This is a genomic window from Mycobacterium sp. (assembly GCF_046330795.1).
In the GTDB taxonomy this organism is placed as follows: Bacteria; Actinomycetota; Actinomycetes; order Mycobacteriales; family Mycobacteriaceae; genus Mycobacterium.
This window is the reverse complement of record NZ_JAXLSA010000004.1, coordinates 401,713-484,854: the sequence shown is the minus strand read 5'-3', so window position 1 is coordinate 484,854 and position 83,142 is coordinate 401,713. Positions and strand designations below refer to the sequence as shown.

The 83,142-nt window shown below is 65.8% G+C and carries 83 protein-coding genes, 2 tRNA genes, 1 other RNA gene and 1 pseudogene (1 of these 87 only partly in view); 46 read left to right on the top strand and 41 right to left on the bottom strand.

Annotated elements, in window-relative coordinates:
- The 4 genes from U0R18_RS16845 to U0R18_RS16830 all read left to right on the top strand — a co-directional run.
- Positions 1-943: ATP-binding cassette domain-containing protein (locus U0R18_RS16845; protein WP_526370378.1), on the top strand; the 943-nt coding region annotated here is incomplete at its 5' end.
- 3 nt (positions 944-946) lie between these two features.
- Positions 947-1,600, top strand: a complete 654-nt coding sequence (locus U0R18_RS16840) for an ABC transporter permease (protein WP_526370376.1) — start codon at positions 947-949, stop codon at positions 1,598-1,600.
- Complete coding sequence (locus U0R18_RS16835; RefSeq protein ID WP_526370373.1) at positions 1,597-2,385, top strand: ABC transporter permease; 789 nt, start codon at positions 1,597-1,599, stop codon at positions 2,383-2,385. Before U0R18_RS16840 ends, U0R18_RS16835 begins: the two co-directional genes overlap by 4 nt.
- Positions 2,382-3,002, top strand: a complete 621-nt coding sequence (locus U0R18_RS16830) for a putative glycolipid-binding domain-containing protein (RefSeq protein WP_526370371.1) — start codon at positions 2,382-2,384, stop codon at positions 3,000-3,002. Before U0R18_RS16835 ends, U0R18_RS16830 begins: the two co-directional genes overlap by 4 nt.
- Here U0R18_RS16830 and U0R18_RS16825 read toward each other — a convergent pair.
- On the bottom strand, positions 2,965-3,909 hold the full coding sequence (locus U0R18_RS16825; RefSeq protein ID WP_526370465.1) for a prephenate dehydrogenase: 945 nt from the start codon (positions 3,907-3,909) through the stop codon (positions 2,965-2,967). The genes U0R18_RS16830 and U0R18_RS16825 overlap by 38 nt on opposite strands.
- 93 nt (positions 3,910-4,002) lie before the next feature.
- Between U0R18_RS16825 and U0R18_RS16820 the strand changes: the two genes are divergently transcribed.
- Positions 4,003-4,536 carry a tRNA adenosine deaminase-associated protein gene (locus U0R18_RS16820; protein ID WP_526370369.1) on the top strand — a complete coding sequence of 178 codons (534 nt, stop codon included), beginning with the start codon at positions 4,003-4,005 and terminating at the stop codon, positions 4,534-4,536.
- Positions 4,533-4,988, top strand: coding sequence for a nucleoside deaminase (locus U0R18_RS16815; RefSeq protein WP_526370367.1), 456 nt, complete (start codon positions 4,533-4,535; stop codon positions 4,986-4,988). The genes U0R18_RS16820 and U0R18_RS16815 overlap by 4 nt, the downstream gene beginning before the upstream one ends.
- A 14-nt stretch (positions 4,989-5,002) precedes the next feature.
- On the opposite strand, the gene U0R18_RS16810 is transcribed toward U0R18_RS16815, so the two are convergent.
- The gene (locus tag U0R18_RS16810; protein WP_526370365.1) at positions 5,003-7,831 is read right to left on the bottom strand and encodes an MMPL/RND family transporter; all 2,829 of its coding nucleotides are present in this window, start codon (positions 7,829-7,831) and stop codon (positions 5,003-5,005) included.
- Positions 7,828-8,217 carry an MmpS family transport accessory protein gene (locus U0R18_RS16805; protein WP_526370363.1) on the bottom strand — a complete coding sequence of 130 codons (390 nt, stop codon included), beginning with the start codon at positions 8,215-8,217 and terminating at the stop codon, positions 7,828-7,830. The genes U0R18_RS16810 and U0R18_RS16805 overlap by 4 nt, the downstream gene beginning before the upstream one ends.
- Positions 8,218-8,371: 154 nt before the next feature.
- Here U0R18_RS16805 and U0R18_RS16800 point away from each other — a divergent pair.
- Positions 8,372-8,462 (top strand) — tRNA-Ser (locus tag U0R18_RS16800).
- Between the two features lie 37 nt (positions 8,463-8,499).
- On the opposite strand, the gene U0R18_RS16795 is transcribed toward U0R18_RS16800, so the two are convergent.
- Entirely contained in the window at positions 8,500-9,633 is a 1,134-nt protein-coding gene (locus U0R18_RS16795) for a site-specific integrase (RefSeq protein WP_526370361.1), read from the bottom strand.
- Positions 9,634-10,202: 569 nt separating this feature from the next.
- On the opposite strand from U0R18_RS16795, the gene U0R18_RS16790 reads away from it, so the two are divergent.
- On the top strand, positions 10,203-11,081 hold the full coding sequence (locus U0R18_RS16790; RefSeq protein WP_526370359.1) for a protein rep: 879 nt from the start codon (positions 10,203-10,205) through the stop codon (positions 11,079-11,081).
- Positions 11,082-12,313: 1,232 nt separating this feature from the next.
- Complete coding sequence (locus U0R18_RS16785) at positions 12,314-12,451, top strand: hypothetical protein (RefSeq protein ID WP_526370357.1); 138 nt, start codon at positions 12,314-12,316, stop codon at positions 12,449-12,451.
- Between the two features lie 455 nt (positions 12,452-12,906).
- Here U0R18_RS16785 and U0R18_RS16780 read toward each other — a convergent pair whose 3' ends face one another.
- The 4 genes from U0R18_RS16780 to relB all read right to left on the bottom strand — a co-directional run bounded on the left by U0R18_RS16780 (position 12,907) and on the right by relB (position 15,777).
- The gene (locus tag U0R18_RS16780) at positions 12,907-13,284 is read right to left on the bottom strand and encodes a hypothetical protein (RefSeq protein ID WP_526370355.1); all 378 of its coding nucleotides are present in this window, start codon (positions 13,282-13,284) and stop codon (positions 12,907-12,909) included.
- A gap of 471 nt (positions 13,285-13,755) precedes the next feature.
- A protein-coding gene (locus U0R18_RS16775; protein ID WP_526370463.1) for an IS3 family transposase occupies positions 13,756-14,900 on the bottom strand; the annotation gives its coding sequence in 2 pieces (ribosomal slippage) (positions 13,756-14,633 and positions 14,633-14,900; 1,146 coding nt in all).
- Positions 14,901-15,251: 351 nt separating this feature from the next.
- Positions 15,252-15,500, bottom strand: a complete 249-nt coding sequence (locus U0R18_RS16770) for a hypothetical protein (protein ID WP_526370353.1) — start codon at positions 15,498-15,500, stop codon at positions 15,252-15,254.
- A 46-nt stretch (positions 15,501-15,546) separates the two neighbouring features.
- Positions 15,547-15,777 carry a type II toxin-antitoxin system RelB family anti-toxin gene (gene relB / locus U0R18_RS16765; protein WP_526370351.1) on the bottom strand — a complete coding sequence of 77 codons (231 nt, stop codon included), beginning with the start codon at positions 15,775-15,777 and terminating at the stop codon, positions 15,547-15,549.
- Positions 15,778-15,875: 98 nt separating this feature from the next.
- Here relB and U0R18_RS16760 point away from each other — a divergent pair, with 98 nt between their 5' ends.
- The 4 genes from U0R18_RS16760 (at position 15,876) to U0R18_RS16745 (ending at position 18,335) form a co-directional block, all read left to right on the top strand.
- Positions 15,876-16,049, top strand: a complete 174-nt coding sequence (locus tag U0R18_RS16760; protein WP_526370349.1) for a hypothetical protein — start codon at positions 15,876-15,878, stop codon at positions 16,047-16,049.
- A 749-nt stretch (positions 16,050-16,798) separates the two neighbouring features.
- The gene (locus tag U0R18_RS16755; RefSeq protein WP_526370347.1) at positions 16,799-17,257 is read left to right on the top strand and encodes a hypothetical protein; all 459 of its coding nucleotides are present in this window, start codon (positions 16,799-16,801) and stop codon (positions 17,255-17,257) included.
- Between the two features lie 2 nt (positions 17,258-17,259).
- Complete coding sequence (locus tag U0R18_RS16750) at positions 17,260-17,571, top strand: hypothetical protein (protein WP_526370345.1); 312 nt, start codon at positions 17,260-17,262, stop codon at positions 17,569-17,571.
- A 26-nt stretch (positions 17,572-17,597) separates the two neighbouring features.
- Complete coding sequence (locus U0R18_RS16745; protein ID WP_526370343.1) at positions 17,598-18,335, top strand: HNH endonuclease signature motif containing protein; 738 nt, start codon at positions 17,598-17,600, stop codon at positions 18,333-18,335.
- Between the two features lie 102 nt (positions 18,336-18,437).
- Here the strand turns inward: U0R18_RS16745 and U0R18_RS16740 are convergent.
- A protein-coding gene (locus U0R18_RS16740) for an IS3 family transposase (protein ID WP_526370463.1) occupies positions 18,438-19,582 on the bottom strand; the annotation gives its coding sequence in 2 pieces (ribosomal slippage) (positions 18,438-19,315 and positions 19,315-19,582; 1,146 coding nt in all).
- Positions 19,583-19,822: 240 nt separating this feature from the next.
- Between U0R18_RS16740 and U0R18_RS16735 the strand changes: the two genes are divergently transcribed.
- Positions 19,823-20,179 carry a recombinase family protein gene (locus U0R18_RS16735; protein WP_526370341.1) on the top strand — a complete coding sequence of 119 codons (357 nt, stop codon included), beginning with the start codon at positions 19,823-19,825 and terminating at the stop codon, positions 20,177-20,179.
- A 25-nt stretch (positions 20,180-20,204) separates the two neighbouring features.
- Here the strand turns inward: U0R18_RS16735 and istB (U0R18_RS16730) are convergent, their stop codons facing one another.
- Positions 20,205-21,017, bottom strand: coding sequence for an IS21-like element helper ATPase IstB (istB, locus tag U0R18_RS16730; RefSeq protein WP_526370339.1), 813 nt, complete (start codon positions 21,015-21,017; stop codon positions 20,205-20,207).
- A complete protein-coding gene (gene istA / locus U0R18_RS16725; RefSeq protein ID WP_526370337.1) occupies positions 21,014-22,534 on the bottom strand; it encodes an IS21 family transposase in 1,521 nt (506 codons plus the stop codon). Before istA (U0R18_RS16725) ends, istB (U0R18_RS16730) begins: the two co-directional genes overlap by 4 nt.
- An 18-nt stretch (positions 22,535-22,552) precedes the next feature.
- Here istA (U0R18_RS16725) and U0R18_RS16720 point away from each other — a divergent pair, with 18 nt between their 5' ends.
- Positions 22,553-22,993, top strand: a complete 441-nt coding sequence (locus U0R18_RS16720) for a helix-turn-helix domain-containing protein (protein ID WP_526370461.1) — start codon at positions 22,553-22,555, stop codon at positions 22,991-22,993.
- 9 nt (positions 22,994-23,002) lie between these two features.
- Positions 23,003-23,275, top strand: a complete 273-nt coding sequence (locus tag U0R18_RS16715) for a hypothetical protein (RefSeq protein WP_526370335.1) — start codon at positions 23,003-23,005, stop codon at positions 23,273-23,275.
- 39 nt (positions 23,276-23,314) lie between these two features.
- On the opposite strand, the gene U0R18_RS16710 is transcribed toward U0R18_RS16715, so the two are convergent.
- From U0R18_RS16710 to U0R18_RS16690, 5 genes are all read right to left on the bottom strand, one after another.
- Positions 23,315-26,722, bottom strand: coding sequence for a type I restriction endonuclease subunit R (locus U0R18_RS16710; protein WP_526370333.1), 3,408 nt, complete (start codon positions 26,720-26,722; stop codon positions 23,315-23,317).
- Between the two features lie 16 nt (positions 26,723-26,738).
- Entirely contained in the window at positions 26,739-27,911 is a 1,173-nt protein-coding gene (locus tag U0R18_RS16705) for a restriction endonuclease subunit S (RefSeq protein ID WP_526370331.1), read from the bottom strand.
- Positions 27,908-29,365, bottom strand: a complete 1,458-nt coding sequence (locus U0R18_RS16700) for an HsdM family class I SAM-dependent methyltransferase (protein ID WP_526370329.1) — start codon at positions 29,363-29,365, stop codon at positions 27,908-27,910. The genes U0R18_RS16705 and U0R18_RS16700 overlap by 4 nt, the downstream gene beginning before the upstream one ends.
- A 102-nt stretch (positions 29,366-29,467) precedes the next feature.
- A complete protein-coding gene (locus tag U0R18_RS16695; protein ID WP_526370327.1) occupies positions 29,468-30,406 on the bottom strand; it encodes a hypothetical protein in 939 nt (312 codons plus the stop codon).
- A 26-nt stretch (positions 30,407-30,432) separates the two neighbouring features.
- Positions 30,433-30,783, bottom strand: coding sequence for a VOC family protein (locus U0R18_RS16690; RefSeq protein WP_526370325.1), 351 nt, complete (start codon positions 30,781-30,783; stop codon positions 30,433-30,435).
- A 1,255-nt stretch (positions 30,784-32,038) separates the two neighbouring features.
- Between U0R18_RS16690 and U0R18_RS16685 the strand changes: the two genes are divergently transcribed.
- The 7 genes from U0R18_RS16685 to U0R18_RS16655 are packed head-to-tail and all read left to right on the top strand — an operon-like array spanning position 32,039 to position 37,964.
- The gene (locus U0R18_RS16685; protein ID WP_526370323.1) at positions 32,039-32,656 is read left to right on the top strand and encodes a hypothetical protein; all 618 of its coding nucleotides are present in this window, start codon (positions 32,039-32,041) and stop codon (positions 32,654-32,656) included.
- 17 nt (positions 32,657-32,673) lie between these two features.
- Positions 32,674-33,153 carry a hypothetical protein gene (locus tag U0R18_RS16680; RefSeq protein ID WP_526370321.1) on the top strand — a complete coding sequence of 160 codons (480 nt, stop codon included), beginning with the start codon at positions 32,674-32,676 and terminating at the stop codon, positions 33,151-33,153.
- Between the two features lie 40 nt (positions 33,154-33,193).
- Positions 33,194-33,790, top strand: a complete 597-nt coding sequence (locus U0R18_RS16675; protein ID WP_526370319.1) for a TetR/AcrR family transcriptional regulator — start codon at positions 33,194-33,196, stop codon at positions 33,788-33,790.
- On the top strand, positions 33,787-34,848 hold the full coding sequence (locus U0R18_RS16670; protein WP_526370317.1) for a DUF1214 domain-containing protein: 1,062 nt from the start codon (positions 33,787-33,789) through the stop codon (positions 34,846-34,848). The genes U0R18_RS16675 and U0R18_RS16670 overlap by 4 nt, the downstream gene beginning before the upstream one ends.
- Positions 34,845-36,092 (top strand): sulfotransferase, encoded by a 1,248-nt coding sequence (locus U0R18_RS16665; RefSeq protein ID WP_526370315.1) that lies wholly within the window; start codon positions 34,845-34,847, stop codon positions 36,090-36,092. The genes U0R18_RS16670 and U0R18_RS16665 overlap by 4 nt, the downstream gene beginning before the upstream one ends.
- A gap of 44 nt (positions 36,093-36,136) precedes the next feature.
- Positions 36,137-37,501: a WS/DGAT/MGAT family O-acyltransferase gene (locus U0R18_RS16660; protein ID WP_526370313.1), complete on the top strand. Its 1,365-nt coding sequence runs from the start codon at positions 36,137-36,139 to the stop codon at positions 37,499-37,501.
- Between the two features lies 1 nt (position 37,502).
- Complete coding sequence (locus U0R18_RS16655) at positions 37,503-37,964, top strand: NUDIX hydrolase (protein ID WP_526370311.1); 462 nt, start codon at positions 37,503-37,505, stop codon at positions 37,962-37,964.
- A gap of 60 nt (positions 37,965-38,024) precedes the next feature.
- Here the strand turns inward: U0R18_RS16655 and U0R18_RS16650 are convergent, their stop codons facing one another.
- The 3 genes from U0R18_RS16650 to U0R18_RS16640 all read right to left on the bottom strand — a co-directional run bounded on the left by U0R18_RS16650 (position 38,025) and on the right by U0R18_RS16640 (position 39,693).
- On the bottom strand, positions 38,025-38,552 hold the full coding sequence (locus U0R18_RS16650) for a lipoprotein LpqH (protein ID WP_526370309.1): 528 nt from the start codon (positions 38,550-38,552) through the stop codon (positions 38,025-38,027).
- Between the two features lie 148 nt (positions 38,553-38,700).
- The gene (locus U0R18_RS16645; RefSeq protein ID WP_526370307.1) at positions 38,701-39,138 is read right to left on the bottom strand and encodes a lipoprotein LpqH; all 438 of its coding nucleotides are present in this window, start codon (positions 39,136-39,138) and stop codon (positions 38,701-38,703) included.
- Positions 39,139-39,159: 21 nt separating this feature from the next.
- Entirely contained in the window at positions 39,160-39,693 is a 534-nt protein-coding gene (locus U0R18_RS16640) for a lipoprotein LpqH (RefSeq protein ID WP_526370305.1), read from the bottom strand.
- A 68-nt stretch (positions 39,694-39,761) separates the two neighbouring features.
- Here U0R18_RS16640 and U0R18_RS16635 point away from each other — a divergent pair, with 68 nt between their 5' ends.
- Positions 39,762-40,511 carry an HAD-IB family hydrolase gene (locus U0R18_RS16635; RefSeq protein WP_526370303.1) on the top strand — a complete coding sequence of 250 codons (750 nt, stop codon included), beginning with the start codon at positions 39,762-39,764 and terminating at the stop codon, positions 40,509-40,511.
- 9 nt (positions 40,512-40,520) lie between these two features.
- Complete coding sequence (gene tgt / locus U0R18_RS16630) at positions 40,521-41,750, top strand: tRNA guanosine(34) transglycosylase Tgt (protein ID WP_526370301.1); 1,230 nt, start codon at positions 40,521-40,523, stop codon at positions 41,748-41,750.
- Here tgt and U0R18_RS16625 read toward each other — a convergent pair.
- Positions 41,729-42,778, bottom strand: a complete 1,050-nt coding sequence (locus U0R18_RS16625; protein ID WP_526370299.1) for an amidohydrolase family protein — start codon at positions 42,776-42,778, stop codon at positions 41,729-41,731. The genes tgt and U0R18_RS16625 overlap by 22 nt on opposite strands.
- An 83-nt stretch (positions 42,779-42,861) precedes the next feature.
- Between U0R18_RS16625 and U0R18_RS16620 the strand changes: the two genes are divergently transcribed.
- A complete protein-coding gene (locus tag U0R18_RS16620) occupies positions 42,862-44,088 on the top strand; it encodes a cytochrome P450 (protein ID WP_526370297.1) in 1,227 nt (408 codons plus the stop codon).
- Here U0R18_RS16620 and U0R18_RS16615 read toward each other — a convergent pair.
- Together U0R18_RS16615 and gluQRS are read right to left on the bottom strand one after the other, a co-directional pair.
- Complete coding sequence (locus U0R18_RS16615) at positions 44,078-45,448, bottom strand: flavin monoamine oxidase family protein (protein ID WP_526370295.1); 1,371 nt, start codon at positions 45,446-45,448, stop codon at positions 44,078-44,080. The genes U0R18_RS16620 and U0R18_RS16615 overlap by 11 nt on opposite strands.
- A 16-nt stretch (positions 45,449-45,464) precedes the next feature.
- Entirely contained in the window at positions 45,465-46,415 is a 951-nt protein-coding gene (gene gluQRS / locus U0R18_RS16610) for a tRNA glutamyl-Q(34) synthetase GluQRS (protein WP_526370293.1), read from the bottom strand.
- A gap of 167 nt (positions 46,416-46,582) precedes the next feature.
- Between gluQRS and U0R18_RS16605 the strand changes: the two genes are divergently transcribed.
- Positions 46,583-47,650 (top strand): GlxA family transcriptional regulator, encoded by a 1,068-nt coding sequence (locus U0R18_RS16605; RefSeq protein ID WP_526370291.1) that lies wholly within the window; start codon positions 46,583-46,585, stop codon positions 47,648-47,650.
- Between the two features lie 14 nt (positions 47,651-47,664).
- Here U0R18_RS16605 and U0R18_RS16600 read toward each other — a convergent pair whose 3' ends face one another.
- Both U0R18_RS16600 and U0R18_RS16595 read right to left on the bottom strand, forming a co-directional pair.
- A complete protein-coding gene (locus U0R18_RS16600) occupies positions 47,665-48,114 on the bottom strand; it encodes a lipocalin-like domain-containing protein (protein ID WP_526370289.1) in 450 nt (149 codons plus the stop codon).
- The gene (locus tag U0R18_RS16595; protein WP_526370287.1) at positions 48,111-48,956 is read right to left on the bottom strand and encodes an MBL fold metallo-hydrolase; all 846 of its coding nucleotides are present in this window, start codon (positions 48,954-48,956) and stop codon (positions 48,111-48,113) included. The genes U0R18_RS16600 and U0R18_RS16595 overlap by 4 nt, the downstream gene beginning before the upstream one ends.
- A gap of 186 nt (positions 48,957-49,142) precedes the next feature.
- Between U0R18_RS16595 and U0R18_RS16590 the strand changes: the two genes are divergently transcribed.
- The 6 genes and pseudogenes from U0R18_RS16590 to U0R18_RS16565 all read left to right on the top strand — a co-directional run.
- Positions 49,143-49,388, top strand: a complete 246-nt coding sequence (locus tag U0R18_RS16590) for a hypothetical protein (protein ID WP_526370285.1) — start codon at positions 49,143-49,145, stop codon at positions 49,386-49,388.
- Positions 49,389-49,442: 54 nt separating this feature from the next.
- A complete protein-coding gene (istA, locus tag U0R18_RS16585) occupies positions 49,443-50,684 on the top strand; it encodes an IS21 family transposase (protein ID WP_526370283.1) in 1,242 nt (413 codons plus the stop codon).
- Positions 50,685-50,686: 2 nt separating this feature from the next.
- Positions 50,687-51,469 carry an IS21-like element helper ATPase IstB gene (istB, locus tag U0R18_RS16580; RefSeq protein ID WP_526370281.1) on the top strand — a complete coding sequence of 261 codons (783 nt, stop codon included), beginning with the start codon at positions 50,687-50,689 and terminating at the stop codon, positions 51,467-51,469.
- Positions 51,470-51,784: 315 nt separating this feature from the next.
- Positions 51,785-52,090, top strand: a complete 306-nt coding sequence (locus tag U0R18_RS16575; RefSeq protein WP_526370279.1) for a hypothetical protein — start codon at positions 51,785-51,787, stop codon at positions 52,088-52,090.
- Between the two features lie 136 nt (positions 52,091-52,226).
- Complete coding sequence (locus tag U0R18_RS16570) at positions 52,227-53,066, top strand: alpha/beta fold hydrolase (protein ID WP_526370277.1); 840 nt, start codon at positions 52,227-52,229, stop codon at positions 53,064-53,066.
- 196 nt (positions 53,067-53,262) lie between these two features.
- Positions 53,263-53,379: pseudogene (locus U0R18_RS16565) on the top strand (ATP-dependent DNA ligase); the annotation flags it as partial.
- A gap of 128 nt (positions 53,380-53,507) precedes the next feature.
- Here U0R18_RS16565 and U0R18_RS16560 read toward each other — a convergent pair.
- Genes U0R18_RS16560 through U0R18_RS16550 form a run of 3 tightly spaced genes read right to left on the bottom strand, consistent with a single transcriptional unit; the run spans position 53,508 to position 56,587 of the window.
- The gene (locus tag U0R18_RS16560; protein WP_526370275.1) at positions 53,508-53,789 is read right to left on the bottom strand and encodes a hypothetical protein; all 282 of its coding nucleotides are present in this window, start codon (positions 53,787-53,789) and stop codon (positions 53,508-53,510) included.
- A gap of 35 nt (positions 53,790-53,824) precedes the next feature.
- Entirely contained in the window at positions 53,825-54,205 is a 381-nt protein-coding gene (locus U0R18_RS16555; protein WP_526370273.1) for a hemophore-related protein, read from the bottom strand.
- Between the two features lie 24 nt (positions 54,206-54,229).
- Positions 54,230-56,587, bottom strand: a complete 2,358-nt coding sequence (locus tag U0R18_RS16550) for an arylsulfatase (protein ID WP_526370459.1) — start codon at positions 56,585-56,587, stop codon at positions 54,230-54,232.
- A gap of 156 nt (positions 56,588-56,743) precedes the next feature.
- Between U0R18_RS16550 and U0R18_RS16545 the strand changes: the two genes are divergently transcribed.
- Positions 56,744-57,748, top strand: coding sequence for a helix-turn-helix transcriptional regulator (locus tag U0R18_RS16545; protein WP_526370457.1), 1,005 nt, complete (start codon positions 56,744-56,746; stop codon positions 57,746-57,748).
- Positions 57,749-57,769: 21 nt separating this feature from the next.
- Here the strand turns inward: U0R18_RS16545 and U0R18_RS16540 are convergent, their stop codons facing one another.
- Genes U0R18_RS16540 through U0R18_RS16530 form a run of 3 tightly spaced genes read right to left on the bottom strand, consistent with a single transcriptional unit; the run spans position 57,770 to position 62,584 of the window.
- On the bottom strand, positions 57,770-58,879 hold the full coding sequence (locus U0R18_RS16540) for an ATP-dependent DNA ligase (RefSeq protein WP_526370271.1): 1,110 nt from the start codon (positions 58,877-58,879) through the stop codon (positions 57,770-57,772).
- 4 nt (positions 58,880-58,883) lie between these two features.
- Complete coding sequence (locus U0R18_RS16535; RefSeq protein ID WP_526370269.1) at positions 58,884-61,397, bottom strand: site-specific integrase; 2,514 nt, start codon at positions 61,395-61,397, stop codon at positions 58,884-58,886.
- Positions 61,394-62,584 carry a site-specific integrase gene (locus U0R18_RS16530; RefSeq protein WP_526370267.1) on the bottom strand — a complete coding sequence of 397 codons (1,191 nt, stop codon included), beginning with the start codon at positions 62,582-62,584 and terminating at the stop codon, positions 61,394-61,396. The genes U0R18_RS16535 and U0R18_RS16530 overlap by 4 nt, the downstream gene beginning before the upstream one ends.
- On the opposite strand from U0R18_RS16530, the gene U0R18_RS16525 reads away from it, so the two are divergent.
- The 6 genes from U0R18_RS16525 to U0R18_RS16500 all read left to right on the top strand — a co-directional run bounded on the left by U0R18_RS16525 (position 62,505) and on the right by U0R18_RS16500 (position 69,150).
- Positions 62,505-63,560, top strand: coding sequence for an ATP-dependent DNA ligase (locus U0R18_RS16525; RefSeq protein ID WP_526370455.1), 1,056 nt, complete (start codon positions 62,505-62,507; stop codon positions 63,558-63,560). The genes U0R18_RS16530 and U0R18_RS16525 overlap by 80 nt on opposite strands.
- Entirely contained in the window at positions 63,560-64,621 is a 1,062-nt protein-coding gene (gene ligD / locus U0R18_RS16520) for a non-homologous end-joining DNA ligase (RefSeq protein ID WP_526370265.1), read from the top strand. Before U0R18_RS16525 ends, ligD begins: the two co-directional genes overlap by 1 nt.
- Positions 64,622-64,839: 218 nt before the next feature.
- Positions 64,840-65,298, top strand: coding sequence for a MarR family winged helix-turn-helix transcriptional regulator (locus tag U0R18_RS16515; RefSeq protein WP_526370263.1), 459 nt, complete (start codon positions 64,840-64,842; stop codon positions 65,296-65,298).
- Entirely contained in the window at positions 65,288-65,731 is a 444-nt protein-coding gene (locus U0R18_RS16510) for an MmpS family transport accessory protein (RefSeq protein ID WP_526370261.1), read from the top strand. Before U0R18_RS16515 ends, U0R18_RS16510 begins: the two co-directional genes overlap by 11 nt.
- The gene (locus U0R18_RS16505) at positions 65,728-68,598 is read left to right on the top strand and encodes an MMPL/RND family transporter (RefSeq protein WP_526370259.1); all 2,871 of its coding nucleotides are present in this window, start codon (positions 65,728-65,730) and stop codon (positions 68,596-68,598) included. Before U0R18_RS16510 ends, U0R18_RS16505 begins: the two co-directional genes overlap by 4 nt.
- A 39-nt stretch (positions 68,599-68,637) precedes the next feature.
- On the top strand, positions 68,638-69,150 hold the full coding sequence (locus U0R18_RS16500; protein ID WP_526370257.1) for a hypothetical protein: 513 nt from the start codon (positions 68,638-68,640) through the stop codon (positions 69,148-69,150).
- On the opposite strand, the gene U0R18_RS16495 is transcribed toward U0R18_RS16500, so the two are convergent.
- From U0R18_RS16495 to U0R18_RS16475, 5 genes are all read right to left on the bottom strand, one after another.
- The gene (locus tag U0R18_RS16495; protein ID WP_526370255.1) at positions 69,143-70,216 is read right to left on the bottom strand and encodes a S1C family serine protease; all 1,074 of its coding nucleotides are present in this window, start codon (positions 70,214-70,216) and stop codon (positions 69,143-69,145) included. The genes U0R18_RS16500 and U0R18_RS16495 overlap by 8 nt on opposite strands.
- 75 nt (positions 70,217-70,291) lie before the next feature.
- Positions 70,292-70,687, bottom strand: a complete 396-nt coding sequence (locus U0R18_RS16490; protein ID WP_526370253.1) for a hypothetical protein — start codon at positions 70,685-70,687, stop codon at positions 70,292-70,294.
- Between the two features lie 100 nt (positions 70,688-70,787).
- Entirely contained in the window at positions 70,788-71,876 is a 1,089-nt protein-coding gene (locus U0R18_RS16485; RefSeq protein ID WP_526370251.1) for an NAD(P)H-dependent amine dehydrogenase family protein, read from the bottom strand.
- Between the two features lie 117 nt (positions 71,877-71,993).
- Entirely contained in the window at positions 71,994-72,665 is a 672-nt protein-coding gene (gene lucA / locus U0R18_RS16480) for a lipid uptake coordinator LucA (RefSeq protein ID WP_526370249.1), read from the bottom strand.
- An 89-nt stretch (positions 72,666-72,754) separates the two neighbouring features.
- Positions 72,755-72,840 (bottom strand) — tRNA-Ser (locus U0R18_RS16475).
- An 80-nt stretch (positions 72,841-72,920) separates the two neighbouring features.
- Here U0R18_RS16475 and ffs point away from each other — a divergent pair.
- From ffs to U0R18_RS16460, 3 genes are all read left to right on the top strand, one after another.
- Positions 72,921-73,015, top strand: an RNA gene (ffs, locus tag U0R18_RS16470) — signal recognition particle sRNA small type.
- A 45-nt stretch (positions 73,016-73,060) separates the two neighbouring features.
- On the top strand, positions 73,061-74,356 hold the full coding sequence (locus U0R18_RS16465; protein WP_526370247.1) for an aspartate aminotransferase type Ic: 1,296 nt from the start codon (positions 73,061-73,063) through the stop codon (positions 74,354-74,356).
- Positions 74,357-74,398: 42 nt separating this feature from the next.
- Positions 74,399-76,309 carry a DNA polymerase III subunits gamma/tau gene (locus U0R18_RS16460; RefSeq protein WP_526370245.1) on the top strand — a complete coding sequence of 637 codons (1,911 nt, stop codon included), beginning with the start codon at positions 74,399-74,401 and terminating at the stop codon, positions 76,307-76,309.
- Positions 76,310-76,335: 26 nt separating this feature from the next.
- Here U0R18_RS16460 and U0R18_RS16455 read toward each other — a convergent pair whose 3' ends face one another.
- The 3 genes from U0R18_RS16455 to U0R18_RS16445 are packed head-to-tail and all read right to left on the bottom strand — an operon-like array spanning position 76,336 to position 80,152.
- Positions 76,336-77,448, bottom strand: a complete 1,113-nt coding sequence (locus tag U0R18_RS16455) for a GGDEF domain-containing protein (RefSeq protein ID WP_526370243.1) — start codon at positions 77,446-77,448, stop codon at positions 76,336-76,338.
- The gene (locus U0R18_RS16450; RefSeq protein ID WP_526370241.1) at positions 77,445-78,758 is read right to left on the bottom strand and encodes an SAM-dependent methyltransferase; all 1,314 of its coding nucleotides are present in this window, start codon (positions 78,756-78,758) and stop codon (positions 77,445-77,447) included. Before U0R18_RS16450 ends, U0R18_RS16455 begins: the two co-directional genes overlap by 4 nt.
- Positions 78,755-80,152 (bottom strand): FAD-binding oxidoreductase, encoded by a 1,398-nt coding sequence (locus tag U0R18_RS16445; RefSeq protein ID WP_526370239.1) that lies wholly within the window; start codon positions 80,150-80,152, stop codon positions 78,755-78,757. The genes U0R18_RS16450 and U0R18_RS16445 overlap by 4 nt, the downstream gene beginning before the upstream one ends.
- 87 nt (positions 80,153-80,239) lie before the next feature.
- Between U0R18_RS16445 and U0R18_RS16440 the strand changes: the two genes are divergently transcribed.
- Positions 80,240-80,680 carry an SRPBCC family protein gene (locus tag U0R18_RS16440; protein ID WP_526370237.1) on the top strand — a complete coding sequence of 147 codons (441 nt, stop codon included), beginning with the start codon at positions 80,240-80,242 and terminating at the stop codon, positions 80,678-80,680.
- On the opposite strand, the gene U0R18_RS16435 is transcribed toward U0R18_RS16440, so the two are convergent.
- Positions 80,677-81,387, bottom strand: a complete 711-nt coding sequence (locus tag U0R18_RS16435; protein WP_526370453.1) for an Rv3717 family N-acetylmuramoyl-L-alanine amidase — start codon at positions 81,385-81,387, stop codon at positions 80,677-80,679. The two genes, U0R18_RS16440 and U0R18_RS16435, sit on opposite strands and share 4 nt — an antisense overlap.
- Positions 81,388-81,534: 147 nt before the next feature.
- Here U0R18_RS16435 and U0R18_RS16430 point away from each other — a divergent pair, with 147 nt between their 5' ends.
- Both U0R18_RS16430 and recR read left to right on the top strand, forming a co-directional pair.
- Positions 81,535-81,861, top strand: a complete 327-nt coding sequence (locus U0R18_RS16430; protein WP_526370235.1) for a YbaB/EbfC family nucleoid-associated protein — start codon at positions 81,535-81,537, stop codon at positions 81,859-81,861.
- Positions 81,862-82,473, top strand: coding sequence for a recombination mediator RecR (gene recR, locus U0R18_RS16425; RefSeq protein WP_526370233.1), 612 nt, complete (start codon positions 81,862-81,864; stop codon positions 82,471-82,473).
- Between the two features lie 21 nt (positions 82,474-82,494).
- Here recR and U0R18_RS16420 read toward each other — a convergent pair whose 3' ends face one another.
- Both U0R18_RS16420 and U0R18_RS16415 read right to left on the bottom strand, forming a co-directional pair.
- Positions 82,495-82,818, bottom strand: coding sequence for a hypothetical protein (locus tag U0R18_RS16420; RefSeq protein ID WP_526370231.1), 324 nt, complete (start codon positions 82,816-82,818; stop codon positions 82,495-82,497).
- Positions 82,819-82,857: 39 nt separating this feature from the next.
- Positions 82,858-83,142, bottom strand: the 3' portion of a protein-coding gene (locus tag U0R18_RS16415; RefSeq protein ID WP_526370229.1) for a type 1 glutamine amidotransferase. It continues 432 nt past the right edge of the window; the window shows 285 of its 717 coding nt (coding positions 433-717); the start codon falls outside the window, past its right edge; it ends in the stop codon at positions 82,858-82,860.

The window sequence follows — 83,142 nt, the reverse complement described above, 5'->3', positions numbered from 1 at the left end:
GACGGTCACCGTCGACGGCCGGGACGTCAGCACGGTCGACCCGGTCAAACTGCGGTTGGGCATCGGCTACGTCATCCAGAGTGCGGGCCTCATGCCGCACCAGCGTGTCATCGACAACGTCGCCTGCGTGCCGGTGCTGCGCGGCCGGTCCCGCCGGCAGGCCCGCAAGGACGCCTACACCGTGCTGGAACGTGTCGGCCTGGATCCCGTCCTGGCCGACCGCTATCCGGCCCAGCTGTCCGGCGGTCAGCAGCAACGCGTCGGGGTGGCCCGGGCGCTGGCCGCCGATCCCCCGATCCTGTTGATGGACGAACCCTTCTCCGCCGTCGACCCGGTGGTGCGTGACGAACTGCAGGCCGAGATCCTGCGGCTGCAGGACGAGCTGCACAAGACCATCGTGTTCGTCACGCACGACATCGACGAGGCCCTCACACTCGGCGACCGCATCGCGGTCTTCGGCCGCGGCGGGGTGCTGCAGCAGTACGACGCGCCGGCTCGGGTGCTGTCGAATCCGGCCAATGACTTCGTCGCTGCTTTCGTCGGCGCCGACCGCGGTTACCGGGGCCTGCAGTTCCGGCACGCCACCGGCCTGCCGTTGCACCCGCTGCGGCACGTGGCCGAGAACGGCATCGACGAGCTCGAATTGGCCCCCGGGCAGTGGGTGCTGGTCACCAAGCCGGACGGCTCGCCGTACGCCTGGGTCGACGCGACGGGGGTGGGGATCCATCGGGACGGTGCATCGCTGTACGACAGCACCACCGCGGGCGGTTCGCTGTTCCCGCCGGACGGCACCCTGCGCCAGGCGCTCGACGCCGCGCTGTCGTCCCCGTCGGGGCTCGGGGTGGCCGTCGGCGCCGACGGCCAGGTGGTCGGTGGGGTCCGTGCGGAGGACGTGCTGGCCGCGCTGGAGACACAGCGACGGCAACGGCAGGCGGAGGTGTAGCGCGTGCGCTACCTGCTCACCCATCTGGACACGGCCTGGGCGCTGACGCTGATCCACCTGCGCCTCGCGCTGGTGCCACTGCTGCTCGGTCTGCTGATCGCGGTACCGCTGGGCACACTGGTGCAGCGCACCGCGGTGCCCCGGCGGATCACGACGGTGCTGGCCAGCATCGTCTTCACCATCCCGTCGCTGGCCCTGTTCGTGGTGCTGCCGCTGATCATCCCGACGCGCATCCTCGACGAGGCCAACGTGATCGTGGCGCTGACGCTCTACACCGTCGCGCTCCTGGTGCGGGCCGTACCCGAGGCCCTGGACGCGGTGCCCGCGCAGGTCCGCGACGCGGCCACCGCCGTCGGTTACCGGCCGTTGACCCGGATGCTCAAAGTTGAACTGCCACTGGCACTTCCGGTGCTCATCGCGAGCCTGCGGGTGGTGGCCGTGACCAACATCTCGATGGTCGCGGTCGGCTCGGTGATCGGTATCGGCGGTCTGGGCACCTGGTTCACCGAGGGCTACCAGGCCGACAAGAGTGACCAGATCGTCGCCGGCATCATCGCGATCTTCGTGCTGGCGATCGTCATCGACACGCTGATCATGCTGCTGGGCCGGGCCCTCACGTCCTGGACCAGAACGTCGCGGGCGGTGGTGCCCGCGTGAACTTCCTGCATCAGGCGCTGGCCTACATCTTCAGCGCCGCCAACTGGGCGGGGCCGTCCGGCCTGACGGCCCGCATCCTCGAGCATCTGATGTATACCGTTGTGGCGGTGGCGTTCTCGGTGCTCGTCGCCGTGCCGCTGGGAATGCTCATCGGGCACACCCGACGCGGCACGTTCCTGGTGGTCACGGGCGTCAACGCACTGCGGGCCCTGCCGACGCTCGGGGTGCTGCTGCTCGGTGTCCTGCTGTGGGGGCTGGGGCTGGTGCCGCCGACCGTGGCGCTGATGCTGCTCGGTATCCCGCCGCTGCTGGCCGGCACCTACGCGGGTATCGCCAATGTGGACCCCGATGTCGTGGACGCGGCGCGCGCCATGGGGATGACCGAGCGGCGCATCCTGCTGCGCGTCGAGACGCCCATCGCCATGCCGTTGATCCTGGGCGGCCTGCGCACAGCAACGCTGCAGATCGTCGCGACGGCAACGGTGGCCGCGTACGCCAGCCTGGGTGGGCTGGGTCGCTATCTGATCGACGGGATCAAGGTCCGGCAGTTCTACCTGGCCCTGGTCGGGGCGTTGATGGTGACCGCGCTGGCGTTGTTGCTCGATGCGGCGCTGGCCTTCGCGGTCCGGCTGTCGCTGCCCGGGTCGGGTCGGGCCAGGCGCTCCACCGGTCGACTCGGCCGGCGGAAACCCGGGCTCCCGGACGGGATCGGCGCCGAGGTCGCGATCGAATCGCGCCAACCGCCGCCCGCTGACCGGGGCACGTCGCTTACGGTAGATGGGTGAGCTCAGCCCAAGAGAGCAAGGACCAGAAGGACCAGACGGACCATGCCTGGCCGGCCATCTTGACCTGGCGTGCCCACAATCTGCCCCGGATGGAATCGGTGCGGGTGCAGCTCAGCGGCAACCGGATCAAGGCGTACGGCCGGATCGTGTCGGCCGCCACCGAGACCACGCCCGCCTTCAGCGCCTCCTACGACCTGGTGACCGACGAGGCCGGCGGCACCAAGCGGTTGTCCATGACGGTCACCCTCGCCGAGCGGGAGCGCCAGCTGTCGATCGCGCGCGACGAGGAGAACATGTGGCTGGTGCAGGACCCCACCGGCCAGACGTCGCGCGCGGCCTACGACGGCGCGCTCGACGTGGACTTGGTGTTCAGCCCGTTCTTCAACGCCCTGCCCATCCGGCGGACCGGGTTGTACCGGCGCGCCGATGCGGTGAGCCTGCCCATCGTCTACGTCTGGCTGCCGACCCTGACCGTCGAACCGGTGACCATCGGCTACACCAGCGACCGGGCCGACAACCACGACATCAAATTGCTCTCGCCGGTCGCCGACACCATCATCCAGGTCGACGACGACGGCTTCATCGTCGACTATCCGGGGCTGGCAGAGCGGATCTGATCACCCCGCCCGCCCGGCCGGCGGCCGCCAGTTCCGAGCGCCAGTCCGGCGCGCCGATGCGCACCGTGAGGATGTCCGGCCGGGAGAAGCTGTCGTAGCTGACCCGGGCGGCATGCCCGGCCTCGACCAGCTCGGCAACGCTGCCCCCGGTGACCAGCCCCGCGCGGGCCCGGCCCAGCAGCTCGATCGCACGGTCGAGCATCACGGTCAGCTCGTCGGCGTTGGCCTCGCACATCGCGCGAACCAGGTCCGGCGCGGTGGCTGCCACCCGGGTGCCGTCCCGGAACGACCCGGCGGCCAGGGCGAATGCCAGCGGAACCTCGGCGGCGATCTGGGCCACGGTCTCGGCGACCAGGTGCGGCAGGTGCGAGATGGCCGCGGCCGCGGCGTCGTGCTCGTCCGAGCGGGCCGGCACCACGAACGCGCCGCAGTCCAGCGCCAGCGTCATCACCTGGTGCCACACCGTGGCGTCGACGTGCTCGTCGACGGTGACCACCCACGGCGTGTCGCGGAACAGGCCGGCGTCCCCGGCGGCCCAGCCGGAGTGCGCCGTTCCCGTCATGGGGTGCCCGCCGACGTAGCAGGGCAGCAGGCCCGCGTCGGCGACGGCGTCGCGCACCGCGACCTTGACGCTGACCACGTCGGTCAGGGGATTGTCGGGGGCCTGTTCGGCCACCCGGGTCAGCAGTGCCGGGAGTGCGGGCATCGGAACGGCCAGCACGATCAGCGCACCCGATTCGGCGGCCCGGGCCAGCGCGGCGGACAGGTCGGTGGTGGCGTCGAACCCGTCGCCGGCGGCGGCCCGGGCACCCGCCGGTGAGCGGTTGTAGCCGAACGCCTGGCGCCCGGCGGCGTGTGCCGCCTGCAGCAGCGAGCCGCCGATCAGGCCGAGTCCGAGCACACAAATGGGCGGTTTCGTCACCGTCCAAGGTTGGCATATTCGCCCGGCGCACCGGCGAATGCGTGGTCAACCGGTGTGGTGGGTACTACCGTTGCCTCCATGGGACAGCGGGCCTCGAAACCGGGAGCGCCGGGTGGCGCGGACGGTGAAGACATCCCCGATGGATTCGGGGTCGCGGTGGTACGCGAGGACGGCGCATGGCGGTGTACGGCGATGCGTCGGGATGCGTTGACCAGTTTGACCGCGGCCGAGACCGCGCTGCGTGAACTGCGCAGTGCGGGTGCGGTTTTCGGACTGCTCAATATCGACGACGACTTTTTCGTGGTCGTGCGGCCGGCCCCGGCCGGCACCCGGCTGCTGCTCTCGGACGCCACGGCGGCCCTCGAATACGACATCGCCGAAGAGGTGCTGCGGAAGCTGGATGCCGAGATCGACGACGACGAGCTGGAGGATTCCGACCCCTTCGAGGAGGGTGACGTGGGTCTGCTGTCGGACATCGGTCTGCCCGGCGACGTGCTGGGTGTGATCCTGTCGGACACCGAGCTGTACGCGGACGAACAGCTGACCCGGATCGCCCGCGAGATGGGGTTCGACGACGAGTTCTCGGCGGTGCTCGACAAGCTCGGTCGGTGAGCGCCGACGAACAGCTGATTCGCACCGCGTTGGCGGCCGCGGCCGCCGCTGATCCCCGGGACGTCCCGATCGGAGCGGTGGTGTTCGACGCGACCGGTGTCGAGCTGGCCCGCGCCGCCAACGCCCGGGAGGAACTGGGTGATCCGACGGCACACGCCGAGATCCTGGCGCTGCGGGCGGCGGCGGCCGTCCACGGCGATGGCTGGCGGTTGGCGGGTGCGACGCTGGCGGTGACCGTCGAGCCGTGCACGATGTGCGCCGGTGCGCTGGTCGCGGCCCGGGTCGCGCGGGTGGTGTTCGGCGCGTGGGAGCCCAAGACGGGTGCCGTCGGTTCACTGTGGGATGTCGTGCGGGACCGACGCCTGACACACCGTCCGCAGGTGCGCGGGGGTGTGCTGGCCGACGAGTGCGCAGCGCTGCTCGAGGAGTTCTTCGCGCAGCAACGTTCTTGACGCCGAGCCTGCGCTCAGAGCTGAAGTGCGGACACCGGCCGGGTCCGGACGTTGAGGGGCCACCAGAACCAGCGGCCGAGCAGCGCCGCGGTGGCCGGCACCATGAACGACCGGACCACCAGGGTGTCGAACAGCAGCCCCAACCCGATCGTCGTGCCCAGCTGACCGATGGTGCGCAGATCGCTGACCGCCAGTGAGGACATGGTGAACGCGAACACCAGACCCGCCGCGGTCACCACACTGCCGGTGCCGCCCATGGTGCGGATGATGGCCGTGTTCAGCCCGCCGGGGATCTCCTCCTTGAGCCGGGACACCAGCAGCAGGTTGTAGTCCGAGCCGACCGCCAGCAGCACGATGATCGCCATCGGCATGACCATCCAGTGCAGCTCGATGCCCAGGATGTGCTGCCACAGCAGCACCGCCAGCCCGAACGACGCGCCCAGTGAGAGCACCACGCTGCCGACGATCACCATCGACGCGATCAGACTGCGGGTGAACAGCACCATGATCATGAAGATCAGGCAGAGCGAGGCGATCCCGGCGATCAGCATGTCGTACCGGGATCCCTCGGCCAGGTCCTTGAACGTCGCCGCGGTGCCGCCCAGCGAGATCCGGGCATCCTCCAGTGGGGTGCCCTTGACGGCTTCGATCGCGGCCTGCTTGATCGGCTCGACCAATGCCAGGCCCTCGGGCGACGCCGGGTCGTTGCGGTGCGCGATGATCATCCGGACGGCCTTGCCGTCCGGGGACAGGAACATCTTCATACCGCGTTTGAAGTCCGGGTTGTCGAACACCTCGGGCGGCAGGTAGAACGAATCGTCGTTGCGGGCGGCATCGAATGCCTGCCCCATTTTCTCTGCGCCCCTTGTGGTTTCGTCCATCGCGTCGTACACCCCGGCCATGGTGCTCTGCATCGTGAGCATCATCTGTCGCATGTTCTCCATGGTGTCGATCATGGGTGGGAACTGTTCGACCATCTGTGGCATCAGGTCGTTCATCCGGGCCATCTTCGCGACCATGCCGTCCATCTGGTCCGTCAGCGCGCTGACCCCGTCGAGGGTGTCGAACACCGATCGGAACGCCCAGCAGCCCGGGATGTCGAAACAGTGTGGCTCCCAATAGAAATAGTTGCGCACGGGCCGGAAGAAGTCGTCGAAGTCGGCCATCTTGTCGCGCAGGTCGTGCATCGTGCCCTGCGTGTTGCGCATATCGGTGACGAGTTCGTCGGTGATGCCGGTCATCTGGGTCATCAACTCGTAGGTGCGCCGCATGCTGGCCACGGTGCTGCCGATGTCGTCGGCCTGGGTCTTCATGTCCGCGATGCGGTCCTTCATCAGCTTCATGCTCTGCTGCTGACCGACTCCCTGCATGCTGATCAGGAAGGGGATCGAGGTGTGTTCGATGGGCGTGCCCTGCGGCCGCGTGATGGTCTGCACACGCGCGACGCCGGGGACCCGGAAGACGGCCTTGGCCACCTTGTCCAGCACCAGGAAGTCCGCCGAGTTGCGCATATCGTGGTCGGACTCGATGAGCAGGATGTCCGGACTCATCCGGGCCTGCGAGAAGTGCCGTTCGGCGGCCTGCAGGCCCTCGTTGGCGGGAATGTCCTGCGGGATGTAGCGGGTGTCGTCGTAGCTCATCCGGTAGCTGGGTAGCGCCACCAGTCCGACCAGCGCGGCGGCCATCGAGGCCAGCAGCACCGGCACCGGCCAGCGCACGTTGATGGTTCCGACCTTGCGCCAGAAGCGGATTCGCATTGCGCGCCGGGGTTCGAGCAGCCGGCCGAACCGGGTGGCGATGCTGATCACCGCCGGGCCCAGTGTGAGTGCGACGACGACCGCGACGATGATGCCGACCGCGCACGGCACGCCGAGGGTCTGGAAATAGGGCATCCGGGTCAGGCTCAGGCACAGCGCGGCGCCCGCGATGGTCAGCGCCGAACCCAGCACGACGTGTGCGGTGCCGGCGAACATGTCGTAGTAGGACGCCTCACGATCCAGGCCGGCGACGCGCGCCTCCTGGTAGCGGCCGATCAGGAAGATCGCGTAGTCGGTGCCCGCCGCGATGGCCATGGCCACCAACAGGTTGACCGCGAACGTCGACAGCGACGCCAGATGATGGTGCGCGATCAGGGCCACGGCGCCGCGCGCGGCGGCCAGCTGGATGCCGACGACCACCAACAGCAGCAGGACCGTGGCGATCGACCGGTAGAAGAACAGCAGCATGACGATGATCACCGAGAACGTCACCATCATGATCAGGCCGACGGTGCGCTCACCGGCGTGGTTGACGTCGGTCTGCAACGCCGCCGGCCCGGTCAGGAATACCCGGACGCCCGGCGGTGCGGGTGCCTCGTTGATGTGGGTGCGCACCGCCTCGACGGATTCGTTGGCCAGCGTCTCGCCGACGTTGCCCGCCAGGTTCAGCTGGACGTAGGCGGCCTTACCGTCCTTGCTCTGGGCGCCGGCCTCGGTCATTGGGTCGCCCCAGAAGTCCTGGATGTGCTGGATGTGGCCGGTGTCGGCACGCAGCCGGTCGATCAGCGCGTCGTAGTAGGTGTGGGCGTCGGCGCCCAGGGGTTGATCGCTCTCCAGCACGATCAGCGCGATGGAGTCCGAGTCGGACTCCCCGAACAGCAGGCCCATCTCCTTCATCGCCTGCATGGACGGGGCATCCTGCGGGTTCAGCGAGACGGCGTTCTCCTGGGCCACCACCTCGAGCGGCGGCGCGAGGAACGACATGGCGGCGACCACCGCGATCCAGCCCAGGATGATCGGGATAGCAAGGCGGCGAATCCATTTCGCGATCCGGGTCGGCTCACCCCGCTGGCTCGGTGCGCTCATGCGGCCTTGGCCAGGCAGTAGACGTAGGCGCTGGTGCCGGTGGCGGTCTTCTCCACCTTGACGACGTCGTCGGCGGTGATGCGGCAGCCGATACGGTCGCCGTCGCCCTGCGCCAGGATGTTGCCGGCCAGGGCCGGCGAGTTGCTGAGGATCTCCACCGACCACGGCAGGGCGGCCCCGGTGATCTGGTGCGGGGTGCCCTTGTCGTCGAGGTAGTTGATGTCGGCCGTCGCGCCCGGGACGCCCCAGATCTCGTAGACCACCCGCTTGGGATCGGAGACGTGGCTGTCGTCGGACATGCTGCCGGCGTAGGTCGGGGTCTGGTGCGAACCGAACATGCCGCGCAGCCTGGTCACCGTGAACGTGCCCAGGGCCAGGACCGCCACCAGGAGAAGTGGGATCCACGCCCGTCGCAGAACGGTGAGAATCTTAGGTTTCCCTTCCCTTAGTTGCGGCCCCACGGCAGGCTAGCGCACTTCGGGTATCGGCAGGGTGGCCGGGGATTATGGCGTGGGCTGGGTGGCCGGTAAGCTGCCACACGGTGGCGTGTCCGAGCGGCCTAAGGAGCACGCCTCGAAAGCGTGTGTGGGGTAACCCCCCACCGAGGGTTCAAATCCCTCCGCCACCGCCATAGCCCCGAACCTGTCCACGCAGGTGAGGGGCTATTTTTATGTTTGCTGAGGAGTGCCCTGCCCGCCCTGTGCCCACGTTTTGCCCACAGTCACAGGTGAATAGGAGCTATGCAGAGCGGCCGCAACTGCATCCAGATCAGTGTCGAACAGATCCGCGTAGGTATCCAAGGTGACCTTGGCGGACTTGTGCCCGAGCATCCGCTGAAGGGCCAGAACGTTGACGCCAGCAGAGATCGCCAAGCTGGCCGCCGTGTGCCGCAGGTCGTGCGGAGTGATCCGCTGAACGTTCGCTCGACTCACTGCACCGGAGAACCATCCGCGGATCGACTTCGGCCGGGGCAGGTAATTGCCTTCCGGTCCGGGGAACACCAGATCGTCGGGATTCTTGTCGGCGCACAGTGGAGCGATCTCGTTGAGTACGAACGACGGCACCGGCACGGAGCGGACCGTTCGACCCTTGGTCTGCCCAACCGCATGCTCGACGCCTAGCTGGACAGCGTTGTCCGCGACCACCAGCCGCCGCTTGAGGAACTCCACATCACGTACCCGCAGCGCGATGGCCTCTCCCCAGCGCAACCCGCAGAACGCGAGGATGTAGACAAGGGGGCGGTGCTCGCCGGACTCCGCGGCGAGCCGGTGCACGTCCTCAGCGGTTAGGTAGATGTGCCGTCGGGTTGACTTACGCGGTAGCCCGTCGATGCCACGAGCCGGGTTGACCGCCAACCTCCTGGCTTTGACTGCGTCCTGCAGGACCCCGGACAGCACACCGTGGGCACGAAGCACAGTGGTGGCGTTCTTACCCTCACGGACCATCTGCGCCACCCACGACTCGATGTCGGGCACCGCGACCTTTGAGACCTGCCAACCGCCCCACTTCGGCTGAACGTGAACCCGCCAAGCTGATTCGAGCATCCGGTAGTTCGATGGTGCGGTGGCCTGTGCCTTGCGGGACAGCCAACCCGGCGCAAGTTCGGCCACTGTGATGCGACCCGCAGAGTCCGAGATGAACTCGCCCGCAAGCTTCTTCACCTCAACATTGTGGGCAAACGCTTCGGCGTCCCGCTTGGTCTTGAATCCTCGTTTGTCGGTCTGTCGACGGTCGGGGGTGCGGTACCGAACGCGATATCTGGTCTTGCCGTCCCTGAGCTTGTACGTCTCAATCGTTGCCATGGTCAGTCCCGTCGCTCGTGCGATTCACAGCGCCCTCCCTATGTCTTTCGATACCTCAACGCGCGGAACGCGATTTCGTGCCGGACGCTTCGCTCGGCCATCGGCCACTGCCCCACACATCGCTGCCGGTAAGGAGCGGTATCCGCGCACGGGTTGAACCCGTCATTGGGTGCCGGGTGGCTGTGGCAGTCGTTCGTCCAGTTCTTGTCCCAGGCTTCAACCGTAGCAAACAGATGACGACACGGTCATACGCTGAAATCCAACTCCCAGAGGTAGTCCTGAATCCAAGGCTTATCAGTAGTCGAGAAACCACTATAAGTACATTTCAACGTACATTAGTCGGTACGCTGAAGTGCATTTCAAAGTCGTACGAAAGCGAGGTTGACAACGGCCGATTCCGCGCCGACCATGGCACCCATGAGCAAACTTTTGTCGCCAGACCCTCTTGGCTTGGCGTCGATATCAGAGATCGCCGACGCCCTGCACACCACAACGGCCCGTCTCGCTCAGATGCGATACCGGGGCACGGGTCCCAAGTTCGTCAAATGCGGTCGTAGGGTCCTGTACCGGTGGTCAGATGTCCAGGATTGGCTGGACAGCAACACCCGGGTGCGCACCGATGGCTAAGGACTCAGGGGGCGCGAACTCCAAAGGTGTATAGCTCGCACTCAGGCCGGACTCAATTGAGAAAATTTGCGGCCTCAATAACGAATGTCCCCGCCCTGGACGCATGTGGAACGAAATTCCGGGGGCGTTCGGGCTCGTCGGCCGAGGTCTTGGACAGGACGGTTATGTGTCGCCGTAAATGGCTATGTCCGACCTGCGGATACACGGCGTCCTTCGATTCCGCCAAAGCGGCAATCGAAAGAATCAGAAATTCACCTGTAGCTCTGCTGACATTGACAGCACAACACAATCGCCGTGACCCGCTGGAAGAGTTGTGGGACCAGATAGATGCAGGTTGGAATAGCACGAAAATCGGTTCGAGATGGCGTACGGCGCAGAAAAAACATGGGGTTCTGGGATACACACGGGTCACGGAGGTTGTACACCACCCCGATAGCGGGTGGAACCCGCATTTTCACGCCCTGATCCTCCTAGATAAACCCCTCGGCGAAGTCGAAATCCTCACCCTCAAAGAATCAATAGCTGGTCGATTCGCCCAAGGGGTCGCTGTAGCAGGTGGCTCGGCATCACTATCAGCCCAAGACCTGAGAATGATAGCCCCAGAGCATGTCGCGCAAACTACATACTACTGTTTCAAGGGAACTAGAGTCATCCGCAGCGCCCAATTCGCCCGCACGCCCATGCAGATACTCGCCGATTTATCGGACGCGGACGCGGACACGGGTCAGGACCAGGACCTATGGGACGAATTCGCGACCGTTGTTACAAAGAAGATCCGTCGGCAGATTATCCACTCTCGGCAGAACCCAGCCGCGCCGTGAATTCTAGCGACACTATCTTGATATATAGAGTAATTCAACGACCGCTTCTCGTTTATATTTCTTTTTATAACCCATAGGAGAAGTGTGAAGCAGATGCAGGACCACGAAGCGGAAAGTTCTCATCTATATTGACCACTGCCAGCGGATTCCTGTCGACGTGACATCCATAGCCTACATATTCGATGCAGTACTTCTGGAACTACCTTTGAAACTAAGGTATGGGACGTAGTCCCCTCAAGGGGTGTGCAGCCCCACCAGCTCGCCCTGTTCTGGAAATAGCCGTTTCCACCCCCGTATCGGCCCGTGTATCGACTTTTATCCCGTGGTTGGATGGGAGTGCCGGAGAGTTAATTTGTGGGCTAAGAATCCGCTTGGCCGCCTTTTTCTCCTCCCTGCCCACGTACCATTTAGGCTCATCTTCGTAAAGTATGGTGAGTGATACCGCTAGGGAGCACCAGGGAGCCTGTAGGACGCTCCGATTCGCTGTTAGAGAAATTGCTGTGACAGTGGGGCTGCCGGTCCGCTATTTGGAGGCAATCTGGTACTTTTGAGGGCGAGAAAGCTTGTCGGTGCCGTCTCCCGTTACAATCACCGGCAGTTCTTTCTCCCCTTTTCTTGGGTCTTGGTATGGAAGCGGGGCAGGTCAGCAGCGGCTGGCTTACCCATCCATATCCAAGAAGGAGATTGAACATGGCATTCAGCCACACCGAAGACTGCGTCCATTCGCCCCGGTACCAGGGTTCCGAGGAATGTGCCCCCAACGTCGGCGACTGGAATCAACCGCAGGGGTGGTTCGTCGAGGAGGCAAAGGCTGACGACGTATCCGGAGAGGCACCTTGGTGCCGCATTCGTGAACGGGCATGGCACTTGCAGGAGGAAGCCGATAAGTAAACGGCGGTGAGGATGCCTCCGTCGTCATGGCGGGGGTGTTCCCGCACCAGTGATACCCATTGCTGGGAAACGCGTGTGAGATTCCGGTGACGGTGGCACCATCATCCTGAGGGGTTCATCGGGGGGTGGAAATCGTGGGAATATCGAGCACTGCACGGCAGGTGTGCACTGTTGTGGGCTTCGCTGCTGCCACGCTTGTGGCTGCCCCAGCAGCACACGCCGACGGATTGTTCTTCGAGTGTCCGTCTGGGCGTGACGGGATAGTCGCCGGAACACCAACCTCGTGCGCATTCGCCGACAATGTGCGCATAGCCTGGCGCAGCCAACCCGGCAATCCAATCGTGGCGTACTCACCCGTCACCGGGCAGTACTACTCCATGTTCTGCGGCGTTGACACCGGCATCACGTTCACCGATGGGCACAGTGCTGACGCCGTCATCTGCATGGGCGGCAACAACGCCGAAGTCGTGGTCTGGTAGCAGAACATGAACGTGGAGCGACGGTTGATGTCGAAAGTAGTTCTACTGATTGGTATTTCGTGTACAGCCTGGGTTGCGCTCGGTAGTACCGTCGGCATCGGTTCGGCAGTAGCGGACGAGAGCACGCCGGTGGTGGTTGATTGCGGCGGCCACTCGTTGGTAGAGCCGCAGAGCATCGTGTTTACGTGCGCTGATGCGACCTGGGCCGTTGACAAAATCATCTGGACGAGCTGGAGCGTTGATGGCGCAATGGGTACCGGCATCGAATACCTACGGAGTTGCGTGCCGAACTGCGCGCAAGGTTCGGCAACCTATTCTCCGGTCACCATTTCGCTCACCGGTGCTGCGGCTCCGTATTTCCGGCACACCGATGCGGTAGTTACCAACGAGAACACAGGCAGGTCTGAGAACTCATCGCTGCCTCATGGGTAGCGCCGTGGGTCGTCCGGAAACAATCAGAACGGGGAGACGTTCTCCACGCTGACGAACATCCCGTGGCCGGTCGCATCGTTGGTAAAGCGGGTCCCTTGGCTGCTCGGCAGAATCGTCCACCCGGCGAGGTTGTAAGTCTGTCCGTACTGAAGGACCGTCTCCTGGAATCCCGGTCCACCGCCGACATCGCCGACAGCCCAGCGGAATCCACCACCAGCGGTAGCTTCCGCCCCATTCATGAGATATCCATCAGAGTCGCGAGGAGCCTGAGGAAAGCCGCCAAAATGCGTGCAATCCACCTTCCCTACATCCACAATGCATCGAACCTGACCGGATTCCGTTCGCACGTTGTAGGTCGAATCCGCATGAGCGGCAACCGAGGACGCCAATGCGGCGAGCATGCTTGCAACCAACGCCGTTGCGAATGATATGGACCTCGACATTCCGACCACCCCCGTGTACCTACCGTCAGACCTGGAAGTTAACACTTCTGCCCGAATATCATGCCGCGTTTGAATATTCGGGTTGCTCTGCGCCAGACAACGGTGAAACAGCCAGTTGGCCCGTTTTACACGAGCGCACGGCATGGTGGTTCTAGACTCCCCGAGCATCGGGTAATCGGCGCTCAGGGGTGGAGGACAGCTATGTCGATTCCAATGGGGGCGGCTCTCGGCGCCGGGAGGATGGCGGTCGGTTCAATCTGTACGGCAACCGCCTTGCTAGGCACCTCGGTGGCGCACGCCGACTGGATACCGTGCGACATCAAGAACTCCGTGCTCTACGCCACGACCCCGAATTCCAACGTTGAGGTCTTGACCGGTCCCCGATAGTCGGTCCACCCGGTTTTAGAGGCCAGGTTGTTGTTACCGATTTCAGTTGATCTCGCAGGCCACGGGGTAATGGGTGTGGCTGCATTGGGCAGCGTACTCGGCCGGTGTGAGGTAACCCAGGGCTGAGTGGCGGTGGGCGGTGTTGTGCTCGTGCTTGAAGTCGGCGATCGCGACGCGGGCCTCGAGCAGGGTGGTCCAGTGGTTGCGGTTGAGACACTCCTTGCGTAGCCGGTTGTTAAACGATTCGATGAACCCGTTGTTCCATGGCGTGCCCGGCGGAATGTAGGACAGCCCGACTTTGCTTTCGCAGAACTGTTGCAGCGCTTGGGAAATCATCTCTGGACCGTTGTCCATGCGCAGCACCATCGGCGGGCCGCCGGCGGCGGCGAAGCTGCGTTCCAGGTCTTCGATGAGCCGCTCGGCGGTGATCGACCGCTCCACGATGTTCAGCAGCGATTCGCGGGTGTGCTCATCGACCATGGAGCCGATCTTGACGGCCTTGCCGTCGATGGTGGAGTCGAACTGGAAGTCCAGGGCCCACACCACTTTGGGGGCATCGGCGCAGACCTGCGGGTGCGAGGACGCACCGGCGCGTTTGCGCCGGCTATGGACACGGCGTTGCAGGCCCTCCTCGGCCCACAACCGCTGCACCTTCTTCTTGTTGACGGTTCGATGCTCGTCGTGACGCAGCGCCGCCCACGCGCGGCGGAACCCGTGACACGGATGGGCGGTGGAGTATTTACGCAGCCAGGCCCGCAGATCGGCGTCCGGGTCGGCCGGGCTCTGCGCCAGCGGGACGCGCTGGTAGGTGGAGCGGGCGAGCCCGACTGCCTTGCACGCCAACCGTTCTGACATGCCCAAGACAGTCTTGAGCATGTCCACGGCGCGGCGCTTGGCAGCCGGGCTCAGAATTTTCCCTTGGCCACCTCGCGCAGGGCATCCTTCTCCAGTTCGGCCTCGGCCAGCAGCCGCTTGAGACGGGTGTTCTGCTCGCGCAGCTCCCTGAGTTCCTTGGCCGCGTTGAGGTCCATCCCGCCGTAGGCGCGACGCCAGTTGTACAGCGTCGCCGCCGAGACCTCGAGTTCGGCGGCGATCTCCTCGTTGGTCTTGCCCGCCGCCGCGAGCTCATCCGCCCGGCGCAACTTGCGCACCACGTCCTCCGCCGAATGCTTCTTACGGCCAGCCATGTGATTCATCGTCCCTTCCGGCCCGTTCACGGGCCACAGGACTCTAAAACAGAGTGGACTCGCTCACGGGGAACATGCCAGTCTGCTCGGTGAATGGCAGCATGGTCTACCAGGGCGAACGGCTACGTGACCGTTCGACCATCGTGCTGACCAACGTTGCAACGTTCCCCAATGCGAACAAGATCGAGGTGTACAACGAGGGCTGGACCTACTCCCTGCGACCAGACGGATTCCATCTCATCAGCCCTGGCGGAGTCGACAATTACGAACCGTGGGTTTCAATCCACACCTGGAATGTGACATAGCCCGAAACGCTTGGGAATCAGGAACTCTCACTACCGGGCGGCAGTGTCAGCTCCATTGCCACACGTAGTCGAGGTGACGGACGCCCAGCGAGCCATTTTTCTTGATTCGCCGTCCCCATAGCCGCAACTCTGTCATTCGACCGTCGTTGAACTCCACCGTGAAGTACTCGGGGCGAAACAGTTCGGTTCCGACGTGGTAGGGCACACCATCACGCGCACCACCGCAGGCCATGTCCGGAACGCTGCCCTCCGGGATGTCGAACCACACGTCACGTGCCCTGAAATTGCCGGTCATTTCGAGGTACCCCGTCCCGTCTTTGCTACTCGGCAGAAATCCAACGCTACGACAGACCCCCAACAACGTCCATTAAATTGTGCCCCAACGCTTCTGCGACGTAGCGCAGTTCGATGACATCGAGGCGGCGTTCCCCAGATTCGTACTTACTGACAAATGATTGGGGTACTGCGAGGTGTTCGGCGACCTGGGTCTGGGTCAGTCCCGCATCCTGGCGGAGCTGACGCAGCAGCGCACAAAGCTGCTGGTACTCCGCCGAGTAGATGGACTTCTCCACCCGGAAAGCGCACCTTGTGCCGAGTAATATCCCAATTTAGGATATTCCGGATGGTGGGTGAATGCCCGCCGTCAAATCGAGTCACGGAGGGGACCAAGATGTCGTACCAGGATATCCACGAAGTAGACGGGTGGACGAACGAGCAGATGGCCACGACGGCTGCTGAACAGGAGCTGCGGCTCAAGGGGGCCACCGATATCAAGTGCGTCGGCTCCAAACCGTCGGCCAATGGCGGAACCACCTACATGTTCGCCTACACGAAGCCCTACTGACTCTCGATCCATATCGCTCTGCGCCATCACGAATTCGGCACCGATCGCAGATGTCAAGTGCCGCGCCGTGCTTCACTGTGCCGATGGCGGGACGGGGCCGATGCTGTGAACGAAGCCATGCACCCTTCACGCCTGAGCATCTGAAGCGACTAGCAAGGATTGCACACGCGGACCGAGAGGGCCTCTTCGAGCGTAATCCTCACCTCGCTGTATACCGCGACCGTCTGCTGCTCGTTGCACTCTGCCAAGGCGGGGCACTGCATTACGCGGACTGCGGGAACGGTACGAAGCGAACAAACGGTGTCAAAGACCTCGATGTCTACAGTTTTTACGCTGAAGACCCGGATACTCCCTGGCCGTACCGGAGGCAAGGTATCGCCGATTTCGGCGAGTCTGAGTTCGGATACCATCCTGACGAGCGACAGGACTTCGTCGGGCGCCGTGTTGATCTGATGGGACGGGCACTCCCGGTTGAGCCCGACTCTGATCCGGTTCTGGCCGTTCGCGATTGGTTGGCAAAGAGCCACAACAAGACGCCGGGGTTTCTGCGTGAGAAGGCCGTCGTGGGCCTTTATCCAGCCCGGTACAGAGGAAAGGTTATCTGGAACCCATATTCAGAGGGATATCGGTGATGGTGTACTGACCGGGGGAGTTGACGACAGCAGCTACCATCTCGCCATGTCGTTGGCGTTGGGGGCGACCTTCGCCGGATACAGGATCCTGCAGGTGTTGGCATCCGGGGGATGGGGGTGACGGACGCGGTGGACCCATATAGGGCCGAGATTGAACAGATCCTCATCGGACATCCGAGGACTCGCTACGCCAAGGTCCTCGACGGCATGAACCGGGGTCTGACCGACGCTGAGATGTCGGTCGAAGCAGACGCAGCAAATCAGCCCTGCAGCGCGGAAAGCATTGCGGCGGTCCGCAAAATCGTCAACACAACCCTTGACGGGCAACTGGTCTCGGCACCTTCTGATGCCGACGGTCAGTCAGGGCTGTATCGCGAGCTGCTCAATTACCCACGTTCGCCCGGGTTGGATCAGCACATCCGGACACGGCTGGTTCAGCTGCAGGAGCTCGATCCTGCTGTCAAGCTCACCCCGCTGGGAGATGTGCGATTGGGCAGGAACGATTCGCCTCGGACCGAGACCGAACAACCAATGTGCCCACAGTGCTTCATGGTTCATGCCGGGGAGTGCCTGTGAACATGGCAGACACCGAGCGATTCGAAGCTGACATGTGGGCCGGGATCGAAGAGTCCAAACGGCTCGGCTACAACCCGACGCGCTTTATCCAGTTGGTGAAGCGGTACGGAGCGGTCGAGGCCACCAGGATGGTGGTGGACACCAAGGACCCCGCTGACGGGTTCGTCAGGCTGGCGTGGCTCATGGAGCCCCGCCGCCCGGACCTGACCAGTGAGCAGCTTGTGCTGAACTACCCCGATCTATTCACCGATGATGTCGTGACGAAAGCGCAGCAGCGGCTGGGAAAACCGTCACCACCCGAACGCAGCCACTAACATCCAAGTAGCCGGGAGGTGTGTGGGTGGACTCAAACGCTGGTGTGCTGTTCGATGTATGTGCTGCTCTTCGTGTCGGGGACTCTGGTTCTGCTAAGGCGACCCTTGGGGAGCGCTATCCGTTCGTGCCGATAGAGAAGATCGTCCGTCGATTCTCTATACGTCAGTCGATGGAGCTGTTCATGCGTGATGGCTTCATCGACCGCTACACGGGCAACCGACTCATTAACCCCGGCGTTCTCCGCCTCCTCCATGTTGTGCTCGGGGACGACTTCCCGGCAGATCCGCACTGGAGGGTCTCAAAGACGCACCCCGCTTTCTGGGAGTTGTTCCCGACGGTCGATCATGTCCTGCCCGTCAGCCGAGGTGGGCGCGACGACGAGTCGAACTGGGTCACAGCGTCGATGCTGAGCAATCAGGCTAAGGCCCAGTGGTCGGTGGGCGACCTCGGTTGGGAGCTGTATCCGGCTGGCTCTGTGGAGGAGTGGGACGGGTTGTCGCGGTGGCTGGTTGACTATCTCGCGGCGAACCCGACCGTGTTGGCGGAGGCAGCTGAGCCCCACGGTCGCTACATCCGACGATGGCTTACCGCCACCCAGGGGGCCGTAGAAGCGGACCGCGACGCGGTGAAATTCCGGTTTGACGTTCAACGTGTTAGCGGCGCTTCGGCTTCCGAGTTGCACCTGCCCGGCACGTCCTCGGCGGACGAGCCGATGAATACGATCGGGCGATCATCCCCAGCCGGAGTTAGGCGCATTCCTTAATCTGCCCAGGAGTTGTTTGGACGAACTCCACGGAAGGTCATGGTGACCGGTCCCCGATAGTCGGTCCACCCGGTTTTAGAGGCCAGGTTGTTGTTACCGATTTCAGTTGATCTCGCAGGCCACGGGGTAATGGGTGTGGCTGCATTGGGCAGCGTACTCGGCCGGTGTGAGGTAACCCAGGGCTGAGTGGCGGTGGGCGGTGTTGTGCTCGTGCTTGAAGTCGGCGATCGCGACGCGGGCCTCGAGCAGGGTGGTCCAGTGGTTGCGGTTGAGACACTCCTTGCGTAGCCGGTTGTTAAACGATTCGATGAACCCGTTGTTCCATGGCGTGCCCGGCGGAATGTAGGACAGCCCGACTTTGCTTTCGCAGAACTGTTGCAGCGCTTGGGAAATCATCTCTGGACCGTTGTCCATGCGCAGCACCATCGGCGGGCCGCCGGCGGCGGCGAAGCTGCGTTCCAGGTCTTCGATGAGCCGCTCGGCGGTGATCGACCGCTCCACGATGTTCAGCAGCGATTCGCGGGTGTGCTCATCGACCATGGAGCCGATCTTGACGGCCTTGCCGTCGATGGTGGAGTCGAACTGGAAGTCCAGGGCCCACACCACTTTGGGGGCATCGGCGCAGACCTGCGGGTGCGAGGACGCACCGGCGCGTTTGCGCCGGCTATGGACACGGCGTTGCAGGCCCTCCTCGGCCCACAACCGCTGCACCTTCTTCTTGTTGACGGTTCGATGCTCGTCGTGACGCAGCGCCGCCCACGCGCGGCGGAACCCGTGACACGGATGGGCGGTGGAGTATTTACGCAGCCAGGCCCGCAGATCGGCGTCCGGGTCGGCCGGGCTCTGCGCCAGCGGGACGCGCTGGTAGGTGGAGCGGGCGAGCCCGACTGCCTTGCACGCCAACCGTTCTGACATGCCCAAGACAGTCTTGAGCATGTCCACGGCGCGGCGCTTGGCAGCCGGGCTCAGAATTTTCCCTTGGCCACCTCGCGCAGGGCATCCTTCTCCAGTTCGGCCTCGGCCAGCAGCCGCTTGAGACGGGTGTTCTGCTCGCGCAGCTCCCTGAGTTCCTTGGCCGCGTTGAGGTCCATCCCGCCGTAGGCGCGACGCCAGTTGTACAGCGTCGCCGCCGAGACCTCGAGTTCGGCGGCGATCTCCTCGTTGGTCTTGCCCGCCGCCGCGAGCTCATCCGCCCGGCGCAACTTGCGCACCACGTCCTCCGCCGAATGCTTCTTACGGCCAGCCATGTGATTCATCGTCCCTTCCGGCCCGTTCACGGGCCACAGGACTCTAAAACAGAGTGGACTCGCTCACGGGGAACATGCCAATGGTGCACATCTTTTTGCCCATTAACCTCTTATGTCACAAAATAGACCACATTTGAGACACTCCGAGAGTGTCAGGTTCGCTCCGAAGAATTCCCACGTCGGCCCGTCTCAAATGTTCGTCTCGGAAATGAATGTCTCAATTCCGGCGTTTATCGACTTATGGAACAGAATTCGGTCGAAAAAGTCGACCACCGAACCGGCGGAACCCGGATTGGCTACACCCGGGTGAGCACCATCGCCCAGACATTGGAACAGCAGGAGGCGGCATTGACCGCTGCCGGGGTCACCAAGACCTTCTCCGACACGATGTCCGGTGCCCGTGATGACCGACCGGGATTGAAGGCGCTGCTGGAGTATGTCCGCGATGGTGACACCGTCGTTGTCTGGAAGCTGGACCGGCTCGGGCGCAACACCCTGCACATCCTGGAGACCGTGAAGGAGTTGACCTCTCGGGGTGTCACTCTGGTCTCGGTCATGTCAATGGCCAGGTTGAAGTATCCGCTGGTGGCCAGTTAAAAGTATCCACCCCGTGCGGTAGTTCTTAGTTTGGTGTGGGCTTCTCCTTCCGGTGTCGGGCGTCTTTCATGCGGTAGGAATCGCCGTCGGTGATGACGACGGTGGCGTGGTGCAGGAGCCGGTCGAGGATGCTGACGGCGGTGGTCTGCTCGGGCAGGAATCGGCCCCACTGTTCGAAGGGCCAGTGCGATCCGATGGCCAGGGATCGGCGTTCGTAGGCGCCGGCGACGAGCCGGAACAACAACTGGGTGCCGGTGTCATCCAAGGGGGCGAAGCCGAGTTCATCCAAGATGATCAGATCGACCCGCAGCAGGGATTCGATGATCTTGCCGACGGTGTTGTCGGCCAGGCCGCGGTACAGCGTTTCGACGAGGTCGGCGGCGGTGAAGTAGCGGACCTTGTGGCCGGCGTGGATTGCCGCGGTTCCCAGCCCGATCAGGGTGTGGGACTTGCCGGTGCCGGCGGGCCCGATGAGCGCCAGGTTCTGTTGCGCCCGTATCCATTCCAGACTCGACAGGTAGTCGAAGGTCTTGGGTGGGATCGAGGACGCGGCCACATCGAAGGACTCCAGTGTCTTGGGCACGGGAAACCCGGCGGCCTTGAGTCGGTTGACGACATTGGAGGCATCGCGTGCCGCCAACTCCGTCTCGACCAGGGTGCGCAGGACTTCCTCGGGGGTCCAGCGTTGGGTCTTGGCTGTGATCAACACCTCCGGTGCGGTGCGCCGGATCGCGGCCAACTTCAACCGCCGCAACCCGGCGTCCAGATCGGCGGCCAATGGTGGAACCGTCGGTGGGGCAACAGGTTCGGTGTCAGTGATCGGTGGGGTCGTGGTCACGGGATCACCTCACCATCGGCCACGGCGGGAATGATCCGGTAGGCGTCCAGCGATCGGGTCGGCGCGACCGGTAGGTCCAGGATCAGGGCGTCCCCGGCCGTGCGGGGCTGCGGTGTCCCGGTGCCGGCGGCCAGAATGGACCGCACGTCAGCGGCCCGGAACCTTCGGAACGCCACCGCCCGGTGCAACGCCGCGACCAGGGCGTCGGTGCCGTGTGCGGCCCCGAGGGCGAGCAGGATCTCCAGCTCCGACCCGAGTCGGGTGTTGCCGATCGCCGCAGCACCCACGAGGAACGCCTGCGCATCGTCACCGAGGTCGCAGAACTGCTTCTCGACCGTGGTCTTCGGGCGCGGTCCGCGACTGGGTGCAGGACGGGCTCCGTCGTAGTGCTCGTCGAGGATCGAGGTCCCGCCTGGGGCGACGAGTTCATGCTCGGCCACGATCACCCCGGTCGCGGGTTCCAGCAGGACGATCGCACCGTGGTCGACGACCACGGCCACCGTGGTGCCGATCAACCGCATCGGTACCGAGTAGCGGGCCGACCCGTATCGGATGCAGGACAGGCGGTCGACCTTGCGCAGCACCGACGGTGCACCGATCTGCAACCGCAGCGATGGCAAGGGTTGCAGCAGTTCCTGTTCGACGATCAACCGCTCGTTCGGGATAGCGCAGATCTCCGAATGGGTCGCGGCGTTCACCTCGGCGCACCACGTCACGGCGGCAGCGTTCGCATCACGCAGCGTGATGGGTTTCCCGGTGACGGCGGCCTCAGTCAACAGCGGCACGGCCAGATCGTCCTGGGCGTAGCCGCACAGGTTCTCCACGATGCCCTTCGATTGCGGGTCACTGGCGTGACAGAAATCGGGGGCGAACCCGTAATGGGACGCCAACCGGACGTAGTCCGGAGTCGGCACCACGACATTGGCCACCACACCGCCTTTGAGGCAGGCCATCCGATCGGCGAGCACCCGTGCCGGGACCCCGCCGGCAGCGGCCAGGGTCTCGGCGATCAACCCCAGCGTCGTGGATGCCCGCTCGTTGGTGGCGAAGCGCACGAACCGCCAGCGGGAGAACGCCAGGACCGCGCAGAACAGGAACAACCCCGGTGCGGCCTGGGCCCAGTCGATCACCAGGTACTCACCCGGTTCCCACACCGCCGGGCGGCGTCCCCGATGATTCTCACTGCGCCACAACGCTTTCGCCTCGGCGACGAGGCGGCGGAAGTTGCGGTCAGAACCGGTGTATCCGGCCGCGCGGGCCTTGGGGAGTAGCCGCTTGGCCGAGATTCGACCGTTCGATTTGTCCACCCGTTCGGCGACCAGATCGGCCACAGCGTCGTAGTTGTGTGCCCGTTCGGCCCGCGGCAGCGGCCGGATGCCGGCCTGGTCGGCCTCGAACTTGTCGACGACCTTCTTGACGGTGCGGTGGGTGGTGCCGCACTCCGCGGCGGCGGCTCGGTAGGACCCGAGCTGGTGATAGGCAGAAATGATGTCCATACGGTCCCTCGCAGACTTCAATGGAACTCCCCGGTGGTGATGGCGATTGGTTGGCGCCTTCACCGTCACCATCGGGGCCCGCAGTTCCTGATCGACACGACGAACACGGGGTGGATACTTTTACTTGGCCAAAAACGGATACCTCGACTTGGCCACCAGTGGGTACTTTTTCATGGCCACGGACAGGTCACCGACGGTATCGACTCGTCCACCGCCGCCGGACGGATGATGATCGGCGTCCTCGGTTCTCTCGCAGAGTATGAGCGGGAGCTGGTGAAAGAGCGCACAGCCCTGAAGAGGGAAACGTCGAGGGCCAACGGCACCCGATTCGGTCGTCCTCGGAAAGTGCAAGCGGTACAAGACATTGCCACTGCACAGCGGATGCGTCAGGATGGGCACACCATTAAGGACATCGCCAAGTATCTGGGGGTGAGTAGGGCTACGTTGTACAGGTATCTCGCTGAATCACCTGCGGCATAGGGGTAATCGATGAGTAGGTCAGCTTGGGCAACCGACGCCGAAATCCGTGTGAACTTCGCTGAGGCGCTGGAGGCCGCGATCCAGGTGGGACAATGGCCACCCAGCGACCAAGGGTTCGACGACCGCACCGACAGCGCTCTCCGTGCAGTGGCAAAGGCATATCCGGATGCGCCCAAGGCTCTCATCGACGAGGCCCATGCCCAGTTGCGTTCCCAACTGGATGGAACACACGCTCGTCAAAGGCGTGCTGAGATGGAGCGATTGTTCGACGAGCAGAGTTGACCTATACGCTTCGAATAAAGGCGAATTGGAGAACTGGCTTCACGCCGCCCCGCCTGCCGGTATGGCATTGGCCCGTACCGTGTCCAGAATTTCGACGATGGCATCGACATCGCCTTCTGCGAACACGGATTCTGGGCCGGTGGGGGCGTGGTCGGTGTAGGGCGATTCGTAGAGGCGGGCGGCTTCCACGACGCCGTTGGTGGTGAGTTCGTCGATGATGAGGTGGATGAACCGGATCTGTTCGGCGGTGAATTTGGCGCCGTCGAGGTAGGTGGCGAACGTGTCCAGCGCGGCGTGATGGTCCAGTCCGACCAGTGACCGGATGAACAGCCCCAGTCCGTGGGATTCCTCTGCGGCGCGGGCGATGTCGGCGGCTTCCCCTGCGCCGCTGTCGATGAGCATCTGTTCCAGGGACACCAGGTCCTCGGGGGTGAGTGCTTTGTTGCGGCGCAGTCGTTGCAGGGCGATGTGGTCCTGGTGCTGTTTGAGGTAGGCGGCGGCCTTGGCGCGGAATCGTTCCCAGTTGGTTCCGGGGGTAATGCCGGGCAGCTCAACGAGAGTCGCTGCAGTCAGCTCGTCCTGGAACGACGTGTACACCACCGCCTTCTTGGCCTTCTCCAGGAACTGGACCAGCCCCCGCAGGCGACGACGCACGAGTTCCAGCATCGGCAGGGTGACATCCACCCACCACTCATCACTGGCGACCTCATCGAGAAGGACCTGCTGGGCGGCCACCGACGGGATCGCCGTCTGCCCGAGCAGACCATCGGCGATGGTCTGGACCTGTTCTCGGAGGCGCTCGGCGGCAACAGCATCGCCGGTGAGTTGGGCGAACTGTCGACGCAGGATCAGCAGGTCGAAACGCTTGGCGTCCTCGTCTTCATCCTTGACCGTGGAGGGGAGTCCGCCCAGATTCTCGGCGACCTCCTCAGCGGCTTGGGTGCTCAGGGTGGACCAGTTCGGCCAGGCCGCGTAGGTGTCGACCAGCTTGCGGTGCGGGCGGACCAGGAAGTTGTCCAGGTTCATCCCGGCCACGGTCCGGTGCAGCGCCCAGGCGACATCGACTCGCAGTCCGCGTTCGGTGGCGGTGCCGTGCCCCTCGGCGGGATCGGGTTCGGCTGGGGGGTAGGTGTGGTCGAGTTCGGTGATCAGGCCGACGCGGGTCTCGAACAGACGCTGGTTCAGCGACTTCTGGTGGGAGCCCTCTGAGGTCGGGAGGTCGTGGCTGAAGAATTCCAGGTTGCCGCAGAAGTCGAAGACGTAGAAGTTCTCCTTGTCGTGGCCCGGTCCGAACAGGTCAGGGCACAGTCGGGTGCCGCGACCGATCATCTGCCAGAACTTGGTCTTGGACCGCACCGGTTTGAAGAACACCAGGTTCACCACTTCGGGCACATCGATGCCGGTGTCGAGCATGTCCACCGAGATGGCGATGTGGGGGGCCTTCTCCGGGGTGGAGAAGTCGTCGATCAAGGTTTGGGCGTAGGACATGCCGTGGGTGATGACACGGGCGAAATACCCGGCGTGCTCGGGGTATTGAAGGTCGAAGCGCTGCTGGATGAACTCGGCGTGGCGCTGGTTCTTGGCGAAGATGATCGTCTTGCCCAACCGGTCCCCATCGCTGACCTTGTGGCCCTTGTCCATCAGTGTGGCCAGCACCTGATCGACGGTGTCCTCGTTGAACAGGAACTTGTTGATCTCCTCCGAGGACACCTCATCGGGGGGGCCGTCCTCGCCCCACTCCAGGGTGTCCCACTCGTCCTTCTCCTCCTGGGACAGCTCGGAGTACTTGATGCCTTGGCGCAGGAACTTGGTGCCGACCGACACCCCCACCGCTGGAACCAGGAATCCCTCGTTGACCGCCTCGTCGAGGCCGTACACGTCGGTGGGGACACCGTCTTCGAGGTGGAACAGCCGGTAGGTGTTGTGGTCGACCTCGTCCTTCGGGGTGGCGGTCAACCCCACCAACAGGGAGTCGAACCAGGAGAAGATCGCCCGATATTTCTGATACACCGACCGGTGCGCCTCATCGATCACCACCAGATCGAAGTAACCCGGCCCGAACATCCGTGTGCCGGAGTCGGTGTCGTTGATCAGGTTCATCATCGTCGGATAGGTGCAGACGTATACCCGTCCGTCGGTGATCTTCTCGGTCACGAGGTTCACCGTCGTCACATCGGGCAGATGCTTCTTGAAGGCGTTGGCAGCCTGGGTCACCAGTGCGGTTCGATCAGCAAGGAACAGGACCCGCTTGACCCAGCCTGCCTCCATCAACTGCTTGACCAGAGCGATGACCGTCCTGGTCTTCCCGGCCCCAGTGGCCATCACCAGCAGGGCTTCGCGCTGTTTGGCGGTGAAGGCGTCGTCAATGGCTCGGATGGCGTGATGCTGGTAGTGGCGTTCCACGATGGCGGAGTCGATCACGATGTCGGTCAACGATTTCCGGGAGTCCCGGCGCTGGGTCAGCAGTTCCAGCTCATCACGGGTGTAGAAACCCTGGACCTCACGCGGTGGATAACCTGGGGCGTCGTCCCAGATCCAGTGCTCATACCCGTTGGTGTAGAAGATCACCGGTCGGCGTCCCGTCATCGCCTCCAGACAGTCGGCGTACAACTTGGCCTGCTGCTGACCCACCTGTGGGCTCTTCGTGGTCCGCTTCGCCTCCACGATGGCCAACGGCAGACCGTCAGCACCCCACAGCACGTAGTCGACATATCCAGTGCCGGTAGGCATACCGGTGACCGGGAACTCCCGATCCCGATCTTCGGTCAGCGGCCATCCCGCCTCCGCCAGCAGCACATCGATGAACCGGTCCCGGGTCTCGGCTTCGGAATAGTCCCGGTCGTCGACCTTCTGATTGGCGGCCTGGGCAGCCTTGATCTGCTCACGCAGCTCGGTGATTTCAGCGTCCTTGGCGGCTGCCAGTTCGTCCTTTTCCGCCAGTGCCTTGGCGTGCGCCTCGTCCTGCTGCTCGAATTTCTTGGCCAACTCGGCGACCTCGGCCCGCGTCAGGGGTGCCGCCTTCTGGGCCAGTGCAGGATCGAATTCCGCCTTCAGTGGGACGGCCTGCGGGTTGGTCGAGTGATGGAATGCCGCCCACACCATCACGTGGTGCAGCTCCCGCAGCGCATCCAGAGCTGCTCTCGGTGGGATCGGCTTCTGGTCATGCACGGCGTGGTTGCCTAGCTTGCGGATCAGGTTGAGCTTCGTCGCGATCCCTGCCCCGACCTTCGCCTTGAACCTGGCATCGTTGATCCGCGCCGACAGATCATTCTGATACGGAAACGGCAGCCGCAGAACGTCATACAGATAGTCCACCAGGTGCTCGACAGCGCGACGACTGTAGAAACATGCGGAGCGTGGATCACTAAGAGCGTAGCTCTCGGCCTTGGTGCAGTCGGCGAAAATTTCCGGCCAGCTGACGGTCGTCAGGAAGTCGAAGTTGGACATCGGTCACCCCCGACGATCACAGGTTTCCAGAGAATGCGCGGGACTGGAGTGAGGCGACTAGGGAGTCGAGTTGGTCAAGCTGGGCAACAGATTGCTTCATATGCACGTCGATCAATGTCGTGCGATTCAAGAATGCTCGCTGGTCGTCCAGCGAGGGGTGCGGCACCCTAACCGCGCGAAGCCCCTCGATATTTATGTTGTACTGGCCTGCCGAGGTCGTCGAGTTTTTCGTGAGCTGTCGCCGCCCGAGTCCATTCAAATAAGTGGCGGCGAAACGTGACAGGAGATTGCCGTGCAGCCTCGCCCGAATCAAGTACGAGGCGTACACCACGCCTTCCTTGGAGAGTCCTGCTTTTTCGAACGGTTCGGCAGTGAACACGGCACACCGACCGACGTTTTCACGGTTCCCATTCGTTCGAACAAAGAGTAGATCGCCGTCCTTGAGTTGAAGGCGCTTGGACTCCGCCTCACCAAGCTCCACAAACTTGAGGTCCCTGAGGTCTAGCGAGCCACCGAGCACGTTGGGGATCCTCAATACCGGTTGCCCGGCGCGCGTCGATTTGACGGACGTGCCGTATCGAAACTCTTCGACTAGGTCTGAAAGGGGAGTTCCGTCCGCACTGATGGCGTCCTGAAACATGTCGCAGAAGATCGACTGGATCGAACTCGCTAATCGGCGAAGCACGCTGCGACGCTTGGTCCGTAGACCCTCCGCATGGTCGAGAATATCGGCGATCCGGCGCTGTTCGGCCAAGTCCGGCAACGGGATTGGCCAGTTCTTTAGGTCGCCTAGGCTGATGTTGGGCTGCGCTCCTCCACGACCACGTGACCGCAGCTGTTCACGTTGCGACAGCAGATAGTGAAAGAGGTACTGCCGGTTGAGGCGTTTGTGGTCGGGTTGGACCGCCGCGATGGCTTGGTTGGTGGAGAGGCTCCGCCCGGCGATACCGAGCTTTCCGATGGATGCGCCGTACATGGCCACCAGGACTGTGCCATCAGGAATGACCTTCGCTGCGCTATTCGTAAGACCAGCAGGAGTGAGTGATTCCTTCGTCTGCTTGACGTAGGAATCATTGAGATCAGTGATTGACACCCATGGTGTGCCCTCACCGAAATAGTCGGCATTCGTCCTCGAAGGTGTACCGCCGCTGACAAGTTCAGCGACTTCCCCCAGCCGCGCCACCTTCACGACAGCATCGCCTTCAGCTCGGCCAGACCCTTGGTGATCTCCTCTTCGAGTTTCTCAATGTCGGCGATGATCTCCAACGGGGGTCGGTGTTCCACGTCGTCGTGGACGATCTCCTTGTATCGGTTGAGGGAAAGGTCGTAGCCCTGGGCGACGATGTCGGCCTTTGGGACGCAGAAGGATTGGTCGGTCCTGGCCCGTTTCCGTTCGGACGTAGTGCGTTTGCCCCATCGGGTGAGGGCATCGGGCAGATCGTTTGCCTCGACGGGGTTCCGCTTGTCGTCGAGGGAGAACCCGTCGGCCTGCACGTCGTAGAACCAGACATCCTCTGTGCCACCGGAGTTGGTCTTGGTGAACAGAAGGATGGCGGTAGAGACACCGGCATAGGGGCGGAACACCCCGGAGGGCAGCTTGACGATTCCGTCGAGTTTCTGGTCTTCGACAAGGATTCGCCGAAGGGCCTTGTGGGCGGTGGAGGAGCCGAACAGAACTCCGTCGGGGACGATGACCGCCGCCCGTCCGCCCGGCTTGAGCAGCTTCAGGAACAAGGCCAGGAACAGCAGTTCGGTCTTCTTGGTCTTGACGATCCGTTGGAGGTCCTTCGAGGTCGACTCGTAGTCCAGCGTCCCGGCGAACGGAGGGTTGGCCAGGATCAGGGTGTACTTCTCGGCGTCCCCGCTCGCCCCTTCCGACAGGGAGTCCCGATAGCGGATGTCCGGTGATTCGACGCCGTGCAGCAGCATGTTCATGCTGCCGATGCGCAGCATGGTGGCGTCGAAGTCGTAGCCGTGGAACATGCTGGCGTGGAAGTGTTTCCGCTGCGCCGCGTCGGTCAGGACCGAGGGGTGTTGTTCGCGGACGTACTCCGATGCTGCGACCAGGAACCCTGCGGTGCCGCAGGCGGGGTCGCAGATCTCATCCGACGGTTGTGGGGCGACCATGTCGACCATCAGCTTGATGATGTGTCGAGGGGTCCGGAACTGGCCGTTGACGCCTGCCGTGGCGATCTTGGACAGCAGGTATTCATACAGGTCGCCGGTGGTGTCCCGGTCGGCCATCGGGATGTCGTCGAGCATGTCCACCACCCGCGACAACAATTGCGGGGTCGGGATGGTGAACCGGGCGTCCTTCATGTGCTCGCCGTAGGTCGAGCCGTCCCCGCCGAGAGCCTGGAGGAATGGGAAGACCTTGCCGCCGACCGTCTTGTACATGACGGCGGGTTCGTCGTTCTTGAACCGCGACCACCGCAGATCCTGCTGATCGGGGCCGAAGATGACACCCTCGCTCTTGCCGGTGCGGTGGGCCTTTTTCTCCGCCAGGATGTTGAGGTCATCCAGGCGTCGAATGAACAACAGGTAGGTGATCTGCTCGATGACCTCCAGGGGGTTGGAGATGCCGCCGGACCAGAAGGCGTCCCACACCCGGTCGACCTTGCTCTTCAACTCGCCGGTGATCACCCTCTGCGCCCCTTCACCCTCGTCAACATGGAACTGAACGGAACTTTATACAGCGCGGGGCGGACAACAGCGGATCGTTCGACGTCCTTGCACCCAGGCGATTCACGAGACGAATGGCCGTCCGTCATCGGCTGTCTTTTTGGCCTGTTTGGAGCCGACGTAGTGGCCGAACATCCACAGCAGGTTGTCGGTCTCGGTGTAGGTCATGTGCTCTGGCGTCAGTGCCACCCCGGCGAGGGTGTACCGAAGGTAATTCTGGACTGGCTGATTGCGCTGTTTGATGAGCATCAACAGCCGCTCGAAACCCGCGGTCGCAGCCAACGCTGATAGTTCATCGTGCTCCACCCACGTGTTGAGCAATCCAACAATGTGTACATCGGGTTTGAAGCCGGGCCAGCCCAGATTTCGAAGAAACTCACTGCCGAGGGCGTGGGACATCCCCGGGACTTTGCGTTCGGCCACGGGGACGACCGCGGCGCGTGTCAGGTACTCGTTGCCCGGCCACCTGACTGTCGGATTGACGAAGTACGACACGACACACGGCATAAGGTGCGCTGGGTCTAACGGGGCGCCGTTGAGGTCGTTGAAAGCGTTGCCGACGTCGCAGATGGTGGCGTAGTAGTCGTCATCGGCGGCTAATCGATGCGCCCACTTGATGATTGCGTCGATGTCGGTTCTGGCGGTCAGTCCGTAGAAGATGGATTCCAACGCTGCGCGGTCAACGTCGTCGGCGACGGCGGCGGGGTCGTAGTGGTGGAGGACCTCGTCGAGGTTCGCCGCGTCGGCCCTGCGTTTGAAAACTGCCCAATCGCGCATGCTGCTGCCCAACGACATCACTGCTGCTCGGAAAACCTCCGCGTTGGACAGGTGCTGGTCGAGCGGGTCGAAGCCCGCCGGGCGGTTCTGGCCCATCTTCTCGACAACTTTTCGCAGAAAGGGAAGTGCATGCCGGTCGAGGTCGACCTCGACCTCATAGTCCTCGCCGATCTTCTGCCGGAATGTGTCCACTTCGCGGGCAATCAACTCGATGTCGAACTGCATCCGTCCCCCCGGTTCTACCGCAGCAGCTAGTCCTGCATATTGTCACGAAGCTGACTCAAATGAACCCGATTCCCGTCGGGGTCCCGGGTGGTCAGCCGATGTCGCAGCGGTAGCTCATAAAGAACGCCGACGCCGTCGAGTCGATGGGCGATTGCGGCGATATCGGGAACACGGAATCCGAGCTGAACCGTGGTGGCTGGTCGGTCATCTGCCGGATAGATCTGAACAGCGGTATTCCCGAGTGCACCGTCGTAATGCCGTGGGTGTCCTGGTTCTTCGACGAGAAACAGGTCGACGCCCAACGCCGTGTAGAAGGCGAACGAGCGGTCAACATCGGCCACGAACAGGGTCAGTTCGAGCAGACTGGGTCCATTCACCCGGTGATGGTGTCACCGGGTACTGACATCCTGGGGCTTGGCGATGGGGGTTGAACCGTGGACGACGACAACGGCTGGCACTGGGGCTATGACCGGTGTGGGCGTTACCAGTACCGGCGGGTCCTCGGGCGGGTAACGAATCCGAACCACCTGGAACCCACGGTGGCTACACCTACGGACGTGCCTGCCCTGAGTGTCGTCCGCCCGTACCGCAGGACGTGGGACCAAGGAGTTGACGCAGATGAACGCCGATGACCGACTGCTGGTGCGCTGGCGGGAGAAGACCGGTAATCCGTACCTGACGTTGAGCGTCGCCCAAGACGTGGACCGCATCGATGTGCGGTACCGGCACTTCAGTTCGGTTGCCACCCAGTTTGGGAGTCGCACACCAGAGGCTGGCCCTGTGGCGACTGCGCCCCATACTGTTGCTCACCGATGCACGGTGCACCCACCTGGCGAACACCGATCACGCCGATAGCACGCACCCATTTTCCAGTCCCGTCGCCTTGTGCAGAGCAGATCATTTGTGCGCCAGTCGATGTCTGTCCAAACTGGAATCGCTCGAAGTTGGCACACGGAGCACCTTCTACTGCGCCGCTGACTAATCCCGGCAGTCCGTACTCCTGAGACATCGGTAGCGGGCACTGGCCAGTCAGGGCGCCGATCGAGTTGATCTCAGCATTGGATCGAAGGTCACCCGCGTAGTCGATCTGATTCGTGCACCGGTTGTCGGCCCGGGCAACCGGTGTCCCGGCCACGAAACCGCCGACCAGCGTGAGCACCGCTGCCGTTAACGTCGCCACCATTACTGTCCCCGCCCTCATGCGGCACATCTTCGCACCCGGATGTCCCAAGGGCTGACGATTTCGAAGAACGGGTGCGGGCTATTCGTCGGTCGCGGTGCGTGACCCACCATGTGCCCACATTTTGCCCACAGTTACAGATACTTCGGGTGATCGCCGTTGATTCACATCCGCTGTTCAGGCGTACATGGCCTGGTCAACCAGCACCCGATTTATGCTTCAAATCCCTCCGCCACCGCCATAGCCCCGAACCTGTCCACGCAGGTGAGGGGCTATTTCAATGGGGGTCTCCCAGGTGTTCTTCCGCGGCGGAATGCAACGGCGACGAGCCATCCGGAGCTCCCCCGTGCTGCTCTTCGGCAGCGAACGACGTCCCTCCAATTCCGTTCCAATTCGCCCTGTCTACCGTTCGCCGATTGCTCGTCCGTCCTGAGATCCCGAGGAGAACACGCATGAACATCGGCCCGAAGGCGGCGGTGGCGGCAGTTGCGGCTGCGGCCCTGTTGACCGCCGGATGCGGTGGAAAGTCAGAAGCACCGGCGTCATCCACCTCCTCGGCCAAGTCCGAGTCGACCAGTGCGGCGGCCACGAGCAAGGCGTCGCCGACCGCCGCGGCCGCCGATCGCAGCAAGCTGTTGATCGACGCGGCCGACATCGTGGCACCGGGCGACACGTTCACCGCCCAGGAGCCCACCATGAACCCGGCGGGTGCGGACGGGGTGGCCACGGTGTTCTCCAACGGTGGCGACACCCGCGAGATCGGCGACACCATCCTGGTCCTGCCCGACGCCGCGGGTGCGGCAACCGCACTGCAGGGCGCCAAGGCCGCCCTCGGTAGTTCGGTCGTCGGCGGCACCCCCGCATCGGCGTCGATCGGAACGGACTCGGTGATCGTCGCGGGTAAGTCGCCCGACGGCGCCAAGGAGGTGACCGTCCTGCTGTTCACGCAGGGGCCGGCCTTCACCACACTCGAATTCGACAGTGCCGCCGGCGATCCGGTGCCGCAGGAGTTCGTGCTCGACGTCGCCGGCAAGCAGGCCAAGAAGATCGCCGACGGCCTCGGCGGCTGAGCCCCACCGCATCTGACGTGTCCGGCTTCTGGCGGAACTGGTGGTCCACGTCGAGGTTCCCGGCCGAGATCCAGGATCAGCTGGCCCGGGAGCACGTCCTCGTGATGGCCGAAAGGGCCTCTGTGGTACGGCATTTCAGCGGCCACGTACCGGGAGTGTTCTCGTCGGCCAGCGCCACCCGCTTTCGCGGCGCCTTCGCCCTGACCGCCACCCGGGTGGTCGCCACGCTACCCACCGGTGCCGACCCCCGGTTGATGGCGATCGACTCGCCCTGGTACGTACCGCGCGGAGCGGGCCGGGTGACGATCGGTCCGGACGGGTTGCTCCTGGACGTCGCGCTGCACGCGGTCGACCCGGCGTTCAGTGGCTCGATGAGCCTGAAGTACAGACACGCGATCACCGATGACCTGCTGGGGGACCTGCCGTCGACGCAGCTCTGGTGCGCTGTGGATCCCCTGTTGGTCTACCGGGCAGTGGGTGTGCGTCCGAAGAAGTAACCCTTGACCTAATTACGTTACGTATTGTAAATATAATCGCGTGACCAATGGTGACACGGGACGCGGACGACCGCGTGACCCGCGCACTGACGACGCGATCATGGCCGCCACCCGGCACCTGCTCGCCCGCGATGGCTACGACCAGGTGTCCATTGACGCCATCGCCAAGGAGGCCGGCGTCAGCCGGCCCACGATCTACCGCCGCTGGCCATCCAAGGCGCACGTGGTGTTCGACGCGGCCTTCGGTGAACCGGGTGACCGGATGCCGATCGGCGCCGGGGGGATCGAGGCCGAGATCTGCGAGTTCGTCCGTGGCACAGTCGAATTCTGGGGTGAACCGGTGGTACGGGCCGCCGCGCTGGGGATCCTGGCCGACCGGGCCCGCGATCCGGAGTTGCAGATCCGGACCCAGCAGCTACTGGACGAGCAGACCCGCGGGGCATTCACTGCACTGGCCCGGCGCGGCATCGACGCGGGGGCGTTGCGTGCGGACCTGGAGATCGGCACGCTCTACGAACTGCTCATCGGATCGGCCTTCTTCGCCGTCCAGGTCCAGCACCGGACCGACACCACCGACCTCATCGAGGAACTGTGCTCGCTGATCCTGCAGGGAGCCATCAGAAGGGACAAGCCATGACGGATCTGACCCAGGCCTACAACGAACTGCTCGACGAGCTGCGCGCCTTCGAACAGAAGCTACGCGAGGCGGATCCCCCTCTGCCGCAACAGGATCTGCTCGATGGCTACCGGCTGGGCTTCTCCCTGCTGCGGGTCGCCGTGGACACCTATGTCTGGGCCGACAAGGACGATCCGATCCTGTCCGACGTCATCGGGCCCTACCTGAAGTGGGGCGGTGACAACTCCGATGCCTACTACCAGTGCATGCCCGTCGACCCGGCCCGGACCTACCACGTCAGCGGCAACCGCGGCGACGCGGTGTACCTGTCGATGACGGTCTACGGCGGCCCCGACGACGGCCGCTACAGCGACCGGATCGTCGGCACTCTCAACGACCGGCAACTCGAATTCGACGCCGACGGGAACTTCTCGTTCACCATGAGCCCCGATCCCCAGCCCGGCCCGTGGCTGAAGCTCGAACCCGACGCGGTGGTCGGTATCACCCGCGACTATGTGACCGCCCGCGACACCGACCGGCGGCCGGTCTGGAAGGTTCGGACCGTCGATCCGCCGTTGCGCCGCAACGACTCTCCCGAGGATCTGGACCGGCGGTTGCGGGCGGCCCGGACCTGGCTGCGCGAGCAGTTCAACATGGTGCCGATCAACCTGAACCCGCCCAACGAGATCGCCGAACCGTACCCGGTGCCCAGCCAGACCTACGGCTGGGCGGCCGGCGACGCCGCCTACGCAATGGGCTGCTACGAACTGGGCCCGGATCAGGCGCTCATCATCGAGGGCACCTCGCCGGACTGCGTGTTCTGGAACCTGTGCCTGTGGAATCCGTTCCTGCACACCTACGACTTCCGGCGGGAACGGGTGACCATCAACGGCACCGAGGTGCAGTACGAACCCGACGGCTCCTGGCGCGTCGTCGTCAGCCCATCCGACCCCGGCCACCCGAACTGGGTGTCGACGGCCGGCCGCGGCAAGGGGCTGATCTGGTTGCGCTGGTTCCTGCCCGAGGCGACCCCGGCCCGGCCCCAGTGTCGCGTCGTGGACGTCAAGGACGTGCAGTGAGCACCCGGCCGGCCGATATCCGGCTGACCGATCTGGCCGATCCGGTGTACCCCGAAGCGTCCCAACCGATCCGCGATGGGCTGGCCGGCTACGGCGCGACCCTGCGCCTGGAACCCGAGGCGCTGCGGGAGGCGGCCACGGCGCGCACCGGCCTGAGCGATTTCGGGGACCCGGCGTTCCGGGAGCGGCTCGACATCCTGTGCACCGCGCTGCGGACCGAGGCGGGCCTGTCGGATACCGGCGTGGCCATGGTCTTCGAGCAACTGGTGGGCAACCTGATCAACCGGCTGCGGCTGCAGGCGCTGCTCACCGATCACCCGGAGATCGCGGACATCCCGATCGAACGGCCCATCATCATCTGCGGACTGCCCCGCACGGGCACGACGCACCTGCACAACCTGATGGCCGCCGATCCGGACCTGCGGCAGCTGTCCTACTGGGAGAGTCTGGAACCCTTCCCGGCGCCGGACGAGCCGGGCGAACAGGCGCGGCGGGACCGCTGCGCGGCCGGTCTGGACATCGTGAACACCTCGATGCCCGAGTTCAAGCGGATGCACGATATGACCGTCGATCACGCGCACGAGGAGATCCAGCTCCTCGCCAACGACATCTCCGGCATGCTGTTCGAAACCACGTACCGGATCCCGAGTTTCGCCGCGCACTACAAGGCCCACGACCAGTCCGCGTCGTACCAGCACATGAAGATGCAGCTGCGGGCCATGCAGTGGCTGCGCCCCGACGCGGGCGGCCGGTGGCTGCTGAAATCCCCCCAGCATCTCGAGCAGTTCCCCACCCTGCTGAATACCTTTCCGGATGCGACTTTCATTGTGACGCATCGGGATCCGGTCGAGGTGACGTTGTCGATGGCAACGATGATCAGCTACGCGTCGCGGATGGCCAACGATCATCCCGACCCCGTGGCGATCTCCCGGTACTGGCTCGACCGGGCCGGGGACCTCTTGGGCGGCTGCCTGCGTGACCGCGACCTGCTGCCGGCCGGACAGTCGATCGACGTCCGGTTCACTGACTTCATGGCCGACGAGGAAGGCACCATCGCCCGGATCTACGAGCTGGCCGGTCAGCCGCTGACCGCGCAGGCGCGCGCGGCGATGACGCAGTTCCGCACCGAGCATCCCCGCGGCCGGCACGGCGGCGTCCGGTACAACGCCGAGGATCTCGGTCTGGACGCCGATGCCGTCGGTCGCCGGCTGGCCGTCTATCGAGAGCGGTTCGTCACCTCCTGATCGAAGCGGACCTCGGTGGCGCCCCGGGCGGGTAGGAATGACGCATGGAACTGCTGTCCCCGACGGACTCGATCTTCCTCATCGGCGAGTCCCGCGAGCACCCGATGCACGTCGGCGCGTTGCAACTGTTCGACCCACCCGCCAATGGCCCGGACGGCTTCGTGCACGAGCTCTACGAGCAGGTGACCGCGCTCACCGACTTCTCGCCGATGTTCCGCAAGCGTCCGGCGACGCTGCTCGGCGGGATCGCCAACATCGGCTGGACGGTCGACGACGACGTCGACGTCAGCTACCACCTGCGGCGGTCGGCGCTGCCCACACCCGGCCGGATCCGTGATCTGCTCGAGCTGATCTCTCGGCTGCACAGCACGCTGCTCGACCGGCACCACCCGCTGTGGGAGGCCCACGTCATCGAGGGCCTGCCCGAGGGCCGGTTCGCGGTGTACACCAAGATGCATCACTCGCTGGTCGACGGGGTGTCGGCGCTCAAGCTCACCATGCGGGCGCTCTCGGACGATCCCGACGACACCGAACTGCGGGTGCCGTGGGCCCTGCCGGCGAGGACCTCCAAGAGGCCCGCGGTGGAGGGTCCGGGATTGCTGCGCACGATCGCCGGAACGGTGGGATCCGTTGCGGGCCTGGCTCCCTCGACGGTCAAACTCGCCAATGCGGCGCTGATCGAGCAGCAGTTGACATTGCCGTTCACCGCACCCAGGACGATGTTCAACGTCAAGATCGGCGGAGCCCGGCGGTTCGCCGCGCAGTCGTGGCCGTTCGAACGGATCCAGCGCGTCAAGGCGGCGGCGGGGGTCACCGTCAACGACGTGGTGCTCGCGATGTGCGCCGGGGCGCTGCGGGCCTACCTGATCGAGCAGAACGCACTGCCCGACGCCCCGCTGATCTCGATGGTCCCGGTGAACATGCGCTCCGACGGGGACAGCAGCGCTGGCGGGAACATGGTCGGCACCGTGCTCTGCAGCCTGGCCACCGACGTCGAGGATCCGGGCCACCGTCTCGAGGCCATCAGCGCGTCGATGCGCGGCAACAAGGAAGTGTTCGCCTCCCTGCCGAGGACGGAGGCGCTGGCCCTGTCCGCGTTGATGATCGCCCCGCTGGGTCTGGGCGCCGTCCCCGGCTACGTCGCCGCGGCGCCACCGCCGTTCAACGTCGTGATCTCCAACGTGCCCGGGCCGCGGCAGCCGATGTACTGGTGCGGCGCGCGGATGTCGGGGGACTATCCGGTCTCCATCGTGATGGACAACCTGGCGCTGAACATCACCCTGGTGAGCAATGACAAGAATCTGGACTTCGGGCTGATCGGCTGCCGGCGCAGCGTGCCGCATCTGCAGCGGCTACTGGGCCACCTCGAGGATTCGTTGGCCGACCTCGAGCGCGCCTTCGGCGTCTGAGATGCCCAGGCGCAGTGCGGGAGTGCTGCTCCATCGCGGTACGGGCACCGACCTCGAGGTGCTCATCGTCCATCCCGGAGGCCCGTTCTGGGCCCGCAAGGACGACGGCGCATGGAGCATCCCCAAGGGCGAATACACCGATGACGAGGATCCGTGGCAGGCGGCCAGGCGCGAATTCGCCGAGGAGTTGGGTCTGCCGGTGCCCGACGGGCAACGCGTCGACCTCGGTGAGATCCGGCAGTCGGCTGGCAAGGTGGTGACCGCCTTCGCGGTGGCCGCCGACCTGGACGTGACCGAAACGCATAGCAACACAGTCGAATTGGAGTGGCCGCGCGGTTCCGGCCGGCTCCGGGATTTCCCGGAGGTGGATCGTGTCGAATGGGTGCGGTTGGAGGTCGCCCGGGTCAAACTCCTTGCGGCGCAAACGGTTTTCCTCGACCGGCTGTGCGAGCGGCTGGCCTGAACGTGCCGAGGGCGGCACCCGCAGTGGGTGCCGCCCTCGGTCGGGAACGTCGTGCGAGAACTACGGGCAGGTGACCGCGATCTCGAACGGCTTGGTCATGGGCTGCATCGGGTTGGCCATGTCGACCCCCGTCGCGGTGCCCTTGATGGTGTAGGTGTTGCCGTCCTTGGTGGCGGTGGCCTCCCCGCCCGGGGCGCCTTCGGTGAATCCGAGGGCGACGCCGTTCACGTTGCCCAGTCCGACCTGCTTCACGGCCGGCGAGTCACCCTCGGTGAGCTGGGCGCCGATACCGGTGGTCGCGTTGCCGATCGCGATCTGGACGTTTCCGCCCATCGCGGTGCACACCACGGTGCCCTCGACATTCTGGTCCTGGCCGTCGATGCTGACCTTGGCCTTGCCGGCCTCGGGGTTGCCCTTGACGGCGTCGGTGGCCGACGTCACCGCGCTGCTGGCCTCGGAGGCGGCGCTCTTGGCGGTCTCCTTGGCCGAGGAGGTCGCGTCGCTGACCGACTTGTTGCTGGAACAGCCGACGAGGCTGCTGAACACGATGGCCGCCCCGCCCACCGTGAGCACGAAAGCTTGCTTCACCCCTGCATCTCCTTTTTTTGGTGCCCGACGACGCCGTCGGACTTCACGGAGAAGTATGGTTCGTCGCGATCCGAACGGACGCCGAATAGCGAAACTGGGTGTAGTCTGATCGGCCGCTGATGGCCCGCAGCCGGCTGATCGCTGCAGGTCAGCAGGCGGCTTTGATGGTGAAGGTGCCGCTGGACCGGAAGCTGGGTTTGTCGGTGGCGAAACCGTCGGCAGTGCCCGTGATGGTGTATGTCGACCCGGACAGCGATACGTCCGCCTTACCGCCGAGGCCCTCGTTGAAGCTGCCCGTGAAATTGGCCAGATCGCGGAGGCTGACCGACTTGGCGACCAGACCGTCGGCGTTGGAGATCACCGCGGTGCTGCCCTGCTGATCGTTGCCGGTGCTGATGGTCAGGTAGGCGCCGGCGGGCGTGCACTGGACCGCGTGGAACTCCCCGAGGTCGTCGTCGTTGACCGTGATGCGGGCGGTGCCGGCGGTCAGTGAGCCGGCCGGCGTGGGTGGGGGAGGCGCCGTGTGCGACGAACACCCGGCCACCGCGGCCAGTCCGACCACTGCCCCAACGAAGAACCTGTTCACGCGATGAATGTAGCCGTCCGGTCAGGGGCAGGTGGCCGCAATGTCGAACGGAAGGTCGATGGGCTTGTCCGGTGCGTCGGCCGTCGCTCCGGTGCTGGTTCCGCTGACCGTGAAGGTGCTGCCGGTGCGGGTGGCCTCGACCTTCCCGGAAACGCCGTTCACATAGGCCAGCGACGGGCCGGAGCCCAGTTCGCCGATGGTGACCGTCTGGATCGCCGGACTGGCCTCGTCGGTGACGACCAGGGTGGTCTTGGGGTTCGACTCGATGGTGACGGTGACCACGCCAGATGCGGTCTCGCACGTCACCGCGGCCTCGGCGCCCAGGTCGGCGTTGTTGAGCGAGACGTGGCCCGTTCCCGGCTTGGCGCCTGGTGCGGCCGGGGTCGCGGGCGCACCAGCAGGTGCGCTGGTCTCGGATCCTGCGACGGCGCTGCTGGTGGCCGCCGATCCCGCCGTCGACGTGGCGTGGTCGGCACCGTCCTTGGCGGCCGAGCAACCGGCGAGGGAAGCGACCACGGCCGCAGACGTCAGACCGAGAACCAGAGCAGATTTCATGGTGTCGAGTATCGCCCCCGCGCTCCGGCCGCAGCCGGGCAGGTCGGTCGCCGGTAGATTCAGCGGCAATGGAGGCCATCCCGGACATCCCCGCCGAGATCCTCGCCGGACCGACGGGCGCACGTGTCGGGGCGTTCTTCGACCTCGACGGCACGTTGGTGCAGGGGTTCACCGCCGCGGTCCATCTCGGGCACCGGATCCGGCACCGGCAGGCCCGGCTCGGTGAGCTGACCGGAACGCTCGAGGCGGCGCTGCGCTACCGATTCGGCCGGATGCGGTTCGAGCATCTGCTGTCCCGCGCCGGCGGTTATCTGCGCGGTGAGTCGCTGGACGAGTTGCACGAACTGGGCAGCCGGCTCTATGTGCAGCGCATCGAATCCCGCGTGCACGCCGAGATGCGGGACGTCGTCGCCGCGCATCGGCAGGCCGGTCACACCCTGGTGATGTGTTCGTCGGCGATGACCATGCACGCCGCGCCCATCGCGGCCGCACTGGCCATCCCGCACGTCATCTGCAATCGGTTCGACGTCGACGCCGACGGTCGGCTGACCGGGGCGATCATCCGGCCGATCATCTGGGGCCGACGCAAGGCGCAGGCCGTCACGGACTTCTGCGCGGCCAATGACGTTGAGCTGCAGCACAGTTACTTCTACGCCGACGGCGCCGAGGATCTACCGCTCATGCTCGAGGTCGGCAATCCGCGGCCGGTCAACCCGCGCCCCGGGCTGGCCGCGGCGGCGACCGAACACGGCTGGCCGGTGCTGCGGGTGGGCCGACCGGCGCGGCGCCGGTCGGGAAACGGCCGGGCATCGGGTTGAATACCTGACGTGGCGGACTTCTTCACGGTGGGCGAGCGCCTGCCCGGCACCCGCGGCCGCACCGGGGTCATCCACACGCCGCACGGCGATATCCAGACCCCGGCGTTCATCGCCGTCGGCACCAAGGCCACGGTCAAGGCCGTCCTGCCGGAGACCATGAAATCCCTTGGTGCCCAAGCGGTATTGGCCAACGCGTACCACCTCTACCTGCAGCCCGGTCCCGATGTCGTCGACGAGGCCGGCGGCCTGGGCGCCTTCATGAACTGGTCCGGGCCGACGTTCACCGACAGCGGCGGGTTCCAGGTGCTCTCCCTGGGCTCGGGTTTCCGCAAGGTGCTCGCGATGGACACCGAGCGGGTGCAGGCCGACGACATCATCGCCAAGGGCAAGGACCGTCTCGCGCGGGTCGACGACGACGGCGTGACGTTCACCTCACACCTGGACGGTTCGACCCATCGGTTCACCCCGGAGGTGTCGATGGGCATCCAGCACCAACTGGGCGCCGACATCATCTTCGCGTTCGACGAACTCACGACGCTGGTCAACACTCGCGGCTACCAGGAACAGTCGGTGCAGCGGACCCATGATTGGGCGGTGCGGTGCCTGGCCGAGCACCGGCGGTTGACGCTCGAACGCGCCGGCAAGCCGTATCAGGCCCTGTTCGGGGTGGTGCAGGGCGCGCAGTACGAGGATCTGCGCCGGGCCGCGACCCGAGGGCTGGTGTCGCTGGCGGACGACGACGGCAACGGCTTCGACGGCTACGGCATCGGGGGAGCCCTGGAGAAGCAGAACCTCGCGACCATCGTCGGCTGGGTGACCGACGAGTTGCCCGAGGACAAACCGCGGCACCTGCTGGGCATCAGTGAACCCGACGACCTGTTCGCGGCCGTCGCCGCCGGCGCCGACACGTTCGACTGCGTGTCGCCGTCCCGGGTGGCCCGCAACGCCGCCATCTACTCGGTCACCGGCCGGTACAACGTCACCGGCGCGCGGTACAAGCGGGACTTCACGCCGCTGGATCCCGAATGCGACTGCTACACCTGCGCCAACTACACGCGCGCCTATGTCCACCATCTCTTCAAGGCCAAGGAGATCCTGGCCGCGACGCTCTGCACCATCCACAACGAGCGGTTCATCATCCGGTTGGTCGACCAGATCCGGGCGTCGATCACCGCCGGCGAATTCGACGAACTGCGCGGGCACACCCTGGGCCGCTACTACGGCACGGCCACCCGGTAGACCCGGCGCGCGTTGTCCCGCAGGATGCGGGACTCGTCGAACTGGTCGCCGAGCACGTCGCGCAGCAGCGAAACACTCTGTGCCAGAGAAATATTGGGCTTGTCCATCGGGAAGTTCGAGGACCAGAACGTGCGCTCCGGGCCGAACGAGGACTGCAGGTGCGTGATCAACGGTGCCGCGGCGTCGCGCCGCTGCGGATACGGAACCGGCCCCAGGCCGAGCACCGGCATGCCCAGGCCGCTGTGCTTGGCGACGACGTTGGGTAGTCCGGCGAGTGCCGCGATGTCGTCGCGCCACCGTGCCACGATGTCGCGCCGTGTCGCGGCGTCGGTCCCGGTCGCGCGTCCGGCGGGGCCGAACGCGCCCGCCGGTGTGCCGTAGTGGTCGAGGACGAAAGAGGTGTCGGGGTACTCGCGCGCCAGGACCAGCGCATCGGGCAGCTGGTGCGCGTACGCCCACATGTCGAAGCTCAGATCGCGCTCCGCGAGGGCGGCGAAGCCACGCAGGAACGCCGGATCCGTGTACAGGTGTGCGGCCGGGTTCCAGTCCATGATGCCGGGGTCGTCGCTGTGTGCGGCCATACAACGAACCCCGCGAACGAGCGGGCTCGCGGCCAGGTGGGCGTCCAGCAGTGCACCGAATGTCGGCTGCGTCGGGTCGGCGTGGACGACGATGGCACCCAGCGCCGGTGCGCCGCCGAGGCCGAAAGGGAGCCGGGCGATCCAGCGGGTCTCCTCGGCCGGGCCCAGGGGATCCTTTGCGTGCCAACCGGCTTCGACGTGCACCACGGTTCCGACGCCGGCCGGGGCGCCGTCGGCGCGGTAGTCCGCGGGCAGGTAGGGGGCGAGCACGTATTGCGGATCGCCGACGAAGTCGCGGACCGGGCGCGGGAACATTCGCCGCAGCGCCGGTGCGAGTATCGGTGCGCGGCGCAGGATCTTGGCGGCCGTCGAGGTCACCCGCGGCGTGGTGTAGGGGTCCCATTGGTGGATGTGGGCATCGACGACCGATACCGCGGTGTCCGTCACCCCACCACTGTGCGGGCGGCGAGCGTCGTCCGCAGGGAAAGCGCGGAATCCGGGTGCTCGGCCCGGGCAGGCACACTGGAGTCATGACCGCCGTCACCGATCCGCAGGAGCTGCTCGTGCGGCTGCTGGACCCGGCCAGCCGATCCGACCCCTATCCGCTCTACGCGCAGATCCGCGAACACGGCGTGCTGGAGCTACCGGCCATGCACCTCGTGGTGTTCTCCGACTTCGATTCCTGCGACGAGATCCTGCGGCACCCGATGTCGGCCAGCGATCGGATGAAGGCCACCGTGACCCAGCAGGCGGTCGCCAGCGGCCAGGCGGTCCGCCCGCTGGGTGAGCCGGGATTCCTGTTCCTGGACCCGCCGGATCACACGCGCCTGCGCAAGCTCGCCCAGCAGGCGTTCGCGCCCCGGGTGGTCAAGGCGCTCGAACCCGAGATCGCCGCCCTGGTCGAGGGATTGCTCGCGGATATCGGCAGCACCCCGACAACCTTTGACGCGATTGCCGATCTGGCCTATCCGCTGCCCGTGGCGGTCATCTGCCGGCTGCTCGGCGTGCCGATGGAGGACGAGCCGCAGTTCAGCCGCGCGTCGGCGTTGCTGGCGCAGGGCCTGGATCCGTTCGTCGCGTTCACCGGGCAGGTGTCCGACGACTTCGATGACCGGGTGCAGGCCGGGTTGTGGCTGCGCGGCTACCTGCGCGACCTGATCGGACAGCGCCGGGAAGCACCGCGTGAGGACCTCATCTCGGCGTTGATCGCCGCGGAGGAGGACGGCGACCACCTCAGCGCGGAGGAGATCGTCGCCACGTGCAACCTGCTGCTGATCGCCGGGCATGAGACGACGGTCAACCTCATCGCCAATGCGGTGCTGGCGCTGCTGCGCGATCCGGCTCAGTGGTCGGCGCTGGTCGACGATCCCGGCCGGGCGGCCGCTGTCGTCGAGGAGACGTTGCGATTCGACCCGCCGGTCCAGATGACCAGTCGGGTGGCCGCCGAGGACATGACCGTCGGCGGCGTGCACGTGCCCAAGGGCGACATCATGATGCTGCTGTTGGCCGGCGCGCAGCGGGATCCGGCCAGCTACGACCACCCGGACCGGTTCGACCCCGACCGTGGCGCCATCCGGCACCTGGCGTTCGGGCTGGGCCCGCACTTCTGCCTGGGTGCCCCGCTGGCCCGGCTGGAGGCCGTGATGGCGCTGACGGCGTTGGCGGCGAGATTCCCGCAGGCGCGGCTGGCGGCCGAGCCGGCCTACAAACCGAACGTCACCCTGCGGGGGATGGTGGCGCTGCCCGTCACGGTGTGAGTTCGGCGATCACGGCGTGCGCGGCCCGTTCGCCCGCCTCCACCGCGCCCTCCATGTACGCGCTCCACTGGTCCGCGGTATCCGTTGAGGCCCAATGGATCACGCCGATGGGTTCGGCGAGTGCGGCACCGAAGTGCGTCCACACCAGCGGTCCGAAATTGGTGTTGTAGCAGCCACGCGTCCACTGCCGCTCGGACCACTCGCCATCGGTGTACAGCTCGGGACGGGCGGCCCGGGGACCGAAGTGCCGAACCAGTTCGGCCGCCAGCAGGTCGCGGCGGTCCTCCTGCGGCATCCGGCCGAAGGTCCGGGCCTGCTCGCCCTCCAGGAACAGCAGGATCACGCCGTGATCGTCGCCGGGCATGCAGGTGTCGTTGGACATCCGGGCCGGCCCGACATCGGAGATCACCTGGCCGTTGAGGCCGTCGGCCCGCCAGAACGGTTCGTCGTAGACGAAGAACGCCTTCATCGCCGACGCGTTGGGCAGCCGCTGGGTGAGCAGATCGCGCGTGCCGGGCAGCGGGGGGTCGTACATGATCCGGCCGGCCAGCGTCGGAGAGATCGCCACGATCACCCGCCGTCCGCGCGCCACCAACCCGCCCCGGCAGTGCACCGTGACACGGTCGGCGCTGTGCTCGATCAGCTGCACCGGGGCGCCCAGCACGATGTGCTCGGAGATGAGGGCGGCCAGCCGGTTGGGGATCTCGGCGGTGCCGCCGACGAACCGGGTGGTCTGCGCGCCGCCCTCGGACTCGGCGAACAGCTCGGAGGTGACCCCGCAGGTCTGGATGGTGAAGAGCAGGTGCAGGAAGGACACCTCGACGGTCGGCACCGCCAGGATGCCCACCGTGCAGATCTCCAACAGTTCGCGGGCCACCGGCGAAAGTCCTTGTGCGTCATACCAGGATCCGGCGGTGATGGCGTCCCATTCCGCGGCGTGCGGGGCCGACCACGGTGCGTCCGTGGGGACCTCGGCGGCCAGTTCGTCGAGCCTGCGCAGCACCTTCTCCAGCTCTGCCAGATCGTCGGCGAAACGTTCGTGAAAGGTGTTCTCCCGCAGCACTCCCGAGCCCACCAACTCGTACGAGGTCTCGCCCTGGTCGTACTGGGCGAATGTCTCCACACCCAGTTCGGCGGCCAGTGCGAACATCCGGCGGTGGGTGTCGCCGATCCACTGGGCGCCGATCTCGACGGGAAGGCCCGGGGCCACCTCCTCGGTCAGGATCCGACCGCCCACCCGGTCGTCGGCCTCGAGGACCAACGGTTGCAGGCCGGCGGCGATCAGGGTGCGGGCAGCGATCAGACCGGACAGGCCGGCGCCGACGACGATGACGTCGGCCTCACGTACGGCGGGAGACATGCTGCACACCTTGCCATCAGCGGGGCCGGTCGACCCACGGTTCGCGCGGGAGTCGCGCCGGGTCGAACTCGGCGAGCATGCCGTCGACGGTGTCGGCGCGGTAGCCGAGCGAATCCGCGATCAGGCGCAGCGCTGTCGGGACCCCGAGTTCGGCCAGCGTCACCGCGCCGTCGCGCTTGGCCAATCGCTTGCCGTCGGTGTTGAGGGCCAGGGGCACGTGCGCGTACACCGGCGGCCGGTGCCCCAGCAGGGTGCCGAGGTAGGCCTGCCGGGGTGCGGAGGCCAACAGGTCGTCGCCGCGGACCACCTGGTCGACACCCTGGGCCGCGTCGTCGACGACGACCGCCAGGTTGTAGGCCGGCACCCCGTCGCCGCGGCGCAGCACCAGATCGTCCACCACCCCGGTGTAGGTGCCGTGCAGCAGATCCGTGACGGTGTATTCGGTTGTCCCGGAACGTAATCGGAGCGCCGGTGGGCGGCCGGTCGCGCGGCGTTCGGCGCGCTGGGCATCCGTCAGGTCGCGGCAGGTCCCCGGATACGCGCCCTCGGGTGCGTGCGGGGCGCGCGGGGCCTGCAGGATTTCCCTTCTGCTGCAATAACATTCGTAGACCAACCCGCGGGCGGCCAGGTCATCGATCGCTGCGGTGTAGCGAGCGGAATGTGCGGTCTGGTACTCGGGTTCGGCGTCCCAGGTCACTCCGATGGCGGCCAGGTCGGCGATCTGACGCTCCGCGACGTCGTCGAAGGTGCGATCGTCGAGATCCTCGACGCGAACCAGGAATCGCCGCGCCGTCGAGCGGGCGAACAGCCAGGCCAGTACCGCGGTGCGCAGATTCCCGATGTGCAGGTCCGCCGACGGGCTCGGCGCGAATCGGCCGGCACCGGACGGGGAACTGGCCGCGGTCACGCCGTAATACTGCCAGCCCGCCGATCTACTCTGCAGCCACTGCGAGATCCACTCGCACATCGTGTCCGTGGCTGCAGGACAGATCCGCGTTGCGTTTCAGTGGCGCGAGGAGGCCCATGCGTCGGAGCCCGCTCGTCACGAACTGTCGCCAACCCGCACCGGCGGAATAGTCCGTCCACGGCAGGACTTGTTAGGTGGAAGTCGCTATCCGGATGAGGGGTTGACACATGAATCTCGCCAACATTCCTGACGTTGCCTTTGGTACCGGCGGCAAGACACCGCACACCTCGCGGGGGCGAGACAAGCACGTCGTGGCGGTGGTGATTCTTCCCGACACCATTGCATTGGGCGTCTATGTGGTGAAGACCGTGTTCGGTCAGCCGGCCGGCATGCTGGCGGAGGTGATGGGCATCGATCAGCCCTCTCCGTACGAGGTCGTGTTGTGTGGCGCCAGCCAGCGGCAGGTGCTGCCCAGCGGGATCGACTTCGGCGACCTTGCTCCGCTCGACGTGGCACGTGATGCCGACACTGTCGTCGTACCCGGTGTGGTCGAGCCCCTGGAGGCGCGCGACGCCGAGGTGTTGGAAGCGTTGCGTGATGCCTATGAAGCGGGGGCGCGGATTGTGTCGACCTGCAGCGGTGCCTTCATTCTCGGCCAGGCGGGCCTGCTCGACGGCCGCACGGCGACAACGCATTGGCTGCTTGCCGCAGAGTTCCGCCGAGCCTTTACTCGGGTACGCCTCGATATCGACCGGCTCTACGTCGATGACGGCCGGGTACACACTTCCGCGGGCCGGATGGCTGCGATGGACATGGCGTTACACCTTCTGGCGCTGGACCGCGGGCAGGTCGCGGCCAACGATATGAGCAGGGTCCTGGTCAGCGCGCCACAGCGTTCCGGTGGCCAGGCACAGTTCGTCAAGGACTCCCTTCTCGTCGGCCGCACGACGTCGATGGAGCCGCTGTTCGCGTGGCTGCGCGATAACGTGGAAAAGCCGCTGACTCTCGCCCAGATCGCCGCGCACCAGCATATGAGTGAACGCACCCTGGCCCGAAAGTTCCGCGCTGCCACCGGGATCACGGTGTTCGAATGGATCATCCGTGAACGGATCAACCGTGCCAAGGTGCTGCTGGAGACCACCGACTTCAGCATCGGCGAGGTCGCCGCGATGGCCGGGTTCGGTTCGACCGAGGGACTGCGTCGCCACTTCGATAAGGCCGTGGGCACCACCGCAGGGGCGTACAGGCGAACCTTTCGGCACCGTCCGGCAGGTGCCGGCGAAGCGGCGTCATAGGGCCTAGCGTGAGGTCAACGCGTCGGCCGCCGCCACACCAGCGTCGCGCGAGCGGATTGACCGGCGTGGTCGATGTCGGCGGCCAGCGTGAGCGTGCCGTCCCCGACGTGGCCATGCCTGATCTGAGGTTGCCCGATCCAATTGGGCAGCAAGGAGACTGACACATGGTGATAGAAGGTGCCACTGGCCTCGTCCAACTCGAAGGGCCCGGCGTAGGCAAGGTAGCCACGCGCCGCGGCGACCGTCTGCTCAGAGGTGCCGCCGAGCGGATCGGCTTCGTCGAAGGCCGGTCGGTCGCGGCTCATCAACTGCGCCGACATGAACCCGTCTTCGGTGTACGCGATGATGCCAGCAGGGGCGGTTCCCAACGGCCGGTCGAGCAGATCGCCGTCGCTGCCTCGAACTTCGTAGGACACCAATTCCCACGCCCCCAAGATCGCCTCGACCCGAACTGGTTCGGTCACTGCCGGACCAATGATCCGAGATCCAGACCGAACATCAGCCACGCTTGTGGACTCGACCAGTGTGGATAGAGCTTGTTCATCTCGTCGTAGAGTTCACGGTCACTGGTGGTGCTCTGCTGCAGTCGGCCGAAGTCGGTCAGGTACTGCTTGGATTCCTCGATCGTGTCCGGGGTGTCGGGCGCGCCTTCCTTCTTGTGCCCGGCGACAGCATGTTTCGGCTTCAACGCGGCGAGTCGGTCCAAGGCTGCGATCCAGTTGGCGCGGCTTTCGGCGGTGGTACCGCCGACATACATGTTGCACTGGTTGTAGAGCACGTCGCCGCCCACGACCAAGTCGATCGACGGAACATGAACTGATGTGGTGTGCACCGTATCGGTACGACCCTGCTCGATGATGCGGAGCTCGTGACCTTCGAGGGTGAAGGTGTCGCCGTCGAAAGATTCGGCCGCGGTGATCGAGGCCGGGATCTGCCCGGGCCAGCACTGTCTGAAGAAGTGCTGAAGCGGAATCGCCTGGGAGTGCATGAGTTCCACCGACCTGGGTGTGGCGATCGCCTGTGCGTCGGGGAAATGCCGAAGCAGTACACACAAACCGTAGAAGTGGTCGAAATGACCGTGGGTGATGTAGATGGTAGTGAGCTTGCGGTTGTGCAGAGCGATCCATGCAGCGAGCGCCTCAGCTTCGGCGACGGTGGTCAGGGCGTCGACCAGAACAGCCTCGCGCTCGCCGAAGATCAGCGTCGAGGTGGTCGGGTCCCAGCCCAGTGGCGGTCCGAACGGGCGCGGGCGTTCGCCCACGACGAGTTTCTCGGGAGCGGTGAACACATTGAAGCCAAGCGGCATGTCTGTGCCTCTCTGATCAAGAACCGGACACTCCTACGGTGCCTGCCGCGAACCCCTCGGCTGCCACCGATCACGCCACATTTGCCGCACTTGTCGCCGACATCGGCACAAGCTCCCGCGCAGACTCCAGACCCGGGCCAAGGTCGTCTCCAACGGATGACATCGACGACGAAAGAGGATGCTGCGGTGGATCTGGTCGACCGAGTACTGGAAGCACACGGCGGGGCGGACCGATGGTCAGCTATCTCGGGCCTCACGGCGCGAATATCGCTCGGCGGCCCCTTCTGGGCCGGTCGGGGTTGGCCCGGAATCTGGGCCGACCCGACGATCGACATGGATACGGCGCGAGAACGGATCACATTCTCCCCGTTCGTCGATCCCGGACGCAGTGTCACCTACGACGCCGGAACCGGCGTTGTTGACGACGGTTGAAGTTCCGGCCAGTAGCGACGGTTGAAAAGTAGGCCACCCAATCAGATTGGATGGGTGATCTCCTTGGAAGACTGGGCCTTGATCCGGCATCTTCACCGCAGCGAGGGTTTGTCGCAGCGGGCCATCGCACGACAGCTCGGTATTGCGCGGGACACGGTGGCCGGCGCGCTGGCCAGTGATGGTCCGCCGAAGTACGAGCGGACCTCGATGCCGTCGGCGATCAATGAGGTGGAGCCACGGATTCGGGCCTTGTTATCGGCGTATCCGCAGCTGCCGGCGACGGTGATCGCCGAGCGGGTCGGGTGGACCGGCTCGATCTCCTGGTTCCGGGAGCGGGTCCGGGCGATCCGTCCGGAGTACTTGCCCGCCGATCCGGTCGACCGCCTCGAGCATCCGCCGGGGCGGGTGATCCAGTGCGACCTGTGGTTCCCCGCGCCCAAGATTGCGGTCGGGTTCGGCCAGGAGGCGATGCTGCCGGTGTTGGTGATGGTCGCCGCGTTCTCCCGGTTCATCACCGCGGTGATGCTGCCCTCGCGCCAGACCATGGATCTGGTGGCCGGGATGTGGCAGCTGCTCTTGGGCAGCTTCGCCGCGGTTCCGCGTGAGCTGTGGTGGGACAACGAAGCCGGGATCGGACGTCGGGGCCGGCTGACCGATCCGGTCACCGCGTTGGTGGGCACGTTGGGGTCGCGGCTGGTGCAACTCAAACCCTATGACCCCGAATCCAAGGGGATAGTCGAGCGAGCCAACCGGTATCTGGAGACGTCGTTTCTGCCGGGCCGTCACTTCACCTCACCACAAGACTTCAATGATCAGCTCCAGCAATGGCTTCCGGTTGCCAACAGCCGTCGGGTGCGGGTCCTCGATGGCCGCCCGATCGATTTCCTCGATGCCGACCGAGCTCAGATGCTGAGGCTGCCGCCGGTGCCGCCGGTCGTGCAGACGCTGACCTCGGTGCGGCTGGGACGTGACTATTACGTGCGGGTGGCCGGCAACGACTACTCCGTGGATCCGACTGCGATCGGCCAACTCGTCGACGTGACCACCACCTTGACCCAAGTGACAGTGAGCCGGGCAGGGTGCCTGCTGGCGGCACACGAGCGCTGCTGGGCGGCGCGACAGACCCTCACCGACCCGGCCCACGTTCAGGTTGCCGCAACTCTGCGCCAGCAGTTTCAAGCCGGGGCGGCGCCGCAGGCGGGCGCTCACCTACTGCGCGATCTGGCCGACTACGACCGGGCATTCGGTGTCGACTTCGGCACGGGCACAGTCACTTCCGATGGTGAGGTTGCCTGATCATGGCCGAGGACCCACTCAAGGCCGTCCTGCACTACGCCCAGGCCCTCAAGGCGCCACGCATCCGCGACTCCGCCGCCCGACTGGCCGAGCAAGCCCGCGACGCCGGCTGGACGCACGAAGAGTATCTGGCGGCGGTGCTGTCCCGGGAGGTCGCAGCCCGCGAGGCCTCCGGTGCCGCGATCCGTATCCGCTCGGCGGGGTTCCCGACCCGCAAGTCGTTGGAGGACTTCAACTTCGATCATCAGCCCGCGTTGAATCGGGACATGATCGCCCACCTGGGCACCGGAGCGTTCCTGGCCAAGGCGTCCAACGTGGTGCTGCTCGGTCCACCCGGGACCGGCAAGACTCACCTCGCCATCGGGTTGGCGGTCAAGGCCGCCCAAGCTGGGCATCGCATCGCGTTCGCCACCGCGGTGGACTGGGTGGCCCGCCTCAAGGCCGCTCACAACGCTGGGCGGCTGCCGGCCGAGCTGGTCAAGCTGCGGCGCATCGGACTACTGGTCGTCGATGAGGTCGGATACATCCCGTTCGAGCAAGACGCGGCGAACCTGTTCTTTCAACTGGTCTCCAGCCGCTACGAACACGCCTCGCTGATCTTGACCTCGAACCTGCCCTTCGCCCGTTGGGGTGATGTATTCGGCGATCAAGTGGTGGCCGCGGCGATGATCGACCGGATCGTGCACCACGCCGACGTCTTAACCCTCAAAGGCTCCAGCTACCGGCTCAAAGACACCGGAATCGACACTCTGCCCTCCGCCAGAGCCGACAACACGGCACAATAACCACGACCACGTGGCCTACTTTTCAACCGTCGCTTCCGGCCTGGTTTTCGACCGTCGTCAACAGGCGTCGCAGCGGGAGAACGGATCTGGCTCACCGACAGCGACGGCAGAACTGTTGAGGAACGTGCCGATCCCCGGTCCAGTTTCCCGACCTACAGCGCCGACAGGGGTTGGGATGCCCTGCAGACGGCCTACTTCACCTCCGTCGCCGTATGGAACTACCTGGCGACCCCGTTCCTGTTCCGGTATCCGGGCGTCAGCGCACACGAGATCGAACCGTGGCGCGAGGACGGCGAGACCTGGCGCCGGCTGGCCGTGCGATTCCCGCCGACCTTGCCCAACCACAATCCCGATCAGGTCTTCTACTACGACGACACCCTGTACCAACGCCGCGTCGACTATCAGCCTGCGGTCACGGGCGCCAGGATCGCGCACTACACCTACGAACCACAGGAATTCGACGGCCTCACCTTTTACACGAAGCGAGCGGTGTACCTGCGGGACGCCCATGGCATCGCCAACAAGAGCGTCGCCGCCATCACCTTGGCCACCACGTCCGTGCACACCCTGGCACTGCTCGACCACCCGCTGACAGCGCGTGACTTCGATACACGTCCGTGAGCCTCGAACACACCGATCCCGCCAGGATTCAGCACATCCCCGCCAACTTGCCCGCACCGGGATGTCCCGCCCGCCGCGGACTGCTTGTCTCCTGTGTCAGCCCCGCTTCAAATTCACCTGCGACAGGAGAACAGTCATGCCACGGTTGCCCGGAAAGACTAGCTACACGCTGACGGCAGCGTCGTTGGCCTTCATGCTCGCCGCCGCCTGCTCGACATCGCCATCTCCGGCGCCGGCCGCGCCACCGCCTGCCGGACCCAAACCCACAGTCGTGCTGGTACACGGTGCGTGGGCGGAAACCTCGAGCTGGGACGGCGAAGTGCAAGAGCTGCAGAAGCAGGGGTACGTCGCGCGGGCGATCCCCAACCCCCTCGACGGACTGCTGCCCGATGCCGAATCCGTCAAGGATTTCCTTGCGACGATCCATGGGCCGATAGTGCTGGTCGGACACTCCTACGGCGGCGCGGTGATCACCAATGCGGCGGCCGGCAACCCAAACGTCAAGGCGCTGGTCTACATCGATGCGGTGGCACCAGCCATCGGGGAGACCAACATCGCACTGATCGGTGAGAAATCCGCACTCGCCGGCAAGTCGGACGACGAGTTGTATGACAAAGTCTCCTATCCGGGAGCGCCCGAAGGTGCCAGCAAGCTGTACCTGAAGAGGGACGCTTTCTTGAAAGACTTCGGCAGCGACCTGCCGGCCGATGTAGCCGACCGCCTATGGGCTGGCCAACGTGCCGTCTCGACCATCGCATTTTCGACTCCGACGGCCGCCGCCGCATGGACGACCATCCCGTCGTGGTTCTTCATCAGCAGCGGCGACCAGATCATCACCGCAGGGTCCAAGGAACAAATGGCAGCGCGCGCGCAGTCGCACATCACCCACTTCGATGGCGGCTCGCACCTCACACTGATCTCACACCCCGACGCCGTCACCAAGACTATCGACGAAGCAGCCTCGTCGTTGAGCTGAAATGGGTAGCGCAATGATGTGGGGACCTACCGAGATGCGCCCACTCCCAGACCGGGAGATCCAGCCGTCCCGAATTCGCTCGGCAACTCGCTGGAGCACCACAGCCTGATCCGACCCACAGTGGGGACCGTGGATCACCGGCGCGTGCCTGCAATGAGGCCGATGACATTGATCGGTGCGCCTGGTCTGCACGAGTATGGAACCCGTGGACCTGCCCGTGCTGCCGCCCCTGGATCCCATGCTGGCCAAGGCGGCCGCGCGGGTGCCCGACGATCCGGACACCTGGTCCTATGAGCCGAAATGGGACGGCTTCCTTCACTGAACTTGTCAAGCAATGGCGAACCGCGTTCTCAACGTGAAGCGCCCTGCTAGTCAAGAGCCGACCGGCTGCCTTCGGCGTGTCCGCCAGTTGCCGGGGAGGCGAGCACCCTCGGCGGTGTACTAGTTGCAACCTCCGGCGCTGACCCATCGGCCGTTGTACCCGATACAGCCGCTCACGTTGGACCCCGGCGGCGGCGGTGGAGGTGGCGGCGGGTCTTCCGGCAGCGGTGCATAGTAGGCCGGTGGCGGGACGTAGGGGGCGACTGCGTCGGCGATGTTGACACATCCCCCGACTGAGATGCGGCGCCCCGCGCTGGCGCACACGTCCGCGTTGGCCGTGCCGGCGGGCACGGCCAACACAATGGCGCCGGGCAACGTCAGGAACGCCAGCGCGACAGTCATACCGCGGACTCGGGCCGGCCAACGCAATCCGTTCACTACTGTTGCCCTCCAAGCAAATTGGGTTCGCCGTATCCGCAGCGGTTACGGAAATCGACCAGCGGTTGGCGGATGCCCCTCAGCTCAGCAAGCTCTTGGGGATGGGCGTCGAAGAACACTCTGGTGGATTCGGGCACTTCTTCGTGGGGACGTCCGTGCAGGTCGGTGAAAAATTCGTTCACGTCGGGATGGGTGAACAGGTAGGCCGATGTCGCGGCCGCGACCCCGGAGGCGATGCCGGCGAGATCGGCGGCGGCACAATTCGGTGGGCGTACCGGGTCAGTGGGCGGCTCGGCGGCGGCCGTGCCCCCGCCCAGTAGGGCAACTGCGGCGAGCGCGAGCCCTCCGACTCCTCCAACTCGGGTCATCATCAACGCCATTCGGGTTCCTTTCCTGAGTTTGGATTACTGGCGGGCCAGTGCGATGCGGACCGCATCCTCGGGTGACACGATGTGATTGTCGGCCTGGGCGGCGTCGGCGATGGCCAACTGGACACCTTTGACGCGACCGTTGAACGCATTGTGGGCCGGTGGATAGTCGGGTGAGACGGGGGACCCAGTGTCGACGCCGACGTCGCAGCCGTCGTCGGCAGAGAAGACGTTGGCCAGTGTGGCCTCCACACGTCCTGCACCGACCTGCTGACCGTCGAGGTAAAGCGTCACTTCACCACCTTTGCCCAAACCTTCACCGTCGTAGGCGAATTCCATCCGGACCTGATGTTCGCCTGCGGGCAAGGCGTTGGCGGACTCGGCGTAGAAGTGTTTGATCCCGCCAAGGTTGTAGCAGTACTTGAGCTTGCCGCCCGTGGCATACAGGCTCCAGCCGCCGATATTGGCCCCTTGGGCCACGATCACACCTTCAGCACCGTTCTCGGGCACGACGATCTCCGCGGTCACCGAGTGCGACTTGTTCTTCAGGTTCAGGACGCAGTTCTCGGCCAGCCTGCCCATCCCGGAGAACAGGATCTGGGTGTTGCCCTTGATGAGGACCGGGCGGCCAGCCAGATCAGAGTTCATTCTGCTGGCGGGGTCGTCGTTGAGCGGCAGCACGTTGTAGCGGGTGGCCTCGATGAGCCATAACCGCTGCAGTTCGTGGAGTTTGTCGGGCATGTCTTTCGATAGATCCCGGGCTTGGGCCCAGTCGGTGCCGTCGTACAGTTCCCACACGTCGTCGTCGAAGGCCGGCTTGTCCGCGCCCACCAGCAGCCACGGCGTTCCGTGTTTGGTCACCGCCGTCCAGCCCTTGTGGTAGATACCGCGGTTGCCCAACATTTCGAAGTACTGGGTTTCATGACGATCGGGGGCCTGTGCGTCGTTGAACGAGTACAGCATGCTGGTGCCCTCGATGGGGTGCTGTTGCACGCCGTTGACGAACAGCGGCTCAGGGATTCCGGCGGCCTCCAGAATGGTTGGCGCGACGTCGATGACGTGGTGGAACTGGTTACGAACTTCGGCCGTGGCGGTGATCGCCGCGGGCCAGTGCACGATGGTGCCATTGCGGGTGCCGCCCCAGTGTGAGGCCACCTGTTTTGTCCACTGGTACGGGGTGTCCATCGCGTGGGCCCAGCCCACCGCGTAGTGGTTGTAGGAATCGGGTCCGCCGAGCTTGTCGATCGTGCTCATGAGGAATTCGGGGGTTTCGATGGCGGCCATGCCGTTGAAGTTCAGCATCTCGTTGTAGGTGCCGTTGAGGGTGCCCTCGGCCGAAGCGCCGTTGTCACCGATGATGTAGAACACCAGCGTGTCGTCCAGCACGCCGAGGCGCTCGAGGCTGTCGATGAGCCGGCCGACGTGGTGGTCGGTGTACTCCAAGAAACCGGCGTAGACCTCCATCTGGCGACGCAGCACCGGTTTGAGCTCCTCGGGCATGTCCTCCCACGCAGGAATCTCGGCGTGCCGAGCGGTGAGTTCGCAGTCCGGGGGAATCACCCCGAGCTCCTTCTGGCGGGCAAATGTCCGCTCTCGCAACACATCCCAGCCGTCATCGAATCGGCCCCGGTACTTGTCGGCCCACTCCACGGGCACATGGTGCGGGGCATGGGTGGCGCCGGGCGCGAAGTAGGTGAAGAAAGGGATGTCGGGGGCCAAGGCCTTCTGCTGACCGATCCAGGCGATCGCCTTATCGGTCATGTCCTCCATGAAGTGGTAGCCCTCCTCGGGGGTGCGGTCTACCTCGATCGGCGTGGTGCCCTCATAAAGGCTGGGGTACCACTGGTTGGCTTCACCGCCGATGAATCCGTAGAAGTACTCGAAACCCCCGCCTGCGGACGGCCACGCGTCGAACGGCCCGACCGGGCTGGTCTGCCACACCGGCACCTCGTGGCACTTGCCGAACTGCGCGGTGTTGTAGCCGTTGAGCTTTAAAGTCCGCGCGACCGGGGCCATCGTGTTGGGCAGCACTGAGCTGTAACCGGGTGCTCCGGAAGCGATTTCAGTGATGCCACCCATGCCCACGGAGTGATGATTGCGGCCCGTCAGCAGGGCCTGCCGGGTCGGTGAACACAACGCGGTGGTGTGGAACCGGTTGTATTTCAGCCCCCCGTCGGCGAGCCGTTCGGCCACCGGGGTCTGGCACGGCCCACCGAAAGCGCTCGACGCGCCGAACCCGACATCGTCGAGCAGAATTAACAACACGTTCGGTGCCCCCGCCGGCGGCCGTAACCGCTCAATAGGCGGGAACGCGCAATCCGGGTCCTTGGCGTCATAGGTGATCAACCCGGTGCGGGTCTGACTCGGGATCGGCAGATGCGTTCTGTTCACCATGTCTTGCCCGCTCATATCTTGCAGTCCTCTTTCGGTCGCTTCGACATTTGTGACAGCAGTGCCACGATGCGCACGGCGTTTCTCCGATGCCCATCCTTGCTGCAGACCAGCATCGCCGTCTTGACATTTCTGGACGTCTATTTCACTCTTCTGGACATGCAGCTGGTTCGGGGATCGTCGCTGACCGGCTTCATCCCTCTGATCGCTGCTCATGGGGGCGACCCAGCTGCTGTCCTGGTATTGGCCGACCTCGACGCTGACGACATCGGGCAGCGCGACCGTCACATTTCACTGCGCAGCGCCATCGGCGCCGTGGAGACCGCAGCCACCATGCTCAACGTGCTCGATTTCGGTCGTCAACTCGCAACCCGGCAAGACATCGACGTTCTCGGGCCGGTCGGCGTGGCGGCCCGCACCGCGGCGACCGTCGCCGACGCCTTCGCGATCCTCGACACCTATATGGGCGCCTACAGTCCCGGCATCGCCATCCGTATCGCCAGCCATCCCGACCCCGGGCTGTGCCGCTTGGAGTACGACTTCCTCCTCAACCCGGCGCCACCGCAAGCCCAGGCCATCGAGCTCGCCCTCGGTGTCACGCTGCGAGTCATGCATCTGTTCCTGGGCACCGCCTATCACCCCGTTGCGGTGCACCTGCCCCACCCGGCGCTGGGCACCAAGACTGACTACCGCCGCTACTTCGGGTGCCCGCCGTTGTTCAACGAGCTGGTCTCCGGGTTCACGATGCGCGCCACCGACCTGCAACGGCCGCTAAGCCACGACCCACTGGCCCACCAGCTCGCAATGACCTACCTGTCAACCGCCTTCGGTGACTCCACCCGGGGCCTGGCCCACAACCTTTGTAACGTCATCCGGCAACTGCTGCCCTCCGGGAGACTGACCTCCGAACTCGCGGCCCGCCATTTCGGTCTGCACTCCAAAACTCTGCAGCGGCGACTGGCTGCCGAGCACACCACGTACGCCGCACTCGTCGATCACACTCGCCGCGAAGTCGCCCACAGGCTGCTGCTCGACACCAACCTGAGCCTGCGCCAGATCTGCCATCAGCTCGGGTATGCCGAACAAAGCGTCCTCACACGATCCTGCAAACGCTGGTTCAACGCCACACCCAGCGCCTACCGCAGCCTCGGCCACCGATCGTGAGTGAATAGCGAATGAATGTGCTCAGCGACGCGGGCTACGACTTTGCCTAGGCATATCAACTCCGGGGGAATCGAGGCCAGGAAGGATATCGGCGAGTCGGTAGGCCGATGGCTGCTCCAGTTGTGCGTACGTGCATGAGCACGGATCGCGGTCGGGCCGCCAACGGTTGAACTGCGCGGTATGGCGGAACCGGTCACCTTCCATGTGGTCATAGCGCACCTCAACGACACGCTCGGGTCGCAACGGGACGAACGAGAGATCCTTACCGGCGTTCCAACGCGACGCCTCGTTCTTGAGCGGTGTGCGGTCACCGGCGTCGTGGGCGGCCCAGTTCCATGGATGATCATCGAAACTGGTTACCAGCGGCTGCAATTCGCTGAACAACTGCCGCCTCTTGGCCATCGGGAACGCTCCGATCACGCCCACCGAGGATAGGGTGCCGTCGTCTGTATAGAGGCCCAATAGTAGGGAGCCGATCGCGTCGTCGCTGGACTTATGCACGCGGTAGCCAGCGATGACACAGTCAGCCGTCCGCTGGTGCTTGACCTTGAACATGACCCGTTTGTCGGGCTGATAGGTGACGGTCAGCGGTTTGGCGATTACCCCGTCGAGGCCGGCTCCTTCGAACTCTTCGAACCATCGTTGTGCGGTCGCGAGGTCGGTGGTCGCTGGTGTGAGGTGGACCGAGGGACCGGAGTCGGCCAACGCCTCAACGAGTGCGTCGCGGCGCTCGGTAAACGGCCGCCGGGTGTAGTCCTCGTCGCCCAATGCGAGGAGATCGAACGCTATGAAGGACGCTGGGGTCTTCTCCGCGAGCATCCGTACTCGCGAGTCCGCTGGGTGGATGCGCTGCTGCAGCGCCTCGAAGTCCAAGCTGTGGTCGGTGGCGATGATGATCTCACCGTCGATGACGCATCGCTCGGGCAACTCAGCGGTGACCGCGGCGACCAGTTCGGGGAAATACCGGGTCAGGGGTCGTTCGTTACGGCTGCCCAGCTGGACCTCCGCGCCATCGCGAAAGCAGATCGAACGGAACCCGTCCCACTTGGGTTCATAGGACGCATCGGGCGGGATGGCCGAGACCGATTTGGCCAGCATCGGTGAGACCGGTGGCATGACGGGTAGCTTCACAGTCTCATTGTGGTCTCTGGTCCGCGAACGGGTTGGCCCCGTGCGAAAGCTGTTGCCGAGCTTCGGATTGTCGAATACGCAGATGCTTGATGCTTTCCTCCAGCGCGGCGACCTCGCCGAGCCACGCTCGGTCCTTCGCCTCTGCGAGGCGCTGCTCGGCGTTCTCGGTCATCTCGTCGATGCGGCCCAGCTGAGCAGGGTCAACGCGCAGAAACCGGCATCGAGTGCAGGCGTGCTCGTGGACGCAGGGTGTGCCGTAGGGGCGGTGGCACTCGCCGAGCGCTACGCGGCGCAGTAGGAAATGTTCTTCGAAGTCGGCCCACTCGTCGTCGTCGGCGACCTTGGCCTCCTCGAAAGGTCGCAGTTGGCGACGGCGCTCGATGAACGCCTGGTGGGCAGTGACGATGTGCTCAGGAAACACCGCCGTGTAGCCGCGCGTGGTGTCAAGGTTGAGGTGGCCGAGCAACGCCGCGGCGATGTGCAGTGGAAGACCGTTGTTGACCGCATCGGTGGCGAACAGGCGACGGAAGTCGTGCGGACTGAAGTGCACCGGGCGACCCGCATCGTTCAACCTGGCGATCGTGGCGAGGTGGATCAGGATCTGGCGCACATAGTGCCGGCCCAGCACTTCGTGGCGGGTGCCCAAGGGACGTGCGAACAGGTGTGGGAATGGTTCGCTGTGGACCTTGTCGTTGGTGTCGTAGGCAACTGACAGCGGCACCTGATCCTTGCCGGCCTTAGCGCGGCGCAGCACCTCAAGCAGCACCGCCACCAGTTCCGGGGTCATGGGTATGAGCCGCTCGCAGTCGGTCTTGGACGGGACGATGTGCAGCAACGGCACCAGAGTGGCGGTGGTGGAGGCGGTGTAGTGCCGAAGCGACAGCTGAGTCAGCTCCAGTAGTTCTTCGATGCGAATACCTGTGTGACGCAACGTCTCCACGACGGCCCAACCCCAGAAGCCTTCCTCTTCCAGCGCGGTTACGTCGATGCGCTGAGCGCGACCCCGGATCCAGCTCGGTCGTTGCTGCCCGGGAGCGAGGTGCGCCCAGATCCGGGCCCGTTCGTCGCCGTCACGTCGCAGCGGTGGGCAGTGCCGCAGAAACGTGGAGCCGTCGACCACGAACTCCTGGTCGTGCACGCAGGCCAGGGCGCGCTGCAGCAGCAGCGCGGTGCGGTCCTTGTGGGCGGCAGCCGTCGCCAGTATCGCGGGTAGCAGCGGCGTCAGCATGCGGGTGCGGTCCTGCATTGTGGCCTTCTGGCGGCGTTTCTCCTTGGCCGCCGCGCGGCTGAGAGCTCGCGGCACTGGACACGGCGCCACCCACACGCCCCAGCGGGCGGGGTCGTCGTGCGACCACTCGGCCAGGTCGCGATACATCCCGCGGATGGCGAACAGGGTCGAATGCACTTCGCGTCGCGGTCGGCCGTCCAGGGTCAGCGCCAAGCGTTCTCGCCACGCCGTCACCACCTCGGCCGAGATCGCCAAGTTGGCCTGACCGGGGTTGATCTGCAGGATCTCCCACCAGAACAGCCTGGCCAATCGGTAGGCCAAGCCTTCCAACGAGCCATAGTCCATGTTGGGCTGAAGCTCTTCGAGGTAGCCCACCAGGACATCACGCACCCCTGAGGCGGGGATGCCGTATCTATCGACCATCGTCGCGGCGCTGTGTTGGCGTGAGTTGCCCCGCGCCGACCACGTCGCCCTTAGCGTCGGTGCTTCCCCCGCCAAGGGGCCCAACGCGACCAGCAGCTCCCAGATGAGGTGTTCGCGTCGCTGCCGCCCCGAGGTACGCACGACATCTGCGTAAAACAGCAGATCGTCACCGCACACCTCGGCAATGGTCTTTCCGGTGCGAATCATCACCCGCGCCAACGCCTTTTCGGCGTCGGCCTGGTACTTGGGCACCGCGTCCTGGTAAGCGGGCAGCGCACGTAGCCGTTCCAAGTCCGGACCGCCGTTGTAGTCGAGGAACCTCCACAGGTTCACTCTTTGCTTGGAGTCCAGCAGCCAACTGTATGACGGCCGTAGCGCCCGAACCCGCAGCAGCGCATTGACTGCTTTGAGCGTGGGTGACCAGTGATCGTAGTGCGGCAAAGCGTCATGCTCGAACCAGGTGCGAGGTGCGGCGTCGTAGCCACTGGCCAACCACCGCTGCTCCCACGTCTGCCCGGGATACCGAGCCAGCACATCCAGCACTGCTCGCGTTCCTCGAACGATGGGCTGCAGCTGCTGGGGTGCCATGGTTTGGTGATACTCGGCGACGACGTCGCACAACTCCGTGATGCTCAACGCCTGCATCGCCGCACCGCGGGCATGATCAGGCAGCGGCGGGGGCGCATGATTGGCGTCATACCCCCACAGGGGACGTACCAGGCCTGCGGGGCCGAATCGGCTGTCCGCCGGGATCGCTTGTAAGTGAGGAGAATCGGGCCTCGACAGCAGCTGGACTTGGGGGCTCATCGCGCGGCGCGTCGCCGCAGCCTGTCGGCGTTGCGGTGACCGGGTGTCCTCGGCGCTCAACGCGGCAGCCCCAGCAGCTCTCGGACCGCCGCGGCGTCATAGGCCGGTTCGATAGTCGCCACATCGGCCTTCGGTCGGGCGTGATGTTCGAGGACCTTGCCGATCAAATCGTCTAGGCGCGGCTGGGTGTAGATCTGGGTGGTGGTGACGCTTGCATGGCGTAGCACAGTCTGCACATCGACCAAGGTGAAGGCGGGATCAGCCAGCATCCGCGCAGCGGCGGTATGGCGAAAGTCGTGCAATGACCAGTTCGCGCCCAAGCTGGCATTGGCGCGGCGCAGCACCGCGCGCATGGCGTGGTAGTTCAGCGGTGCCGGGCGGGAGCGTCGGGTCCACCACACCGGGGCGCCAGGCTGCATAGGTGGTTGCTCGGCCAGGTAGAGCGCCAGCCACACGAACGAGTCCACCGAAGCCGGCACCGTCTCCCGCACGCGGCTACCCTTACTGGTCACCGTGATTGTGTATCGGCCGGCATCCAGATCGCCGTGACGCAGGCCCAACAGCTCCGACGCGCGAACGCCTGAGGACAGATAGAAACTCACCAGCGCTCGGTCGCGGTGACTGCGCAGCGCGTTGAACAGAGCTCTGGCAGCATCATCAGGGATCGCCCGCCACACCGGCCGGGGAGTCTTCTGCCGATAGTTAGCGCGCCGGAAGATCGCAAAGTCTTCCATCGGGTTGTGGTGAGCATGCGGCCGACCACCATGCCTAGCGCGCTGTGCCGGAACGGGATTCACCAACGGACCCAGGTCGGCGGCACAGGCGTGTTCGTAGAACCCGAACAAGACCGACAGTTGATGATTGATGGTGCGAGGCGCGTACTTGCCCGACAACTCCGTCTTGCCGGTCACCGCGTTCACCGAGCCCGGCGGCGGCGCATCCGGACGTCGGCGCAACCGCTGCGGATTGGGCACCGCCCGCAGGTGCTCTACGAACGCGCGGACGTCGACCCGTTCGGCTCGTTCCCACTTGATCAGGCGTTCGTGGAGGAACCGGAACCACCGCAGCAGGTCGAACGCGTAACTTCGAACTGTGAGTGGACTGCAATCAGACGCCGCCAGCTCCCGCAGGTACGACGTGGCACCCGTGTGCTCGACATCGGGGAAGATCACCCGCCACGGCAGGCCGCACTCGGCTGACTCCACCCGTCCCAACTCGCCCATTACCGGATCCTCCGCCCGCTGCACCCACCCCACCGGCAGGCTCGCCGAAGTTCAGTCAACTAGACGCGCCTTGGTGTTCCGGGGTGGCGACGAGGTGGTGCTGCTGTCGCGCAACGGCCGCGACCTCGGCCGCTATTTCCCGGAGCTGATCGAAGCGGTGCGGTCCGAACTGGCGCCCCGCTGCGTCCTGGACGGCGAGATCGTCGTACCCCGTGAGGTCGACGGCCGCACCCGACTGGACTGGGACTCGCTCTCCCAACGCATCCACCCGGCAGCCAGCCGGGTCAACATGCTCGCCGAGCAGACCCCGGCGCACTTCATCGGTTTCGATGCGCTGGCCGTTGGGGACACCTCCCTGATGGGCGAACCGTTCCGGCGGCGGCGTGCCGCACTGGTCACTGCGGTCCGACCGCAGCAGCGCTGCCACGTCACCCGCACCACCGAGGATCCGAGCCTGGGCGCACAGTGGCTGGAGATGTTCGAAGGGGCAGGGCTGGACGGCGTGATCGCCAAACGCCTTGACGGACCGTATGTTCCGGGCAAGCGGGAGATGGTGAAGGTGAAACACGCCCGCGATGCCGATTGTGTGGCCATCGGCTACCGGATCCACAAGAGCGGCCAGGGCGTCGGCTCGATCCTGCTCGGGCTGTACCGCGACGACGGCGAACTCCAAATGGTCGGCGGCGCTGCGTCGTTCACCGCCAAGGCGCGGCTCGAGCTGCTCGCCGACCTGGAGCCACTGCGCAAGGGTGATGAGGTGCTCGACGGCGAACCCAGCCGGTGGAACTCGGCGGCCGACAAACGCTGGATCCCGCTGCGGCCGGAGAAGGTGGCCGAGGTGGCCTACGACCAGATGGAGGGCAACGGCGGCTGGGTGCGATTCCGGCACACCGTGCGACTGGTGCGCTGGCGACCCGACCGTGATCCGCGCAGCTGTACGTTCGACCAGCTGGACGTCCCGGCGAACTACGACCTCTACGACGTCCTGGAGTCACGCTGATGCCCAATCCCGCGAGCGAGATCGACGTCGACGGTGTCATGGTCCGAATCACCAACCCGGACAAGCCGTTCTACCCCGCACTCGGAGCCGATGGCACCAAGGGCAGGCTCATCGACTACTACCGGGCGGTGGCCGGCGGTCCGATGCTCACGGCGCTGCGGGATCGGCCGACCCATCTGCAGCGGTTCCCCGACGGCATCGAGGGCGAGGAGATCTACCAGAAACGGATCCCGCAGAAGCATCCCGACTACCTGCAGACCTGCACGGTCACCTTCCCGTCGGGCCGCACCGCCGACGCACTGAAGATCACCCATCCGGCCGCCATCGTCTGGGCCGCGCAGATGGGCACCGTCACCCTGCACCCGTGGCCGGTGCGCTGCCCGGACACCGAACATCCCGACGAGCTGCGGATCGACCTGGATCCCCAACCGGGCACCGGATTTCCCGAAGCCCGACGGGTGGCCGTCGAGGTGCTGAAACCCACGCTCGACGAGCTGGGTCTGGTCGGGTATCCGAAGACCTCCGGGGGTAGGGGGATCCATGTCTACCTGCGCATCGCGACCGACTGGGACTTCATCGCGGTGCGCCGGGCCGGTATCGCGCTGGCCCGTGAATTGGAAAGGCGTGCACCCGATCTGGTCACCACATCGTGGTGGAAGGAGGAACGCGGCGAGCGGATCTTCGTCGACTTCAACCAGAACGCCCGCGACCGGACGATGGCCTCGCCGTACTCGGCGCGCCGGACCGCGATCGCGACGGTGTCGATGCCGCTCACGTGGGCCGAACTCGCCGAGGCGGATCCCGACGACTACACCATCCTGACGGTGCCGCACATGGTCGCCGGCCGCGAGGACCCCTGGGCCGGCATCGACAGCGACGCGCAGTCGTTGCAGCCGCTGCTGGAGATGGTGGCCGCGGACGAGGCGAACGGGCTCGGCGATATGCCCTACCCCCCGAGTTATCCGAAGATGCCGGGCGAGCCGCCCCGGGTACAGCCCAGCAAGAAAGTCGCTGCCAACTGGGACGCGGAGGGAAATCCGGTCGGCAATCGGAGCGAATGAACCGCTGGTCGGCGGCCCAGCCGCGGACGCGGCGACGAACTCCAGGCCCACGCGTTGACGAGCACCAGTCGATCGCAGACGCCGGGTGCTCGGCCCTCTCTTCCGTGTTGAATGGTTCGCCCGAGCGATACTTCCTGGGTGCTTGACCCCTCACCCTCCACATGAGTTGCGCCAGCCTGATCGCATATACATCACCTATGTGATGTATCGTCCCGCTTGTGCAGCAGACGTTGACGGGCGAGATCGGTGCGTGCCTGGACCAGGCGATGGAGCTGACGGCGCGCTACCTCAGCGACCGCGCCGACCTGAGCGCATCGGCCGCCTACGTCCTGCATCGCGTGCTGAGCGACGGTCCCACCCGGCTGACCACTCTCGCGGCAAAGGAAGGTGTCGGCCAACCGTCGATGACGCAGCTGATCCAGCGACTGGAACGTCAGGACCTGGTCACGCGACTGGCCGACCCGGAGGACGGCCGGGCCGCGCTGGTGGCCATCACGGATGCGGGGCGGGCCCTGCTCGCGCAGCGGACCGAGCTGCGTCGGGAACGTCTCGATCTACTGCTGGCCGATGTCCCGGCCGAGGATCGGCACGCGCTCTGGCTGGCCTGCCAGGTGGCCACCCCCATCCTGCAGCGCCTCGCCAGCATTGCCGCCGACGGGGACCGACATGGGAAATAGCCTGTCGCGCAGGGTGATCCGCTGGACGTGGATCCCGCTGGTGCTGATCGTCGTGCTCGCGGTGTCGGGCCTGGTGGTCAGCCGGCTGCATCGCAAGTTCGCGTCCGAGGATCTCAACGCCAACGCGGGAGCCGGTATCGAGATCGTCCAGTTCAATCCGAAAGTGTTGGTGTACGACGTGTTCGGGCCACCGGGAACCACCGCAAGGATCAGCTACTTGGACGCCGAGGCGAACCTGCACCACCTCGACGACGCGCCCCTGCCCTGGTCGACCACCATCTCCACGACGCTGCCGAGCGTCAGCGCCAACATCATGGTGCAGGGCGACAGCGGCCAGATCGGTTGCCGCGTGACGATCGACGGCACCGTTCGTGACGAGCGCACCGCCGACGGTCAGCAGGCCCAGACCTACTGCTTGGTGAAGTCCGCATGACCCTGACCGAGACAGCCCCGGTCCCGGCGCCCGGGGCGACCCCGAAGCGTCCGCTGCTGCCGCACGCGATCCGCATCCTGTCGGTACCGATCCTGTTGTTCTGGATCGGTTTCACCGTCCTGGTGAACTTGATTGCGCCACAACTGGAAGTGGTCGGCGAGATGCACGCCGCACCGATGGCGCCCGAGGACGCGCCGTCGATGATGGCGATGAAGCGCATGGGAGCCAACTTCGGAGAATTCGACTCCAACAGCACCGTCATGATCATCGTGGAGGGCCAGCAACCGCTCGGTGACGACGCCCACCGGTACTTCGACCAGATCATCGCCAAGCTGCGCAACGACCCCGAGCACATCCAGCACATCCAGGACTTCTGGAGCAACCGGCTGACGGCCGCGGGTTCGCAGAGCCCGGATGGCAAGGCCGCGTACGTGATGCTGAACCTGGCCGGCGAACAGGGGCAGACGCTGGCCAACGAGTCGGTTGCGGCGGCACGCAAGGCGATCACGGACACCCCGGCGCCGCCGGGCGTACAGGCCTACGTCACCGGCCCGGCCGCGCTGACCCACGACACCCACGTGATCGGCAACGAGAGCCTGGGCAAGATCACGCTCTTCACCCTCGCCGCCATCGCGATCATGCTGCTCGTCGTCTACCGGTCTGTCTTCACCACCGTCGTCCAGCTCTTCCTGACGTTCCTCGCGCTGTTGTGTTCCCGTGGCGTGATCGCGGTACTGGCCACCCATGGGCTGTTCGGGCTGACGACCTTCGCGGGGAACATCCTGACGATGCTCGCCATTGCGGCGGCCACTGACTACGGGATCTTCCTGTTCGGCCGCTACAAGGAGGCGCGCGGCGCCGGCGAGGACCGAGAAGCCGCCTACTACACCACATTCCGGTCGGTGGCCCCCGTCATCGTCGGCTCGGGCCTGACCATCGCCGGGGCCACCTTCTGCCTGAGCTTCGCCCGGCTGCCGTACTTCACCACCATGGGTGCACCGGTGGCGATCGGGATGGTCGTGGTGGTGCTGATCTCGGTCACGCTCGGGCCTGCGGTGCTCTTCCTGGGTAGCAAGATCGGCCGCTACGAATCCAAGAAGGCGAGCCGGCCCAGGTTCTGGCGCCGGGTCGGAACGGCCGTCGTGCGTTGGCCCGCACCGATTTTCGTGACCAGCCTGGCGGTGGTGCTGCTCGGAATGCTCGGCCTGCCCGGCTTCACCACGGCCTACAACGACCGGTACTACCTGCCCGCCGACGCGCCCGTCAACGTCGGGTACGCGGCGGCCGACCGGCATTTCAGCCCCGCCCGGATGAACCCCGACATCCTCATGATCGAAGCCGGCCACGACATGCGGAACCCGGCCGACATGCTGGTGCTGGACAAGATCGCCCGCAACATCATGGGCACCGAGGGCATTGCGATGGTCCAGGACATCACCCGACCACTGGGAATTCCCATCCAGCACAGCTCGATTCCGTTCCAGACCAGCATGTCGGGCCAGACGAACAACCTGAACCTGCCGTTCCAGCGTCAGCAGCTGGCCGACCAGCTGAGGATGATCGACGCGACCAACGCCTCGATCGACATCATGGAGCAGCAGTACCAACTCTCGTTGCAGCAGAGCCAGCTCACCCAGGACTCGGCGGCCAAGTCGCGAGATCTGCTGGCCACCACCGAGAAGCTGCGCGATCACATCGCCGACTTCGACGATCAGTTCCGGCCGATGCGCAACTACTTCTACTGGGAACCGCACTGCTTCGACATCCCGATGTGTGCCGCGGCACGATCCCTGTTCGATTCCCTCGACGGCATTTCCGACGTGACCGACCAGACGGCGGCGGTCCAGGGCAACACCGATCAACTCGCGGCACTGGCGCCGAAGCTGACCGCGTTGCTCCCGCAGACCATCGCCACCATGAAAGCCAGCAGGGACATGTCGCTGGCGTCGTACAACTCGCAGAAGGCGCTGCTCGACCAGATGGAGTCGATGAACGACACCGCGATCGCCATGGGGCAGAGCTTCGACACGGCCAAGAACGGCGACCTGTTCTACCTGCCGCCCGAGGCGTTCGACAACCCGGACTTCAAGATCGGCCTCGAGCAGTTCCTGTCCCCCGACGGGAAGTCGGCCCGGTTCTTCATCACCCACGAGGGCGATCCGGCCACTCCCGAGGGCATCGCGCGGGTGGGCCCGGAACGAAAAGCTGCGCAGGACGCTTTGAAGATGTCGTCGCTGTCCGACGCGAAGGTCTTCCTGGGTGGAACCGCGGCCACCTACAAGGACATGCACGACGGTGCCCGCTACGACCTGATGATCGCGGTGGTCTCGGCGCTGACCCTGATCTTCATGATCATGCTGATCCTGACGCGCAGCGTGGTCGCCGCACTGGTGATCGTCGGCACGGCGGCCAGTTCGATCGCCGCGTCGTTCGGCCTGTCCGTGCTGATCTGGCAGGACCTGCTCGGCATCAATGTGCACTGGATCGTGCTGCTGATGTCGGTCATCATCCTGCTGGCGGTGGGTTCGGACTACAACCTCCTGCTGGTATCGCGATTCCAGGAGGAGATCCACGCGGGCCTCAAGACCGGGATCATCCGGTCCATGGCCGGCACGGGTGGGGTGGTGACGTCGGCGGGCCTGGTGTTCGCGGTCACGATGGCCGCGATGCTCGGCAGTGATCTGACCGTCGTCGCGCAGATGGGCTCGACCATCGCCATCGGCCTGCTCCTGGACACGCTGATCGTGCGCTCCCTGTTGATGCCGTCGATCGCGACGATGCTGGGCCGGTGGTTCTGGTGGCCCAAGGTGGTCCGGCCCCGCGGCGACAACCACCTGCAGCGCCGGGTCGAGGCCGCCACGCCGTAGCGTTCCGGCTCCCCCGGCGGGTGGTGTACACAGTTGGGTGTGAAGTTATCGGGGCTTCGGAAGCTGCTCGCCGCGTTGTGCATCGTGGCCATCGCGGTGACGGGTATCGGCGTGGCAATCTTCCTGTTCACGCGGATGGACACCTTGAAGTCCGCGCCGTCCGCGGCGCGCAGCACGCTCGCCGCGCCCGAACCGAAGATGCCGACGCCGCAGGAGTTCGAGGTGGGGGTGCAGGTCACCGCCACGCAGTGCACCGATCAGGGCGTCTGCACCTACACGTACTCGATCCAGCCCAACTACGTCGGCTTCCACCCGCTGCCCGAGCGTGATTTCGCGGTCTTCTACGACATCGAGGGCGGGACGGCGCCGCAGCCGGGCAACTTCACCGTCAGCAGCGGGCAGGCCAGGGTCTACAAGGACGTCACCGTCGAAGGTCCGCCGGGGGCGCAGCTGACGGCCAGGGTCACCGGGATCAGCCCGGTGGCGGGTCCCAAACCCCTGCCCGGTCCGGGCGCCAAGACCGAGGATGTGAGCCCGCAGCCGATCAGCTGACCGGGCCAACCACCAGCGTCACGGCCGCGTTGTGCGGCGCGCCCGCCCGGTCCAGCCAGTTCAGGTCGATGACGTTGCCCGGGTAGCGCTGGTCGAGTAGTCCGGTCAGCGCGTTGGCGGAGTCGATCGGGACACCGTCGATGACGGTGATGACGTCGCCGGGGCGCACGCCGGCCAGGCCGGCCGGCCCGCCCTGCAGTACCGAACGCACCCGCAGACCACCGGGTTCGGATGCGCCGGTGGCGGCGATCCCGATGCCGAGCATCGCCGACGGGCCGATGTGCACGGCCGGGCTGGCGGCGCCGCCGCGGATCTGGCTGGCGATGTCGAGCGCCCGGTTGATCGGGATGGCGAACCCCTCCCCGCCCGGCGTCGAGTCGCCGTCGATGGTGAAGTTCAGGGTCGCGGCCGCGTTCATGCCGACCACTTCGCCGGCACCGTTGACCAGCGCACCGCCCGAGTCCCCTGAGCGCAGGTTGGTCGACGACTGGATCAGCCCGCCCAGACTGTTCTTGGCGCCGGTCAGTTCGTCCTCGGCCGCGATCTCGCGGCTGAGGTTGGTGACCGCGCCGGTCTCATGGGTCATCGGGTTGCCCGAGCCGTTGGCGTTCCCGATCGTGAGCACCGGCTGGCCGATCGCCAGGGAGTTGGAGTCGCCGAGCGGTGCGACCGGCAGGCCCTGCGCGCCGCGCAGTTGCAGCAGCGCAATGTCGTTGGCGCGGTCGTAACCGAGGAGGTCGGCCTCGAAGGTCTGGCCGGTCCCCATGCTGACGGCCTTGATGTCGTTGGCCCCGGCCACCACATGGTGGTTGGTCAGGACCTGGCCGTCGGGTGTCAGCACGATGCCGGCGCCGTTGCCGACGACGCCCTGGAAGTCGACCAGGGTGGTGATCTGCACCAGGCCCGGTTCGACGCGGGCGGCCGCAGTGGACGGGTCCAGCGGCGCGGCCATCGCGGGTGCGAGGTGCGTCAGCGGCGCCGCCAGCAGCATCAGCAGCAGGGCATTGAACACACACAGCACGGCCCGGAGCCGGGCACGGCGGTGCCGGACTGGTTTGTCAGCCATACCTAGCCTCTCGGCGAACTGGGCATTTTCGTTACCGCCCATTCTGCCTGGAGGCCGGCCGGCCGGGATGCGCAGCTACCCGACGGGGCCGAATTGGGGGAACTGGTAGACCCCCTGCGGGAACATCGGAGTCGTGGCCGGCGGAGCCTCCACGGCGCCCTGCTGGGGCATCGAACCCGGTGGCGGTCCCGCCGGCAGTGGTGGCGTACCGGCGACGGCGCCCTGCTGTCCGCTGGATCCCTGCGCCACCGCCGGCGGCGCCACGCACCCGCCGTCATTGGTGATGACGCCGCCGGTGGTGATGCAGCATCCTTCGGGAGAGCGGGCGGTCTTCTTCATGCACGCGTCGTAGGCGCCGACATCCCATTCGCCGTCGGGTGCCCCGAGCGCAGCGGCGGGTTGGCCGAGCGCGCTGATACCGAACGTGACGGCGGCAATCCACAGGATCCGCCGGAGGTGTGAACTTCGCATTGGGCCCCCTGCCCTGAGGTGGGGCGGCTCGGCGCCGGTCGAACGATCGGAGGGGAGTCATCCCCGGTTATCTGATCGATTCAGCCTGCGCCCCGTTCGGTCACCCGGTCAAGGTCCGCTGGACCGGCACGACCCCGCGCGGCAGGATCAGCGGCAGGTCGTTGTAGGTGACGATGCCGGGAGCGGCGGCCACGACGGCCGGGATGGCATTGATCGGCGGCGTCGCGGTCATGATGTGGCCGAGCACCATGAACTCCTCGAGCGTGGTGGCCTCGAAGTCGGGCGGCGGCAGGAAGCCGACCTTCATCGTGACGGTTGGGCGGCCCGCAACCTCGATGACCCAGCCGTCCTGCTCGATCGGCCAGTCCGGCTCCAGGGTCTGACCCTTCTTCCACAGCACGGATATCTCGACCCGCACCTCACCACCGACGACACCCTGCCAGGTCGCATGTACGCCTGCGACGCAGCCCGCCGGAATGGTCCACGATCCCAGGTCGAGATCCTCGGTGGTCTGGGCGTACTCCGCGTCGCAGCGGACCTCGTCGAGTTCGATACCCAGCGCATCGGCGACCATCCGGACGGCCTCGCCGAACACGCCGGTGCCGTGCGCGGTCATCTCGGGCAGTGCGGGGTCGTCGATCGGCCGGCCGAATCCGACCGGCTTCTCGGTCTCGGGGGAGTCGTAGAAGGTGGTGTCGGCGGCTTCGTTGACGGTGATCCGGTCGACGCGGTCGCAGATCCCGGCGGCGACCACGGACAGCTGGTTCACATAGCCGGGGCTGATGCCCGAGCCGAACATCGTCGAGCCGCCCCGGGCGCAGGCATCGGCGATCTTGTCCCGGCCGGCGCCCTGGTTGTGGCCGGTGATGAAGGACGCGGTGGCGACGACGTTGACGCCGGCCTCCAGGATGCGCACCAATTCGTCGACGTCGATCCACATGGGGTTGTAGACCACGACGTCGGGTTTCAGCGCCAGCAGCGCGTCGACGTCGTTGGTGGCGGTGACGCCCAGCGGTGCGATGCCGGCCAGTTCGCCGACGTCGACGCCGGCCTTGTCCGGTGACCAGGCGTAGCAGCCGACCAGTTCGAGGGTGGGGTTGCGGGCGATGGCGGCGACGGAGCTCTTTCCGACGTTGCCGGTGGTCCACTGGACGACGCGATAGACACGGGGATCAGGAGTGTTGAGCACTCGCACAGCATAGGGATTTCAGCGCGGCAGGGCAGCGATTCGGCGAGCGGTGTGGTTCCGCGAGCAACGAGGCCCGGCGGCAATGGAACCTCCGACGTACCGGTCGGCTGACCGGGATCAGTCGCGCGGGAGTTTGGCGGGCCGCTTGTTACGCAGCCCACGGCGCGGCGCCTGCTCGACGAGCTCGAGTTCCTCGGGCGCAGCCGTGTCCTCGTCGGACTCGGTGTCCGGTTCCGGTTCGTCGGTCGCGTCGCCGGACACTTCGTCCGCCTCGTCATCGGCCTCGTCATCGGCGGTGACAACGGCCTCGGCCGGGTCCACCCGCTTCGTCTTCTTGGCCTTCAGCGGCTTCGGCGGCGCCGGCGGTCGCTCGGCGGCGAAGGCCACATAGAACGAGATGGCCGCGAGCACCGCGATGGCGGCGGCCGCTCCGTAGCTGCCGAACAACCACGAACCGGCCCTGTCCAGGCTCAGCCAGATCTCGGAGATGGCCGTCCCGACAACCAGCACGCCGGCGAGAACATGGCCGACGATCGACCAGATGCGCAGGCTCAACGCCAGCTGCGGGGTGCCGAACTCCGGTCGCCGGGTGTGCCGCAGCGTGAAGAACACCGGGAGCGCGGTCAGTGCGAGCACCACGCCGGTGACGATCCGCAGCGCGGTGCCCTGGGCGTGGGAGATGTGCGAACCGGACAGCTCCCACCAGCGGGGCAGGACGAACAGGAAATAGAGTCCGGCCGCCACGACGAACGACACCGCGTGCCAGCTGACCGCAACGCTGCGCCGCATTTCGCTTCCCTCTGACTACTCGTGACTCCGGGGTGCCCGCCGCGAATGTCGAATGTATCGACGTCGTCGGCTGGCACCCCGGACCAGTGCGGAGGATGCGGGATTTGAACCCGCGAGGGCTGTTAACCCAACCCGCGTTCCAGGCGAGCGCCATAGGCCACTAGGCGAATCCTCCGTCGGTCATGTTAGCCGAGTCGCCTGCGAGACCAGAATCACCGGCGCACGGAGCGAGATCCGGGACGGGCTAGACTCGCCGGTGGACCCCGCGCGGCGTCCATCCTGTGAACTCCCCCAGGGCCGGAAGGCAGCAAGGGTCAACGGGCTCTAGCGGGTGCGCGGGGTCCCCTGAATTTCTCCGTTCCCGTACCGGACCGCTGGCTCGGAAAGGCCTCAAGGTGTCGTTCAGTTCCCTCGGCCGCGCCGAACTCCAGGCCGAGCACGACCAGCAGTCCCGCAACTACGCCGAACTGCAGGCCAAGAAGCTCGCGCTGGACCTCACCCGCGGCAAGCCGGCACCGGAACAGCTCGATCTGTCCAACGCCCTGCTGCGGCTGCCCGGTGACGACTACCGCGATTCCGAGGGCACCGACACCCGCAACTACGGCGGCGTGCACGGGCTGCCCGAACTCCGCGAGATCTTCGGTGAGCTGCTCGGGATTCCGGTGCAGAACCTGATCGCCGGCAACAACGCGAGCCTCGAGATGATGCACGACGCCGTCGTGTTCTCCATGCTGCACGGCGCGGTCGACTCGCCGCGGCCGTGGGTGGACGAAGCCCGTGGGGGAACCGGCGTCAAGTTCCTGTGCCCGTCCCCGGGCTACGACCGACACTTCGCCATCACCGAGACCATGGGCATCGAGATGGTCACCGTGCCGCTGCGCGAGGACGGCCCCGACGTCGACCTCGTCGAGGAGCTCGTGGCCGCGGACCCCGCCATCAAGGGCATGTGGTGCGTCCCGGTGTACTCCAACCCGACCGGCGCCACCTACTCCTGGGAGAACACCCGCCGTCTCGTCCAGATGCAAACGGCTGCACCGGATTTCCGCCTCTTCTGGGACAACGCGTACGCCGTGCACACCCTGACGCACGACTTCCCGCGCCAGGTGGACGTGCTGGGCCTGGCGGCCGCTGCGGGAAACCCGAACCGGCCCTATGTGTTCGCGTCCACCTCGAAGATCACCTTCGCGGGCGCCGGCGTCAGCTTCTTCGGCGGTTCGCTGGGCAACATCGCCTGGTACCTGCAGTACGCGGGGAAGAAAACGATCGGGCCGGACAAGGTCAACCAGTTGCGGCACCTGCGCTTCTTCGGCGACGCCGACGGGGTGCGTCTGCAGATGCACCGCCACCAGCAGTTGATCGCGCCGAAGTTCGCTGCCGTCGCCGAGATCCTCGACGCCCGCCTGACCGACTCGAAGGTGGCGTCCTGGACCGACCCGCAGGGCGGCTATTTCATCAGCCTCGACGTGCTTCCCGGTACGGCCAAGCGGACGGTTGCCCTGGCCAAGGATGCGGGCATCGCCGTCACGGAGGCCGGTGCGTCGTTCCCCTACCGGAAAGACCCGGAGGACAAGAACATTCGCATCGCCCCCACCTTCCCGTCGATGCCCGATCTGCGCGCGGCCATCGACGGGCTGGCTACCTGCACCCTGCTGGCCGCGACCGAGGCGCTGCTGGCACTCGATCACGGCTGACGGCCCCGCACCGGTGTCATGCCCTGCCGGTAGCCTGCATCCGTGGCTCTCTACCGCAAGTACCGGCCGGCAACCTTCGCAGAGGTGGTGGGGCAGGAGCACGTCACCGCGCCGCTGTGCACCGCCCTGCAGGCCGGCCGCGTCAACCACGCCTACCTGTTCTCGGGTCCGCGCGGTTGCGGTAAGACCTCATCGGCGCGCATCCTGGCCCGCTCGCTCAACTGCGCGCAGGGCCCGACGTCCACGCCCTGCGGGGTGTGCGAGTCGTGCGTCGCGCTGGCGCCCAACGGGCCGGGCAGTGTGGACGTCACCGAATTGGACGCGGCCAGCCACGGCGGTGTCGACGACACTCGCGAACTGCGCGACCGGGCCTTCTACGCCCCGGCCAGCTCCCGCTACCGCATCTTCATCATCGACGAAGCGCACATGGTCACCACCGCGGGCTTCAACGCGCTGCTCAAGATCGTCGAGGAGCCGCCGGAGCACCTGATCTTCGTGTTCGCCACCACCGAGCCGGAGAAGGTGCTGCCCACCATCCGCTCGCGCACCCACCACTACCCGTTCCGGCTGCTGGCGCCGCGCACCATGCGGGCGCTGATCGGCAGCGTGTGCTCCTCGGAGAACGTCGAGGTGGACGACGCGGTCTACCCGCTGGTGATCCGGGCCGGCGGTGGCTCGCCGCGTGACACGCTCTCGGTGCTCGACCAACTGCTCGCCGGAGCCGAAGGAAACCACGTCTCGTACCAGCGGGCGCTGGCACTGCTGGGCGCCACCGACGTGGCGCTCATCGACGACGCCGTCGAGGCGCTGGCCGCCGGGGATGCCGCGGCGTTGTTCGGTGCGGTGGAGTCGGTGATCGACGCCGGCCACGACCCACGGCGCTTCGCCACCGATCTGTTGGAGCGCTTCCGCGATCTCATTGTGCTGCAAGCGGTTCCGGACGCGGCGGCCCGCGGGGTGGTGGAGGCGCCGGAGGACGAACTGGACAAGATGCGCTCGCAGGCCGAGCGCATCGGCACCGCGACACTCACCCGGTTCGCGGAGGTGGTGCACGCCGGGCTGGGCGAGATGCGCGGCGCGACGGCCCCTCGGCTGCTGCTCGAAGTGGTGTGTGCCCGGCTGCTGCTGCCCTCGGCCAGTGACACCGAATCCGCGCTGCTGCAGCGCGTAGAGCGCATCGAGACACGGCTGGATATGTCGATCCCCGCGGGCGAGGCCGCGGCCGGTGCGGTGCCGCGCGCCCCCAAGCAGTTCGTCCGCAAGACCCAGCAACCCGCGCCGCCGGCCGCCCCGGCCCCCGAGGCCACCCCGGTCCCGGAGGCAACCCTGACGCAGGCACCCCCCCGCAGCGAACCCCCGGTGGCGCAGCCGCCCGCACCGGAGCCCCCGCCCAGCGAGCCGCCCGCCGTGAAGGTGCCACCGCCCCCACCGCCGCCGGCACCCGAGCCCGAGCCCACCCCCGAGCCTGAAACCGCGCCGCCGGCCCCGGCCCCGGGAGCTCCCGATGCCGCGGCGGTGCGCAGCATGTGGACCACGGTGCGCGAGAAGGTCCGTCAGCGGAGCCGCACCACCGAGGTGATGCTCTCCGGGGCCACCGTGCGCGCGGTCGAGGACAACACCCTGGTGCTGATGCACGAGTCCGCGCCGCTGGCGAAACGCCTTGCCGAACAACGCAACTCGGATGTCATCCGCGAGGCCCTGAAGGATGCGCTCGGTGTCGACTGGCGGCTGCGCTGCGAGGTCGGGGTGGCATCGGAACTGCCCGGCGACTCCCCCGCGCTCGCACCATCGGCATCGGGCCCGGCGCACCGCAGCGCCGAGGTCCAGGCCGAGGAGGAGATGCTCGCCGAAGCCGCCGAGGCCGACAGTTCGGACGCGCCGCGGCGCGATCCCGAGGAAGTCGCTCTCGAACTGCTGCAGAGCGAGTTGGGCGCGCGCAAGATCGAGGGCTGACACCACCGGGGTAGTGGGTTACACCGTTATTCGTCGTCGCTCGACGGGAACACCTGCCGCACATGAACGTGTCGAGTGCCGTTGCCGCCGCTGCTCCGAACGGCGTGGGCGGCCTCGGTCGCCACGAGGAGCAGTTGGTCGACCACTTCCTGGGGACTGCAGGAGAGCGCGGGGTCCAGTGCGGTGGTGGCGCAACCGATGCTGGCAGTCAGCGCACGGGCCTCGTCGTTGACCCTGGCCCTGAGCCGTTCGGTCAACGGGCTCGGGTCGACGGTGGTGAACACATCAGCCACCAGGAACTCGGTGTCCCCGCAATGGGCCAGTACGGTGTCGCGGCGGGCCGTCTCCCGCAACCGCCGGGCAATGGCCACCCGCATCGCGCGGCCGTCCCCGGCGCCGCTGAGCTGCGCGGCCACTGCAAAGCTGTCCAGACTGATGACGATGATCGTCAGATAGCGGTCCCCGCTGCGGGCCCGCGTTCCCAGCATCTGCGCGACGCCGTCGTTGAAGGAGTCGCGAGTGAGCAACCCGGTGACGGGCTCGATGGTTCCGATGAAGTGGTCCGTGTCGATCAAGCCGATCAGCGTGCGGGTGATGATCGCGGCGAACGCGGTGACGAGCAGCAGGAGTATCCCGGACGCGATGGCGACATTCAGATCGTCCGGTCGGGAATGTGCCCAGCGCACATGGGCTGCCGTGATGACGACCGCCGCGATGCCGGCGCAGGCGATCAGGGTGCGCAGCGAGAAGAAGACCGCCGCGAACGTCGAGAGCACGACGAAGCCCGCCGTGGAGATCGCGGCGGCCACCGGATTGGGCCAGCACGACGCAAGGAATGCAACGAGTGTGATGCCGGCGCCCAGACACACACCCGCCGCGCGACTGGTCGGCCAGCGTCCACGGACCCACAGCAGGGCCAGGGCGAGGCAGCTGCCGGTGAATGTCAGTGCCATGGCCCAGATCTCCCAGCGCGCCGCACCGATCCCGAGCGCCAGGATCGTCGGCGGCAGCCCACCGAGGATGATCCACCCGGCGACCGTTCGGCAGGTCGTGACCCGCGCGCCGCGCGCGTCCAGCCGGGCCGTGATCCAGTGGTAGTGATCGGGGTGGCGCGGCTCGTACCAGTACGGAGTGCTCAAACCGTCCACCACGGCCGCAGCGGCAACCCCCCGTCGTCGCCGGCGGCGCCGTGCTTGACCGCCAGAACCTGGTGCAGCTGAACGACATCGGTCTCGAAGCCCAGCCGCGACCCGGCCATGTACAGTCCCCAGATCTTGGCCGTGGGCAGGCCCACCTCGGCGACGGCCTGGTCCCAGTGTGCCACCAGATTGGCGCACCAGTCGCGCAGCGTCAGGGCGTAGTGCCGCCGCAGGTTCTCCTCGTGGAGGACTTCGAGCCCGGCGTCCTGGACCTCGGCGATGATCCGGCCGGAGCCGGTGAGCTCCCCGTCGGGGAACACGTAGCGATCTATGAAAGCTCCAGCATCCGGCGTCCTCTTGTTGGACGGGCGGGTGATGCAGTGGTTGAGAAGCAGTGCGCCGGTGCGCATCCGGGACTTCAGGAAGCCGAAATAGGCGGGGTAGTTGGCCACGCCGATGTGTTCGGTCAGCCCGATCGAGGACACGGCGTCGAACCCGGACTCGGCGACGTCGCGGTAGTCGCCGTGGCGGACCTCGGCCAGGCCGTCGAGCCCCTCATCGACGATCTGGCGTTGCGCCCAGCCGGCCTGTTCGGCCGACAGTGTCACCCCGATCGCCCGCACACCGTGGCGTGCGGCGTAGCGCACCATCCCGCCCCAGCCGCAGCCCACGTCGAGCAGGCGGTCGCCCGCCTTCAGCCGCAGCTTCTCGAACACCAGCCGGTACTTGTTGTCCTGGGCCTCCTCGAGGGTGGCGTCCGCACTCGGATAGCACGCGCAGGTATACGTCATCGACGGCCCGAGCACCCATTCGTAGAAGGTGTTGGATACGTCGTAGTGGTGGTGGATGGCCTCGGCGTCACGAGTCCGGCTGTGGCGGAAGCCTTCTGCGATGCGACGCCACCGCGGCAGTGCCTCCTGCGGCGGCGGGGCGATGGGCCTGAGGTGCTCTACGCCGATCGACCGGACGATGTGGGCGAGCATCCGCGCGGGCGGTCGCTTGAACTCCAGATCGTCGGCCATCGCGCGCAGCAGCGGATACGGGTCCCCGGGATGCACACCCTGCATCTCCAGATCCCCGGACACGTAGGCGCGCACCATGCCCAGGTCGCCGGGCGCGGTGGCCAGGTAGGTGGTGCCGCGGGGGGTACGCAGGTCCAGGCCGAGTTCGGCGTCGTCAGGACCGGTGGAACTGCCGTCGTAGGCGGTGAACTTCAGCGGCAATTGGTTGCCGTCGGTGAACACCTCCAGGATTTCGGCGAGGGACAGCTTGCCGGGTTTGAGATCCGGGTGGTCGTCGAACGTGGTCATCGTCGTTGCACCGCCTTCGAATACAGGTCGAGGAACCGGGTTTCGGGGTCGAAGGTCTTCTTGGCTGCGTCGTAGGCCGGCCCGCCGTACAGCGCGTCGAACTCCTCGCGGGAATAGAACGCGTCCGAGTACAGCGACTTGTGCCCGTCGAGTTCGGAGACCTTCGCCTCGATCATGCGATTGGTGTACCCAGGTTCTGGCCCGACCGGCACCGAGGACCAGAAGCCGACGTTGACGTAGGTGTGCGCGGGTCGGATCGGGTAGAGCGGCCAACCGGACGGATCGCGAAGACGCAAGGGGCACAACCAGATCGGTGTGATGGGCACGGTTCCGAGGAACCAGTCGAGGAACTCGGCACATCGCTCGAGGGGTACCTCGATGTCCTGCACGACGCGCTCGCGCGGCGGACGGCCCCGACCGGTCTCGATCCGGTCGGCGATGTTGAACCGCTGGTCGTAGCCGATGAGCTTCCAGTAGAAGCTGCTGCGCCGCAGGCGCCGCGGCCACAGTCGGCGCACCACGGGACGCTGTGCGCCGAACGCCCGCGAGCACCAGAACCAGTCGGTGTCCCACCGCCACAGGTAGTCATGGATGGTCAACCGGTCGCTCTTGGCGGTGCCGTCATGCTGGATCGAGCGGTAGTAGATGTCGCGGCCGGTGTAGTCGCTGACGGGGCCGGGGGTGTCCGTCTTCACGCCCAGGCACAGGTAGGACTCGTCGGCGCTGAATACGACGCCGTCGAGGTAATCCACCCGGTGGCCTGGAATATCCGGGTACCCGCCGGTCTCGATGATGCGGTCCATGGCCGCGAGTAGTTCGTGGATGGCGCCGAACCGCAGATGGGTGAGCGCGACGAAGGGCGCCACCGGCTCCAGCTCGATCTTGAGGCGTACCGAATAGCCAAGTGTCCCATAGGAATTCGGGAAGGTCCGGTACAGCTCGGAGTTGACCGTCGGGGAGGCCGTCAACACCTCGCCGGTGCCGGTGAGGATGTCCATCTCCAACACCGATTCGTGGGGCAGGCCGTTGCGGAAGGAGGTCGACTCGATACCCAGCCCGGTGACGGCGCCGCCCAGCGTGATGGTCTTGAGCTGCGGAACCACCAATGGTGCCAGCCCGTGCGGCAGCGTGGCCGCCACCAGGTCCTCGTAGGTGCACATCCCGGCGACGTCCGCGGTGCGCGCTTCGGCGTCGACCGCGATCACACCGGTGAGCCCGGAGGTGTCCAGGCCGGGTGCGTCGCGTTCGGACCGGGTGCGGAACAGGTTCGAGGTCGGTTTCGCCAGCCGCACCGTTGCCCCGGGGCCGATCGCGCGATAACTGGCCAGCAAGCGCTGCACGCCCGCGCGGTGAGCCCGGGCCGTCGAGGTTGCGTCAGTCTCTCGAACGGACACCCCTCTAAACTAGTCGGCGGGTCCTGCGCGTGCGACCGCACGACGCAGCCGAATCACACATCTTGCGACCGAGGAGTACTGCGAATCATGGGACAGGTCAGTGCGGCCAGCACAGTTCTGATCAACGCCGCACCGGATGCGGTGCTCGCGGCGGTGTCCGACTACCAGACGGTGCGGCCCAAGATCCTGCCGAGCCAGTACAGCGACTACCAGGTGCTGCAGGGCGGCACGGGCGCGGGCACCGTGGCCCGGTGGAAGCTGCAGGCCACCAAGTCACGCGTGCGCGACGTGCAGGCGGGCGTCGACGTGGCGGGCAAGACCGTCATCGAGAAGGACGCCAACTCCTCGATGGTCACCAATTGGACCGTCGCCCCCGCGGGTACCGGGTCGACGGTCACCGTCAGAACCAGCTGGACCGGCGGCAGTGGGGTGAAGGGCTTCTTCGAGAAGACGTTCGCGCCGCTCGGCCTGCGGAAGATCCAGGCGGAGACGCTGGAGAACCTGAAGCGCGAGGTCGAGAAGAGCTAGGCCGTCCGGGCGGGCTGCGTCGCCAGGAACGCCACGATGCCCTTCACCACGGCGTCGGCGTACTTCTGCTGGCCCTCCGGCGTCTTCATCAGCGCCGAATCGGCCGGGTTCTTCATGTTGCCGCACTCGACCAGGACCGACGGATACTGCGCCAGGTTGAGGCCCGCGATATCCGAACGCGCGTCCAGCCCGTTGGTGCCGATGTAGTTGGCGGCTGGAACGCCGGCCGCCACCAATTGGTCGCGCATGGTCTGCGCGAACCGGACCGACGGCCCCGCCTGCACCTGATTCAGCGGCGGGCTCGAATACAACACGTGGAACCCGCGTCCGGTGGCCGGCCCGCCGTCGCCGTGGATGGACACGATCGCGTTGGGCTGCAGTGCGTTGGCCATCTGGGCACGAGCGTCCACGCACGGGCCCGGGCCGGCGTCGTCGCCGCGGGACATCGCGGTGCGCACGCCATACTGCGCGAGCAACTGCCGGATCTTCAGCGTCGTGTCCCACGTGAACGTGTGCTCGGGGTAGCCGTCGTCGGTCGACGTGCCGCTGGCCTGACAGTCCTTGGTGCCGCCGCGGCCGGTGGGCACCTGCCGGCCCATATCGGCCATCGCGGCCTGGTGACCCGGATCGAGGAACACGATCATGCCGGCGATGTTCGCGGGTGCGGCGTGCGCCGGGGCGACCTGGACGGCTGCGGCGACGAACATCGCGGCGGCGACCGGGGCCCCAACACGCAGGCGGACGGGAAGGCTCACGTGCGCCACCGTAGCCCGGTCGCGGTTAGGCTTGGAAGTCCGCAACCGCCGGATCGCTGATGCGCAACCAAGTCGAGACCAACATGCAAGGGGACCGTCATGCAACCCGATAACCAGATCGACATGTCGGCGTTGCTCGCCCAGGCGCAGCAGGTTCAGCAGAAATTGATGCAGGCGCAGCAGGAATTGTCGCGCGCCGAGGTGCACGGGGAGGCCGGCGGCGGCCTGGTCCGGGTCACCATGCACGGCAGCGGCGGCGTCACCGCGGTGCACATCGACCCCAAGGTCATCGACCCGTCGGATCCCGAGACCCTGCAGGACCTGATCGTGGGCGCGCTGTCCGACGCGGCCGCCAAGGCCGCAGAGCTGGCCCAGAACACGCTCGGCCCGCTGGCCGGCGGTATGGGCAACTCGCTGGGCATCTAGGTGTTCGAAGGCCCCGTACAGGATCTGATCGACGAGCTCGGGAAACTGCCCGGGATCGGTCCCAAGAGCGCGCAGCGCATCGCGTTCCACCTGTTGTCGGTGGAGCCGCCCGACATCGACCGGCTCACGGCGGTGCTCGGCCGGGTGCGCGACGGCGTCACCTTCTGTGAGGTGTGCGGCAACGTGTCCGACGCACAGCGCTGCCGCATCTGCGGCGACGCCCGGCGCGACGGGTCGGTGGTGTGCGTGGTCGAGGAGCCCAAGGACGTCCAAGCGGTGGAACGGACCCGGGAGTTCCGCGGTCGCTACCACGTCCTGGGCGGGGCGCTGGATCCACTATCGGGAGTGGGACCCGAACAGCTGCGTATCAGGGAACTCCTGAACCGGATCGGCGAGCGCGTCGACGGCGTCGACATCACCGAGATCATCATCGCCACCGATCCCAACACCGAGGGGGAGGCCACCGCGACGTACCTGGTGCGGATGCTGCGCGACATCCCGGGCCTGACGGTGACGCGGATCGCGTCCGGGCTGCCGATGGGCGGCGACCTCGAATTCGCCGACGAACTCACCCTGGGGCGTGCCCTGGTGGGCCGCCGCGCAATGGCCTGAACCGGTGGATACCGAACCGGTCTAGAACGCTCCGGCGGATTGGCCACCCTGGCTGTAGCCGGGGAAATCGTCCTGGGACTCGTCGCCGGTGCCACCGGCGTGCTCGCCGCCCAGGGTGTAACCGGGCGAGTTGTTCTGCGACTCCATGCCGGTGCCGCCGGCGTGGCCGCCGCCCTCCCAGTAGCCCGGGTAGGTCGACTCCATCGGGTCCGGGGAGTCCGGGTAGATCATGCTGTCACCGGACCCCTTGCCGTCGACGTCGTCGGCGTGGGCGACCGGCAGCAGGATGAGTGCGAATGCGGCGCACGCCGCGGCCAGCGGGGGAAGCGTTGTGATCACTCGCATCTCGCGAATATAGCGGCGACGCCCGCAACGTGCGGGGGTTCAGACCCGTCGTGGCGCGGCCAGTCGTTCGCGGCGCAACCGGTCGACCTCCTCGAGGTTCAGCGGTTCCAGCGGACCCACCACCCTGCTCAACAGATGGTCGGCCAGTTCCGGGTTGCGCGCCAGGCAGCAGCCGTGCAGATAGGTCGCCACCACGCTGCCCTGTACCGCGCCGTCGATGCCGTCGCCCAGACGGTTGCCGGCGCCCTTGGTGACCGCGGCCAGCGGTCGCGCCTGCGGGCCGAGAACCGTTCCGCCGCGGTGGTTCTCGAATCCGGTCAGCGG

Bases quoted from the DNA above. Each gene is read 5' to 3' on its own strand.
- U0R18_RS16820 (WP_526370369.1), top strand. From the start codon at position 4,003: ATGGGACAGCGGGCCTCGAAACCGGGAGCGCCGGGTGGCGCGGACGGT.
- U0R18_RS16810 (WP_526370365.1), bottom strand. From the start codon at position 7,831: ATGAGCGCACCGAGCCAGCGGGGTGAGCCGACCCGGATCGCGAAATGG.
- U0R18_RS16795 (WP_526370361.1), bottom strand. From the start codon at position 9,633: ATGGCAACGATTGAGACGTACAAGCTCAGGGACGGCAAGACCAGATAT.
- U0R18_RS16780 (WP_526370355.1), bottom strand. From the start codon at position 13,284: ATGCTCGCCGCATTGGCGTCCTCGGTTGCCGCTCATGCGGATTCGACC.
- U0R18_RS16770 (WP_526370353.1), bottom strand. From the start codon at position 15,500: ATGACCGGCAATTTCAGGGCACGTGACGTGTGGTTCGACATCCCGGAG.
- U0R18_RS16760 (WP_526370349.1), top strand. From the start codon at position 15,876: ATGTCGTACCAGGATATCCACGAAGTAGACGGGTGGACGAACGAGCAG.
- U0R18_RS16750 (WP_526370345.1), top strand. From the start codon at position 17,260: ATGGCAGACACCGAGCGATTCGAAGCTGACATGTGGGCCGGGATCGAA.
- U0R18_RS16735 (WP_526370341.1), top strand. From the start codon at position 19,823: ATGGAACAGAATTCGGTCGAAAAAGTCGACCACCGAACCGGCGGAACC.
- U0R18_RS16720 (WP_526370461.1), top strand. From the start codon at position 22,553: ATGGCGATTGGTTGGCGCCTTCACCGTCACCATCGGGGCCCGCAGTTC.
- U0R18_RS16715 (WP_526370335.1), top strand. From the start codon at position 23,003: ATGAGTAGGTCAGCTTGGGCAACCGACGCCGAAATCCGTGTGAACTTC.
- U0R18_RS16710 (WP_526370333.1), bottom strand. From the start codon at position 26,722: ATGTCCAACTTCGACTTCCTGACGACCGTCAGCTGGCCGGAAATTTTC.
- U0R18_RS16695 (WP_526370327.1), bottom strand. From the start codon at position 30,406: ATGCAGTTCGACATCGAGTTGATTGCCCGCGAAGTGGACACATTCCGG.
- U0R18_RS16685 (WP_526370323.1), top strand. From the start codon at position 32,039: ATGAACATCGGCCCGAAGGCGGCGGTGGCGGCAGTTGCGGCTGCGGCC.
- U0R18_RS16670 (WP_526370317.1), top strand. From the start codon at position 33,787: ATGACGGATCTGACCCAGGCCTACAACGAACTGCTCGACGAGCTGCGC.
- U0R18_RS16660 (WP_526370313.1), top strand. From the start codon at position 36,137: ATGGAACTGCTGTCCCCGACGGACTCGATCTTCCTCATCGGCGAGTCC.
- U0R18_RS16655 (WP_526370311.1), top strand. From the start codon at position 37,503: ATGCCCAGGCGCAGTGCGGGAGTGCTGCTCCATCGCGGTACGGGCACC.
- U0R18_RS16640 (WP_526370305.1), bottom strand. From the start codon at position 39,693: ATGAAATCTGCTCTGGTTCTCGGTCTGACGTCTGCGGCCGTGGTCGCT.
- U0R18_RS16635 (WP_526370303.1), top strand. From the start codon at position 39,762: ATGGAGGCCATCCCGGACATCCCCGCCGAGATCCTCGCCGGACCGACG.
- U0R18_RS16620 (WP_526370297.1), top strand. From the start codon at position 42,862: ATGACCGCCGTCACCGATCCGCAGGAGCTGCTCGTGCGGCTGCTGGAC.
- U0R18_RS16615 (WP_526370295.1), bottom strand. From the start codon at position 45,448: ATGTCTCCCGCCGTACGTGAGGCCGACGTCATCGTCGTCGGCGCCGGC.
- gluQRS (WP_526370293.1), bottom strand. From the start codon at position 46,415: ATGTGCGAGTGGATCTCGCAGTGGCTGCAGAGTAGATCGGCGGGCTGG.
- U0R18_RS16605 (WP_526370291.1), top strand. From the start codon at position 46,583: ATGAATCTCGCCAACATTCCTGACGTTGCCTTTGGTACCGGCGGCAAG.
- U0R18_RS16595 (WP_526370287.1), bottom strand. From the start codon at position 48,956: ATGCCGCTTGGCTTCAATGTGTTCACCGCTCCCGAGAAACTCGTCGTG.
- istB (WP_526370281.1), top strand. From the start codon at position 50,687: ATGGCCGAGGACCCACTCAAGGCCGTCCTGCACTACGCCCAGGCCCTC.
- U0R18_RS16570 (WP_526370277.1), top strand. From the start codon at position 52,227: ATGCCACGGTTGCCCGGAAAGACTAGCTACACGCTGACGGCAGCGTCG.
- U0R18_RS16560 (WP_526370275.1), bottom strand. From the start codon at position 53,789: ATGACTGTCGCGCTGGCGTTCCTGACGTTGCCCGGCGCCATTGTGTTG.
- U0R18_RS16555 (WP_526370273.1), bottom strand. From the start codon at position 54,205: ATGGCGTTGATGATGACCCGAGTTGGAGGAGTCGGAGGGCTCGCGCTC.
- U0R18_RS16550 (WP_526370459.1), bottom strand. From the start codon at position 56,587: ATGGTGAACAGAACGCATCTGCCGATCCCGAGTCAGACCCGCACCGGG.
- U0R18_RS16545 (WP_526370457.1), top strand. From the start codon at position 56,744: ATGCAGCTGGTTCGGGGATCGTCGCTGACCGGCTTCATCCCTCTGATC.
- ligD (WP_526370265.1), top strand. From the start codon at position 63,560: ATGCCCAATCCCGCGAGCGAGATCGACGTCGACGGTGTCATGGTCCGA.
- U0R18_RS16510 (WP_526370261.1), top strand. From the start codon at position 65,288: ATGGGAAATAGCCTGTCGCGCAGGGTGATCCGCTGGACGTGGATCCCG.
- U0R18_RS16505 (WP_526370259.1), top strand. From the start codon at position 65,728: ATGACCCTGACCGAGACAGCCCCGGTCCCGGCGCCCGGGGCGACCCCG.
- U0R18_RS16495 (WP_526370255.1), bottom strand. From the start codon at position 70,216: ATGGCTGACAAACCAGTCCGGCACCGCCGTGCCCGGCTCCGGGCCGTG.
- U0R18_RS16490 (WP_526370253.1), bottom strand. From the start codon at position 70,687: ATGCGAAGTTCACACCTCCGGCGGATCCTGTGGATTGCCGCCGTCACG.
- lucA (WP_526370249.1), bottom strand. From the start codon at position 72,665: ATGCGGCGCAGCGTTGCGGTCAGCTGGCACGCGGTGTCGTTCGTCGTG.
- U0R18_RS16450 (WP_526370241.1), bottom strand. From the start codon at position 78,758: ATGACCACGTTCGACGACCACCCGGATCTCAAACCCGGCAAGCTGTCC.
- U0R18_RS16440 (WP_526370237.1), top strand. From the start codon at position 80,240: ATGGGACAGGTCAGTGCGGCCAGCACAGTTCTGATCAACGCCGCACCG.
- U0R18_RS16435 (WP_526370453.1), bottom strand. From the start codon at position 81,387: ATGTTCGTCGCCGCAGCCGTCCAGGTCGCCCCGGCGCACGCCGCACCC.
- U0R18_RS16430 (WP_526370235.1), top strand. From the start codon at position 81,535: ATGCAACCCGATAACCAGATCGACATGTCGGCGTTGCTCGCCCAGGCG.
- U0R18_RS16420 (WP_526370231.1), bottom strand. From the start codon at position 82,818: ATGCGAGTGATCACAACGCTTCCCCCGCTGGCCGCGGCGTGCGCCGCA.